The organism is Aquibacillus rhizosphaerae (assembly GCF_030282825.1).
In the GTDB taxonomy this organism is placed as follows: domain Bacteria; phylum Bacillota; class Bacilli; order Bacillales; family Amphibacillaceae; genus Aquibacillus_C; species Aquibacillus_C rhizosphaerae.
Map to the genome: position 1 here is coordinate 57,672 of NZ_JASTZU010000034.1, position 115,343 is coordinate 173,014.

118 protein-coding genes, 1 other RNA gene and 1 riboswitch (2 of these 120 cut by a window edge) are annotated in these 115,343 nt (G+C 34.3%); of the genes, 100 read left to right on the plus strand and 19 right to left on the minus strand.

What is annotated here, in order from left to right; all coding sequences use genetic code 11:
* From QQS35_RS09865 to QQS35_RS09915, 11 genes are all read left to right on the plus strand, one after another.
* Positions 1-413 carry the 3' portion of a spore maturation protein gene (locus QQS35_RS09865; RefSeq protein ID WP_285931894.1) on the plus strand. The gene continues 121 nt to the left of window position 1, outside the view, so only the last 413 of its 534 coding nucleotides appear in the window; the start codon falls outside the window, past its left edge; it ends in the stop codon at positions 411-413.
* 220 nt (positions 414-633) lie between these two features.
* Positions 634-1,362 carry a pseudouridine synthase gene (locus QQS35_RS09870; RefSeq protein ID WP_285931895.1) on the plus strand — a complete coding sequence of 243 codons (729 nt, stop codon included), beginning with the start codon at positions 634-636 and terminating at the stop codon, positions 1,360-1,362.
* A gap of 56 nt (positions 1,363-1,418) precedes the next feature.
* Positions 1,419-1,985: a thiol-disulfide oxidoreductase ResA gene (gene resA, locus QQS35_RS09875; RefSeq protein ID WP_285931896.1), complete on the plus strand. Its 567-nt coding sequence runs from the start codon at positions 1,419-1,421 to the stop codon at positions 1,983-1,985.
* A 35-nt stretch (positions 1,986-2,020) separates the two neighbouring features.
* Positions 2,021-3,688, plus strand: coding sequence for a cytochrome c biogenesis protein ResB (locus QQS35_RS09880; RefSeq protein ID WP_285931897.1), 1,668 nt, complete (start codon positions 2,021-2,023; stop codon positions 3,686-3,688).
* Between the two features lie 29 nt (positions 3,689-3,717).
* The gene (gene ccsB / locus QQS35_RS09885; protein WP_285931898.1) at positions 3,718-4,908 is read left to right on the plus strand and encodes a c-type cytochrome biogenesis protein CcsB; all 1,191 of its coding nucleotides are present in this window, start codon (positions 3,718-3,720) and stop codon (positions 4,906-4,908) included.
* 49 nt (positions 4,909-4,957) lie between these two features.
* A complete protein-coding gene (locus QQS35_RS09890) occupies positions 4,958-5,674 on the plus strand; it encodes a response regulator transcription factor (RefSeq protein WP_285931899.1) in 717 nt (238 codons plus the stop codon).
* Complete coding sequence (locus tag QQS35_RS09895) at positions 5,674-7,440, plus strand: ATP-binding protein (RefSeq protein ID WP_285932051.1); 1,767 nt, start codon at positions 5,674-5,676, stop codon at positions 7,438-7,440. Before QQS35_RS09890 ends, QQS35_RS09895 begins: the two co-directional genes overlap by 1 nt.
* Positions 7,441-7,519: 79 nt before the next feature.
* Positions 7,520-7,703: riboswitch (cobalamin riboswitch) on the plus strand.
* A 268-nt stretch (positions 7,704-7,971) separates the two neighbouring features.
* Entirely contained in the window at positions 7,972-8,373 is a 402-nt protein-coding gene (locus QQS35_RS09900; protein WP_285931900.1) for a DUF4430 domain-containing protein, read from the plus strand.
* Between the two features lie 5 nt (positions 8,374-8,378).
* Positions 8,379-8,882, plus strand: a complete 504-nt coding sequence (locus tag QQS35_RS09905; protein ID WP_285931901.1) for an ECF transporter S component — start codon at positions 8,379-8,381, stop codon at positions 8,880-8,882.
* Between the two features lie 169 nt (positions 8,883-9,051).
* The gene (sigX, locus tag QQS35_RS09910) at positions 9,052-9,609 is read left to right on the plus strand and encodes an RNA polymerase sigma factor SigX (protein ID WP_285931902.1); all 558 of its coding nucleotides are present in this window, start codon (positions 9,052-9,054) and stop codon (positions 9,607-9,609) included.
* On the plus strand, positions 9,584-10,777 hold the full coding sequence (locus QQS35_RS09915) for a hypothetical protein (protein WP_285931903.1): 1,194 nt from the start codon (positions 9,584-9,586) through the stop codon (positions 10,775-10,777). Before sigX ends, QQS35_RS09915 begins: the two co-directional genes overlap by 26 nt.
* A 678-nt stretch (positions 10,778-11,455) precedes the next feature.
* Here the strand turns inward: QQS35_RS09915 and QQS35_RS09920 are convergent.
* Complete coding sequence (locus QQS35_RS09920; RefSeq protein ID WP_285931904.1) at positions 11,456-11,704, minus strand: ferredoxin; 249 nt, start codon at positions 11,702-11,704, stop codon at positions 11,456-11,458.
* A 286-nt stretch (positions 11,705-11,990) separates the two neighbouring features.
* Here QQS35_RS09920 and QQS35_RS09925 point away from each other — a divergent pair, with 286 nt between their 5' ends.
* Genes QQS35_RS09925 through QQS35_RS09940 form a run of 4 tightly spaced genes read left to right on the plus strand, consistent with a single transcriptional unit; the run spans position 11,991 to position 15,770 of the window.
* Complete coding sequence (locus tag QQS35_RS09925; RefSeq protein WP_285931905.1) at positions 11,991-13,028, plus strand: helix-turn-helix domain-containing protein; 1,038 nt, start codon at positions 11,991-11,993, stop codon at positions 13,026-13,028.
* 19 nt (positions 13,029-13,047) lie between these two features.
* On the plus strand, positions 13,048-14,598 hold the full coding sequence (locus QQS35_RS09930; RefSeq protein ID WP_285931906.1) for a RecQ family ATP-dependent DNA helicase: 1,551 nt from the start codon (positions 13,048-13,050) through the stop codon (positions 14,596-14,598).
* Complete coding sequence (locus tag QQS35_RS09935; RefSeq protein ID WP_285931907.1) at positions 14,579-15,175, plus strand: CPBP family intramembrane glutamic endopeptidase; 597 nt, start codon at positions 14,579-14,581, stop codon at positions 15,173-15,175. The genes QQS35_RS09930 and QQS35_RS09935 overlap by 20 nt, the downstream gene beginning before the upstream one ends.
* Positions 15,162-15,770 (plus strand): LysM peptidoglycan-binding domain-containing protein, encoded by a 609-nt coding sequence (locus tag QQS35_RS09940; RefSeq protein WP_285931908.1) that lies wholly within the window; start codon positions 15,162-15,164, stop codon positions 15,768-15,770. The genes QQS35_RS09935 and QQS35_RS09940 overlap by 14 nt, the downstream gene beginning before the upstream one ends.
* A gap of 38 nt (positions 15,771-15,808) precedes the next feature.
* Here the strand turns inward: QQS35_RS09940 and QQS35_RS09945 are convergent, their stop codons facing one another.
* The 3 genes from QQS35_RS09945 to QQS35_RS09955 all read right to left on the minus strand — a co-directional run bounded on the left by QQS35_RS09945 (position 15,809) and on the right by QQS35_RS09955 (position 16,941).
* On the minus strand, positions 15,809-16,378 hold the full coding sequence (locus QQS35_RS09945; protein ID WP_285931909.1) for a manganese catalase family protein: 570 nt from the start codon (positions 16,376-16,378) through the stop codon (positions 15,809-15,811).
* 15 nt (positions 16,379-16,393) lie between these two features.
* Positions 16,394-16,663: a spore coat protein CotJB gene (locus QQS35_RS09950; protein WP_285931910.1), complete on the minus strand. Its 270-nt coding sequence runs from the start codon at positions 16,661-16,663 to the stop codon at positions 16,394-16,396.
* Between the two features lie 68 nt (positions 16,664-16,731).
* A complete protein-coding gene (locus tag QQS35_RS09955) occupies positions 16,732-16,941 on the minus strand; it encodes a spore coat associated protein CotJA (RefSeq protein WP_285931911.1) in 210 nt (69 codons plus the stop codon).
* A gap of 238 nt (positions 16,942-17,179) precedes the next feature.
* Here QQS35_RS09955 and QQS35_RS09960 point away from each other — a divergent pair, with 238 nt between their 5' ends.
* The 5 genes from QQS35_RS09960 to QQS35_RS09980 all read left to right on the plus strand — a co-directional run bounded on the left by QQS35_RS09960 (position 17,180) and on the right by QQS35_RS09980 (position 22,969).
* Positions 17,180-17,815 (plus strand): CBS domain-containing protein, encoded by a 636-nt coding sequence (locus QQS35_RS09960; RefSeq protein WP_285931912.1) that lies wholly within the window; start codon positions 17,180-17,182, stop codon positions 17,813-17,815.
* 940 nt (positions 17,816-18,755) lie between these two features.
* A complete protein-coding gene (locus QQS35_RS09965) occupies positions 18,756-19,514 on the plus strand; it encodes a metallophosphoesterase (protein WP_285931914.1) in 759 nt (252 codons plus the stop codon).
* Positions 19,515-19,599: 85 nt separating this feature from the next.
* A complete protein-coding gene (locus QQS35_RS09970; RefSeq protein WP_285931916.1) occupies positions 19,600-20,184 on the plus strand; it encodes a genetic competence negative regulator in 585 nt (194 codons plus the stop codon).
* Between the two features lie 397 nt (positions 20,185-20,581).
* Positions 20,582-21,862 carry a Glu/Leu/Phe/Val family dehydrogenase gene (locus tag QQS35_RS09975; RefSeq protein ID WP_285931918.1) on the plus strand — a complete coding sequence of 427 codons (1,281 nt, stop codon included), beginning with the start codon at positions 20,582-20,584 and terminating at the stop codon, positions 21,860-21,862.
* Positions 21,863-21,994: 132 nt separating this feature from the next.
* A complete protein-coding gene (locus QQS35_RS09980) occupies positions 21,995-22,969 on the plus strand; it encodes a YpdA family putative bacillithiol disulfide reductase (RefSeq protein WP_285931919.1) in 975 nt (324 codons plus the stop codon).
* 196 nt (positions 22,970-23,165) lie between these two features.
* Here QQS35_RS09980 and QQS35_RS09985 read toward each other — a convergent pair whose 3' ends face one another.
* Positions 23,166-24,137 (minus strand): asparaginase, encoded by a 972-nt coding sequence (locus QQS35_RS09985; protein WP_285931920.1) that lies wholly within the window; start codon positions 24,135-24,137, stop codon positions 23,166-23,168.
* An 88-nt stretch (positions 24,138-24,225) separates the two neighbouring features.
* On the opposite strand from QQS35_RS09985, the gene prsW reads away from it, so the two are divergent.
* From prsW to QQS35_RS10180, 39 genes are all read left to right on the plus strand, one after another.
* Positions 24,226-24,921 carry a glutamic-type intramembrane protease PrsW gene (prsW, locus tag QQS35_RS09990; RefSeq protein ID WP_285931921.1) on the plus strand — a complete coding sequence of 232 codons (696 nt, stop codon included), beginning with the start codon at positions 24,226-24,228 and terminating at the stop codon, positions 24,919-24,921.
* Between the two features lie 210 nt (positions 24,922-25,131).
* Positions 25,132-26,064 carry a spore cortex-lytic enzyme gene (gene sleB / locus QQS35_RS09995; protein WP_285931922.1) on the plus strand — a complete coding sequence of 311 codons (933 nt, stop codon included), beginning with the start codon at positions 25,132-25,134 and terminating at the stop codon, positions 26,062-26,064.
* 16 nt (positions 26,065-26,080) lie between these two features.
* Positions 26,081-27,424 (plus strand): germination protein YpeB, encoded by a 1,344-nt coding sequence (ypeB, locus tag QQS35_RS10000; protein ID WP_285931923.1) that lies wholly within the window; start codon positions 26,081-26,083, stop codon positions 27,422-27,424.
* Positions 27,425-27,589: 165 nt separating this feature from the next.
* Complete coding sequence (locus tag QQS35_RS10005; protein ID WP_285931924.1) at positions 27,590-28,246, plus strand: flagellar brake protein; 657 nt, start codon at positions 27,590-27,592, stop codon at positions 28,244-28,246.
* A 54-nt stretch (positions 28,247-28,300) separates the two neighbouring features.
* On the plus strand, positions 28,301-28,498 hold the full coding sequence (locus QQS35_RS10010; RefSeq protein WP_285931925.1) for a DUF5359 family protein: 198 nt from the start codon (positions 28,301-28,303) through the stop codon (positions 28,496-28,498).
* Between the two features lie 73 nt (positions 28,499-28,571).
* The gene (cmk, locus tag QQS35_RS10015; RefSeq protein ID WP_285931926.1) at positions 28,572-29,270 is read left to right on the plus strand and encodes a (d)CMP kinase; all 699 of its coding nucleotides are present in this window, start codon (positions 28,572-28,574) and stop codon (positions 29,268-29,270) included.
* On the plus strand, positions 29,257-29,835 hold the full coding sequence (locus tag QQS35_RS10020; protein WP_285931927.1) for a lysophospholipid acyltransferase family protein: 579 nt from the start codon (positions 29,257-29,259) through the stop codon (positions 29,833-29,835). Before cmk ends, QQS35_RS10020 begins: the two co-directional genes overlap by 14 nt.
* Positions 29,836-29,934: 99 nt before the next feature.
* Entirely contained in the window at positions 29,935-31,074 is a 1,140-nt protein-coding gene (gene rpsA / locus QQS35_RS10025; RefSeq protein WP_285931928.1) for a 30S ribosomal protein S1, read from the plus strand.
* Between the two features lie 487 nt (positions 31,075-31,561).
* Entirely contained in the window at positions 31,562-32,167 is a 606-nt protein-coding gene (locus tag QQS35_RS10030) for a YphA family membrane protein (RefSeq protein ID WP_285931929.1), read from the plus strand.
* Positions 32,160-33,056 (plus strand): YIEGIA family protein, encoded by an 897-nt coding sequence (locus QQS35_RS10035; RefSeq protein WP_285931930.1) that lies wholly within the window; start codon positions 32,160-32,162, stop codon positions 33,054-33,056. The genes QQS35_RS10030 and QQS35_RS10035 overlap by 8 nt, the downstream gene beginning before the upstream one ends.
* Positions 33,053-33,238 carry a capping complex subunit for YIEGIA gene (locus QQS35_RS10040; RefSeq protein WP_285931931.1) on the plus strand — a complete coding sequence of 62 codons (186 nt, stop codon included), beginning with the start codon at positions 33,053-33,055 and terminating at the stop codon, positions 33,236-33,238. Before QQS35_RS10035 ends, QQS35_RS10040 begins: the two co-directional genes overlap by 4 nt.
* A 263-nt stretch (positions 33,239-33,501) precedes the next feature.
* Positions 33,502-34,812 carry a ribosome biogenesis GTPase Der gene (gene der, locus QQS35_RS10045; RefSeq protein WP_285931932.1) on the plus strand — a complete coding sequence of 437 codons (1,311 nt, stop codon included), beginning with the start codon at positions 33,502-33,504 and terminating at the stop codon, positions 34,810-34,812.
* A gap of 14 nt (positions 34,813-34,826) precedes the next feature.
* Positions 34,827-35,867, plus strand: coding sequence for an NAD(P)H-dependent glycerol-3-phosphate dehydrogenase (locus tag QQS35_RS10050; RefSeq protein WP_285931933.1), 1,041 nt, complete (start codon positions 34,827-34,829; stop codon positions 35,865-35,867).
* A gap of 58 nt (positions 35,868-35,925) precedes the next feature.
* Positions 35,926-36,186, plus strand: coding sequence for a stage VI sporulation protein F (locus tag QQS35_RS10055; protein ID WP_285931934.1), 261 nt, complete (start codon positions 35,926-35,928; stop codon positions 36,184-36,186).
* A gap of 362 nt (positions 36,187-36,548) precedes the next feature.
* Complete coding sequence (locus QQS35_RS10060) at positions 36,549-36,746, plus strand: DUF2768 domain-containing protein (RefSeq protein WP_285931935.1); 198 nt, start codon at positions 36,549-36,551, stop codon at positions 36,744-36,746.
* A gap of 16 nt (positions 36,747-36,762) precedes the next feature.
* Positions 36,763-37,479: a hypothetical protein gene (locus QQS35_RS10065; RefSeq protein WP_285931936.1), complete on the plus strand. Its 717-nt coding sequence runs from the start codon at positions 36,763-36,765 to the stop codon at positions 37,477-37,479.
* A 240-nt stretch (positions 37,480-37,719) separates the two neighbouring features.
* Positions 37,720-39,198: a stage IV sporulation protein A gene (spoIVA, locus tag QQS35_RS10070; protein ID WP_285931937.1), complete on the plus strand. Its 1,479-nt coding sequence runs from the start codon at positions 37,720-37,722 to the stop codon at positions 39,196-39,198.
* Between the two features lie 814 nt (positions 39,199-40,012).
* Entirely contained in the window at positions 40,013-40,285 is a 273-nt protein-coding gene (locus QQS35_RS10075) for an HU family DNA-binding protein (RefSeq protein WP_285931938.1), read from the plus strand.
* 333 nt (positions 40,286-40,618) lie between these two features.
* On the plus strand, positions 40,619-41,422 hold the full coding sequence (locus tag QQS35_RS10080) for a heptaprenyl diphosphate synthase component 1 (RefSeq protein WP_285931939.1): 804 nt from the start codon (positions 40,619-40,621) through the stop codon (positions 41,420-41,422).
* Between the two features lie 4 nt (positions 41,423-41,426).
* Positions 41,427-42,143 (plus strand): demethylmenaquinone methyltransferase, encoded by a 717-nt coding sequence (gene menG / locus QQS35_RS10085; protein ID WP_285931940.1) that lies wholly within the window; start codon positions 41,427-41,429, stop codon positions 42,141-42,143.
* 18 nt (positions 42,144-42,161) lie between these two features.
* Positions 42,162-43,139 carry a heptaprenyl diphosphate synthase component II gene (gene hepT / locus QQS35_RS10090; protein WP_285931941.1) on the plus strand — a complete coding sequence of 326 codons (978 nt, stop codon included), beginning with the start codon at positions 42,162-42,164 and terminating at the stop codon, positions 43,137-43,139.
* 115 nt (positions 43,140-43,254) lie between these two features.
* Positions 43,255-43,701 (plus strand): nucleoside-diphosphate kinase, encoded by a 447-nt coding sequence (gene ndk, locus QQS35_RS10095; protein ID WP_285931942.1) that lies wholly within the window; start codon positions 43,255-43,257, stop codon positions 43,699-43,701.
* A gap of 105 nt (positions 43,702-43,806) precedes the next feature.
* Complete coding sequence (locus QQS35_RS10100) at positions 43,807-44,577, plus strand: CheR family methyltransferase (RefSeq protein ID WP_285931943.1); 771 nt, start codon at positions 43,807-43,809, stop codon at positions 44,575-44,577.
* A 180-nt stretch (positions 44,578-44,757) separates the two neighbouring features.
* A complete protein-coding gene (gene aroC, locus QQS35_RS10105) occupies positions 44,758-45,924 on the plus strand; it encodes a chorismate synthase (RefSeq protein WP_285931944.1) in 1,167 nt (388 codons plus the stop codon).
* Positions 45,924-46,997 carry a 3-dehydroquinate synthase gene (gene aroB, locus QQS35_RS10110; protein WP_285931945.1) on the plus strand — a complete coding sequence of 358 codons (1,074 nt, stop codon included), beginning with the start codon at positions 45,924-45,926 and terminating at the stop codon, positions 46,995-46,997. The genes aroC and aroB overlap by 1 nt, the downstream gene beginning before the upstream one ends.
* Positions 46,998-46,999: 2 nt before the next feature.
* Positions 47,000-47,371 (plus strand): chorismate mutase, encoded by a 372-nt coding sequence (gene aroH, locus QQS35_RS10115; RefSeq protein WP_285931946.1) that lies wholly within the window; start codon positions 47,000-47,002, stop codon positions 47,369-47,371.
* A gap of 159 nt (positions 47,372-47,530) precedes the next feature.
* Positions 47,531-48,643 carry a histidinol-phosphate transaminase gene (gene hisC, locus QQS35_RS10120; RefSeq protein WP_285931947.1) on the plus strand — a complete coding sequence of 371 codons (1,113 nt, stop codon included), beginning with the start codon at positions 47,531-47,533 and terminating at the stop codon, positions 48,641-48,643.
* Positions 48,640-49,740 (plus strand): prephenate dehydrogenase, encoded by a 1,101-nt coding sequence (locus QQS35_RS10125; protein WP_285931948.1) that lies wholly within the window; start codon positions 48,640-48,642, stop codon positions 49,738-49,740. Before hisC ends, QQS35_RS10125 begins: the two co-directional genes overlap by 4 nt.
* Positions 49,741-49,753: 13 nt before the next feature.
* Positions 49,754-51,046: a 3-phosphoshikimate 1-carboxyvinyltransferase gene (aroA, locus tag QQS35_RS10130; protein ID WP_285931949.1), complete on the plus strand. Its 1,293-nt coding sequence runs from the start codon at positions 49,754-49,756 to the stop codon at positions 51,044-51,046.
* A 57-nt stretch (positions 51,047-51,103) separates the two neighbouring features.
* Complete coding sequence (locus QQS35_RS10135; RefSeq protein ID WP_285931950.1) at positions 51,104-51,973, plus strand: hypothetical protein; 870 nt, start codon at positions 51,104-51,106, stop codon at positions 51,971-51,973.
* A gap of 19 nt (positions 51,974-51,992) precedes the next feature.
* Entirely contained in the window at positions 51,993-53,258 is a 1,266-nt protein-coding gene (locus tag QQS35_RS10140) for a tetratricopeptide repeat protein (protein ID WP_285931951.1), read from the plus strand.
* A 32-nt stretch (positions 53,259-53,290) separates the two neighbouring features.
* Positions 53,291-53,872, plus strand: coding sequence for a ReoY family proteolytic degradation factor (locus tag QQS35_RS10145; RefSeq protein ID WP_285931953.1), 582 nt, complete (start codon positions 53,291-53,293; stop codon positions 53,870-53,872).
* Between the two features lie 107 nt (positions 53,873-53,979).
* On the plus strand, positions 53,980-54,438 hold the full coding sequence (locus QQS35_RS10150) for a YpiF family protein (protein ID WP_285931954.1): 459 nt from the start codon (positions 53,980-53,982) through the stop codon (positions 54,436-54,438).
* 290 nt (positions 54,439-54,728) lie between these two features.
* Complete coding sequence (locus QQS35_RS10155; protein WP_285931955.1) at positions 54,729-55,238, plus strand: ubiquinol-cytochrome c reductase iron-sulfur subunit; 510 nt, start codon at positions 54,729-54,731, stop codon at positions 55,236-55,238.
* Positions 55,239-55,241: 3 nt separating this feature from the next.
* Entirely contained in the window at positions 55,242-55,916 is a 675-nt protein-coding gene (gene qcrB, locus QQS35_RS10160; protein ID WP_285931956.1) for a menaquinol-cytochrome c reductase cytochrome b subunit, read from the plus strand.
* A gap of 29 nt (positions 55,917-55,945) precedes the next feature.
* Positions 55,946-56,725, plus strand: a complete 780-nt coding sequence (locus QQS35_RS10165) for a menaquinol-cytochrome c reductase cytochrome b/c subunit (RefSeq protein WP_285931957.1) — start codon at positions 55,946-55,948, stop codon at positions 56,723-56,725.
* A 188-nt stretch (positions 56,726-56,913) separates the two neighbouring features.
* Positions 56,914-57,501, plus strand: coding sequence for a lipoprotein heptaprenylglyceryl N-acetyltransferase LhaT (gene lhaT, locus QQS35_RS10170; protein ID WP_285932053.1), 588 nt, complete (start codon positions 56,914-56,916; stop codon positions 57,499-57,501).
* Between the two features lie 68 nt (positions 57,502-57,569).
* On the plus strand, positions 57,570-58,340 hold the full coding sequence (locus QQS35_RS10175; RefSeq protein WP_285931958.1) for a sporulation protein YpjB: 771 nt from the start codon (positions 57,570-57,572) through the stop codon (positions 58,338-58,340).
* Positions 58,341-58,411: 71 nt separating this feature from the next.
* Positions 58,412-59,098 carry a zinc metallopeptidase gene (locus QQS35_RS10180; RefSeq protein ID WP_285931959.1) on the plus strand — a complete coding sequence of 229 codons (687 nt, stop codon included), beginning with the start codon at positions 58,412-58,414 and terminating at the stop codon, positions 59,096-59,098.
* Between the two features lie 137 nt (positions 59,099-59,235).
* Here QQS35_RS10180 and QQS35_RS10185 read toward each other — a convergent pair whose 3' ends face one another.
* Both QQS35_RS10185 and QQS35_RS10190 read right to left on the minus strand, forming a co-directional pair.
* Entirely contained in the window at positions 59,236-59,463 is a 228-nt protein-coding gene (locus QQS35_RS10185) for a hypothetical protein (RefSeq protein ID WP_285931961.1), read from the minus strand.
* A gap of 621 nt (positions 59,464-60,084) precedes the next feature.
* Entirely contained in the window at positions 60,085-60,957 is an 873-nt protein-coding gene (locus tag QQS35_RS10190) for a YitT family protein (protein ID WP_285931962.1), read from the minus strand.
* Positions 60,958-61,174: 217 nt separating this feature from the next.
* Here QQS35_RS10190 and QQS35_RS10195 point away from each other — a divergent pair, with 217 nt between their 5' ends.
* From QQS35_RS10195 to QQS35_RS10275, 17 genes are all read left to right on the plus strand, one after another.
* Positions 61,175-61,534 carry a nucleotide pyrophosphohydrolase gene (locus QQS35_RS10195; RefSeq protein ID WP_285931963.1) on the plus strand — a complete coding sequence of 120 codons (360 nt, stop codon included), beginning with the start codon at positions 61,175-61,177 and terminating at the stop codon, positions 61,532-61,534.
* Entirely contained in the window at positions 61,527-62,330 is an 804-nt protein-coding gene (dapB, locus tag QQS35_RS10200; RefSeq protein ID WP_285931964.1) for a 4-hydroxy-tetrahydrodipicolinate reductase, read from the plus strand. Before QQS35_RS10195 ends, dapB begins: the two co-directional genes overlap by 8 nt.
* Before the next feature lie 13 nt (positions 62,331-62,343).
* Complete coding sequence (gene mgsA, locus QQS35_RS10205) at positions 62,344-62,766, plus strand: methylglyoxal synthase (RefSeq protein WP_285931965.1); 423 nt, start codon at positions 62,344-62,346, stop codon at positions 62,764-62,766.
* Positions 62,763-63,890 (plus strand): N-acetyl-alpha-D-glucosaminyl L-malate synthase BshA, encoded by a 1,128-nt coding sequence (gene bshA / locus QQS35_RS10210; protein WP_285931966.1) that lies wholly within the window; start codon positions 62,763-62,765, stop codon positions 63,888-63,890. Before mgsA ends, bshA begins: the two co-directional genes overlap by 4 nt.
* A gap of 1 nt (position 63,891) precedes the next feature.
* A complete protein-coding gene (locus tag QQS35_RS10215) occupies positions 63,892-65,079 on the plus strand; it encodes a CCA tRNA nucleotidyltransferase (RefSeq protein WP_285931967.1) in 1,188 nt (395 codons plus the stop codon).
* Entirely contained in the window at positions 65,070-66,047 is a 978-nt protein-coding gene (locus QQS35_RS10220; RefSeq protein ID WP_285931968.1) for a biotin--[acetyl-CoA-carboxylase] ligase, read from the plus strand. The genes QQS35_RS10215 and QQS35_RS10220 overlap by 10 nt, the downstream gene beginning before the upstream one ends.
* Positions 66,048-66,060: 13 nt before the next feature.
* Complete coding sequence (gene panB, locus QQS35_RS10225; RefSeq protein WP_285931970.1) at positions 66,061-66,897, plus strand: 3-methyl-2-oxobutanoate hydroxymethyltransferase; 837 nt, start codon at positions 66,061-66,063, stop codon at positions 66,895-66,897.
* A gap of 5 nt (positions 66,898-66,902) precedes the next feature.
* Positions 66,903-67,772, plus strand: a complete 870-nt coding sequence (gene panC, locus QQS35_RS10230; RefSeq protein WP_285931971.1) for a pantoate--beta-alanine ligase — start codon at positions 66,903-66,905, stop codon at positions 67,770-67,772.
* Between the two features lie 15 nt (positions 67,773-67,787).
* Entirely contained in the window at positions 67,788-68,177 is a 390-nt protein-coding gene (gene panD / locus QQS35_RS10235; RefSeq protein ID WP_285931973.1) for an aspartate 1-decarboxylase, read from the plus strand.
* A gap of 207 nt (positions 68,178-68,384) precedes the next feature.
* Positions 68,385-71,180, plus strand: a complete 2,796-nt coding sequence (dinG, locus tag QQS35_RS10240; RefSeq protein ID WP_285931974.1) for an ATP-dependent DNA helicase DinG — start codon at positions 68,385-68,387, stop codon at positions 71,178-71,180.
* Between the two features lie 59 nt (positions 71,181-71,239).
* Positions 71,240-72,055 carry a ComEC/Rec2 family competence protein gene (locus QQS35_RS10245; protein ID WP_285931975.1) on the plus strand — a complete coding sequence of 272 codons (816 nt, stop codon included), beginning with the start codon at positions 71,240-71,242 and terminating at the stop codon, positions 72,053-72,055.
* 250 nt (positions 72,056-72,305) lie between these two features.
* On the plus strand, positions 72,306-72,479 hold the full coding sequence (locus tag QQS35_RS10250; RefSeq protein WP_285931976.1) for a YpmA family protein: 174 nt from the start codon (positions 72,306-72,308) through the stop codon (positions 72,477-72,479).
* Positions 72,445-72,975, plus strand: coding sequence for a cell wall elongation regulator TseB-like domain-containing protein (locus QQS35_RS10255; RefSeq protein WP_285931977.1), 531 nt, complete (start codon positions 72,445-72,447; stop codon positions 72,973-72,975). The genes QQS35_RS10250 and QQS35_RS10255 overlap by 35 nt, the downstream gene beginning before the upstream one ends.
* Positions 72,976-73,042: 67 nt before the next feature.
* Positions 73,043-74,335, plus strand: a complete 1,293-nt coding sequence (gene asnS / locus QQS35_RS10260) for an asparagine--tRNA ligase (RefSeq protein WP_285931978.1) — start codon at positions 73,043-73,045, stop codon at positions 74,333-74,335.
* Positions 74,336-74,449: 114 nt separating this feature from the next.
* Entirely contained in the window at positions 74,450-75,133 is a 684-nt protein-coding gene (locus QQS35_RS10265) for a DnaD domain-containing protein (RefSeq protein WP_285931979.1), read from the plus strand.
* A gap of 14 nt (positions 75,134-75,147) precedes the next feature.
* On the plus strand, positions 75,148-75,813 hold the full coding sequence (gene nth, locus QQS35_RS10270) for an endonuclease III (RefSeq protein WP_285931980.1): 666 nt from the start codon (positions 75,148-75,150) through the stop codon (positions 75,811-75,813).
* Entirely contained in the window at positions 75,806-76,138 is a 333-nt protein-coding gene (locus QQS35_RS10275; RefSeq protein WP_285931981.1) for a YpoC family protein, read from the plus strand. Before nth ends, QQS35_RS10275 begins: the two co-directional genes overlap by 8 nt.
* Positions 76,139-76,188: 50 nt before the next feature.
* Here QQS35_RS10275 and QQS35_RS10280 read toward each other — a convergent pair whose 3' ends face one another.
* Together QQS35_RS10280 and recU are read right to left on the minus strand one after the other, a co-directional pair.
* Positions 76,189-78,822 (minus strand): transglycosylase domain-containing protein, encoded by a 2,634-nt coding sequence (locus QQS35_RS10280; RefSeq protein ID WP_285931982.1) that lies wholly within the window; start codon positions 78,820-78,822, stop codon positions 76,189-76,191.
* An 18-nt stretch (positions 78,823-78,840) separates the two neighbouring features.
* Positions 78,841-79,428 (minus strand): Holliday junction resolvase RecU, encoded by a 588-nt coding sequence (gene recU / locus QQS35_RS10285; RefSeq protein WP_285931983.1) that lies wholly within the window; start codon positions 79,426-79,428, stop codon positions 78,841-78,843.
* Between the two features lie 103 nt (positions 79,429-79,531).
* On the opposite strand from recU, the gene QQS35_RS10290 reads away from it, so the two are divergent.
* From QQS35_RS10290 to QQS35_RS10345, 12 genes are all read left to right on the plus strand, one after another.
* The gene (locus QQS35_RS10290; protein WP_285931985.1) at positions 79,532-80,503 is read left to right on the plus strand and encodes a DUF2515 family protein; all 972 of its coding nucleotides are present in this window, start codon (positions 79,532-79,534) and stop codon (positions 80,501-80,503) included.
* A 313-nt stretch (positions 80,504-80,816) separates the two neighbouring features.
* On the plus strand, positions 80,817-81,143 hold the full coding sequence (locus tag QQS35_RS10295) for a hypothetical protein (protein WP_285931986.1): 327 nt from the start codon (positions 80,817-80,819) through the stop codon (positions 81,141-81,143).
* A 32-nt stretch (positions 81,144-81,175) separates the two neighbouring features.
* Entirely contained in the window at positions 81,176-81,526 is a 351-nt protein-coding gene (locus tag QQS35_RS10300; RefSeq protein ID WP_285931987.1) for a DUF1798 family protein, read from the plus strand.
* An 88-nt stretch (positions 81,527-81,614) separates the two neighbouring features.
* Positions 81,615-82,013, plus strand: a complete 399-nt coding sequence (locus QQS35_RS10305) for a cytidine deaminase (protein ID WP_285931988.1) — start codon at positions 81,615-81,617, stop codon at positions 82,011-82,013.
* 99 nt (positions 82,014-82,112) lie between these two features.
* Positions 82,113-82,514 (plus strand): CotD family spore coat protein, encoded by a 402-nt coding sequence (locus tag QQS35_RS10310; protein WP_285931989.1) that lies wholly within the window; start codon positions 82,113-82,115, stop codon positions 82,512-82,514.
* A 78-nt stretch (positions 82,515-82,592) separates the two neighbouring features.
* Complete coding sequence (locus QQS35_RS10315; protein ID WP_285931990.1) at positions 82,593-83,159, plus strand: DUF1273 domain-containing protein; 567 nt, start codon at positions 82,593-82,595, stop codon at positions 83,157-83,159.
* Between the two features lie 62 nt (positions 83,160-83,221).
* Positions 83,222-83,527, plus strand: a complete 306-nt coding sequence (gene gpsB / locus QQS35_RS10320) for a cell division regulator GpsB (RefSeq protein ID WP_285931991.1) — start codon at positions 83,222-83,224, stop codon at positions 83,525-83,527.
* A 111-nt stretch (positions 83,528-83,638) separates the two neighbouring features.
* Positions 83,639-84,020, plus strand: an RNA gene (gene rnpB / locus QQS35_RS10325) — RNase P RNA component class B.
* Between the two features lie 94 nt (positions 84,021-84,114).
* Entirely contained in the window at positions 84,115-85,251 is a 1,137-nt protein-coding gene (locus QQS35_RS10330; protein ID WP_285931993.1) for a THUMP domain-containing class I SAM-dependent RNA methyltransferase, read from the plus strand.
* 24 nt (positions 85,252-85,275) lie between these two features.
* Positions 85,276-86,775 (plus strand): carboxypeptidase M32, encoded by a 1,500-nt coding sequence (locus QQS35_RS10335; RefSeq protein WP_285931995.1) that lies wholly within the window; start codon positions 85,276-85,278, stop codon positions 86,773-86,775.
* 430 nt (positions 86,776-87,205) lie between these two features.
* Complete coding sequence (locus QQS35_RS10340; protein WP_285931996.1) at positions 87,206-87,508, plus strand: hypothetical protein; 303 nt, start codon at positions 87,206-87,208, stop codon at positions 87,506-87,508.
* A gap of 62 nt (positions 87,509-87,570) precedes the next feature.
* Positions 87,571-88,650, plus strand: coding sequence for a saccharopine dehydrogenase NADP-binding domain-containing protein (locus QQS35_RS10345; protein ID WP_285931997.1), 1,080 nt, complete (start codon positions 87,571-87,573; stop codon positions 88,648-88,650).
* A 282-nt stretch (positions 88,651-88,932) separates the two neighbouring features.
* Here QQS35_RS10345 and QQS35_RS10350 read toward each other — a convergent pair whose 3' ends face one another.
* Genes QQS35_RS10350 through QQS35_RS10360 form a run of 3 tightly spaced genes read right to left on the minus strand, consistent with a single transcriptional unit; the run spans position 88,933 to position 91,267 of the window.
* A complete protein-coding gene (locus QQS35_RS10350) occupies positions 88,933-90,582 on the minus strand; it encodes a b(o/a)3-type cytochrome-c oxidase subunit 1 (protein WP_285932054.1) in 1,650 nt (549 codons plus the stop codon).
* A 2-nt stretch (positions 90,583-90,584) separates the two neighbouring features.
* The gene (locus QQS35_RS10355; protein ID WP_285931998.1) at positions 90,585-91,091 is read right to left on the minus strand and encodes a cytochrome c oxidase subunit II; all 507 of its coding nucleotides are present in this window, start codon (positions 91,089-91,091) and stop codon (positions 90,585-90,587) included.
* A gap of 26 nt (positions 91,092-91,117) precedes the next feature.
* A complete protein-coding gene (locus QQS35_RS10360; RefSeq protein WP_285932000.1) occupies positions 91,118-91,267 on the minus strand; it encodes a cytochrome c oxidase subunit 2A in 150 nt (49 codons plus the stop codon).
* Between the two features lie 422 nt (positions 91,268-91,689).
* On the opposite strand from QQS35_RS10360, the gene QQS35_RS10365 reads away from it, so the two are divergent.
* From QQS35_RS10365 to QQS35_RS10385, 5 genes are all read left to right on the plus strand, one after another.
* Complete coding sequence (locus QQS35_RS10365; protein ID WP_285932001.1) at positions 91,690-92,457, plus strand: SDR family NAD(P)-dependent oxidoreductase; 768 nt, start codon at positions 91,690-91,692, stop codon at positions 92,455-92,457.
* Between the two features lie 47 nt (positions 92,458-92,504).
* On the plus strand, positions 92,505-93,176 hold the full coding sequence (locus QQS35_RS10370) for a CPBP family intramembrane glutamic endopeptidase (RefSeq protein WP_285932002.1): 672 nt from the start codon (positions 92,505-92,507) through the stop codon (positions 93,174-93,176).
* A 110-nt stretch (positions 93,177-93,286) separates the two neighbouring features.
* The gene (locus QQS35_RS10375; RefSeq protein ID WP_285932003.1) at positions 93,287-94,090 is read left to right on the plus strand and encodes a polysaccharide deacetylase family protein; all 804 of its coding nucleotides are present in this window, start codon (positions 93,287-93,289) and stop codon (positions 94,088-94,090) included.
* A 497-nt stretch (positions 94,091-94,587) separates the two neighbouring features.
* The gene (locus tag QQS35_RS10380; RefSeq protein ID WP_285932004.1) at positions 94,588-94,794 is read left to right on the plus strand and encodes a DUF6366 family protein; all 207 of its coding nucleotides are present in this window, start codon (positions 94,588-94,590) and stop codon (positions 94,792-94,794) included.
* Between the two features lie 375 nt (positions 94,795-95,169).
* Positions 95,170-95,379: a hypothetical protein gene (locus QQS35_RS10385; protein ID WP_285932005.1), complete on the plus strand. Its 210-nt coding sequence runs from the start codon at positions 95,170-95,172 to the stop codon at positions 95,377-95,379.
* A gap of 110 nt (positions 95,380-95,489) precedes the next feature.
* On the opposite strand, the gene QQS35_RS10390 is transcribed toward QQS35_RS10385, so the two are convergent.
* The 4 genes from QQS35_RS10390 to QQS35_RS10405 form a co-directional block, all read right to left on the minus strand.
* A complete protein-coding gene (locus QQS35_RS10390; RefSeq protein ID WP_285932006.1) occupies positions 95,490-97,445 on the minus strand; it encodes an ABC transporter permease in 1,956 nt (651 codons plus the stop codon).
* On the minus strand, positions 97,435-98,196 hold the full coding sequence (locus QQS35_RS10395; protein WP_285932007.1) for an ABC transporter ATP-binding protein: 762 nt from the start codon (positions 98,194-98,196) through the stop codon (positions 97,435-97,437). The genes QQS35_RS10390 and QQS35_RS10395 overlap by 11 nt, the downstream gene beginning before the upstream one ends.
* Positions 98,197-98,330: 134 nt before the next feature.
* Positions 98,331-99,335: a sensor histidine kinase gene (locus tag QQS35_RS10400; protein ID WP_285932008.1), complete on the minus strand. Its 1,005-nt coding sequence runs from the start codon at positions 99,333-99,335 to the stop codon at positions 98,331-98,333.
* Positions 99,332-100,021, minus strand: coding sequence for a response regulator transcription factor (locus QQS35_RS10405; protein WP_285932009.1), 690 nt, complete (start codon positions 100,019-100,021; stop codon positions 99,332-99,334). Before QQS35_RS10405 ends, QQS35_RS10400 begins: the two co-directional genes overlap by 4 nt.
* A 446-nt stretch (positions 100,022-100,467) precedes the next feature.
* On the opposite strand from QQS35_RS10405, the gene QQS35_RS10410 reads away from it, so the two are divergent.
* Genes QQS35_RS10410 through QQS35_RS10420 form a run of 3 tightly spaced genes read left to right on the plus strand, consistent with a single transcriptional unit; the run spans position 100,468 to position 102,726 of the window.
* Positions 100,468-100,791 carry a PadR family transcriptional regulator gene (locus QQS35_RS10410; protein WP_285932055.1) on the plus strand — a complete coding sequence of 108 codons (324 nt, stop codon included), beginning with the start codon at positions 100,468-100,470 and terminating at the stop codon, positions 100,789-100,791.
* Complete coding sequence (locus tag QQS35_RS10415) at positions 100,788-101,663, plus strand: permease prefix domain 1-containing protein (protein WP_285932010.1); 876 nt, start codon at positions 100,788-100,790, stop codon at positions 101,661-101,663. The genes QQS35_RS10410 and QQS35_RS10415 overlap by 4 nt, the downstream gene beginning before the upstream one ends.
* Before the next feature lie 10 nt (positions 101,664-101,673).
* A complete protein-coding gene (locus tag QQS35_RS10420) occupies positions 101,674-102,726 on the plus strand; it encodes a TolB-like translocation protein (protein WP_285932011.1) in 1,053 nt (350 codons plus the stop codon).
* A 358-nt stretch (positions 102,727-103,084) separates the two neighbouring features.
* Here QQS35_RS10420 and QQS35_RS10425 read toward each other — a convergent pair whose 3' ends face one another.
* Positions 103,085-104,212 (minus strand): NADH-dependent flavin oxidoreductase, encoded by a 1,128-nt coding sequence (locus QQS35_RS10425; RefSeq protein ID WP_285932012.1) that lies wholly within the window; start codon positions 104,210-104,212, stop codon positions 103,085-103,087.
* Positions 104,213-104,976: 764 nt separating this feature from the next.
* Here QQS35_RS10425 and thrS point away from each other — a divergent pair.
* Complete coding sequence (gene thrS / locus QQS35_RS10430) at positions 104,977-106,893, plus strand: threonine--tRNA ligase (RefSeq protein ID WP_285932013.1); 1,917 nt, start codon at positions 104,977-104,979, stop codon at positions 106,891-106,893.
* A gap of 63 nt (positions 106,894-106,956) precedes the next feature.
* Here the strand turns inward: thrS and QQS35_RS10435 are convergent, their stop codons facing one another.
* Positions 106,957-108,597 (minus strand): L-lactate permease, encoded by a 1,641-nt coding sequence (locus QQS35_RS10435; protein WP_285932056.1) that lies wholly within the window; start codon positions 108,595-108,597, stop codon positions 106,957-106,959.
* Positions 108,598-108,740: 143 nt separating this feature from the next.
* Between QQS35_RS10435 and QQS35_RS10440 the strand changes: the two genes are divergently transcribed.
* The 3 genes from QQS35_RS10440 to QQS35_RS10450 all read left to right on the plus strand — a co-directional run bounded on the left by QQS35_RS10440 (position 108,741) and on the right by QQS35_RS10450 (position 114,260).
* Positions 108,741-109,496: an AAA family ATPase gene (locus tag QQS35_RS10440; protein ID WP_285932014.1), complete on the plus strand. Its 756-nt coding sequence runs from the start codon at positions 108,741-108,743 to the stop codon at positions 109,494-109,496.
* Positions 109,497-109,598: 102 nt separating this feature from the next.
* Complete coding sequence (locus QQS35_RS10445; RefSeq protein WP_285932015.1) at positions 109,599-110,654, plus strand: M42 family metallopeptidase; 1,056 nt, start codon at positions 109,599-109,601, stop codon at positions 110,652-110,654.
* Positions 110,655-111,089: 435 nt separating this feature from the next.
* Entirely contained in the window at positions 111,090-114,260 is a 3,171-nt protein-coding gene (locus QQS35_RS10450; protein ID WP_285932016.1) for a DEAD/DEAH box helicase, read from the plus strand.
* Positions 114,261-115,233: 973 nt separating this feature from the next.
* On the opposite strand, the gene QQS35_RS10455 is transcribed toward QQS35_RS10450, so the two are convergent.
* Positions 115,234-115,343, minus strand: partial view of a hypothetical protein gene (locus QQS35_RS10455; protein ID WP_285932017.1) — the final stretch only. 343 nt of this gene lie beyond the right edge of the window; 110 of the gene's 453 nt are visible here — the last part of the coding sequence; the start codon falls outside the window, past its right edge — the gene reads right to left on this strand; its stop codon occupies positions 115,234-115,236.

Here is a 115,343-nt window from a genome sequence, read left to right on the forward strand (position 1 = left end):
GAGTCAAAATGGCTTTTTCCCTTCTTCCATTTTTACTAGGAATGATTGTATCCATTGCAATCCTTCGGGGGTCTGGGGCGATGGATGCCATGATCAATCTTATTTCTCCATTATTAGCTACTCTAGGAATCCCTGCTGAAATTGTACCCTTGTCTGTAATCAGACCGATATCAGGAACTGCCGCTTTAGGAATGACTACAGAACTGATTAAAACATTTGGACCAGATTCTTTCATCGGAAGACTAGCATCAACCATGCAAGGTAGTACAGATACGACATTATATATAATAACCGTCTATTTTGGTGCTGTAGGTATTAGAAAGATGGGAGATGCTTTAAAAGTTGGACTCATAGCCGATTTTATTGGTATAATAGCTTCAATCGTTATTGTAACGATTGTTTTTGCAAGTTAAGCGTTAACGACTAGTTAACGCTCTTGTTATGTTTTTCGGTAAATACGGAGTTATAGGGCATTTTTTTGAGAAACGTCTAATAATAGGTATAGATTCCTTACTAGTTATAAAATAATAGTGTGAATCAATCTGTGGAGGAAACCTAAGAATAATAGCATTTAGTTGATAAGTAACTTTTTTAATTCCGAGTTAAAAAAATCTAAAAAAATTTGGTGATATAATGGAAAGATTACAAAAAGTCATAGCACAAAGTGGAGTTACATCTCGAAGAAAAGCGGAAACATTAATTGAAGAAGGTAAAGTGAAAGTGAATGGAAAGATAGTAAAAACGTTAGGTACAAAAGTTGGGCAAAATGATGAGGTAGTAGTAAACGGAGTTCCATTAGAAAAAGAGCAACCTATCTATTTTTTGCTTTATAAACCTAGAGGAGTTATTTCTAGTGTTAAGGATGATAAAAATCGAAAAGTTGTTTTGGATCTTTTGCCAGAAGTGAATCAACGTGTTTTCCCTATCGGTAGACTCGACTATGATACATCTGGATTAATTCTGTTAACAAATGATGGAGAATTTGCAAATTTGCTCATGCACCCGAAACATGAAATTGAAAAAGTGTATGTGGCTAAAATAAAAGGAATTCCTATGAAGGAAGATCTTGCGCCTTTGAGAAAAGGAATTAAGATTGATGGAGAAAAATTAAAGGCGAAAAACGTGAAGATACTGTCAACAGATACGAAGAAAAATACTGCAATTATCCAGTTGATTCTAAATCAAGGAAAGAATAGACAAATTAGAAGAATGATGGAGGCAATTAATTTTCCTGTTGATAAATTAAAACGTGAACGATACGGTTCTTTAACCCTAGAAGGACTTAATGCCGGTGAATCAAGAGAGTTAACTCCACATGAAGTAAAACAGCTAAAAACAGAAGCAACAAAAACTGTCAAATAAAGTTCATAATTACATCTTGATTTTAGTGATACAATGGGCAAGGGAGTGTGAGAAATTTGAGTAAAGTCGAAGAAGCAAAAAAACAAAAAAGAAATAAGAAGAAAAAAAGGCTTCTCTTTCGCTCCATTATTTTACTTGCCTTATTAGCAGCATTAATTTTTGCACTTATATCAAACTTCAACAATGATGAAGCATCATTAGGTGTAGGTGATCAAGCTCCACCTTTTCAATTAAAGCAATTAAATGGAGATGCTGAAACACTAAATTTAGCTGATTTAGAAGGTAAGGGAATTATGCTGAATTTTTGGGCAACGTATTGTAAACCATGTGAAGATGAAATGCCGTACATGCAATCTTTATATCCAAAGTATAAGGATGATATAGAAATTGTCGCAGTAAGTGTTGATGCAACACAATTAGTAATTGACCGTTTTGTTGACAATTATAATTTGACATTTCCAATTTTACATGATAACAAGGAGCAAGTAATGGATTTATATAATGTTGGCCCATTACCGACAACTTATTTTATAAATCCAGATGGGGAAATTGTAGAAGTAGTTTCTGGTCCGTTAACTTTAGAACGACTTGATGGTTATTTACAACAAATACTGCCGGAGTAATCTAAGAAACGTACCAATAATTGTGAGGGGTTAAAATGAGGGAAATTAAATGTGATGCCTGTCATCATATTAATCGAGAAGGTACTGAGTTATGTGAATCATGTGGAAAGCCGCTTGTTGAAAAACAACAAGCGGAAGGAAAAGAAACAAAGAAATTACTAAATATGCGTTACGACGGTAGTTCGCGCCGTTCCATGACGTACAATAAATCTGTGGTAGATCGAGTTTGGAACTTTTTTTCGTCAGTAAAAGTAGGAGTCACTTTAATTGTCATTACATTGATTGCTTCAGCTGTTGGAACTATTTTGCCACAACAAATGTACATCCCACAGAACGTACAACCGGAAGTGCATTACAAAGATCAATATGGTTTAATTGGACAAATTTATTATCAACTAGGTCTTCATGAACTGTATAGTTCATGGTGGTATATGATTTTAATCGCTTTAATAGGTATATCTATTATTATTGCAAGTATCGATCGTGTTGTGCCTTTGTACCGAGCATTAAAAAATCAAAAACCAACTAGACATACTACCTTTATACAACGTCAGCGGCTACATAGTAAAACAGACGACGTTACGGATGCGGACAAGCATACTTTTATAAGTAACCTTAAGAGAATGCGATATAAAGTAACAGAAGATAATGGACATGTACTTGCAGAAAAGGGACGTTTCTCAAGATGGGGCCCGTATGTTAATCACGTAGGGTTAATTATCTTTTTACTCGGTGCCTTATTACGTTTTGTACCATTTATGTATATAGATGATTTTGTTTGGGTGCGAGAAGGAGAAACGGTTGTCGTTCCCGATACAAATGGTGAGTATTTTATTGAAAACAAAGATTTTATTATAGAAACATATGGTGATAGTGAAGAAGACACTAGATTTAAAGAAGCCTTAGAAAATCAAAGTGGGCCAATTGCTAAAAACTTTCAAACAAATGCGGTTATTTATCGAAATGTTGAGACGGTTGTAGGGGCAGAACCGCAACTTGAAAAGTTTAAAGAAGATAGTATTTTAGTAAATCATGCGCTAAAATTCGATGGTTTCGCATTGTATCAAACTAGTTATCAATTGAACGAATTTAAATCTATGTCTTTTATCATCCATGAAACAAATGATGCGGATGAAACTGAATTAGCTAGTTTTAAGGTCGATTTAACCAACCCGGCTGAAGAATATCAATTAGATAATGGTTTTAGAGTTATGATTGATCAATATTTTCCTGATTACTATATCGATGACGGGGAACCAAGATCTCAAACGAAAAATCCTAAAAATCCCGCTTTTGTCTTTTTGGTTTATCCACCGGATAGTAGTGAACCAGAGGTCAGTTTTGCTGGTATAGGTAGAAACGTTGATGCAAGTGGAGAAAATCAATATAAAGTAGGTCTTCAAGACTTTGAAGTAAGAGACGTTACTGGCTTGACTGTTCGAAAAGATTATACCTTACCTATATTAGGACTAGGCGGCATTATTTTTATGATTGGTGTTATTCAGGGAATGTATTGGCAACATAGAAGAGTTTGGATTCATCCCAAAAACAATGGTTTGTGGCTAGCGGCACACACTAATAAAAACTGGTTTGGTATCAAAAAAGATATCGAAAAAGCAATTATGAAGACTAACATTAATATGGTAGTTGATCAAGAACAGGAAGAACAAGAGTTGCAAAAGCAACAAGAGCAAAATAAATAAGTATTCAGGTCTTAAGAAGGAGTGAAAAAATGGGGGATTTAATAACGCTAAGTGGTAATTTTTTATACTTAGCTTTTATTTTATATTTAATAGCAACTTTTTTCTTTGCAGGAACAATACGAGATAAAAAAACAGAAGGAACAAGTACTTTTTCGAGTAAGGTAGCGATTTCTCTAACTATTCTTGGGTTTATTTCTCAGACTGGATATTTCATAACCAGATGGATGGCCAGTGGACATGCGCCAGTTAGTAATTTATTTGAATTTACTACCTTCTTTGGTATGATGCTTGTTTTTTCCTTTATCATAATATATTTTATTTATCGATTAAATATACTAGGACTTTTTGCATTACCTATAGCTTTATTGATTATTGCATATGCAAGCATGTTCCCAAAAGAAATATCTCCTTTAGTACCATCGTTAAAAAGCCATTGGCTTTATATCCATGTAACGACTGTCTCATTAGGTGAAGCTATTTTGGCCGTGAGTTTTGCGGCAGGTTTAATATATTTAATTAAAGAAATCGATCAAACTGTTAGAAGTAAACGCACTACTTGGCTCGAGATTGTTATCTATTCTATCTTGGCTACTTTGGGATTCATTATAATTTCGACTACTTTTAATGCATTAAATTATAACGCTACGTTTGAATTTCCATTTGAAGGAGATATCTCTTCCGTAGATTATCAGCTTCCTCCTTTAGCAGGTCCAAATGAGGGAACATTATTAACAACCGAAAGAATGAATCCGTTATTTGAAGTGCCAAGCTGGATGCAAGGTGTAAACGCGGCTAGAAAGTTTAATACTTTGTTATGGTCTTTAATAACTGGATTAGGTTTATATATAATTGCTCGTGCAGTATTAAGAAAGAGAATTGCAGCAGCGATTCAACCGTTATTGAAAAAAACAAAATCAGATTTGTTAGATGAAGTTTCCTATCGTGCAGTAGCAATAGGATTTCCAGTATTCACTTTAGGTGGCCTAATCTTTGCAATGATTTGGGCTCAAGAAGCTTGGAACAGATACTGGGGTTGGGACCCTAAAGAAGTATGGGCGCTAATCACATGGTTCTTTTATGCTGCGTTCCTACATTTAAGGTTATCGCGTGGTTGGCATGGCGAAAGATCTGCTTGGTTAGCTGTAATAGGTTTTGCTATCATCATGTTTAATTTAATTGCGGTTAATCTAATAATTGCTGGGTTACACTCTTATGCTTAAATTTAGCAAACTTCAGTAAAAAAGAATGTACCTATAGGGGGTAAAAGGGATGGAAAATAGCGGAAGCATTTTAGTTGTTGATGATGAAGAAAGAATCAGACGTCTAATTCGAATGTATTTAGAGCGAGAAAACTATATTGTTGATGAGGCTGAAGATGGTGAGAAGGGATTAGAGTTAGCATTAGAAAATGATTATGATGTTATTCTTCTTGATATCATGATGCCTGGTAAAGATGGGATTGAAGTTTGTAAAGAAATTAGAGAACAAAAAACAACTCCAGTGATTATGCTTACAGCAAAAGGAGAAGAAGCAAACCGAATTCAGGGATTTGAAGTAGGAACAGATGATTATATTGTTAAACCTTTTAGTCCTAGAGAAGTAGTATTAAGAGTTAAAGCGTTATTGAGAAGATCTTCATCTACACAGTTCGTAAAGACGGATAATACAACGAAAGATATGTTAGAATTTCCACACCTACTCATTGATAATGATGCGCATAGGGTACTAGCTGATGACAAAGAAGTTGGATTAACTCCTAAAGAGTATGAGTTACTCTATTTTCTTGCAAGGGCACCTGACAAAGTTTTTGACCGTGAGCAATTGCTAAAAGAAGTTTGGAAATATGAATTCTTTGGTGATTTGCGTACAGTAGATACACATGTAAAAAGACTCCGTGAAAAATTAAATAAAGTTTCAAAAGATGCTGCGAAAATGATCGTAACAGTTTGGGGTGTCGGCTACAAATTTGAAGTAGCTAGTGAATGATGTTTTGGAGAAGTGTGGTAGGTAAGCTTTGGATTACATTTTTACTACTCGTTTCAGTAGTATTAGCTATACTATCCTTTCTATTATTAGAATTTTTTCAGAACTTCCATGTAGTTGAAGCAGAAAAAGACTTAATGCAAACAGCAACTAAAATAACAGTTATGATTGAACAATATGATGATCGAGAGTTAATTCTAGAAACTGTCGAAAGAGTCAAGGATCCAACAAGCAGAGTGGTTATCTTCTTTGATGATAATGACCACTGGGTGTCTGACAGTACAGATAATGATTTACCAGAAATAACTTCGGATTGGATTACAAAACAAGACGATTTGGTTACAGTACTAGAAACAAAAAACGATATAAAAAAGCAAAAACAACTTCCAAATGAAAATGAAGTTATGATTGTTGGTACTGCTATCCAAGATGATAGTGGTGCAGTATATGTTTATCAATCTTTAACTGCTGTACAGGAAACGACTAAACAAACTACTCAAATTATATTACTTGGAGCAGGAATTGCGATTGTTTTAACAACGATATTTGCATTTTTTCTATCTACAAGAATAACATCTCCTCTAATTAAAATGAGAGAAGGAGCTTTTGAGTTAGCAAAAGGTGAATTTAATACGAAAGTACCAATCTTAACACATGATGAGATTGGTGAATTAGCAATGGCTTTTAATCGAATGGGAAGACAGTTGAAATATCACATTAATGCGCTTAGACAAGAGAAAGAGCAGTTATATAGTATTCTTAGTTCCATGGTAGATGGTGTTATTACTCTGAACAGGAAAGCAGAGATTATTGTGTCTAATCCACCAGCAGAAAAGTTTTTACAAGATTGGCATTATGAACACAATTTAGCTCCTAAAGAGACTAAAGTATTACCAGAGGAATTACAAGAATTATTAGCAGAAGTAATTGCTTCAGAAAAAGAGCTATCGAAAGAAACGTTTATCCAAGGACGTAATTGGGTTTTAATTATGTCACCATTATATGACCAAACGTATGTCCGTGGTGTAGTTGCTGTAATTAGGGATATGACTGAAGAACGCCGTTTAGATAAGTTAAGAGAAGATTTCATCGCTAATGTTTCTCATGAATTACGCACACCTATCTCACTGTTGCAAGGTTATAGTGAAGCGATTGTAGACGATATAGCAGAGAGCAAAGAGGATAAAAATGAATTAGCTAAAATTATCCATGATGAATCGTTAAGAATTGGTAGATTAGTAAACGAATTACTTGATTTAGCTAGGATGAAAGCTGGTCATATACAATTAAATAAAGAAACGGTCAATGTACAACTTTATCTAGAGCGGATTATTAGGAAATTCCAAGGTCTAGCATCTGAAAAGAATATAACATTAAATTTGGTTTTGGAAACTAAGGTCGAAAATCTATATATTGATCCGGATCGAATTGAACAAGTGTTTACTAATTTAATTGATAACGCAATTAATCATACCGAACAAAAAGGTATAGTATCAATTAAAGTAAGTGCGCTGAAGGATTTCCTGCAATTTAGTGTTATTGACAATGGTTCAGGCATAGCTCAGGAAGATTTACCTTTCGTGTTTGAACGTTTTTATAAAGCTGATAAGTCAAGAAAAAGAACTAAAGCAAAAAAGGGTACTGGATTAGGATTGGAAATCGCGAAGAATATCGTAGAAGCGCATCAAGGGTCGATAACTGTCCATAGTAAACTAGAAGAAGGAACAACATTCACGTTTAAAATTCCAAATATTAGCGAAAAAAATTAAATAATGTTGAATCATCTTGTTACTTATGAAACAAAAACTTCCTTTTAGAAAATGCCTGTGATAGAATTACTTTTGATAATTGAATAGTAACGATTTTGGTCTCTTAAAGATAATAAAAGGGAACCTGGTGTAACTCCGGGACTGTCCTCGCAACTGTAAATGCGTACGAAATGAGTAAACCACTGTATAATTAGTTATATGGGAAGGACTCAGAAGTAGGATGATGCATAAGTCAGTAAACCTGCCAGAATCATTATATGTCAAATCTTCGAGGATTGAGCATTTGAGATAGCCATTGATTAAATCACAAGGGAAAACTGTGTTTTTTAAACTTGCTGTCTTGAAAACTTATCCTAATTAGGATAAGTTTTTTTATTTATTTAGCAAATAATAAAAAGCATGGATTCACTAGTGGAAAATAAGTAATTATTAAGTTTTTAGTTGGATATTGCTTACGTATGTGATTACATATTTCAATGTTATTTCTTTGCTTATTATTCTCAACAACATTATAACGGAGGTATAGTTAATATGAAAAAGTTTTATGTAAGTTTATTATCGCTATTTTTAGCGGTTGGCTTGCTAGTTGGTTGTGGACAAGAAAATACGAATCAAGAAAATACCCAAACAGCTGAAACAGAAACTGAAGAATCTGTCGCTATCACAATCTCACAAGATAATGGTGCTGAAGTAATAGCAGAAGAAGAGATAGCTATTGAAGATGGTGCGATTTTAATGGATGTTTTAAAAGAAAACTTCGAAATTGAGGAAACAGATGGTTTTATTACAGGTATTGAGGGCGTAACGTCTGCTGAAGGTGAAGAGAAGTATTGGATGTATGACGTTAATGGTGAACCAGCAACTTTAGGGGCTAATGAATTAGAGTTAAGTCCTGATGATGAGGTTGTATTTGATTTGCATGGCATGGAATGATCTAAGTGAACACCTATAAACTGACTTTAATTGCTGTCTTAGCTTCACTAGCAGTTGTAGGGCGGTTTGCGTTTAATTTTCTACCAAATGTTCAACCAGTATCTACAATTATAATCATATGTGGTTTTTTTCTAGGGCCTTTTGCTGCAATTGTTTTAGCTATTCTTACAACGTATTTGTCAAACTTGATTCTCGGAATGGGAATCTGGACGATATGGCAAATTGTAGCATGGGCCTTAATTGGTGGTTTAGGTGGATGCATAGGATTGTTATCCTTAAAACGCCCACTTTATCCTCTAATTGTTTTTGCAGTATTTAGTGGGTATCTATATGGCTTTATTGTATCTTTAGCTACGTTCACAGTGTCAGGTAAATTTATACCTTACTATTTGGCAGGATTACCTTTTGATACATACCATGCAATAGGAAATGGTCTATTTATGTTTGTATTATTCCCTATACTTTCTAAGATATTTAACCGCTATAAGAAACAATGGATTGTTGATTGATCCAAAATACCAACGAAAAATGTTGGTATTTTTTTTGTTTTCTTATAATATAGAGTGGAGCAACTTAGTAGATATACATAACTAGTAATTGAAATTAGAAACCATGTACTATGTTTGTAACTTTTCGATACATAATAACGACAATTATTAATGAACGGGGGGTCTGAACATGAGGACCGCTTTTGACGACATTTATGATAACTATCATAAGGACTTATTTCAATTTGTTTTTTATATGGTTAAAGATAAGCAGCAAACAGAAGACATAGTGCAAGAAGTTTACATTAAAGTACTGCATTCCTATGAAACGTTTAAAGGCGAAAGCAGTGAGAAGACATGGTTGTTTTCGATTGCTAGGCATGTCACGATTGACTTTTTTAGAAAACAACAACGTAAAAGAAAACGAATAATGGATTTTTTTGACTGGGGAGAAAAAGGACATCTGATAAAAGGTGAAGATGCTTTGCCTGAAGAAATCACGTTGCTAAATGATGAAATGGCAAGAGTCTATCATTGTTTAGACCAATGTAGTATAGATCAAAAAAGTGTGATTATATTAAGATATATTCAATCTTTTTCTATAGAAGAAACTGCAAGCACATTAAACTGGAGTATTAGTAAAGTTAAAACAACGCAACATAGAGCAATGAAAACAATAAAATCCTTATTAAATGATATGGATAGAGAGGAGGGGGCTTCTGGTGACTCACAACAAAGAAGAGGATGAAATAAAATTCCTGCTTAAAGATATGCCTCGAATTCAAGATGACCAAACAAAAGAGCAATTATATACGAAAATTACAAATGAGTTAGATGATAAACAATCAGGTTCTAATAAAAAAGTAAGGTTAACCTGGATGGTCCCTTCTTTATTATCTATTGCAGTTTTATTTTTAGTCGTAGTTATTGTTCAAAACTCTAATTCAAACGACATGGCTAATGAATCTTTATCTGGTGATCAAGAAACAGCTACAGAAGAAAGTGCAGATTCAGCCACATTTGAAATAGCGGAGGAAAAAGCAGAATCTAGTCAAGCAAATGAGGCAGAAGGGTCAATGGAAGATTCAGCTTTAATGGACACTGCTCTTTCTAGTCATTTAGTGTTTGAAGATGACTTAAATCGTACTATTATTCATTTGGCTGGGACAGAACCAAACCTACAAAGTGTAATCCCGGTTACTTTAATTGAACAAAATAATAATAGAGAACCAGAACATTACTATAATCAATTAGATCTTTATGTCAATGAGGATGAGTTAGGTATAACATTAATTTCTTTTGAAGGAATCACATTTGATCTATTAGAAGAAGAGAATCGAGTTGTAGGAAGGGTCAAAGAAGATTTTAAAATAAAAGAAGGGACCGCTTTTGCAAATATGTTTGTAAAAGTTCTATCCACGATGTTTACTCCATTACAGATTGAAGAAATTATAGTAGAAAGTGATCAGTTGAGCGAAAGTCAATTTGGACCGCTTGATGTTGAAGACAATAGGTTACCTTTGATAAATGAAGAAAAACTTGGTTACAAAGTATATCAATTTTCTAATAATCATCCTGAGTTATTAGTTCCAACTTATAGAAACTTTGATACAATCGAAGAAGCTCTAGCAGAAATGCAGAAAAGTGAGCCTGAATTTAATTTAAAAGCTGCTATCCCTAACGATACTTCTTATACTTTAGAAGGGATTGAGAATCAACTAACTATCACATTTACTGATTCAGAACAATTCGGAAATAATCAAATAACAGTAAATATGATTGAATCGATTTTAATGACAGCAAAAAGTTATGGATTCACAGAAGTGCAATTTCAACTTCCTATAGATCATGTGGGCGAGTATACATTTGATGCCCCAATCCAAATACCAATTGCAGTGAACCCATACGATGATTAAATAATTTCAAACAAAACCAATCCTTAAGTGGATTGGTTTTTAATATAGCTTGTTCTCTTCTTTCTTATAGATGAAAGAGACAGAAGAGTTAGCAAACTAAAAAAGAAGAGATTGCTAGGATTGGGAAAGTGAAACAATAACATGTTAAAATAACAGATAAGTGTATTTTCTATTTTAGTATTCAATTATTTAGATTTTTATTAAAAAACAAATAGGAATGATTATAGGAATCAACAAACTGTAATCAATACAATTTCCTCAAAAATTGAAGTTTATTTGAATGGAAAGAGGTTACACACAAAATCGAATGATTAGGTATATCAAAAAAACATTAGTTCAAATGGAAAAAGATCGATCAACGGAAATTGGACAACAGTAGTCGCGGTTTACTTGCTTTTTAGAAATAGTGATGTTCCTAGAAATGTGTTAGGTGGGAGATTAGAAGTTATTGAAAACATCTCACATAGCAATCTCGGAGGATCAAAGGATAAAACAATGGGAGGAAAAATTGGGTGGAAGTGGATAGTTTTATACTCAACACTTTAGAATTTTAGATAGCTTAAAAACAGGATGTATAGTTGCATTGGTGAAAATTTAGTTAGAAGGAAAATTAAATGAAATTATAACTAGCTTAACTCATATCCCCTCCTTAGGAGAGGAGTTAATTTATTTAAAAGATTATTTACACTTTACTGGAGAACCTTGAAACGGTTTCTCTGCTATTTTTATCGAATCTGTAGGACAACCTTCATAGGCATCATACATATCATCTTCTAAAATAGTTGGAATGTCAGTTGTTCCTTCATTGTTATCAAGCAAAACAAAAGCAATGCCTTCATCGTCATAATCAAATATGTCAGGTGCAGTTGCACCACAAGCTCCACAGGCTATACATGTTTCTTTATCAACAATTGTAAATTTAGACATCTGTACCCTCCTATAGAATGAAACTTCAATAAGTCTCTTATTAGTAATCATTGTTCCTAAGGTGACCAAAAATCAGCCTACCTATTAGTGCTTCGTTAGATCTTATATACGTCCTTTGGGTCGTGCTTGTTTGCCCTAATAATGATATTTAAAGAATCTCAACTACCGTAGTTGTTTAGATAAAACTTATTTCTATTGTAAAGCTGTTGGATATGCTTTTCAATCATTCCATTTACTATTATAGTATATTTTGTTAGAAACATTATGAGAAAAAGGGGATAGTTTTGTGTTCTCATTGATAATTCTAGAATGTATGATTAAATTAAGGGCAGAAAGAAGTGTAACATCCATCTACCATCTTATTATTGGAAAAAGATCCTCTCAAACACTACAAGATGTGTATCTTTATAAACTAACAAGTTATTTTGGAATTTTAAAATCATTAAATAGAAAAGAGTTTGACACGCATATAGAAGAACTAGTCACAGAAGGATTATTTTCCATTGATAATGATGGACTAGCAACTATTTCATCTAAAGGCCGTTCATATTACGAACGAAACCAAGAGGATTTTCAGTTGAAAGATTTTAATGGGTTGAATTACGATAGAATTAGTGAAAATTTTCAATTAAGAATGCAATTATTAATACAAACAATAACGAATCGAAAATTAAATAATTCTACTTTTATAGCAATAACTGATAATAAACAAGTTCAACAATGGGTGAAACAAACCTATTTCATTCACAGAAACCAATTGGAACACTTATTAAGTGGCCTCTATAATGAATTGTTGTTATTTTTAAATGGTTTGACAGATAAGGAAGCATCGTTATTTGTTCACCGACTTACTGGATATGAAAAAATAGGTTTAAGTAAAAATCAGTTAGCTATAAAATATGACATGACAAAAACAGATGTAGAATTAAATCTTGTTTTAATAAATCATAAGCTATTAAATGATTTATTACAGGATAACTCAACATATAATTATCTGTCTATCTTCCTTAAAGGCTTGAATGATACCTATTTCATTACAGATACCGCTGCCCAAACATACCAACTACTGATTCGTGGCTATAGTATAGATCAGATTTCAAAAAATCGCCGGTTAAAAGTAAGTACAATCGAGGATCATGTTGTAGAGATTGCTTATATTGATGATAAATTTTCAATTCGCCCATTTCTTAGTGAACATGAAGAAAAAGAGATTGTTGTTGCAGTAGAAACCGTTAATTCAAAACGCTTAAAAAAAATTAAAACTAGTTTAAATGATAAATATAGTTATTTTCAAATTCGTCTTGTTTTGGCTATAAATCGCTAGCCGTAAAGGAGTCCTTTAAATGAATGACAAATTAGAAAGTTATATGAAGGAATATATGGGTCATCCTACGTTTAGAACAGGGCAAAAAGAAATCATAAATGATATTTTAAAAGGAAAAAGTGTTCTAGGAATATTACCTACAGGTTCCGGTAAATCATTATGTTACCAACTACCTGCACGTATCCTTGATGGGGTTGTTGTAGTAGTTTCACCGTTAATTTCCTTAATGATTGATCAAGTTAAACAGTTAAAAGCTTCAGGTTTTAAACAGGTAATAGCTATCAATAGTTTTTTGGATTATTCCCAAAAGCATCAAGCATACCAGCAAATAGATAAATATAAACTTATTTATGCCTCTCCAGAAATGCTACAAAACAGTCAATTTATGAAGCAGTTGTCTAGATTGAAAGTTGCATTATTTGTAATTGATGAAGCACACTGTATATCACAGTGGGGGCATGAATTTAGACCTGATTACTTAAAGTTAGATACAGTAATTACAAAACTGAAAAACCCTCCAGTATTAGCATTAAGTGCAACCGCGACACCAGAAGTTCAAAAAGATATTATTTTTCAACTTAAGTGCCCATCGATGAATAAACATATCTATCCGATGGATAGAGATAATATTGCCTTTGTTGTTCAACATGTAGAAAATGAAAACAAAAAAGTAGCATTATTAAAAGAAGTATTACAAGAGTTTTCAATACCAACGATGATTTACTTTTCTAGTAGGAAATCGGCTGAACAAGTAGCAGAACTATTAAGGATAGATCTCCCTAATCGGAATATTGCATTTTACCATGGAGGAATGGATCAAACGGATCGTATATTAATACAACAACAGTTTATGAATGAGCAATTAGATATCATTTGTTGTACAAGCGCCTTTGGGATGGGAATAAATAAAAAAAATGTTAGACTTGTCGTTCATTTCCACCTCCCTACACAAATCGAGTCATTTATTCAGGAAGTAGGTAGAGCAGGAAGGGATGGAGAATCAAGCGTTAGTCTGGTCCTTGCAACACCTAATGAAGATGTATTGCCAAGGCGTTTAATAGAAACTGAATTACCAGCAATTGAACAAGTGGGATTGCTTGTAGATTATGTTATTTTTTTATCCCAAGAAAAAGGTATAACTTTGATAGATGAAGACGATATGCAACTAAGGTTTCAATTAAGTAAAACACAATGGAGATTTTTAAAGTATCATTTTGAAAATCATGGTATGATAAAAGAAAGTCGAATATTGACGAAAGTCTATGCAGAATGGAAGTCTGTTTTAAAAAATGTACAAAGGGTAATCTCACAACGAAATGAATTAAAGTTAGAAAAATTATCACAATTATTAGATTGGTTAAATAGCAACAAATGTAGAAGAATTCAATTATTTGCACCCTTTCAATATTCGGTAAGTCCTCCAAAGTATATGTGTTGCGATCGATGTGATTTTTCTTTTACTAAATGGAATCCACGTTTAGTCGAAAGTAAGAATTCTTCAGGAAATTGGGTAGATGAATTGAAGCTGTTATTGTTACAAGGGGATGAAAATGAAAAACAAACAAGCTGAGCTGATTAAGCGCATGTCCAGTAATCAGTTAAAACAACAAGTCTATTTATCTCAACTCCTCATTTTAGTAGTAGGAATTGTATTTAGCTTCATTGTTTTTGAATCGATTACCGACTGGGTTAAATTGTTTGAAATTAATTCATCTCAATGGCTATATTATGGTGTGATTCCAGGATTTATCGTAGTTTTAGTTGACCTGTTATTAATGACACTACTCCCAAAAAGCTATCTTGATGATGGGGGGATTAACGAGAAACTATTTAAAAATTGCAGCTTTGTTGAAATCTTTGTTATAGCGCTTTTGGTTTCTATATCTGAAGAGGTTTTATTTCGAGGTGTTGTACAAACGTCATTTGGGTATATACCAGCAAGCTTATTATTCGCTTTAATTCATATAAGGTATTTGTCCAAGCCAATCTTATTATGCTCGATTGTTGTACTTAGTTTTTATTTGGGATATATGTTTGAGGTAACACATAATCTTTTTGTTACCATTATAGCCCATTTTATTATTGATTTTACTTTAGCATTAATTATACGATTTCGAAGTAAAGGAGATTCCAATGTCAGAGGATAAATTTAAAGATCAGGCTTATGACTTAAGAAACATGATGAACCAAATAAATGATTCAAGTGAGAGCGAACCAAATACATCAAGTTCTTTAAATGAAGAAATGGAATCTGATGAACATGTGAACGTATTAAATCTTCCGCCAAGAAGTCAGACTCATGCCAATAATAAAACAAAAACGAAGTGGAAGATTAGTTTTCCATTAATCCGATTTTTATTTGTCTTATTCCTTCTTATAGTAGGATTAGTATTAACGTTTACCTTTTGGGGGAATAAAGAAATATTTTCATCGTCTACACCAAACGTTTCAGATACAACTATAGCGGGAGAATTGGTTAAAATAGGATCACAGAAACAAAAAACTCTTGAGGCTGTTAGTAGTCAAGTTGAAGAAGAAGTTGATACGGAAACTATTAAACAACAGGAATCCTTTGATAATGATATAGAATACTATGAAGTTAAGGCAGGGGATACACTGAAGTCTATAGCGATGAATTACTATGGAAGTGAATCTGGAATAGAATTAATTGTTAAAGAGAATGATTTAAAAGATAGAAATATTCGTATAGGTCAATCACTTGTTATTCCTGATGAGAAATAGGAAGTAGGGCTAGATTTACTCTAGCCCTACTTCCTAAATCAAAATATTATTTTCTTATCGCGTTCATCTTTTAAAATCTCAGCAGCTTCTCTAAACCTTTGTGAATGGACAATCTCTCTTTCTCTTAAAAACTTTAAGCTATCATTTAATTCTGGATCATCAGAAACATTAATAATCCACTGATAGGTAGCTCTTGCTTTTTCTTCAGCAGCAATATCTTCGTAAATGTCTGCAATCGGATCCCCCTTTGCTTGAATGTATTCCGCTGTCCAGGGATTACCAGCTGAATTATGGTAAAAAAGCGCGCTATCATGGTTTACATAGTGGGGAGCTAATCCTGCTTCTTTAAGCATTTCTGGTGTGGCATCTTTTGTAAGTTTATAGATCATTGTTGCTATCATCTCAAGGTGTGCGAATTCTTCAGTTCCAATATCATTTAAAAGACCTACTACTTTAGAAGGAATCGTATAGCGCTGGTTTAAATAACGTAATGCGGCCGAAAGTTCTCCATCAGCCCCACCGTATTGTTCGATTAAATATTTGGCTAGTCGAGGATTACACTCTCTAACCTTAACGGGATATTGTAATTTTTTTTCATAATACCACACACTATTATCTCCTTTCTACACTTGCCAAGGCCAAGGCTGGTCATCCCATTGCCAGGGATAGGTCGAGTAACTTCTTCCAAAATGCATTAAAGGACCAAATTGTTTTTCAAATTCTTTTTTCAATTTCTTACTTTGAAAAGTGGAATTGTTAAATTGCTGAATCGCATCATAATCTTGAGGGTGGGTATCCAAATAAAGATTAAGTTCAACAATTACAAAATCAATTGCCTGAATTTCATCAAGCAATTCATAATATTCAGGTGGCATTGGGCTAGGAGTTGTCATTATTAATCACCTCATAACTCGTTTTAATTTGATTATTTTTAATCGATTTTCTAAAAGTCTTAGCATGTTTAATCATGCTTTTTATACTTGTCATACAAAATAGGCCATAATGTTCCACTATATAATGCTTCTTTAGCTGTTTCGAATTGTGGTAGATTAGGTGGTTGGAAACCTAAATATAATTGAGGTGGGGTAGGGTAACTCTTTTTAACTATTGGATTGCAAGGATCATACGGACTAATATATGGGTAATAATATTTTGTATTTGTATGTGACAACAGCAAACCTCCTCTCTTATTCCATGCATACACTTGATTTTATAAAATAATAGCTTGTCTCATGCATACACTTTCTTTTTGTAGTTTATTTTATCTTTGAAACTTTACCTGCAGGAAAAGATTCATAATGTGTAGAATTTAAAGTAGAATAAGGTTAAACATTATTTGCATTAAATAGAGAGAATTATATTTGTAGATGCTTAAGGCGTTTTCGATTGTTCATAGGAGGGATGAATGCATGTTTGTTAGAAGTACCATGAAGCCAAGTTATCAATGTTTTGTAGCTTCACCAACTGACACATTAAGATCAGTTATTGAAGTTATGGAAAAAGAGAATTTTCAGGCAATGCCAGTAGTTGATAACAATTTATTTAAAGGGATGGTCTCGAAACAAAGTATTTTCCGAGCGTTTTTTTACAGTAATCAAAGTCAAGATGAATTTCTTGATAGTAGGAAAGTTAATGAAATTACAACGAATCATGATTTATTTATTGGTGAAGATGAAGTGTTTGAAAGAACTTTTACTACGTTTAAGGATTATCCCATCTTAGCTGTAGCAGACGCGAACAGAAAATTCTTGGGAATAGTAAGTCGATTTGATGTGTTAGAACAATTTGAAAGTGCTTTTGGTACAAAAAGGAAAGGAATAAGAATCGCCTTCACATCTGAAGAATCTTCAGGTAGGTTTTCGAGATTGTCCGATATCATGAAACAGTTTCATGTGAATATTATATCGATAACCACTTTTGATGAAACGGATAAACTAGCAAGAAGAATTGTTTTGAAAATAGATCAAGGTGTGAAAATTGATAAACTTGCAAAAAAGTTAGAGAATTCAGGGTTTAGAGTATTGGATATTAAAGAAGAAGGATAAAAGAAAAGTGCAGATACTTACATAACCAACTTAATTAAGTTCAGATAAAATATAAAGTGCGCAATAACTTAATTATCATTTTCTTTTATCTCTTACAAGGTGAATGGAAATACGCCGCTGCGGAAAAGCACTCGCTTTCCGTGGGGAACGCTTCAGTCTCCTCGCTCGCAAAGAACGCTCACTGCGGGGCCTTCAGACTGTTCCTTTCCCACTGGAGTCTCGCATTTTCCTTACGCTTCGTATAGTTTTCTTTTCAAGTGAGAGGTAGTTGGTTTTTTTTCCATGAAATAGTACGTATTAAAAAACTTAACTATCATAAGAAAGATTATTTATAGATGCTGTTTTCAGTGGATCAAGTTAAATTGTCGACACTCCTGCAGGAACAGCAAATGTTTTCGCTGGGACGAGTAATCGCAGTCCCACGAGCTAAAGGTACACTCAGAATCGGTTTTATTCTGAGTTAGCTAAAGCCGTGCCTGCGGAAAGGGAGCCAATTTCGCTTGAGGAGCAATGCCAGTGTTCTATTACGGACTTTATATCAAGTTTGACAGGTATAAAGCAACAATGTTTAACAAAAGAGTCTATCTTAAAAAATAGAAAATAATTCTTGTGATGATTCCGTCAAAAAGGTACACTTACTCTTAATAAGAAAAGACACCCATTCATATAAATCTCTTATATTGGGTGTTTTTTTACAAATATGAATTTTGCTGTATAGTCAAAAACTTTAAGCGATGAAAGGTTTTATTTTGATGATTTTAATAAATAATTAATATTATCGATTTTTTTTAATATATCTACTATAAGCTTATTATTTCTCCTGAAACTTAAAAATGATATGACTCGAGTTTGTAGTTTTGATGTTAGATAATTTTGTGGTACGATTCTTTTACGTGTTTTAATTTTTTTACATGTATGTTATAAGAAAGGGAGAAATTTTTTGGAGTTATTAACCGTAGTAGGATTATTAGCTATTGGTTTCATTGGCTATATGTATTTTAAAGCACATCATGACGTTATTGATATGAGAGAAATTAATATCAATAAAATACCAAATAATAAACCCTTAAAGCTATTTTTCATTTCTGATACACATCGGAGAATTATAAAACAGAAAACAATAGATAAAATAATGGAAGATATTGATATCACAATCATTGGTGGAGACCTTATTGAAAAAGGCGTATCAATGAAAAGAGTTAAACAAAACATAAAGAGGTTACATACATTACATGCACCAATATATTTCATTTGGGGAAATAATGATTATGAAGTGAATTTGATTGATTTTAAAGAAATGCTTATACAACAAAACGTCATTATTTTAAGAAATCAAGCAGAAATTGTTAGACATTATCACCAAAAAATCAATTTAGTAGGTATTGATTGTTGCCATATGGGAGAGCCGGATTATGAGTTAGCCATGAGTCAATCAATTGGTGATGTGAATATTTTTTTAACACATGACCCTAGCTTATTTTTTGAATTGAATGAAGAGGAAACAAATGTGATTGACTTGGCTCTGAGTGGACATACCCATGGGGGGCAAATAAGATTGTTTGGTTTTGGGTTTTACACAAGAGGTGGAAATAAACTTCATCATAACACACCAATATTAATAAGTGAGGGATATGGTTATACCATGCTTCCTTTTCGGCTAGGAACAAAGGCAGAGTGTCATGTTATAAGAGTACAATAACAAAAAGATGATTGTTAAAGTTCCAATACTTCACAAAAAAACATATAATATAACATAGATAGGCAAATTGAAGGGGGTAGTTTATATGCGGTTAGAAAGACTTTCAATAAATCAATTTAAGATATTTTTGACATTTGATGATTTAATTGAAAGAGGTTTAACCAAAGATGATCTTTGGCACGATTTGCCTAGAGTACATGCTTTATTTCACGATATGATGTACGAAGCTAGTGATGAATTGGGAATTGAATTAGAAGGGTTACTGCTTGTACAAGTTCACTTATTACAAGCGCAAGGAATGTTTGTCATTGTTACGCAAAATGACAATGATGATATTGAATATGATGATGATTATGTGGAAATGAAAGTTACATTGGATGAAAGTCGAGAACTAATTTTCTATTTCGAAGATTTTGAACACATTATCCAAGTTTGTGCTCGGCTTAATCATATAGGTCTTAGTGGCGGTACTGTTTATCACTTTGACAATAAGTACTATGTGCGATTGTATGACAATGATGTAAAAGAAAAAAATCGTGAACATATTATAGCAATTTTATCTGAATTTTCATCTGCCAGTATAATTACCTCCTATAGATTAGATGAGTATGGCAAAAAGATATTTGAGCGAGATGCAATCGATCAAGTATCTAAGTTGTTTAAGGCTTAACAAAATGAATGAATAGAAAAGAGGTTGGCTCACGGTATGAGTCAACCTCTATTTTAACATTTTTATAATTAAAGAAATGCGCATGGACACCTGCCCTACAAAAATAGTTTTATATCTTGTTGGTTTATGATTTTGAAATATTGGTTAAAATCACCAAAGATTACTTATATAAGCATTATTTTATTGCATAATCGCTTGTAAAGTGTATACTATTGTGTGAAATATCGATTAAACAACTTTGACTTGTTCTGTTTTTTTAGACTAAGTTGTTGATTTATTTAAGATTATTTGAGAGTATTTAAATTCTGTTAAATTTCTGTACTAAAGGAACAATAAAGAAAGATAATAATTAATTGATTAACTGAATGAAGTTTTACTTATTTTAGGAGGTAGGTTCATGGTAGCCGATAAAGCATCAGATTCTCCAAATGGACAAAATGATAAATTAGATGTGCTAAAGTCAACACAAACAATCGTTCAACTTGCCCTAGAAAAATTGGGTTACCCTGATGAAGTTTTCGAATTGCTCAAAGAGCCAATTCGTATGATGACTGTAAGGATTCCAGTACGTATGGATGATGATTCTATAAAAATATTCACTGGTTATCGTGCACAGCATAATGATGCTGTTGGTCCAACAAAAGGTGGTGTGCGCTTCCACCCTGGAGTTAGTGAAAAAGAAGTAAAAGCTCTATCTATATGGATGAGTTTGAAAGCAGGAATTGTAGATTTACCATACGGCGGTGGAAAAGGTGGAATCGTATGTGATCCTAGAGAAATGTCTTTCAGAGAACTTGAAGGAATTAGTCGAGGATATGTGCGAGCAATAAGTCAAATTGTTGGTCCAACTAAAGATATTCCAGCACCAGATGTGTTTACTAACCCTCAAATAATGGCATGGATGATGGATGAGTACAGTAGAATAGATGAATTTAATAATCCTGGTTTTATAACTGGTAAACCACTAGTTCTTGGAGGGTCACATGGACGTGAGTCTGCAACTGCAAAAGGTGTAACGATATGTATTGATGAAGCTGTAAAGAAGAAAGGCATCAGTGTTAACGGTGCTAGGGTTGTAATCCAAGGTTTCGGTAATGCAGGAAGTTTCTTAGCTAAATTTTTACATGATGCAGGTGCCAAAGTTATAGGTATATCTGATGCCTATGGTGGTTTGCACGATCCAGATGGATTAGATATTGACTATTTACTAGACAGAAGAGATAGCTTCGGTACAGTAACAAAGTTATTTAATGATAGTATTACAAATGAAGAATTACTTGAATTAGATTGTGATATCCTTGTACCAGCAGCGGTAGAGAATCAAATTACGGAAGAAAATGCCCATAAAATTAAGGCATCCATTATTGTTGAAGCCGCAAATGGACCTACAACTTTAGAAGCAACTAAAATTTTGTCTGATCGAGACATCTTACTCGTACCTGATGTACTTGCATCTGCTGGTGGGGTAACTGTTTCTTATTTTGAATGGGTTCAAAATAATCAAGGTTACTATTGGTCAGAAGAAGAGGTTGAAGAGAAGTTATATAAGGTTATGGTAAAAGCATTTAATGCTGTTTATAATACTGCGGAAGTAAGGAAAATTGATATGAGACTTGCTGCTTATATGGTAGGCGTTAGAAAGATGGCAGAAGCCGCTCGTTTCCGTGGATGGATCTAGTTAGAATGGATAAACACTTATTAGTTTGTATAATAAGTGTTTTGTTTTTTGTCATAATGTTTATAAGTGGCTTATTTATTATGTCTTTATTATAGTAGTCTATATATAGGTGTGGAAGGAGAGGTTGGTATAGTGAATAGGGAACATACAATTATAGTAGGAGCAGGCCCTTGTGGCCTGTCAACTGCTATTGAATTACAAAAACGAGGCGTAACCCCTTTACTTATTGAAAAAGGTAATGTAGTTAATTCCATTTATAATTATCCAACACATCAAACCTTTTTTAGTTCAAGTGATCGGTTAGAAATTGGTGAAATTCCCTTTATAACAGAAAAGAAAAAGCCTGTTAGAAATCAGGCTCTAGCGTATTATCGTACGGTTGCGAAGAGAATGTCATTGCGAATTAATAGTTTTGAACGTGTGTTGTCTGTTAAGAAACTGAAAGAAACCTTTATTGTCCATACGATAAACAATAAAGGTGTGGAGAATGATTATGAAGCGAGTAATGTAGTAGTATCCACCGGCTATTATGACCAACCTAATTATTTGGGGATTAAAGGTGAGGAATTAAACAAGGTGAGTCATTATTTCAAAGAAGCACATCCATTTTATGATAAAGACGTGGTAGTAATTGGTGGTAAAAACTCCGCAGTCGATGCTACACTTGAACTACATAATGCGGGTGCCCGGATTACTGTTTTATATAGGGGATTAGACTATTCCTCAAGCGTTAAACCATGGATTTTGCCTGAATTCGAAGCATTAGTTCGAAAAGGGGTGGTTCAAATGGAATTTAATAGTTGCATCAAAAAGATTACTGAAACGGACGTTTATTATGAAGTCGCAGGTGTAGAAAAAAGTATAAAAAATGACTTTGTCTTTGCAATGACTGGATATCAACCAGACCAACACTTTTTAACTGACATGGGCATAGAAATTGATGAAGTGACAGGAAGACCTGTTTTTAACGATGAAACAATGGAATCTAATGTTGAAGGGATTTTTATATCAGGTGTTATAGCAGCAGGTTATAATAATAATGAGATCTTTATAGAAAATGGCCGTTTTCATGGTGAATTGATTGCAAATAAAATAGCTAACCAATAAAAGTAACCTCCCTGTCCTATTTGTAGACAGGTGAGGTTGCTTTTATTTTGTTTATCAGGAATTAGAGATTTAGTTTATCCTCTGAATAACTACAATTAACATGTACTACGTCGAATTCCAGTCAATCATCTTTGTGGCCCAAGACACTACACTGAGCTTTTTTTATGAGATTTAAATAATAAGGTTTGTTTCTATTTTATATTTCAAAGATTGAGTTCAACTCTGAAGAAATAGCTGTAATTTCAAGAGCTATTAGCAATTTTATTCTTGCTTTTTGTCCTGTTAAGCCGTTTGCGAATATCACACCTAAATCTTTCAGATGCCTACCACCACCCGTATAGGCATAGGTGGCTTGAACCGTTCCCTTAAAACATCTAGAAACTAAAACTACAGGTTTATTGTCAGCAATGAAATCTTTAATGGACACAATAACTTCCGGTGGAATGTTTCCTTGACCAAAACCTTCGATTACTAATCCATCAACATTTGATTGCTGAATTGCTCGGATTAGACTACCATCCATTCCCGCATATGCTTTTATAAGCGCAACGTTTTTAGTAATATTTTTAATAGGGTAGGATTCATTTGTAATAAGTTTTTGATAGAAATTTACCGCTTGTTTTGTAATGACGCCAATCGGACCAAATTGAGGACTTTGGAATGTTGCTACATTACTTGTGGAAGTCTTAGTAACATACTTGGCTGTATGGATTTCATCATTCATTACCACAAGAACACCTTTATCTGTTGCTTCATCACATATAGCTACTCGGATAGAACTCATTAAATTATAGGGACCATCTGAGCCTAGTTCATTACTGGACCGCATCGCACCAGTTATAACAACAGGTATTTGAGTAGCTAGAAAAAGATCGAGAAAATACGCTGTCTCTTCTAGTGTATCTGTACCATGTGTTACAACAATACCATCTATATGATGGGTGCTTATTTTATTGTTTATCTTTTTTGCTAGTTCCAACATATGGCTAGGTGTAATATGAGGGGAAGGTAAATTGAATAATATCTCTTCCTCTATATTTGCAATTTCCCGAATCATAGCAGTCATATTATGTAAGGGATGTGTATTAGCAGTTGTAACAGCACCTGTTGTCAAATCTTCCTCCATAGAAATCGTTCCACCTGTATGAATAACTAGAATATTTTTCATAACGAACACACCAACTTCATTTCAAGTATTTTCTTTATTCATACTTCATGATACGATTAAAATAAAATAAATGAAAGAGGGTGTCGTTATGTTTGCTATCCTTTCTGCAGGGATTGCACCGACACTTGCATTAATGTCATTTTTTTATTTGAAAGATAGATTCAATTCAGAACCAATTACCTCTGTGTTAAAAACATTTATTTACGGAGCTTTATTAGTGTTTCCAATTATGTTTATTCAGTATGCATTTATAGAGGAAGGTATCGGTCAAACGCCATATATTCGTTCATTTATTTTAAGTGGACTCCTAGAAGAGTTCTTTAAATGGTTTATATTTTTATATACTGTTTATAAATATACAGAATTCAATTCCTTATATGATGGCATTACGTATAGTGTTTCCATTAGTTTAGGATTTGCTACAGTTGAAAATATATTGTATTTAGTAGGACATGGAGTCGAACTAGCTTTTAGTCGTGCGCTCTTTCCGGTATCATCGCATGCATTATTTGGTGTTATTATGGGTTATTATTTGGGTAAGGCAAGATATAGTAAATCGGGTTCTAATTTAAACATCATCCTGGCATTATTCTTTCCAGTATTACTCCATGGAATATATGATTTTATATTAGAATCAATTAAAAGTAATTGGATGTATGTTTTAATCCCTTTTATGATTTTTTTGTGGGCAAATGGTTTAAGGAAAGTTAAAAAAGCCAATCAGCATAAACTAGCGGAGCAGGAATATATGATATATGTCTTGAATAAATCGAAGGTGCAGTAATAGCCATATTCTCGAATCGAATAGTTAAAAACAATTTTAAACTATTCGATTAACATTTAATAAATTCATTGCTTAATAAAGCAGTGGATTTTTTTGTTTTAAATTCCTTTTATGATTGTTTAATAATATCCGTATGTATAAAAAACAGTTTCAATCAAAAAATAGACACATAATACATCATGCAAAAACAGCTCTAGGAGGAAAAGGCCTATGAACATCAAAAGAAAGATGATACTTACGATACTAGCAATAGTCACTGTTACAAGTATTACTGCGACACAAAATATCAAGCCAGTCGAAGCATTTAGTCAACAAGTAATTCAACAAGGTGCTGTTGGTGAAGATGTTATTGAGTTGCAAGCTAGATTGCAATACCTAGGTTTTTATAACGGTAAAATTGACGGTGTGTTTGGATGGGGAACTTATTGGGCTCTAAGAAACTTTCAGTATGAATTTGGTTTGGATATAGATGGACTTGCAGGTTCTACTACTAAACAAAAGTTACAGAAAGCAAGTCAATATGATCAACAATTTATAAAACAGCAATTAAATGCTGGTAATGATTTTACTTACTATGGTGGTACGCCAAAGGAAAATCAAGTTAAACAAGGAAAAAATCAAGGTAATCAACAGAACCAAAAACAACAGAACCAAAAACAACAGCAACAACAACAACCAAAACAACAACCAAAACAACAACCAACGCAAGACGAAGGAGCAAATAATGAAGCAGCTGAAACTGATAATTCACCGCCACAACCGACAGCTGTTAATGTGCCAAATGGATTTTCTCAAAATGATATTCAACTGATGGCAAATGCTGTATATGGGGAGGCACGTGGTGAGCCACACGAAGGAAAAGTTGCAGTAGCAGCTGTTATCTTAAATCGTGTTGAAAGTCCAACATTTCCGAATACAGTTTCAGGAGTTATTTTTGAACCAAGAGCATTTACAGCAGTAGCAGATGGGCAAATTTGGCTTACACCAGATGATGCAGCAAGACGAGCGGTTTTAGATGCCTTAAATGGTTGGGATCCAACAGGTGAAGCTATTTATTATTTTAATCCTGATACAGCCACATCTGGTTGGATTTGGGGAAGGCCACAAATTAAAAGAATTGGAAAACACGTATTTTGTATGTAGGAAGGGTGGATAAATAATGGTTAGATGGTTATTAATTGCTGTGTTAGCAGTAGGTGTTACAGCAACAGGTATATGGGGTTATCAAGAACATCAAGAAAAGAATGCTATTTTAGTGCAAGCAGAAAATAACTACCAACGGTCATTTCATGATTTATCCTATCATATGGATTTACTTCATGACAAAATCGGAACGACATTGGCAATGAATACAAAAGAACAACTATCGCCACAACTTATCGAAATATGGAGGTTAACATCTGAAGCTCATTCAGATGTTGGACAGTTACCACTAGCCTTACTACCATTTAACAAGACCGAAGAGTTTTTATCGGAAATTGGTAAGTTTTCCTATCGAACTGCAGTGAGAGATTTAGAAAATGATCCGCTATCAGACGAGGATATAGATACACTAAAATCATTGTATGAACAATCTGCTGACATAGAAAAAGAATTACGAAAAGTACAACATATCGTCTTAGAAGAAAATTTACGCTGGATGGATGTTCAACTAGCTTTAGCTACAAACGATCAGCAGGCAGACAATACGATTATTGATGGTTTTGAGACAGTTGAAAAAACAGTTAGTGGCTATTCTGAAGGGAACTTTGGTCCAAGCTTAACTGGAACATCAAAAGAAAACCATGACTATAAATATTTAAATGGCGAGAAAGTTACTAAAGATGAGGCAATTAAAGAGGCAAAAGAAATGTTTGGTGTTAAAGATGAGACAGAGATTACGATAGCCGAATCAGGTGATGGAGCAATTGTTCCTGTTTACAGTGCTTCCTATCGTAATGATGAGAAAAATGGATATATGGACATATCACAACAAGGTGGACATCCATTATCATTAATGGTAAATCGTGACGTGGCAGAACCAAAAATCAGTCTAAATGAAGCTATGGAGCAGGCGTTGGACTACTTGGAAGAAAAAGGGTTTGATAATATGGAAATCTTTCAGAGTAGCCAGTATGATAATGTTGGTGTATTCAACTTTTTGTATAGACAGGATAATATAAGAATTTATCCAGATTCTATACAAGTAAAAGTTGCATTGGACAACGGAGATATTTTAGGTTTTTCATCGAAAGACTTTTTTAGGAACCATCAAGAACGGACTATCAATGAACCTGAGTTAACAAATGAAGATGCTAAAGGAAAAGTGAATCCCAATGTTGAAATACAGGATGAACATGTTGCTGTGATTGAAAATGATTTAGGCGAAGAAGTTTTGACATACGCATTCTTTGGAACACTTGGTAATGATACTTACCGAATTTTTATTGATGCAAATACTGGAGTCGAAGTAAAAGTGGAGAAATTACAAGGTGCTGAAAATAAGTTTGAAGAATCTGCTTAGGGAAAGGTTTACACCTTTCCCTTTTTCCCTTTTTTTGAGATAATATAAATTGAATTATACTTACCTTCTACAGGATAAGAAAATAAACTTTTTAAAAGGTAAGTCCTATAATCCTTTAACGCATACATATAGACAGAATTCACTTTGGGGAGAGAGGCATAACCATTGATTAAGATAGGTACTCCAATTACATTAGAATATTATAATGAAGAGAACATTGAAAAGTATAAGTGTAAGATAGTTGAACTAGAAGGAGCTACAATTTATATTGACTACCCGATCAATGAAACCAGCGGGAGAACTGGTATATTTTCTAAAGGTTCTGAGTTTATAGCAAGTTTTGTTGGAAAAGACAATAGTGTTTACCGTTTTGAAACAGTTTTAAAAGGGAAAAAAACCAGTAATATTCCGATGTTACTGTTACATTATCCCGAGAATGAATTAACTAGAATACAACGAAGAGAGTATGTTAGGGTTATGACTGCGATTGATGTATCCATTCATGAGAACGAGGGACATCTTTCGCCTTTCACTACAATCACTTATGATATAAGTGGTGGAGGACTATCTATAATAATTCCGGAAAATTATACATTCATACCTAAAATGTTGTTAAATGTATGGCTTGTTCTTCCAATGGAATCGGGCAAATTTTCATATATTAATGCAACAACAGAGGTTATACGTGTGAATAAACGCGATGGGAATAAAAAAGATTTATTGTCTCTTAAATTTGTAGAAATCAAAGATAAAGATAGACAAGAAATTATCCGTTATTGTTTTGAAAATCAGTTGAAAAGCCGAAAAAGAGGTTTAAATTAATCGTATATTTATGGGTATATAAGTTATAATAACTAACAAAAAAAGGTGAAAACAATGAGACGTGTTGAAAGATGGATTGTTACGTTACTATTAATTCAAACCTTCCTTTTGGTAGTTACACAATTTCTTATAAGTAACTCAGAAATCCAAGTGTATGTTGATCCAGTTTATCAATACTTGGGTGTTTTTAAAGATGAAGACTCCTCTATAAAAACAATAGACCACATTTTAAAAAATGTGTTATCCTTTTAAAGGTGGGCAGTGAGTCAAACACCCATCACAGAATATTATTCAGTTAATCGATAGAGAGGGAGAAAAATTAGTAATGGTAACAAACAAAATCGCAATTGCAATTGATGGCCCTGCTGCTGCAGGAAAAAGCACAGTAGCTAAAAAGGTAGCAAGATATTTAGAGTATATCTACATAGATACAGGAGCAATGTATCGGTCATTAACATATAAAGCTTTACAAAAAGAGATTGATTTAGAAAATGAAAACAAATTATTTGAATTATTAAAGCAAACAACGATTGATTTAAAACAAGGTAAGGAAAGTCAAAAAGTATTTCTTGATGGAGAAGATGTTACAACGGATATTAGAACGGATGTTGTAACTAATAACGTTTCTGTTGTTGCCAAGCATTCTAGTGTGCGTAAAGAAATGGTTGCAAGGCAACAATTCCTTGCTCAAAAACGCCAAGTTGTTATGGATGGGCGTGATATAGGAACGCATGTTATACCAAATGCAGAAGTCAAAATTTTCTTAATAGCTTCAGTAGAAGAAAGAGCTTTGAGAAGGCATAAAGAAAATATTGATAAGGGCTACCCTTCTGAATTAGAAAAGTTGAAAAAAGAAATAGAGAAAAGAGACCAATTAGATTCAGAACGTGAAGCAGCCCCGTTAATTAAAGCAGATGATGCAATTGAAATTGATACAACTTCTTTAAGTATTGATGATGTTGTTGATCGTATTTTGGGAGTTGTAGAAAAAGTAAAAGGGAGATTAACGGATGAGTCTATATAAATTTGCCAGATTTGTTGTCGGTCTTATATTAAAACCCTTATATAGAATTAAAGTAAGTGGTAAAGAAAATGTGCCTAAAGAGGGACCTGTTATTATTTGTTCAAATCATATATCTAATTTCGATCCACCAGTAGTTGGCATTACATGTCCTAGAGATATTTATTTTATGGCAAAAGAGGAATTGTTCAAAAATAAAATTCTAGGAGGCTTGCTACCGAAAATACATGCTTTTCCAATCAAAAGAGGTATGAAAGATAGAAATGCTTTAAGGCGTGGTTTAGAAATATTAAAAGAAGGCGAAACACTAGGCTTATTTCCTGAAGGTACGAGAAGTAAGACTGGTGAAATCGGTCAAGGGTTAGCAGGAGCAGGTTTTTTTGCAGTTCGATCCGATGCTATTATCGTTCCATGTGCGATTATTGGACCTTATCAAAAGATGAAGCCATTAAAAGTTATTTACGGTCCTCCAGTTAATATGAAGGAGTTAAGAGAGAATAAAGCTTCAGCAAAAGAAGTCACAGACGCTATTATGGCTGATATTAAAAAATTGATTGAAAATAATTAATATTCAACTATTGCTTGACAAATAGGTATAAATGTTAGAACTTAGAAAAAAGGACATATCATTAAGTTGATGTATTGGAAATCGAAGGAGGTCACTTTTGTGGATGAAATGAACAATGAACTGTCAGAATTCAAGGAGTTATCAGTAGGTGAAAAGGTTACTGGAAAAGTAGTAAAAGTGGAGGAGAAACAAGTACTAGTTGATATCGGGTATAAAGTTGACGGTATTATTCCTATTAGCGAATTATCAAGCATGCACTTAGAGAAAGCTACGGATGCAGTTAGTGAGGGAGAAGAACTCACATTAAAAATTAAAAAGATAGAAGATGAAGAAATTATCTTGTCAAAACGATCTGTTGACTCTGATCAAGCATGGGAAGTATTACAACAAAAGTTTGAAAGTGGAGAAGTATTTGAAGCTGAGGTAAATGATGTAGTAAAAGGTGGATTAGTTGTTGATGTGGGGTTACGTGGATTTATTCCTGCTTCTTTAGTTGAAACACATTATGTCGAAGATTTCTCAGATTATAAAGATAAGAAACTAAGTTTAAAAGTAGTTGAACTAGATCGTGAACAAAATCGTGTGATTCTGTCACACCGTGCTGTTGTTGAAGCCGATGAAGCATCCAAAAAACAAGATGTTATTCAGTCTATCGAACAAGGACAAGTACTAGATGGTAAGGTACAAAGAATAACAAACTTTGGTGTATTTGTTGATTTAGGTGGAATTGATGGTTTAGTTCATATTTCACAGTTATCTCATGAGCATGTAGAAAAAGCTTCTGATGTCGTTTCGGAAGGTGATCAGATTAAAGTGAAAGTATTATCTGTTGACCGTGATAATGAACGTATATCTCTATCTCTTAAAGAAACACAGCCTGGCCCTTGGGAGACGATTGATGAGAAAATTGAAGTTGGTTCTATTGTTGAAGGAACAGTTAAGAGACTTGTGAATTTCGGTGCTTTTGTAGAAGTATTACCAGGAGTAGAAGGTCTAGTTCATATTTCACAAATTTCTACAGAGCATATTGGAACGCCCCAAGAGGTTTTAGATGTTGGACAAAAAGTTCAAGTGAAAGTCTTGGATGTTAACGAGAATGAGAAGCGTATTTCCTTAAGTATTAAAGAAATTGAAGTGGAAAGAAATCAAGAGGAATTAAAACAATATACGAAAGAAGAAGATCATTCAGGCTTCCAATTGGGTGACATGATTGGAAACAAACTAGATAAATATAAATAATTCAAAATATTTGAGAGGAACAACTAAATAGTTGTTCCTCTCTTTTCATTCACGGAAATTTAAAAATATACACCCTCTGTACAACCTGTAACAACTCCAGCTGAATCCTAGGCTTTAAAAATCCTTGCTTTGTATGCTTCAGCCTGCTCTTTCCCCATTGGACTTTGAAACAATATTCATGAAAATACAAGGAACGAAAACGATAATAAGATGTATTCCAATAGTAGAGTATAATACGTACATTCTCTAAATAGAAATATCGCTTGATGTAATGCCACCCGAAGTATTTGTCGGTATATAACACTTCATAATCCCATCAAACTCAATTAAACATACCAAGAGATCCTTTTAATAACACAAGCAATAGAGTTAATAGTTTGGTAGTTGTTTTAATCGATACATATTCATTTTTAAAATAATTTCGTACAAATAAGATGTTTAGATTGGATGAATTATAGCCATAATGCTTAATGGTAGGTGGGGCAAAATGGATGGACTGTTTTTTTATTGGATGGGTTGGATTATATGGATTTTAATTACTTTTTTAATGAAGAAAAATAGAAATCGTACGATTTTAGGGCTTGGGATATTAATACTTATTTTGTTTTCTGACACGATAATAACCATAGGAAATTTAGATGTAAATGTAGCTTTAATTTTATTATACTTTGCCGCAATGTTTGTATTGGCTAGTAGAAAGGATTGGATTATAAATACAATTTGGTCTTTAGCAATTGTATTCGGCTATGCTGGAATTTTATTTTGGGAACAGATAAGTCCTATCTGGTTATTCGTTCCAAGAACAATAATAATCCCAGTTATCGGTTTTGTATTTCTTAGTTTTTTATCTCGATCTTTTGTCGTAAAGTGTGTGATTTGGTGTTTAGGAATTACTACAGGAGAAGTTATCCATGGTCTTATCTTACATAGTTATGGTTTTTCTGAATCTATAGGAGAGTTAGCATTTTTGGATTTAGTGTTTATAGAAATTGCATTTCTTTTAGTGAATCTATTTATAAAAGAAACTCGGGTGAGACTAGATTTGTTTACCCAATCAATTGAGAAACAAAGAAAGAGGTGGACACATGAATGAATACACACTTCCAATTTTATTTGGTGTCATAATAGGGACGTTAGCAAGGTCTATCATGCTTAAAACAGATTATAGGCAGTATCCAACATACTTACATGGTAAAGTAATCCATTTAGCTTTAGGTTTTATTGCTGCAGGGCTCGGGGCGGTAGCTGTTCCGGCAATCATGGAAAAGGAATTTACTGCCATTACATTTTTAACTATAGCTGCATCTCAATTTAGAGAAGTAAGGAATATGGAAAGAAATACATTATCCGAATTAGATAGTTATGAACTTGTGCCAAGAGGCAACACCTATATTGAAGGAATAGCTGTAGCGTTTGAGAGTAGAAATTATTTAGTTATATTTACTTCATTACTGACTACGGCATTTTATTTGATATGGAATATTTGGGCAAGTTTAGGAGTTACGGTTATTTGCTATTTAATTATTAGGAAGTTTATGAGTGGCTCAACATTAGGAGAAATAGTAGATATTACATATAAGGGAATACACTTTGAGGGTGCAGGACTCTATATAGATAACATTTATATCATGAATATCGGTTTACCTCAAAGACAAAAGGAAATAGAAAAATACGGAATGGGATTTATATTAACACCTAAAAACTTTGATGTTCGTTCCACAATTGCAAATTTAGGGCAAAGACAAGCAATTTTACATGATGTGTCAGTAACAATGGGTGTTTTCAGGGATTCTGGAACGCCTGCTTTAGTTCCATTAATTAAACGTGATCTAGATGATGGAAGAATTGGTGTATTTATTCTTCCACAAGATAAAGACATAGATAAAGCCAAAAGAGTGATTGGTGCTGTACCAGTATTGGAAAACGCTATACGCATGCCTTCTGAATCTAAAGCGAACCGTAAGGGAAGTGAAAGTAAATGAATATTGAAAAAGCTATATTATCCGTCATAACTACAAACAATCAAAAAATTACTGGTGGTGCACCTATTTTTGTTTGCGATACTAAAGAAGAGATGGACAATGTAGCAGCAAACCTGGAGGCTATCTTAGACGGGATAAGTCACGCACTAAGCGATGAATTATATATCATTGTCAAGCACTAATATGAAGCATAAATAAAAGTCAATATTGTTTAAATTTACCTCTTTTGCTAAAATGGATTAGTTAAAGGTTGTACAAAACGTAAAGTGAGTTTAATTTTTTTCTAGTTGAAAAGAATACACACCTTTATCTATTTCAATTTTTAAACCACAGGCTTGTTAATACCTTGTTGACTTATATATCTATAACTCATGCAAATATAGAATCAATAGGAATTTTATTTAGCAAAGCCAATAAGTAAAAGGAAAGAAAGGATGTACCTTTCATGAGAAAATCAGTTGTAGCTATAGTAGGTAGGCCAAATGTTGGCAAATCAACTATTTTTAATCGGCTAGTAGGCGAACGTATTTCTATCGTAGAAGATGTTCCGGGTGTTACTCGGGATCGCATTTACTCTCAAGCAGAGTGGTTAACGAATACATTTAACATTATTGACACCGGAGGAATCGAACTAGGGGATGAACCGCTCTTAGTGCAAATGCGTGAACAGGCTGAAGTTGCTATTCAGGAAGCTGACGTAATTATTTTTATGGTTAATGGAAGAGAAGGTATAACTGCTGCTGATGAAGAAGTAGCAAAACTTCTCTATAAATCGAATAAACCGGTAGTGTTAGCTGTAAACAAAGTGGATAACCCTGAGATGAAGGAAAGTATCTATGAGTTTTATTCGTTAGGATTTGGCGAACCATTTCCAATTTCAGGAACACACGGTCTTGGGTTAGGGGATTTATTGGATGATGTTGTAAAACATTTCCCTGAGATGAGCCAGGAACAACCTGATGATGACACGATATACTTCAGCTTAATAGGAAGACCTAACGTTGGGAAATCGTCACTTGTAAATGCGTTGTTAAATCAAGAAAGAGTAATTGTGAGTGATATTGCAGGAACTACTCGTGATGCTGTAGATACACCATTTACGAAAGATAATCGTGATTTTGTAATTATCGACACGGCCGGAATGAGAAAGCGCGGGAAAATATACGAGACAACAGAAAAATACAGTATTTTAAGGGCATTAAAAGCGATTGAACGTTCAGACGTGGTTTTAGCTTTAATCGATGCGGAAGAAGGAATTATTGAACAAGATAAGAAAATTGCAGGTTATGCTCATGAAGCTGGCAAGGCAGTTGTGATAGTCGTTAATAAATGGGATACAATTGATACACATGAAAAAGCAATAAAAGAATTTGAAGAGAAGATACGTGCTCATTTCTTGTATTTAGACTATGCTCCAATTGTTTATCTATCTGCAAAAACTAAAAAACGAACACATACCTTATTACCAAAAGTCTTAGAAGCTAGTGAAAATCATGCGAAACGTATTGAAACGAATGTATTAAATGATGTAATTATGGATGCAATAGCAACCAATCCAACTCCTACAATGAAGGGGCAACGTTTGAAAATATTGTATGCTACTCAAGTAGCGGTGAAGCCTCCTAGTTTTGTCGTTTTTGTAAATGATCCAGAACTTTTACACTTTTCTTATGAACGCTTCTTAGAAAATAGGATTAGAGATGCTTTTGGTTTTGAAGGAACTCCGATTAAAATATTTGCTAGAAGGAGAAAATAAAAGGAGAGAGAGCTGTGGAGAAAGTAGCTATATTAGGGGCCGGAAGCTGGGGAACTGCGTTAGCTATGGTGTTATCTGATAATGGACACGACGTAAGATTATGGACGCACAATCAAGAACATGCAGGAAAAATTAATCAGACACATAAAAATGAAGCTTATTTACCAGGTATAACGATACCAGATAAGATTACTGCTTATTTTGATTTGCAGCAGGCAGTAGAGGGAGTTACGGCTATCGTTATCGTTGTCCCCACAAAAGCGATCAGAGATGTCTGTATCAAGTTAAATAAAGTGTTAAAACATAAGGTCACAATCATTCACGGAACAAAAGGAATAGAACCAAATACATTAAAAAGAGTTTCGGAAATGATTGAGGAAGAATTATCGGCAGAGTTATATGAAGATGTTGTTATATTATCGGGCCCCAGTCATGCAGAAGAGGTAAGTCAAAAGCATCCTACAACGGTAACTGCTTCTTCAAAGAACTTAAAAGAAGCAGAGAAGACACAAGATTTATTTATAAATGAACATTTCCGTGTTTACACGAGTCCAGATATGGTTGGAGTCGAGCTTGGTGGTGCATTAAAAAATATTATTGCACTAGGTGCTGGAATTTCAGATGGATTAGGTTACGGTGATAATGCAAAAGCTGCACTAATTACTCGAGGTCTTGCTGAAATAGCTCGTTTAGGAACATCTATGGGTGCCAATCCATTAACTTTTATTGGTTTAGCAGGAGTAGGAGATCTGATTGTAACGTGCACAAGTGTTCACAGTCGGAATTGGAAAGCCGGTAATTTATTAGGGAAAGGCAATAATTTAGATAATGTACTAGCGGAAATGGGTATGGTCGTTGAAGGAGTACGAACAACGAAGGCTGCAAATCAATTTGCAAACAAACAAAATATAGATATGCCAATTACTTCTGGTATATATCGTATTTTGTTTGAGGATGCGGATCCAAAAGATGTGGTTGACCAATTGATGACACGAATGAGGCGTCATGAGATGGAAGATTTATCAGCTGTTTTATCTAATCGCTATTCGAATTAACATGGTTACAAATCCTTGCATATAATATTTTGAATGAATAAGGCAAGGAGGAGTGTACGTGAGCGATTTTCAAAAAAACATGTTTGACCAAATTCAAAAGAAATCAAGTATTAACCCAGAAGAAATTTTAAAGGTTGCAAACTCTGTGCAAAACGCTGATTTTTCTGATGAAAAAACAGTTAGAAAACTGGTAAAACAATTAGCACAAATGGCTGACAAACCGATTTCTAAGGAAAAAGAGGATAAAATCGTTAAGTCAATTGTAAGTAATAAAATGCCTGCAGACATGAATACCTTAAGCCAACTTTTTAAAAAATAGAAATTACTGGGCATATGAGGATACAAATATGAAATGGATAGCATAAAATAAATTGCACAAGCATTCATTTTAGGGTTGCTTTGGGTATTATTTAGTCGCACCGAGGTAGAAATTGCCCCTTCTACCTCGGTTATTTTTGCGAAGGTGTTTTTTATATCTTTTTGTTTAATAATTTCATAATACTAATTTTGTCGACACCTACAACTATATGTGACGTAGATGATTGAATGTTGAAATTGGCTCAATTGAAAATTAAAAAAGTTTAACGAGAAAGATGTGCATTTCTAAAAGGCTAAAGAATGGCAATTATGCTATAATATGAACGATATATAGACAAGCTTCATGTTAGAAGGGGTGTAGAGATGTCACAATCTATGTTAAATATGTATATTTCATTTGCAGGTATAATCTTTTTGATTTTAGCAATAGGTTTAATTTTATTGAGCAGGTATAAGTTAAAAGGAATCTTAGCGGGTGTTATGGCATTCCTAGCCTATATTTTTTTAATTACCGGTGGATTAATTATTTTTTATATCGTCTTCAGCGGTCCAACATCTTAGGGTAGGAGTGGTTATGATGAGGTTACTAAAGTTAATTCCATTGATATTTTTTTTGGTGGTCTTAAGTGGTTGTTTTTATCCAAACGACAATTTATCAAAAAATAAAGTTCCAAATGATATACAATTGAATATGGTCCAGGATGCAGTAAATCAATACGTAGAAATAAATCAAGGTCTAGTTCCAATAAAAACAAAAAGTAATGATACACCAATATTTCAAAAATATTTAATCGATTTTTCAAGTCTTAAACAACAAAATGTATTATCTGAAATACCTGGGACGGCTTTTGAAAATGGTGGAGTCTATCAGTATGTGTTAGTAACTCCCGAAGAGGATCCACAAGTCAAAGTAATTGATTTGCGAAATGCGGAGGTGCTGAGGAATGTACAGCATAGATTAACTACATATCGTAACGAACATATTTACCCGCCATTTGACGAAGAAATTCAGGATGGAGTATTTACAATAAATTATGAATTACTAGGCTTAGAGGCACCTCCTTATGTCCAGAGCCCCTATACGCAACAAAATTTGCCGATTATTATGGACGTTGATGGGAATTTATATATTGACTATAGTCCCGATTTATATGAGGCACTTAACACATTTGAACATGATTACAAAGAGGGGGAGGATATAAGGTTTATACTTGTTGATAATTACCCGTTTGTGCCCGCTTATTCACTACCTTATACAATAAAATCAGGAGAGCCTGTATTTAATCTTGATTAACCTTCAAATAAATAGGAATACACTAGCCCTTGTCGCATATAATTGTGACAAGGGTTTTTTAATAGGGGACTTTTGTTGAGACTCCTTTTTTTGTTATTTTTCTTATATTGAATGTGGGTATTTTTTATTTTTTTATAAATTCCATATAAACAAGTCATAATTTGATAGGACAACGTCATAGACTTTAAATGTCAAAGATTCGTAATAGCTCTATGGCGAAGTAGATCGGGAGGGGATCATTTGGAAAGAGTTGATATTTTTAAAGATATCTCGAAACGGACGAATGGAGATATTTACTTAGGAGTTGTTGGAGCAGTACGCACAGGGAAGTCCACATTCATTAAGAAATTTATGGAACAGGTTGTATTACCTAATATTGCCGACGAAGGTGATCGAGCAAGAGCACAGGATGAACTACCTCAAAGTGCAGCAGGTAAAACTATTATGACTACAGAACCGAAATTTGTACCTAATCAAGCGGTTTCGGTACAAGTAGATGAAGGACTTGAGGTCAATGTTCGATTAGTCGATTGTGTAGGCTATACAGTAAAAGGTGCACAAGGATTTGAGGATGAGAATGGACCTAGGATGATTAATACACCTTGGTATGAGGAACCTATTCCATTTCACGATGCAGCTGAGATAGGAACACGTAAAGTAATACAAGAACATTCAACAATGGGTGTTCTTATTACTACAGATGGTTCTTTTGGTGATATTCCAAGAGGAGATTATGAAGAGCCTGAGCAGCGAGTAGTCGATGAACTAAAAGAAGTTGGAAAACCATTTATTATGGTTGTAAACTCAGTTCAACCTTATCACCAAGATACGGAAATGCTAAGACAAGAATTGGCTGATAAATATGATATACCTGTCTTAGCGATGAGTGTAGAAAGTATGAGTGAACACGATGTTTATAATGTTCTGAGAGAAGCGCTATATGAGTTTCCAGTACTTGAGGTTAATGTTAATTTACCTAGTTGGGTAATGGTATTAAAGGAGAACCATTGGCTAAGAGAGAGCTACCAAGTGGCTATACAAGAAACTGTAAAAGATATTAAAAGGTTAAGAGATGTAGACCGAGTTGTTGGGAACTTTGACGAATATGATTATATTGAACGGGCACAGTTGGCTGGTATGGAAATGGGTGAAGGTGTAGCAGAAATTGATTTGCAAGCACCAGATTACTTATATGATCAAGTCCTAAAAGAAATTGTAGGCGAGGAAATTAGAGGGAAAGACCATTTATTAGAACTAATGCAAGATTTTGCGAATGCAAAAAGGGAATATGATCAAGTAGCAGACGCGTTGCAAATGGTAAAGCAGACTGGTTATGGTGTAGCAGCACCTACACTTGAGGATATGGCTCTGGATGAACCTGAAATCATTCGTCAAGGTTCAAGATTTGGAGTTAGACTAAAGGCTGTAGCGCCATCTATTCATATGATTAAGGTAGAAGTTGAATCAGAATTCGCCCCAATAATTGGTACTGAAAAACAAAGTGAAGAACTGGTTAGATATTTAATGCAAGACTTTGAAGAGGACCCTTTATCAATTTGGCAGTCTGATATATTTGGTAGATCGTTGAGTTCTATCGTTCGTGAAGGTATCCAAGCCAAATTATCCTTAATGCCTGAGAATGCACGATATAAATTAAAAGAAACACTCGAGCGTATTATAAATGAAGGTTCGGGTGGACTGATAGCAATTATTTTGTAACGGCTTGTTAACACGAGCCGTTTTTTTTTCATTTCTTGTAGTTTAATCTTCGTAGCTATTCTGTTATAAACTATGATACAACCCCTCCCTGGTTCCGTTCTCCTGGAGAAATAATAAGTACTTTTCTTCGTTCAGTGATGATTCTCTGTATAGAATTCAAGTTTGCTAAAGTGAACGGTTCTATCTCTAATCACCTGCAATAATAACAACAAAGGAAGTAAAATAGTATAGGATAATATATTTCCATTTATTCAATTCGACTTTTTAGACATTTAGTGAATCAATAATAATCTTATATAGATCTCAAATTTCATAATACCAATTTTATCGTCACCTACAACAATATATAGTTGGATAAATCCATTTCCAAACTATATGTTGTCGCAGATGACTGAATAAGGTAATAATGAAATTGACTCATTATAATAAATAATAAACGATAAATCTTATGTTTGAACTATCAGTTATTAAAAAAAATTTAATCAAATTGTTTTAACGTTTTAAAACATCATAATCAAAATCATTTGAATCTTGTCAATCCCTTGTCAGTCAAGTGTTTGAACCACTTGCATAAGATTACCATCTATGATACGATTCTCATGAAATTAACAGAGTAATCAGTAGGGAAAATCAATAAAAATTTAATAATATTGTTATTTTTTGTTGAAATTCCCCGAAAACTCGGTTAATATAAGCCTAGTCATCACATAAATGATGGCAGAAGGTATAAAATATTGCAATTTGGTGAACAAATGGAAATATGTCCATTTGTTCGAAAACGCCACATATACGATTTTGGGAGGAGGTGAATGTCATGAACAAGACTGATTTAATTAATGCAGTTGCTGAAAAAAGCGAACTATCTAAAAAAGATGCTACAAAAGCTGTTGACGCGGTTTTTGAATCTATCATGGATTCACTTAAAGATGGTGAGAAGGTACAACTGATTGGTTTCGGAAACTTCGAGGTACGCGAGCGTGCCGCTCGTAAAGGACGTAACCCTCAAACAGGTGATGAAATTGAAATCCCTGCTAGCAAGGTTCCAGCTTTCAAACCAGGTAAAGCCCTTAAAGATAATGTAAAATAAGTATTTACATATGGGCAGTAAAAAAGGGTGCATATGCACCCTTTTTATTTTGACTCTTTTTTATAAAAATATTACGAAATTATATATTTTGATAAAACAATTACTTTAATCATACATAACTAGATGTGTTTCAAAAGATGATTGTACGCAATTTCAAGGAACTTTCCGACATCATATTATTTTTATAACTATTATTAACATAGATGGAAAAATCCTAAATACTAGTAGGTGTGCTCACCAGTACATATAAGACGCGTTTACGAGCAAGTTATGTTATACTAATGTAAAATGGAGTAGATGGGGAATTTGGAGAAAGGGGCTTAGGTGATCAACATGAAATTATCCAATAATTTACCGATAAAAGAGATAAAATTAGAATTAGAAAAACAATTAACACACTCTTATTTGGAAAAATACATTCAAAAGCCCGTGATTGATGAAGATAAATTGCTTATTTTATACTCCATAATAAAAAACACTTCGTATTCTAACATACAAAAAAAGAATTACATTATTACTACTATGTTAGTTCAAATAGCACTTGATACACATGATATGGTTACTGAAAAGAATCTCTTGAATGATTCAGATATTGCAAAAAAAAGCAGACAACTGACAGTTCTCGCTGGCGACTATTATAGCGGTCTATATTATTACATGTTATCAAAGTTGGAAGACATACCGATGATACACACACTTGCTTCAGCTATCAAAGAAATCAATGAAATCAAAATGTCTATATATTATCAAGAGTTTGACTCTGTTCAAGAGTTCATGGAGTTATTAAAGAATTTAGAATCGCTGCTTATATTTAGGGTGGCTGAACACATGGAACGTTCTTCAGTCAATGAATTTACTGGAAATTGGTTACTTACCCGAAAACTAATCAGGGAAAAAAGTAGTTTTATAAAAAAAGGGAATTCTCCAATATTTAAGTTATTAACGGACGGGCCAGCACATGAAATTCATAACAATCAAATTGTCTATACTGTAGATAGTTATATACAAAGTTATTTAGGACGTGCAGAGGAAACGATTAGTAACTTACCTTTGCACTTTCATTCGTTAAAAACACATGTAAATACCATTATTTATGACAACTTTGGTCAAAACATAAAGGTAATGGAAGAAGGTTAAACTTATGGAACAACAATCTAAAGAAGAACGCGTTCATCATGTTTTTGAAAAAATATATAACCGCTATGATTTTATGAATTCAGTTATTTCCTTCCAGAGACATAAAGCTTGGCGAAATGATGTAATGAAACGTATGAATGTACAAAAGGGTGATAAAGCCTTAGATGTATGTTGTGGCACAGGAGATTGGTCGTTCGCTTTAGCTGAAGCAGTAGGTGAGAGTGGCAGTGTTATTGGTTTAGATTTTAGTAAAAATATGTTATCAATTGGTCAAGATAAACAGGATCAATTACGACTAAAACAACTCGATTTTAAACACGGAAATGCTATGGACTTGCCTTTTGATGATAATTCATTTGATTATGTAACAATTGGATTTGGGTTGCGAAATGTACCAGACTATGTCAAAGTTTTAAATGAAATGAAACGCGTTGTAAAACCAGGTGGTAAGGTTGTTTGTCTAGAGACTTCACAGCCAACAACGATAGGCTTCCGACAATTATATTATTTTTATTTCCGTTTTATTATGCCTTTATTTGGGAGACTGTTGGCCAAAAGTTATAAAGAATACGCTTGGTTACATGAATCGGCAAAAGATTTTCCAGGGAAACAGAAACTCGAACAGCTATTTAGATCAGTTGGATTGACCAATGTTAATGTTAAGGCTTACACTGGTGGTGTGGCAGCAATGCACATGGGTGAAAAACCTTATTCAAATTAAATTGTAAAGGTGAACTACATGAAATTAGCAATGACCTATTCGTATTTAAAGCAAGACCTTAATAAAATTGAAAAGGCATTGGAGCAAACAATCCAGGCAAAGCATCCTGTTTTGCGTGAAGCATCAACTCAATTATTACAAGCTGGTGGTAAGAGATTGCGTCCTGTGTTTGTTTTACTTGCTGGAATGTTTGGTGATTTTAATATAGATAAAATAAAAACGGTTGCTGTTTCATTAGAATTAATCCATATGGCTTCATTAGTTCATGACGATGTTATCGATGAATCTGAACTTCGAAGAGGTAAGCCCACCGTGAAAGCAAAATGGGATAATAGGGTGGCTATGTACACTGGGGATTACATTTTTGCGAGATCGTTAGAATATTTATCTACATTAGAGAACCCAAAAGCCCATAAAATCTTGTCTAATGCAATGGTAGAATTAACCATTGGTGAGATGGAACAAATTAAAGATAAATTTAATTTAGATCAAAACTTACGAACGTATTTGAGGAGAATAAAAAGAAAAACAGCGCTATTAATATCATCAAGTTGTAGCTTAGGAGCGATTGTTTCTGACACATCTGCTGAATATGAAAAGCGGTTGTATAAATATGGTTATTACATTGGTATGTCTTACCAGATTATTGATGATATTTTAGACTTTACTTCAACTGAAGCGCAGTTAGGTAAGCCCGCTGGTAGTGACTTATTACAAGGTAACTTAACACTCCCTGTATTAATTGCGATGCAAGATGAGTCTTTTTTTAATCAACTATCCCAGTTGTTTAATGACAGGGACTTAGATACTTTAACACCTACCGATATACAACCATTGATTGATAAAATTAAATCCTCTGATGCAATTGAAAAATCATATGAATTAAGTGAATCTTATCTTGCTAAAGCATATGAATCGTTAGAAGGTCTGCCTAATATCAAAGCGAAACAAACGCTTGAGGATATAGCAACCTATATTGGTAGGAGGAAAGCTTAAAACCATCTTGGAAAAATACTATTATTTAAGCAGAGAACATGAAGTGCTAATCAATTGGATTTAACTAAATAATAGTATTTAAATAGTAATAATACATATTTAAGAGGTGAAACGAGTGGAGAAAACATTTTTAATGGTAAAGCCTGATGGGGTTCAACGAGGTTTGATTGGTGAAGTGGTGTCTCGCTTTGAGAAAAAAGGATTTAAATTGGTAGCGGCTAAATTAATGACAATAACCGATGAATTAGCGTCAAGTCATTATGCGGAACATAAAGGAAAACCGTTCTTTCCTAAGTTGGTAGAATTTATTACTTCTGGTCCAGTATTTGCAATGGTCTGGGAAGGGGAAGGTGTAATTACTACATCAAGACAAATGATGGGTAAAACAAATCCTCAAGAAGCACTGCAGGGGACAATTCGTGGTGACTTTGGACTAATTGTAAGTAAAAATGTTATTCACGGATCCGATTCTATCACAAGTGCAGAACGTGAAATTTCTTTGTTTTTTAATGAAGATGAGTTGCAAGTGTATAAAAAAGATAGCGATTCATGGATATATTAAGTAGCAAACACCTCGTCATAATTGACGGGGTTCTTTAATTTCTTGTTTACATAACAACAGAATTTGATTACGATATAGGTAATCACATTTGAAGGAGAACAGAATATGAGCGACTATCAAGATTTCACAAATTCTATTAAGAAAAAAACAGGTATTGATTTATCCTTATACAAAGAGGTTCAAATGAAGAGAAGGTTAACCTCTTTAAGAGAAAAAAGAGGATTTAACGATTTTACTAGTTATTTTAAAAAGATTGCTACGGATAAAGAACTAATGGATGAATTCCTAGATAAAGTTACAATAAATGTTTCTGAATTTTACAGAAATGCTAGTCGCTGGGCTGTCCTTGATGAAAAAGTGTTACCTCAATTACTAAAGAAAAAGAAGAAATTGAAAATATGGAGTGCGGCTTGTTCTACAGGAGAAGAGCCATATACTATTGCGATGGTTTTAAACCAACATGTCAATTTTTCGGATATAGAAATAATTGCTACAGATATTGACGAAAATGTTATTGAACGTGCCAAAAAAGGTGTGTATGGGGAACGTTCATTACAAGAGGTACCCGCAGCTATAAAGAAAAAGTATTTCACTCAAGAAGGCTCGTTATTTAAAATTGATGAAAAAATTAAAAAATGTATTACTTTTAAAAAGCATAATTTGTTATCAGATTCTTATCCTAGTAATTTAGATTTAATTGTTTGTAGGAACGTATTAATATACTTTACTGAAGAAGCAAAACAAGAGATTTACCGTAATTTCAGTAACTCATTGGTTTCAAAAGGTGTATTTTTTGTTGGAAGTACAGAACAAATCTTTAACCCAGATAAATATGAATTTAGTGTATTGGATACATTTTTCTACCAAAAAGGCTAGGACTTAGGTTTTGCTAATTATTCTGGAAGAATCTATTATATAAAGGGTTCTTTCTTTTTTTTATTTTTATATTTTTCTAAAAAATCTAACTTTATCAGCTTTTTTATTATAATAGAACAACACAAGATAAAAAAGGTATGATATAGTAGTACAAAATTATAAATATACGGGGGTAAATATATGCGCTATTTAACTGCAGGAGAATCACATGGTAAACAATTAACTACGATTGTAGAAGGTATGCCTTCTTTAATGCCTCTAACGAAAGAAAATATAAATGAATCGTTATTAAGAAGGCAAAAAGGGCATGGTCGTGGAAAAAGAATGCAAATTGAAAAGGATTTAGTTGATATAGTTGGTGGAGTGAGACATGGTTACACGTTAGGATCTCCAATTGCAATGGTTGTACATAACGATGACTTTAAACATTGGGAAGATATAATGGGAGAGGATCCAATTCCAGATGATCAAGATATACGTCGAATAGTAACAAGACCACGTCCAGGTCATGCTGATTTAAACGGGGCAATTAAATATGGACATAGAGATATCCGTAATATCCTTGAGCGATCGTCTGCTCGTGAAACTGCGGCTCGTGTAGCAGCAGGAGCGGTTGCAAAAACACTTTTAGCTCATTTGGATATTAAGGTAGTAGGTTTTGTAAGAGAAATAGCTGGAATCGTTGCTGAAGAGTATCCAGAAATGGGTATGGAAGACAGAGTTAGGATTTCTGAAGAATCTCCAGTTCGTTGTTTGGACGAGAAAGCAGGACAACAAATGATGGATGCTATTGATAAGGCTAAAAAAGATGGTGATTCTATCGGTGGCGTATGTGAAGTATATATTGAAGGCATGCCAGCAGGAGTAGGCTCATATGTCCATTATGACCGCAAACTAGATTCTAGAATCGCGGGAGCTGTAGCAAGTATAAACGCATTTAAAGGTGTTGAATTTGGTATAGGTTTTGAAGCTGCTCGCAAAAATGGAAGCTTAGTTCATGATGAAATTGCGTGGGATAAAGAAACAGGTTATTACAGGAAAACAAATCGTTTAGGTGGATTTGAAGGTGGTATGACCACAGGTATGCCAATCGTAGTTAAAGGCGTAATGAAACCTATTCCGACTTTATACAAGCCATTACAAAGTGTTGATATTGAAACAAAAGAACCTTTTAATGCTAGTATCGAACGGTCTGATTCTTGTGCAGTTCCAGCAGCTGCTGTAGTAATGGAGCATGTTGTAGCATTTGAAGTTGCTAAAGCTGTATTAGAACAATTTCCACATGATCAGTTTCCTAAGTTAAAAGAAGCGATGGATCAGTACCGAGAGGAAATTAGGTGTTTCTAATGGACACATTAACTATTCAGACTAGTACCAACAAATACAATGTATTTGTTGGTACTAAACTACGTTTTAAAACACCCTCTTTTTTAAATCGGAATTATAAGAATGTTTTAATTATTACGGATACCTCTGTAGAAGCTTTGTATTTAGATGATATTATATCTTCTTTCACTCCGGAAACAAATGTGTCTTCTGCTGTAGTACCAGCTGGTGAATCATCAAAAAATGCATCTAATTATTTTGATTTAATTTCCAAAGCCATTGAACATGGTTTAGATCGTCATTCGTTAATTATTGCACTTGGTGGCGGTATGGTCGGTGACTTAGCAGGTTTTGTTGCGGCTACATATATGCGAGGTATTGATTTCATTCAAATTCCGACAACAATATTGGCACATGATAGTAGTGTTGGTGGTAAGGTTGCCATAAACCATCCAGAAGGAAAAAATTTGATTGGTAATTTCTATCCACCACAAGCTGTCATTTATGATGTAGAAACACTTCATTCATTATCAGATGAAGAGATACGATCTGGCTATGCCGAAGTAATCAAACATGGATTGATTAGTGAACAACAATTTTTTGATCAAATCAAAACTACTAATATTGCTGAAAAGATAAATGACGAAGTTTTAATTGAGCATTTATTAAAGGGTATTGCTGTTAAAGCAAACATTGTTGAACGTGATGAGAGAGAGAGTAATATTAGAATGTTTTTAAATTTAGGACACACATTAGGGCATGCACTAGAATCAGAAATTGGTTATGGGAAAATTACTCATGGAGAAGCGGTGGCAATTGGGATGCTTTTTGCTTTAAAAGTAAGTGAAAAGGTGTATCGAGTTTCCCTTCCCTATAATGAGCTTTATACCTGGTTACAAAATAACAACTATCCTCTCCAACTTCCAAATTTGTCCATTGACGCTTTAATAAATCGAATGAAAAAAGATAAGAAATCAAGAGACTTAACCGTTCAAATGGTATTACTTAAAGCAGTAGGTCAACCAAAAGTAGAAGAATTAGAAGATAGATTCTTAGTGGAAGAATTAAAAGAATTTTTAAGAGAGTTGGTGTAGAGATGATAAGAGGCATACGTGGGGCAACTACAGTTTTGGAAAATGAAAAAGATAGTATTATCGATAATACAAAAATATTAATTCAGGAAATGGCTAAAGCTAATCATATAGTGGCTGAAGATATTGCTTCTGTTCTTATTTCCGTTACTTCTGATATAGATGCTACATTTCCTGCAAGCGCATTGCGTTTAATAGATGGTTGGATGTATGTTCCTGTCATGTGTACGAAAGAAATAGAAGTGCCAGGTAGTCTCGAAAAGTGTATTCGAGTAATGATGACAGCAAATACGAAAATTGGTCAAAAAGAGATAATCCATGTTTATCACCATGAAGCTAAGAAACTACGTCCAGATTTAACTAAAAAAAAGGATTAATATCTGAGTCAATTTCATAATTGCCTTATTCAGTCATCTGCGACAATATATAGTTTGGAAATAGTTTTATCCAACTACATATTGTTGTAGGTGACTACAAAATTGGTATTATGAAATTGATTAATCTATAATGAATTTTTAGATTGGAGTGAAGGATATATGAATGGAAAAGAGATATTTAAACACATGTCCCCATATAAACCGGGAAAACAAATTGAGGAAGTAAAAAAAGAATTTGGTCTTGAAAAAATCGTAAAACTAGCATCGAATGAGAATCCATTTGGCTATTCTGAAAAGGTCAAAGAGTCGATTCCTAATCTAATTGATCACCTAGAGGTATATCCAGATGGTTATAATACAGAACTCAGAAACACACTTGCGCATAAATTAGGAGTTACTGGAGAGCAACTAGTTTTTGGGTGTGGATCGGATGAAGTTGTTGATATCATTTGCCGAACTTATTTGGAGTCAGGAACAAACACAGTAATGGCAACGCCAACGTTCCCTCAATATAAACATAATGCACTCATTCAAGGTGCAGAAACAAGAGAAGTGCCTTTAGTTGACGGTTACCACAATTTAGAAGGAATGCTAAAAGAAGTGGATAAGGATACACGTGTGTTGTGGCTATGTTCGCCAAACAATCCTACAGGTTGTTTGGTTGATGAGCAAGGCTTTGAAAAAATAATGAACGAATGCCCAAGCCATGTACTTGTTGTTGTAGATGAGGCATATTACGAATATATTACAACAAAAGATGCACCTGATTCGATAAAAGCACTAGATAAATACCCGAACTTAGTTATACTTCGAACGTTTTCAAAGGCATACGGCCTAGCAGGTTTACGGATAGGTTATGGCGTATCTAGTAAAGAGATATCTACGTTACTTAACATTACTAGAGGTCCTTTTAATACAACGACAATTGCACAGGGCTCAGCACTTATCGCACTAAAAGATGAGCAGTTTTTACAAGATTCGATTAGCAGAAATACAAAAAATAAAAAAGAATTTATAGACTTCTGTAATGAACTTGGCTTAACAACCTATGATTCACAAACTAATTTTGTTTTCGTTAAACTACCTAGTAATGTTAGTGGCGATGAAGTGTTTGAATTTTTATTAAGCAAAGGATATATTGTTCGTTCAGGAGAAGCTTTAGGTCATCCTAATGGGGTACGTATTACTATTGGCGCTCAATCTGATATGACGGTATTACAACAATTGTTAAGTTCTTATTTAGCTCCATTGAAAGAGGAGAATAAAAAGTGAAACAAACTGTGCTAGTAGCGGGCCTAGGTTTAATTGGAGGCTCGCTTGCCATTAATATCAAACAGAATACCCAACATCATATAATAGGGTTTGATGTAAGCAAAAACACACTCGACTACAGTATAATGAATGGGATTATAGATGAAGCAACGACTGATTTTGATTCAGCTATACAAAAAGCGGATTTTTGTATTTTAGCTGCACCTGTTTCTAAAACTGTGGAACTAATCGAGAAATTATCAACGATTGATTTTCATAAACCAATTATTGTATCCGATGTATCTTCCGTTAAATCTGCAATTATGGATGCAGCAAGTGTTGTTAATTCAGAACATGTGACCTTCATTGGCGGTCACCCAATGGCCGGTTCCCATAAAAAAGGAATTCAGGCTGCAAAAGGACATTTGTTTGAAAATGCTATATACATATTAACGCCCGTCGATGCATGTTCCGATGCTAAAGTCGAAGCTTTAAAAGATTTATTAAAAGGAACCAAATGTAAGTTTTTGCAATTAGAACCTAAAGAACATGATGAAATGACAAGTGTGATTTCCCATTTTCCGCATTTAATTGCCTCGTCGCTTGTTCATCAAGCTAAAAATTGGCAAAATACGCACGCTTATATTCCTAAGCTTGCGGCTGGAGGATTTCGAGATATTACTAGAATAGCTTCAAGTAATCCAGCAATGTGGCAAGATATATTTTTTCACAACCGGGAAGGTATGGGTAGTTTACTAGAAGATTGGATTAAAGAAATGAGTGCGTTAAAAAGTTTGCTTGAAACAGGTGACAAAGTATCTATGTATCATTACCTCGAACAAGCAAAAGAGTATCGGGATGGCTTAGATGGTCAAAAGAAAGGAGCTATTCCTTCCTTTTACGATATGTATGTAGATATTTTTGATCAACCTGGTGCATTGCTTAAAGTAGTCGAAATACTGGCTAAAGAAGAAATTAGTATTAATAATATTGAAATATTAGAAATACGAGAAGGAATAACAGGCGTGTTGCGGTTGAGCTTTCAAAATAAAAACGATCAATCGCGAAGTAATCAAGTTTTAAAGCAACATGGTTATGAAACAATGATAGAAGATTAAGGGGGCTTAACGAATGAGTGAAAAAGTCTTACATCCTATAGATAATGGGCTTCGGGGTAATCTACAAGTGCCAGGAGATAAATCTATTTCGCATCGAGCTATTATTTTTGGCTCCATTGCTAAAGGTAAAACGACGGTAACCCATTTTTTAGATGGGGAAGATTGCATGCGGACGATTGCTGCTTTTCAAGCAATGGGAGTAGAAATAAATAAGAATGGGCAGACGGTTGAGATTTATGGAAACGGAATTAATGCTTTGAAAGAGCCTGTTGTTCCGATTAACTTAGGTAATTCAGGAACTACAGCTCGACTATTATTAGGGATTTTAGCAGGATTACCACATCACTTTACATTATATGGTGATGAATCACTAAGTAAACGACCGATGGACCGAGTAGCTATTCCATTAAGACAAATGGGTGCTACGATTGATGGTCGTGACAATGGGACCTATCTACCTTTAGCTGTTAGAGGTGCGAAGTTAACTAGTATTACTTTTGAAACTCCAGTGAAAAGTGCACAAGTAAAATCAGGGGTGCTTTTGGCAGGCTTATTAGCAAAAGGTACAACTGAGGTGGTAGAAAAAACAACTACACGAGATCATACAGAAAATATGCTGAAAGCTTTTGGTGGTCACATTACTAGTGATACAGGAACTATTTCCATTCAAGGTGAGCAAGAATTACAAGGAACATCTATTCATGTGCCTGGTGATATTTCTTCTGCAGCGTTCTTTTTGGTTGCAGCTGCTATTACAGAGGGCAGTTCTGTAACGGTAGAGGATGTGGGCTTAAATCCGACTCGAACCGGAATTATCGATGTGTTAAAACAAATGAATATAGACATTACCGTTGTTGAGGAACGAACAATAGGAGGCGAACCTGTTGGGTCGATAACTGTAAACGCATCGACACCGAAACCAATTGTAATAGATGGGGAAATCATACCGAGAATTATCGATGAAATACCAATTATTGCATTATTAGCTACACAAGCAAATGGAAAGACAATTATCCGCGATGCTGAGGAGCTACGTTATAAAGAAACAGATCGTATCGCTTCTGTCGTTCAGACATTACAAGCGCTTGGTGCTAATATAGAAGCAACCAATGATGGTATGGTCATATATGGGAATGATACACTAACTGGAGCAGAAGTTGATTCATATGGAGATCATCGTATTGGTATGATGATTGCAATTGCTTCACTTATAACAAAAAATTCTATTACATTAAAAAATCCAGACTGTATTGCTGTATCTTATCCAAGTTTCTTTAACGATCTTGATAAAATTTTAGATAAATAATCATAGTTTTAAAAAAACCTTCATACCTTGTACAAATCCAAAAGGAGAGGATTCGGTATGGGGGTTTATTATTTTTCTAGTGACCATATTTACGAGCACGGAAAATGGGAATCGCGAAACATATTTATTAATGATGATAAATTTACAACTACACTAAGTAATTTGGAAAGAGCAAAAGAAATGAATGTAGAACAACTTTGGATAGGCCCTGGAAAAATATATGTAGACCTCGAAGAGCCAATAATCGACCAAGAAAGTTATGAAAGCGCGATAACGAAATATATATACCGTGGTTGCTCGTTATTGATTTGTCAGTTACCAATAAAAAGTAACTTTAAATTCAGAGAAATGTTTATTGAATTTAAAGAAAAACTTACCTCTCTTTCACCGATTGATTTTATGATTGCTCCGCGCATTCCAGCCTCAAAACTAACGATTGAACAAGTTAAATTTTTTGGTAGAGAAAAAGTACCCTTTATATTAATTGATGAACCAAATGAGAAAAAAATAAAGAAAGTTAAATGGGGTTGGATCCAACAAACACAAAGTTTTTCTAAGACACCAATTAAATATACGTCTGATAACCTAAAGCCGAATTTTAAGGTTTGGAATAAAATTTGCGAAAAATATAAGATCGATACCTTTTACGAAGAAGTGACGAAAGAACCACTTTCAAAAGAAATTTTAAGAATAACAGGAATATCCCCACATAAAGGCGAATTTTTACACCAAGGGTGTGCGGATTATAATTTATTTAACCTTCCAAGTAAGCCATCAATTGAAGAACAATCAAAATTCAGATATCATAAAGCTATTCCTGTAATTGCAATTTCAAACGGAAACGTTATTAAATCAAATAATATTGTTCACTCTGATGTAGCAAAAGGAGTTTACACAAAAGTGTCGATACCCAGACATTTTTTGTGATTGGAAAGGATGAGTTTAAATGGAAGAAATACATGAAGCAATACAATTAATGGAACAAGATAAAGCGGAAGAAGCTATTAAGGCGCTTGAAACCTTTATACCTACTGCTGGTGAGGATGAAAAATTCACAATAGCTGAATTATATATGCAATGGGGCATGTTGGAAGAAGCAAAATCTATACTTATTCAATTATCACAATCTTATCCAAATGAATCCGAATTAAAGCTAATGTTAGCTGAGATTTATATTGATTTAGAAGAAGATGATGAGGCTATCGATATTCTTAATCAGTTTGGACCTGAAGATGAAGAGTATATGGGTGCTTTAGTTCAATTAGCTGATTTATATCAAGCCCAAGGCTTATTTGAAGTTGCTGAGCAAAAATTGTTAGAAGCTAAGAATATTGATCCTATGGAACCGCTTGTTGATTTCGCACTTGGAGAATTATCTTTTTCAAATGGTGAATATCAAAAGTCAATTCCATATTTTGAAAAGGCTTTTGAAGCTCATAAAGTAGTAGCAGATGTTGAAGTAGGTGTTCGATTAGCGGAAGCATATGCCGCTACTGGAGAATTTGAAAAATCGATGGAGTACTATCAATCTACAGCGAGTGAAGATCCAGAGCATTTATTCCGTTATGGATTTATTGCATTTCGAGCAGACCGTTTAGATATAGCGGTAAATATTTGGGAACAGTTACTAAATCTAGACCCTAACTTCCAATCTGTATATTTGTACCTTGCTCAAGCTTATGAGACAGAAGGAAGAATTGATGAAGCATATGAAACGGCACAAAAAGGGTTAAAAGTTGATGAATTTAATAAAGAACTATTTCATTTAGCGGGATTATTAGCCCACCGCTTAGGAGACAAAGAAGCTAGCTTTCACTATATTAAAGAAGCTGTTGCTATAGATCCAGGATTTAAAGAGGCCATTCTATTTTTAGTTGAAAACTACAAACAAGCAAGTGATGAAGAAGCGATAATTGAATTATTAACCCATGTGATAGAACTTGGAGAAACAGATGATTATTATAAATGGGAACTTGCACGAGCATACAATGAAATAGAATCATATGATAATGCATTAAACCTCTACAAAGATGCATATAATACTTTTAAAGATGATTCAGATTTTCTTTCAGAATATGGATACTTTCTTGTTGAGGAAGGGAGGATAGCTGAAGGTATTGATATTTTTACAAGATACCTCACTGTAGAGCCTACTGATTCAGTTATCGAAGAATATCTTGATCGATTAAAACAAAATGAGGACAGCTTATAAAAGGGTCTCTTTTAACTAGGAGGGGACAGAAGTTGAGCACGTCAGTTTCTATCAAGGATAAAAAAGAATTTATACGATGGTTCTTAAGTAATTATCAGTTAAAAAAAAGAGAAAGTGTGTGGATTTTAAATTACTTAATTAACCACGACTCTTTATTAAAAAAGGTTCATTTTGTAAGAGAAGCACGCTATTGTCCACGGGGAATTGTTATTTCAACACATTGTTCTAAAGATGTACCATTTCGTTTTTATAAAAATCATATTGTAACAACCGATGCAGAAAAATCGTTTCATGATATTCGCTTAAATCGAAATGAACCTATTTATATACAGCTGAGTTTTAGAAATTCAATTCAATGTGCTACTTACGTTGCTGTATTAGAAGATAATCCATTTTTACCTGAAGACTTTTTTATAACAAATAAAGAAAAAGAGATAGCTAAAGACGTATTAGAGATTTCACTGTTTGATTATCAGAAGGATAGGTTGCAATCTAAGATAGATGTGGCGTTAGATAATCGAGACAAGGTTGCATTTAAAAAATACTCCGAACAGCTGACTAATTTAGAAAAACATTTTGATAGAAAACATGAAAACGGGAAGTTAAAACAATAATAATTTTTAAAATAGTGAAACGGATTTCACAATTTACGTGAAATTCGTTTTTTATTATGATAAATTTAGAAAAATAGACAAATAATAGTGAGAGGCTGATTCATTTCATGCAATGGAATAAAGATGACATCAAGCAATATATTGAAGTAACAGAATATGTAGATACGCTATTAATTCCTTTAATGCCATTTACGATGAATATGGACAAGCAAGTAGAGAAAATAGTTGTTCAAGGCGAGTTAATAAAGATTTTTTCAAGCGAATTAGAAAGACGGTTTAAAGGTAGAATATTTTTAACACCTTCATTTACATACTTATCAGAGAGTGATAAAGGTAACGGTGTTGAGCAGTTAAATAAATGGGTAGAAGAAGCGATGGACAATCCATTTAAACATGTGTTCTTTTTGACCTTTGACGCACAGTGGAAAAAATTTGAATCTAAAATGAATGGAAACCTCTTATGGTTTCCATCTGTTCAGAGCGGTGACTTAAATTCAGAAGCTACAAAATCTATGATAAAAGATCAAATCTCCCAAGTTATGGAATTGATTCGTTCCTATTGGTAAGTATCAATACTTTTTTATATTTCTTAAATAAGACTTTGTTTTGAATTAGAAAAGCAATAATAATCAGTTAATGGTGCAAGTAAATGGTCTAAAGTATTCTTTTTGATAGAACCTAGAAAGCGGTGTTACTTACGTCATGTGCTTTTTTGGAGACCTTAACCGACAAAATAGTCTATTAAGTAGAGATATTTTATTGACCGGGCTTCTCGTTTGCGCTATCATTGTATTGTCCTAGTAAACTGTGAGAAAAAATTACCATGTAGGTGAATAAGCACAGAGGGGGGTAAAGGATGAGTGAAAAGAGAAAACAAGTATCCCGTCGCCAATTTTTAAATTATACGCTAACGGGTGTAGGGGGATTTATGGGTGCCGCTATGCTTGCTCCGATGGTTCGGTTTGCAATCGATCCTGCACTACAGACATCTGCTCAAGGAGATTTTAAAGCTGTAGCTCAAGTCGATGAAATAACAACAGAACCACAACGTATTGATTGGACAATTGATCAAGTTGACGCATGGTATGAATCAGAAGTAACAAAAAGTGCATGGGTATATAAAACAGAAGATGGAGATATATTAGCACTTTCTCCGGTATGTAAGCACCTTGGATGTGTTGTAACATGGCAAGGGAGCGAAGAATATCAGGATCAGTTCTTTTGTCCGTGTCATGACGGAAGATACTACAAAGATGGTGTGAATGTTCCAAATACACCTCCAGCAGCAGCTTTAGATGTATTTCAACATAAGGTTGAAGATGGAACATTGTACCTTGGAAAAGCAGTACCGAGAGAGGAGTTGTAGACAATGCTACAAAAGATATATGATTGGATTGATGAACGTGTCGATATTACGCCATTGTGGCGAGATATTGCTGATCACGAAGTTCCTGAACACGTAAACCCTGCTCATCATTTTTCAGCATTTGTTTACTGTTTCGGTGGTTTAACATTTTTTGTAACAGTTATTCAAGTACTATCTGGAATGTTTCTTACAATGTATTACGTTCCTGATATTGAAAATGCTTGGAAGTCTGTGTATTACTTACAAACGGAAGTAGCGCATGGACAAATCGTAAGAGGAATGCACCACTGGGGTGCTAGTGTTGTTATTGTTATGTTGTTTCTACATACATTGCGAGTATTCTTCCAAGGGGCATACAAAAAACCACGTGAACTAAACTGGATGGTTGGAGTTTTAATTTTCTTTGTTATGCTAGGTTTAGGTTTAACAGGTTATTTACTTCCATGGGATAATAAAGCGTATTTTGCAACACAAGTAACACTAGAAATAGCTGAAGGTGTGCCGTTTATAGGAGAAGCTACCAAAACGTTACTCGCTGGGGATCCGGAAATTGTTGGTGCACAAACATTAACAAGATTTTTTGCCATTCACGTGTTTTTCTTGCCAGCGGCTTTATTTGGATTGATGGCAGCACACTTTATTATGATTCGTAAACAAGGTATTTCTGGACCGCTTTAAGATTTGACTGTTACAAAGGAGGGAAAGCTGTGAAAAAAGGTAAGGGAATGCAGTTTGTCGGTGACTCGCGTATAACTGCTGACAAAAAGAAGTTTATACCTAAAGACTACTCAGAATACCCTGGTAAAACCGAAGCATTTTGGCCTAACTTTCTTTTAAAAGAGTGGTTAGTAGGTGCGGTCTTTTTAGTCGGATTTTTATGTTTGACTGTAGCACATCCGGCACCACTAGAAGGACCAGCAGATCCTACTGATGCTGCTTATTTACCTTTACCAGACTGGTATTTCTTATTTTTATATCAATTATTAAAGTATGAATTTGCAGGCGGAACTTATTTTGTCTTAGGCGCTATGGTAATCCCAGGACTAGCTTTTGGTGGTCTTTTGTTGGCACCATTCCTAGATACAGGAGCAAATAGAAGACCTACCAAACGGCCGATTACAGTTTCGTTAATGTTACTTGGCGTAGTATCTGTTATTTGGTTAACATGGGAAGCTGCTGACCACGTTGATTGGGAAGCAAAAGCTGAACAAAACAAACCAATCCCAGAAACTGCTGTTGAAGTTGATACAGAAGATCCAGGTTATGCTGTTTATGAAAACAGTTGTCTACAGTGTCATGGAGATTCCCTAGGTGGTGGTGCAGCTGCACCAAGCTTAATTGGAATTGAATATACAGTCGAAGAAATTAAAACAATTGCTGTCGAAGGTATAGACACAATGCCTGCAGGACAATTCCAAGGAACAGATGAAGAATTACAACAGCTTGCCGAATTTATCGTTTCGACAAATGAACAAGCTGCTGAGTAAAAGATAAATCCCTCGCATTTTCTAGTGCGAGGGATTTTCTATTTCAAATAATTATATTCTATTCCTAAATGATTAGCATTTAATCTAAGTTGAATCTTGGCAATTTCTATTTAATTCTATATACTTGCCGTTAAGGAATGTAGTTGAATCGATTTAAAAAGTGAAAGGAATAATCTGTTATGGTTACTATGTTAAAGCAATTACTAATTGATCGAGGTTTTTTAATTCTATTATTTATAGTAAATCTTTTTGGTACTATTTATGGCTATATATGGTATGAGGGTCAATTAGCTATTACCCCAGCAAAATATCTAATCTTTGTACCAGACAGTCCTACAGCTAGTCTGTTTTTTACGATATTTTTACTTTTCTTTATTTTCAAAAAAAATGTTCCGTACATTGAAGCATTAGCGATTGTGACTTTATTTAAATACGGTATATGGGCGGTGGTAATGAATTTACTAACATTAACTGTTAATGGTTACCTTTCACCTGCTGGCTATATGTTAATTGCTTCTCATGGCGCAATGGCTATTCAAGGGCTATTATACGCTCCTTATTACAAAATAAAACTTAGACATATTGTTGTAGCTGGTATTTGGACATTGCACAATGATGTCATTGATTATGTATTTGAAATGATGCCCATTTACTCTTCTTTAACGACGTATATGAATCAGATAGGCTATTTTACTTTTTGGCTAAGTATTGCTTCATTAGCGATCGCCTATTTTTTAACCGTAAGAAAAAATAGTCAAGTTCATTACAATTTTTAATTTTTGGTCTAAACTTGTCTCTTTCATCATACATTTTCAGAGAGAATGAATGAGAAGAGGGGATCTCTATGTTACAACGTACACCTATTATTTTATTAAGTATTTTATTTCTTGGGATAACTTGGAGCACAGGGTCTCCATTTATACATAATAAAGTTGTCGCACACCACACAGAAATAGAGGATACGCTCTACCAATACGATAGGTATGTTGCCGAAGAAAGGTATGAAACAGCTTCTATTTTTTTATCACAACATAAACAAGAACTTGCTCAATTATTTGCAAACCAATCTGCTGATATTGAAGAAGAATTAGTATCCCTATTAGAGTTGAATACCACTATTATCAATGATGAGTCTTTTCCGAAACAATATAAAAGTAATCAAGCTCAAAGCTTATTATTAGCTGTTGATTCTATTCAAAACCAAAATGATCCGATTTGGTTAAAGTGGAAATCAAATCTTGAAAGTACACTTTCAAATTACTTGGATTCAGAACAAGTTACAGAACAACAGGTTGAGAAGATTATGACAGAATATCAAATTATTCAGCCAGCTTTAAGAGTAGCGTTAGATGAAGAACAGTATAATGAATTAGCTACTTCATACGAACAATTAAGGGAAAGTGAAACCGTAACAGGAGATTCTGCTCAATTAAAGGCTGTCTTCCGTCAAACGCAACTCCTGGATATATCCACTGATAGTGGAAGTCAAACCGGAAAGTGGAACTTTATTTGGATGATGTCTGTCGTAGGAGGATTTATCACACTTACATTATCTTACGTTACTTGGAAAAAGTATAAAGGTGAGAAGAAGAGTGAAAAGCAGACAATAAATTAGTTGACTATTACCACAAGTTTGACTAAAATTGACCTTAGTAAGTTGAGAAATATATCAATGGAGGAATGGACATGTTTGGTGGGTTAGGTGGTTATTTAATTTACATCGCGTTATTACTTATTATACCGCTTTGGGCTCAATCAAAGGTGAAAAGTACGTACAAAAAATATTCAAAAGTTGCGACTTCATCTTATATGACGGGTGCGCAAGTAGCACGTAAAATTTTAGACGAAAATGGCTTGTATAATGTTACTATTGAAGAAACAAGAGGAACATTATCCGACCACTATGATCCAAGAAAAAAAGTAGTTCGCTTGTCTACTAATAATTTTCATGGGCATTCCATGGCTGCTGCAGCAATTGCTGCGCATGAAGTTGGACATGCAATACAAGATGCAGAAGCTTATGCGTTTCTTCGCTTCCGACACTCTTTATTTCCAATTGCGAGTTTAGGGGATAAGATGTCATTTATCTTAATTATCGCTGGTGCATTACTTGACCTAATGAACTTGGTGTTGATTGGTGTTATCTTTATGGCATTTGCTGTACTTTTCCAATTAGTGACTCTACCAGTCGAGTTTGATGCTTCGAATCGTGCAATGGGACAACTTGTTTCTAGTGGCGTAATCCGAAATAATGAAGAGAGACAAACGAAAAAGGTATTGAATGCTGCGGCATTAACATACGTAGCAGCTGCTATGGTTGCTGTTGCCGAACTTATCAGGTTCGTACTTATGTTTGTTGGAAGTGAGGATTAAATAAAAGTTAAGCTCACTTTTTAATTAGTTCTGATTATTCTAATCGCAGTAAGATTAGAACCATAATAAATAATTAGCAGAAACGCTCTAAGTTTTCCCACTCAGAGCGTTTTTTTTTTTTTACCAAAATCTGTTTGTTAATTTGGATTTTTGTTACTGGTTTCTTTTTTGATTAACCAATATTGTATAAATCCCATAATTCCACCTATAAAACCTGAAATTACAAGAGCTATACCCATTAAAATGTCATATATTCCTTGTATATTCAATAAGTAATTCACACCACTAAACCCCAATAGTATCCCTGCTGTACTCATTATAAAAATCACTGTTGGGTTTTCTGGGGTTTTACTCTTCTTTCCCATAGATCATCCTCTCCTTTTATAATAACCAGCAAATGATACTTTGCATATGAGTTGCTCCGCTATTTAGTGTCTTACTCCATCAAAACAGGACAACCTTTCTACCTGAGTTGACTGTTTAAGTTTGGTTTCTATTAATAGTCTTAATAACCACTTTATATAAAGTCCGCACTAACTTAATTATCATTTTCTTTTATCTCTTACAAGGTGAATGGAAATACGACGCTGCGGAAAAACACTCTCATTTCCGTGGGGAACGCTTCAGTCTCCTCGCTCGTAAAGAACGCTCACTGCGGGACCTTCAGACTGTTTCTTTCACACTGGAGTCTCGCATTTTCCTTACGCTTCGTATAGTTTTCTTTTCAAGTGAGAGGTAGTTGGTTTTTTTCCATGTACTAGTACGTATTAAAAAAACTTAACTATCATAAGAAAGATTATTTATAGATGCTGTTATCATTGGATCAAGTTAAATTGTAGGCACTCCTGCAGGAACAGCATATGTTTTCGCTGGGACGAGTAATCGCAGTCCCAGGAGCTGAAGATCCACTCAGAATCGGTTTTATCCTGAGTTAGTTAAAGCCGTGCCTGCGGAAAGGGAGCCAATATCGCTTGAGGAGCGAGTAACTAATCAGATAACGGTTTTTTATTCTCATCCAAAGTAAATCCTTCGCCTAAAACATCATGCACCGAAGTTACCGCAACAAAGGCATGTGGATCAATACTACTTATGATGCCCTTTAAGCGTACAATTTCTGTTCTAGCCACCACACAATATAGCACATCTCTATTTTCGCCAGTATAACTTCCCTTTCCTTGAAGAACAGTTACACCACGATCCATCTCTTTCATAATTTTTTTTGCAATATCATCGCTTTGAGACGATATGATGGTGGCCCCCCTAGCAGAATAGGAACCTTCTTGGATGAAGTCTATGACTCGAGCTGCAATATAGACAGCCACAAGGGTATACATACCTTCCACCAACTCTAAATAAAAAACAACCGATGCAACAATAACAACTGCATCAAATAAAAACATTGTTTTCCCCATACTCCAGCCAACATATTTATGAACTATTCTCGCAATAATATCTACCCCGCCTGTTGTACCACCGAACTTAAAGATGATACCTAAGCCGATGCCAATTGATACACCTGCAAATAGAGCGACGAGTGTCATGTCCGATTGCATATGCATTTGGAATTGATTTAGTTGAAAAATATACAAAAATACGGATACAGCAAGTGTGCCAATCACGGTATAGATAAATGTACTTTTTCCTAAGAACCGCCATCCAATAATAAACGTTGGTATATTTAAAACGATATTTAAAATAGCTGGATCCCAATCCCATAAAAAATAGAACAATAGTGTAATCCCTGTAAATCCACCTTCACCTAAATTATTTTGCATATTAAAATGGACGATTCCAAATGAAAAAATTGCTGCACCAATTAATATAAAAATAATATTTTTAACTTTTAGACCAAACATCATTTCATTTCACCTCTGTTTATTTAACAATAATTATTATCCATAACAGGAGAAAAGCATAGGTATCATTTCACCTGTTGTTGTTAATAATCCTTATTCATTATAGTCAAAGATATTGTTCCTAACAATCATATGTTATTTATGAGATTTAAAATTTGTCAAAATATCTCCTTTTAGCTAACATTGTAAGTGGAAAAGAAGGTAAAAAGGAGTATATCTAATGACCAATGAAAAAATATACAATACAAAAGAAATGCAAACAAGAGTAAACGATTATATTTCTCAGTTCGAAGAGGGTTATTTCCAACCATTAAGTATGATGGCAAGATTTACTGAAGAAATCGGAGAACTTGCTCGAGAAGTAAATCACGTTTATGGAGAAAAACCTAAAAAAACGAGTGAACAACAAAACACAATTGAAGATGAATTAGGAGATATTCTTTTTGTAGCTATTTCATTTGCAAATTCATTAGATTTAGATGTAGCTAAAGCATTTGATAAATCAATGTCTAAAATAGAAACAAGAGACAAAAATCGTTGGACAAGAATTGAAAAAGTGGAGGATGAAAGCAATGAATAAAAAAATTAGAGTGATTGTTGCAGGCCCAAGAGGTAAAATGGGAAGTGAAGCATTACGTATGATTCAAAGAGAAGATGATTTAGAGCTGGTTGCTTGTCTTGACCATAAATATGATGGTAAAAAAATAAGTGATATAGATGGCTTACCTTCATTTGATGTAACTATCTATGAAGATATTGAACAATGTTTTCAGTCTGTAAAAGCAGATGTGCTCGTAGACCTAACTACACCAGAATTTGGTTATAAACACACAAAGACAGCATTAGAATATGGTATTCGACCAGTGGTAGGAACAACTGGATTTACGAAAGAACAATTGGAGGAACTAACTCAACTGGCTGAAGAAAAAGAATTAGGTACTGTGATAGCGCCAAACTTTGCCGTGGGTGCAGTTTTGATGATGCAATTTGCTAAATGGGCCGCTAAGTATTTTCCAGATGTAGAAATCATAGAACGTCACCATGACCAAAAGCTTGATGCACCATCAGGTACAGCAGTAAAAACTGCAGAATTAATTCAAGAAGTAAGAGTAAGTAAAATCCAAGGTCATCCAAATGAAAAAGAAACACTTGCTGGTGCTCGTGGCGCAGACGTGGATGGTATGAAAATACATAGTGTTAGATTACCAGGATTAATCGCTCATCAAGAAGTAGTTTTTGGAGGATCAGGTCAAAATTTAACAATTAAACATGACACGTTCCATCGCGAGTCGTTTATGTCTGGTGTTAAACTTGCTATTGATCATGTAGTTAAAATTGATCTGCTTGTTTATGGATTGGAAAATTTATTAGACTAAGGGGAGATATATAATGAACATTGCTTTAATTGCTCATGATAAAAAGAAAACGGATATTGTCAATTTTTCTATTGCCTATACGTCAATTTTAAAACAGCACAATTTATTTGCTACAGGAACAACTGGTTTAAAGATTTCTGAAGCAACGGGACTTGATGTACACCGTTTTAAATCTGGTCCTCTAGGTGGGGACCAGCAAATTGGTGCTCGGATTGCTGATAATGAAATGGATATTGTTATTTTCCTAAGAGATCCGTTAACTGCTCAGCCTCATGAACCAGACATTTCGGCCTTGTTGAGATTATGTGATGTTTATCAGATACCGCTAGCAACAAACTTAGGTGGAGCAGAGGTTTTGATTCGTGCTCTTGAAGATGGGTACCTTAATTGGAGAGATATTATTAAAGATAAAAAGCAAGAAGGCAATGAGGAATGAAAAAGATAGGTATTACTTGCTATCCAACTGTAGGTGGTTCTGGTGTTATTGCTACTGAACTTGGTAAGTTGTTAGCTAAAAATGGACATCAGATTCATTTTATAACATCGAGTGTCCCGTTTCGTTTAAACAATGTATATTCTAATATCTATTTTCATGAAGTAGAAGTAAACCATTATCCTGTTTTTCAATATCCGCCATATGACCTAGCGCTTGCGAATAAAATGGCTGAAGTCATTGATACACATGAATTGGATATTCTTCATGTTCATTATGCTATGCCACATGCCATATGTGCTATATTGGCAAAAGAAATGGCTGAAAGAGACGTGAAAATCGTTACAACACTTCATGGAACAGACATTACTGTTCTTGGCATAGATAAGAGCTTAAAGAAAATGATTAAACACGGGATTGAAAAGTCTGATACAGTAACAGCTGTATCAGGAAGTTTAGTAGCACAAACTAAAGAGATGTTAGAAATTGAGAAACCAATCGATGTTGTTTATAATTTTGTTGATGAATCAGAGTATTATTACAAAAACAATCCAGATCTCAAGCAACAATATCATATTAAAAAACATGAAAAAGTACTCATACATATTTCAAATTTTAGAAAAGTAAAAAGGGTTCAAGATGTTATCCGTGTCTTTGAAAAAGTAAACAAACAACTTCCTTCTAAATTATTATTAATAGGAGACGGACCCGAATACTCAGAGATTTTCCAATTAGTGAGAGAATTAGGTTTAGAGAATGAGGTATTATTTTTAGGAAAACAAAAAAATATTGCTGAGTTGTTGTCTATTGCCGATTTAAAACTATTGTTATCTGAGAAAGAAAGTTTTGGTCTTGTTCTATTAGAAGCAATGGCTTGTGGTGTACCATGTATTGCAACCAATGTAGGTGGTATTCCTGAAGTAATTGAAGATAATTACAATGGTTTTATAATAGAAGTAGGTGATATTGATAGCATGGCCAGAAAGTCCCTTGAAGTATTAACGAATAAGCAATTGTGGTCAGAGTTTTCAAGCAATGGCCTTAAACATCTTCAGCAAAATTTCAGTGCTGAGATGATTTTGAATCAATATGAAACTATTTATGATAAAACAATAGCCGGTGATTAATATGTTAGAAAATGAATTTGAAAATGCGATACAAATAGTAAAACTTCTCCAACAAAACGGGCATAAAGCCTATGTTGTTGGGGGAGCTGTTCGAGATCAGATTTTAGGTCGTGAGATTGGTGATATTGATATTACTACATCAGCTATTCCAACAGATGTTCAATCGATTTTTGATAAAGTTATACCAGTCGGGATTGAACACGGAACGGTAATTGTAAGGTATCACGGTGAATCGTTTGAAGTAACCACTTTTCGAATCGAAGGAGACTACTCTGATTTTCGTCATCCAGATAAAGTTCATTTTGTAGATCGAATTGAAGAGGATTTATCACGGCGTGATTTCACCATCAATGCAATTGCAATGAACGTTGATGGAAAAATCATCGATCCGTTTTTTGGTGTGAAAGATATAAATAATCGCCTAATTCGTACAGTCGGTAAAGCTGAACAGCGATTTTATGAAGATCCTTTACGTATATTGCGAGCTCTTAGGTTTTCCAGTCAGTTAGGTTTCTCAGTTGAAAAAAATACTAAGATATCATTATTAGCAAACATAGAATGGATAAAAAAACTAGCCATTGAGCGTGTGGCAGTGGAAATAGAGAAACTTTTTGCTGGAACAAATATCAAAAAAGCAATGCCATTATTGCTTGATTCTAGAATTGATAAATTTCTACCAATTTTTAAAGACAAATCTGATTTGTGGAAGTGTTTTTGCACCCTTTCAACACCTGTTCCAACATTAACAGAATTTATCACTTTAGGTCATTTATATGATCGTTCTGTTCCTATAGAAACCTGGGTGAAACAATGGAAATTATCAAAACAAATAAAAAAGGATTCGTTCAAGTTGGTTGAATTATTTGATGATTTTGAAGCAAATCATCTAAATAAATGGTTAGTCTATCGTTTGCCAACTTATTTAATTCAAAGTTTTATTCATATCGTTTCTGTCCTGTTAAATGAACAGATTAAAGAAGAAACAATCAGAGAAATGCAAGGTACATTGCCGATACAGGAAAGAAAAGAATTGGCCATGAATGGGCAGGATATCCTTTATTTGAATCCAAATAAGCCAAAAGGTCCTTGGATAAATGATTGTATTCTTCAATTAGAAAAAAATGTTGTAACGGGGGACGTTGAAAACAATAAAAAAGACATAAGAGAGTGGGTAAAGCAGTGGAAGTAACTACCCGACAACATTTAATAGCATTGTTAGAAAAAAATATAGAGGATTATATTTCAGGTCAAGATCTATCAACCAAGCTTGAAATATCCCGTACAGCTGTATGGAAACACATGAAAGAGTTGGAAAAGGATGGTTATGTAATTGAGGCTGTTCCTAGAAAAGGATATAAAATTATCGATTTTCCAACCAAAGTAAGTGCAAATACGCTTCAATGGGGATTACAGACAAACTGGCTAGGTAACCACTTTATCCATAGGGAGACGGTTGATTCAACCCAAACGATGGCTTTGCAATTGGCATCCACTGGTGCAGAACACGGAACAGTTGTCATAGCTGATGAGCAAACAGCTGGTAGAGGAAGAATGCAACGAAACTGGCATTCTCAAAAAGAACAAGGGATATGGATGAGCCTCATTTTAAAGCCACCATTGTTACCAAACCAAGCTCCGCAAGTTACATTACTTGCCGCAACTGTACTTGCGGATGTCATTAATGATTATCTAAAAATTAGACCAGCAATAAAATGGCCTAATGACATCTTAATTAACGACAAAAAGGTTGCAGGGATCTTAACAGAGATGCAAGCAGAACAAGATCAAATACAATATGTTGTATTAGGGATTGGACTAAACGTAAATCAAACGGAAGCAATGTTTCCAACAGAAATAAGAGAACTTGCTACATCATTAAAAATGGAATCAAAAAAAGAATTGAATCGAACTGAATTGGTTCAAAAGATTTTAAAAACTTTTGAGCAATCTTATGAACGATTCGTTAACAATGGTTTTACTGATATTAAGGAGAAATGGGAAAGCTATGGTTATAAATTAGGAGAAAGTGTAGTAATTACAACTCCTAAAAAACAGTGGTCTACAGTACTCGAAGGTATTGAATCAGATGGGGCCTTACGGGTTATGAACGAAGATGGAACAAGACAGACGTTATATTCAGCTGAAATAAAGTGGTAAGGGGATTTAAATGATGAAAACGACGTTACAATTACAAACGATGAAGCACGAAAACGAAAAGATTACCATGGTTACTGCTTATGATTATCCTTCCGCAAAAGTGGTAGAGGAAGCAGATATTGACACAATTTTAGTTGGTGATTCTTTAGGAATGGTCGTATTGGGATATGATTCAACAATTCAAGTAACCATGGATGACATGATTCACCATGCAAAAGCAGCAAGAAGAGGTGCACCTAATACGTTTATCGTTGTCGATATGCCATTTATGTCTTATCATGTTTCTTTAGAAAATTCTTTAAAAAATGCCCAAAGATTGTTTCAGGAAACGGGTGCTAATAGCCTAAAAGTAGAGGGTGCAACAGATGAGATCTTAACGTTTACGGAGCGATTAACTAGTGCTGGAATTCCTGTTGTTGCTCACTTAGGTCTTACGCCACAGTCTGTTAATGTATTAGGTGGCTACCGTGTACAGGGAAAAGATAAAAAAACGGCGCAGAAACTAGTAGATGATGCATTAGCACTTGAAAAGAATGGGGCGGTTGCGCTTGTACTTGAATGTATTCCGAAAGAATTAGCAAAAGTTATTACGTCGAAGTTAAACATTCCCACAATCGGAATTGGAGCAGGACTTGATTGTGATGGACAAGTATTAGTTTATCATGATATTTTACAATATGGGACTGGTAGACTCCCTAGGTTTGTTAAACCTTATTTTGATACGAATGTAAATTTCACCAATTCCATTCAATCATTCGTAACGGATGTGAAAAACAGGTCATTTCCAGACACTGAACACACCTATACGATGAATTCAGATGTTTTAGTGGATTTAAAGCTGGAGGAATAAAAAGTATGGACATCATAAGATCCGTAAAAGATATGCAACAGTTAATTATTGATCAAAAACGAAAAGGAAAAAAAATAGGTTTTGTTCCAACGATGGGTTTTTTACATGAAGGGCATGAGAAGTTAATACAAAATGCTCGAGAAAATAATGATATAGTTGTCATTAGTATCTTTGTTAATCCATTACAATTTGGACCAAATGAAGATTTTGAACGGTACCCTCGAGATGAAGAACATGATAAGTTGATTAGTGAAAACAACCATGTTGATTTTTTGTTTATTCCTACCGTCGAAGCGATGTATCCTTCTGAGTTGGCTATTGCTATGGATTTAACTAAGCGAGTAGATGTGCTTTGTGGTCGTACAAGAGAAGGTCACTTCTCAGGGGTAGTCACCGTTCTTGCTAAGCTATTTAACATTGTATTGCCTGACAATGTTTATTTTGGAATGAAGGATGCACAGCAAATAGCTGTAGTAGACTCTTTAATAAATGATCTAAATTATCCAATCCAGTTGAATCCAGTTCCTACTGTAAGAGAAAGCGATGGTCTTGCTAAAAGTAGCCGAAATGTGTACCTGCAAGAACAGGAAAGAAAAGTAGCACCATCTATTTTTCAAGCTTTACAGTTTGGACAAAAAATGGTTATTGACGGAGAAAAAAATCCTGTTATCATTGTTAAAGAAGTAGAGAATTTCATTCTACAGCAGACAACTGGTAAAATAGATTATGTAGAAATATTGAGTTATCCAGAATTAACACCAGTTCAAACGATTAATCAACAAGTCATACTTGCAACTGCAGTACATTTTAAAAATGCAAGGTTAATTGATAACATTGTTATTGATCATACTGGGTTAATTTCTAAACGGATATAATAGGGGGAACTTGTTATGCTACGTACTATGATGAAAGCAAAAATTCATCGTGCACGTGTAACTGAAGCCAATTTAAATTATGTAGGCAGTATAACTATAGATGAAGAAATTTTGGAGCAAGTAGGTATTCTACCTCACGAAAAAGTGCAAATTGTAAATAACAATAATGGTGAACGGTTAGAAACCTATGTAATACCCGGTGAAAAAGGTAGTAAAGTAATTTGTTTAAATGGAGCAGCGGCAAGACTTGTTCAAAAAGATGATATAGTAATTATTGTTTCTTATGCAATTATTTCAAATGATGAGTTAGCGACATTTAAACCTAAAGTTGCTTTAATGAACGAAAACAATGATATTGTTGAGTTGATCGATCAAGAACCACCTTTAACAATTTTTGGAGATTAATAATTTGGAGAGACAACTCTTATCAATTATAGTTTTGATAAGAGTTTTTATTTCTTATATTGTTTTAACGTAATTCATTTTTGAAAGTAACTAAACGAGTCCGATACATGTAGGTATATGGGTTGGATTAGAAGATTAAGAACTCGTAACGTAAGTCTGAGTTACTTCCTGAGTTTTTCTGAATATAGTTATAATGGAGATGAAAATTTGAGGAAATTTGTTGTAGTTGATTTAGAGACAACCGGTCATACACCTTCTAAAGGAGATCGAATTATTGAAATAGGAATTGTAATCCTCCATGAAGGGCAAATAATAAAAGAATATTCATCACTAATAAACCCAAATACAGACATACCTTCGTTTATAACTAATCTTACGGGTATAACAGATTCTGATGTGAAAGACGCTCCATCGTTTAAAGCGGTAGCAAATGAAGTAATAGAATTATTTACTGATTCATACATAGTAGCACATAACATACCGTTTGACTTAGGTTTCTTAAATTATGAACTTGAAAATGTGGGTTTAAAAGCCCTTAATCAACCCGTTCTTGATACAGTCGAGTTAGCTCGAATTTTATTGCCACAAGCACCCGGTTTTAAGCTAGGGCAATTGTCTGAGTATCTTTCATTACAACATGATGATCCACACCGTGCACTCTCAGATGCTTATGTGACAGCTAAACTACTTGATGTTTTATTAGATAAGCTGAACCGATTACCGTATGAAACACTTCATCAATTGCAAGTAATGGAACAACGTTTGAAAAGTGATTTAGATGGAATTTTAGATAAGCGTATCGAACAATTAACTTTTGAGCCTTTAGAACGTGATGACTTGGAAATATATCGAGGTCTAGCATTAAAAAAAGAAGGGAAACACGAACAAGATAAACAGGTAAATGAAATTCTTTCTTACGGTGAATTATTGGATAGTTTTTTCCAATCGAATAGTAGTCTTAGCGAAGTAATGGAAAATTATGAACAAAGACAAGGACAAAGGGAAATGTCTGAGTTGATTTTTGATTCTTTTCGATCATCTCAACACGCATTAATTGAAGCTGAGACGGGCACAGGGAAATCGTTAGCGTACCTAATACCAGCCATTTACGAATCGGTTACCAACAAGGAGCGAGTTGTAGTAAGTACGCATTTAACCCAGCTACAAACTCAATTACTCGACAAAGAAATACCTGTTTTAGAACAATTATTACCATTTGACTTTAGCGTTGCACTTATTAAAGGAAAACAACATTATTTGAGTTTAAATAAGTTTGAAAAGGAATTATTTTCAAGCACTCAAGATAATTATGATATAACGTTAACCAAGACAATTATACTCATTTGGTTGACTGAAACGTTAACAGGAGATATCGATGAGATACAATTACCATCTAGCGGTAAACTTTTCTTTAGAAGAGTTTCTACCGATTCAGAAGGGGCGATCGATCCTAGGTCGCCATGGTTTACAAGGTCGTTTTATCAACGTGTTCGGACGAAAGCGCAAAAAGCAAATTTAATAATAACGAACCATTCTTTGTTATGTACGGATCTTGTTAGTGAATATCAATTGTTACCATCTTATCAAAAAGTAATTATTGATGAAGCACATCATCTGGAAGCTACAGCAGCAAAGCATTTTGGTCTAAAATTAGACTATATAAATATCCAATTTATTTTAAACAGCATTGGTTCCCTTCAGGAAGGGGATTGGATTAATAAACTTAGCAATAATTATCCTTGTGTTAAGGAGACAATCACAGATTATAAATGGGATAAGTGGTGGCAAGATACGAAGATCGAAGCAGATGAATTATTTCGGTATTTATTTACTTATGTTATTGACCAACACAAAAAGGATGTTGCAATAAACGATATAGGTAGGTATCAGTATCGAATTGATGAAGAAAATGAAATACAATCAAAGTGGAATACGATTACCGAAATGGTAACACGATTATCATTTAATCTGAGAGATTTAATTCATATCTTATCTACGATAAAACAAGATTTTGTGAAACAGGAAGTAGAAGATGAAATTGATGAAATACAATCAATGATAGGTCGATTGCAAATGATAATTGATGATTTAGAACAGTTATTTTTACAACCGGATCATTCACAAGTGAAGTGGGTAGAAATTGAAGCATATGGTGCAAAAAACGCTGTCTACCTATTTTGTGAGCCGGTAGATGTATCAAAAATTCTTTATGAACACCTTTTTAATGAGAAAAAAAGTGTTGTTTTAACAAGTGCAACGTTAACAATGAGTAAGTCTTTCAAGTTTATCCGGGAACGTTTAGGACTTAGTGAGTTAAGTGTAATTGAGAAAAAAATAGAATCACCTTATACGTATGACTCACAAGTCCAATTAATGGTACCTAATGATTTTCCGGATGTGAAGTACGGAAAACAAGATGATTTTGTATATGCAACCTGCGAAGCAATCCTTTCATTAGCTGAAATAACAAATGGACGAATGTTAGTACTATTTACATCTTATGACATGTTAAGAAAATCATATACACTGTTAAGAGAGATAATGGAGCAAGATGAATTTATGGTAATTGCTCAAGGTGTTTCGAGTGGAAGTAGGTCAAGGTTAAAAAAGAATTTTCAGGCCTTTGAACGAGCGATATTATTAGGCACGAGTTCATTTTGGGAGGGTGTTGATATCCCTGGAAGTGATTTATCTTGTATCATGATTGTTCGCTTACCGTTTCAACCACCAGATCATCCGATTTATGAGGCAAAGTCGCAACATTTAAAAGAAAATGGCAAAAATCCATTTATGGAATTGTCTTTACCAAATGCGGTTATACGGTTTAAACAGGGATTTGGACGGCTTATAAGGTCAAGTACGGATCGTGGTATCGTTTTTATCTGTGATGATAGAATTATGAAAGCCCGGTACGGAAAGTTTTTTATTGACTCCATCCCAAAAGTACCAGTAAGTTACAATAATACACAAAAATTAATGCAGTTAGCAGAAGATTGGTTATGATACGATTTGTGTTTTTACATACCCTATAGTTAGTTCGCTTTAGAGGGGAGTTGAGTTAAATGGAAAAAACACAAACATTTTTTATATGTATGATTAGCGCTTTAATGACTGTGATGTTAATCAGTATGGAAACAAAACCAACGAAGGCTGAATCAATAAAGGTATTAGAAGATGATGAACTTTACGTTGCGTTTCTGAACTTACCTGATGGAGAGGCAACGTTAATCAGAACAAATAATGAAAAAAGTTATCTGATTAACACAGGGTCAGAAAGAAGTGAAGAGGAATTACTTTTCCAATTGAAGGAATTAGACATTAAACAAATTGATGGGCTAATTTTAACGAAACAAACAAAGGATTACTGTGGGAATGCGGAACGTCTTATTGACCGATACAATATTGAAAATACGTTTCACACTGGAGAGTTAAGTAATTTATGTAATCAGCAAGTCAGTAGTAAAACCAAATTAATTAAATGGAGTTCAAACACGCAAGAAGAGCTAAGCGATCAATTGATTTTTAAGGTATTGGTAGCAGATGCGAATGGTGAAATGTCACTAGGGATTACTTATGGTAATAATTCAATTATGTATTTAAGTAACAGTGATGTAGATAGTGAACAAACCATTCTGAAACACGCGTTTAAGCCAAAGATACTAAAGGTTGGTGATTATGGTAAAGGTAATTCTCCAAGTTTTGCTTTTCTAAAAGAAATTGACCCACATATTAGCATCGTGTTTAACAGTGAAGGATCCGTCCCAAATGAAGGTCTGATTGAACGTTTAAATGAATCATGGGTAGATGTTTACCGACTAAAGCAGGTAGGGACAACCATTATTAAGATGGATTTAAAGGATTATGATATCTTATCATAATCCATCTTTAAAGTTATTAGAAGTTAATAAAAAAACTGTGCGCTATCTTAGCGCACAGGAAAAATAAAATATGGGTTAGGGTTATTTGTTGAAAAAAATGCAAATGACATTCAAAATATTAAATAGAAACTGTTATAATTTATATACAGCTTTCTTTTCAACTTATTATTAGTATGGGTTGCTTTAGGCTTTCTATGAGTAACAAATATTGAAAATTGTAAACAAACTTCGAATACAGGAGGAATTGACTATGGAAAATAATAAAATTGAGACATTATCAACAGTTAAAATACAGCATGCTGATGATTTATATAAAATAGTTGATAGCTTAAATCGTACATTAAAAGAGGATGACTTAATGTTTGGGTTGGCTCTAGACGAGGATGATAATGATAAAGCGATATTCACCATTTACCGCACCTAGTTGGTTTAAGTTGTCGATCGTAGTTTTTTTAATTATTTTTTTTGGTATAATTAGTTACAGTGTGTATGTATACAGTAGTGTCCAAGAAAACAAAACAGATGGATTTGAGCAATCAAAAGTTATTGCAAAAGAAGAAACAGAGTTAGTTAGTGTCGATGATGTGACTAGGTATCACGGAGATATTTATTATCATGTTGTCTTCGGCGAAACTGAATCAGGTGAATCAGCTGTTGCTTATGTTCCAGTAGAAAATGAGGATGAGTCCATCCAGTTCTTTCTTACTAGTGAATTCGTTTATAGTAGGGAAGATGTCTTAAATGAGTGGAGAAGCGAGTGTTCGTCTTGTGAACTTTATGGAGTGAATTTAGGTATTCATAATAATCTTCCGGTATGGGAAACAAAATACATAAATGGTGAGGATCGATTTGTATTTAAATATTATCCTGTTGACGGAAGTATGGTATTTTTTACTGATTTGAAACGTTCTTTATATTAATGAAGCTATCGCACCATGAAATTAAATAAACATCAAAATTTAATCAGGCAATACGGAGGTAATGAAAGTGAAAACAACAATAGATCAAGTTCCCAATTATGTAGGAGAAGAAGTTACGATAGGGGCATGGCTTGCAAATAAAAGGTCAAGTGGTAAGATTGCATTTCTTCAATTAAGAGACGGTACTGGCTTTATCCAAGGTGTGGTAGTTAAAGCGGAAGTTTCAGAAGAGATATTCCAAATAGCTAAAAACATTACACAAGAATCATCCATGTATATTACAGGTACAGTTGCCGAAGATTCGCGGTCACCATTTGGTTTTGAATTACAAGTAAAGTCAGTAGAAGTTATTCAAGAGGCAGTAGACTTTCCTATTACACCTAAAGAGCATGGAACAGAGTTTTTAATGGATCACCGCCATTTATGGTTACGTTCTAAAAAACAACATGCAATCATGAAAATCCGAAATGAAATTATTCGTGCAACCTATAATTTTTTCAATGAAAATGGTTATGTGAAAATTGATCCTCCAATCTTAACTGGATCTGCAGCAGAAGGTACAACAGAGCTATTCCACACACAATACTTCGATGAGGAAGCATATCTATCCCAAAGTGGTCAATTGTACATGGAAGCGGCTGCTATGGCTTTTGGGAAAGTATTTTCATTTGGGCCTACGTTTCGTGCTGAGAAGTCAAAAACCAGACGACATCTAATTGAATTTTGGATGATCGAACCTGAAATGGCGTTTATGGACCACGAAGATAGTTTGCAAGTGCAAGAACAGTACGTGAGTTACATTGTTCAGTCTGTACTTGAAAATTGCAAATTAGAACTAGGCACTTTAGAAAGGGATATTTCAAAATTAGAAAAAATACAAGCCCCTTTTCCTAGAATTACTTATGATGAAGCGATTGATCTCTTAAAAGAAAAAGGTTTTGAAGATATAAAATGGGGAGAAGACTTTGGTGCTCCGCATGAAACTGCAATTGCTGAAAGTTTCGATAAACCAGTGTTTATAACTCATTACCCTGCAGAGATTAAAGCATTTTATATGAAGCCTGATCCAAATCGCCCTGAAGTTGTTCTATGTGCCGATTTAATTGCGCCAGAAGGTTATGGTGAAATGATTGGTGGATCACAAAGAATTGATGATCTTGAATTGATGGAACAACGATATCAAGAACATAATTTAACTGGTGATGCCTATCAGTGGTATTTAGAGCTTCGTAAATACGGAAGTGTGCCACATTCAGGTTTTGGACTTGGACTTGAACGGACGGTTGCTTGGATTTCAGGTGTGGAACATGTTAGAGAGACCATTCCATTCCCGCGTTTATTAAATAGATTGTATCCATAACAAAAAAGAATCCCTTGCGTAATCATGCGTAAGGGATTTGCTTTGCTAACTGTAATAATTTGTATTCATTATTAATGGGGCTATTCATGATATAATGATTGCTGAGGTGAAAATATGACTAATAATTATTCCTATCAGTCATTCTTAAAAGATCAGGTCATCATTCCTTCAATGTTGCTAAAAAAATACTCATTACTTGGTTTAAATGAGTCAGAAGTGATGTTGATTTTACAGATTCATCGGTTTTATATGGAAGGTAACAACTTTCCTACACCTGATGAATTAGCTAATTATGTAACACTGACAGAACAAGAATGCTCTATGATATTACGAAAGCTAATTCAAAAAAACATCATGACGATTGAACAAAATAATGATGATAATGTTTTAAATGAACAGTATTCATTAGAGCCATTATGGCTTAATTTATATACAGAAAATAAGAAGGAAGAAAATAAGTTATCAAATGACCAAACAAATATTTTTATATTGTTTGAACAGGAATTTGGCCGTCCACTCTCTCCATTTGAGATAGAAACCGTAAATATTTGGATTGATGAAGAGGAACAACAGCCCGCGTTGATTAAAGCAGCACTCCGTGAAGCCGTATTAATGGGTAAGCTTAATTTTAGATATATTGATCGAATATTAAGAGAGTGGAAGCGTAAAGGAATTCGCTCAGTCGAACAAGCCAGAAACCATAGTAAAGCATTTCATTCGAATCAGAATAATCAAGACAACAAAAGTCAAGAACCAAAAAGAGATGTGTCATTATATTATAACTGGCTAGAAGATTAGTAGGGGGAAAGGCAATGCTAAATAAAGCACAAATTCGGTATTGTTTAGATGTTATGAAGGAAATGTTTCCAGAAGCTGAGTGCGAACTCGTTCATAAGAACCCTTTTGAACTTGTTATAGCTGTCGCACTTTCTGCTCAATGCACAGACGCTTTAGTAAATAAAGTAACAAAAGGTTTGTTTGAAAAATATAAAACACCAGAAGATTACTTAGCTGTGTCATTGGAAGAATTACAACAAGACATACGGTCCATAGGTTTATACCGAAATAAAGCTAAAAACATTCAAAAGTTATCTCAAATGTTGATTGATGATTATCAAGGAGAAGTACCATCATCCAAAGCGGAGCTAGAAAAACTTGCAGGTGTTGGGCGGAAAACAGCGAATGTTGTTGCATCCGTAGCATTTAAGGAGCCAGCAATTGCAGTTGATACACATGTGGAACGGGTGTCAAAACGCTTGGCTATATGTAAGTGGAAAGATTCAGTTATTGAAGTTGAAAATACTTTAATGAAAAAAGTGCCCAAAGAAGAGTGGAGTGATACACATCACCGAATGATTTTCTTCGGCAGGTATCATTGTAAGGCGAGAAATCCTAACTGTAGCGAGTGTAAGCTACTTGATATATGTAGAGAAGGTAAAAAAAGAATGAAGGTAAGAGAGAAGGATATGAGTGTTTGACGCAGGGGTACAAATAATAAATAACTGGAAACAACAAACGGATAATCTAGCTAGTCTTTTTAGTGAAAGAAAATATCAACAAGCAGAAAAGCCAATGGTCCAGTATATCAAAGACTTTAATCAAGCTCTTTATATCGTTAACAAGCAAACATTACATCAAAATATAGTGGACTTTAAGTACAAGCCTGTTAATGTGGAGGAACGAATTGCATTCATTAGCAATCAACCTCGACAATATCATAGCTATATTCAATTAAATGAATTATTTAAGGAACTAGAGAAAATTTATGCCAGAGCCACCATAATGGAGAAAAACAAAAATTAATGAGAAAAGCACAACTACTTTTAAAAGAGTAGCTGTGCTTTTTTAAGATGTTATGCTGAAATTTTCCTAATAGCATACATTTCAGATTGATCATTCAGAATGATGCTACTTGTTGGCTGTGGCTCTGGCTCCTCTTCAAGCGGAAGGTCACCAGGGGTTTCAGGATTTTCATCCTCTTCCCCTTCAGCCGGATCGCCTTCTTCTTCAGTGGTATCATCATTTTGGTCACCATCATCACCTGTATTACCACCACCGTTGTTTTCGCCATTACCATTACCGTTTCCATTGTTACCATTACCATTACCATTTTGCTCTTCTGTATTTTCCTCTTCCTCAGGAACTTCTTCTTCAACTTCCTCTTCAGGAATTTCAACTTGTACAGAAGCTGCTTCACTCACATTACCTGAGTTTTGATCACTAGAAACAATTACTTGTACAGTATAGGTTGTTCCTTGTTCTACGTTTTCAATAACGAGTTCTTTTTCCTTGGTTGTTGTTAATTTATTTACTGAACCATTCGTACCAGCACTTACTTCAAATGAAACTGGTTTATTATCATCTTCATCATAATTCCATTCAACATTTATCAATTGATTTTCTTCATTATAAGTTGCTGATAATCCACTTACTGGATCCAACTGATCGTATTTCTCGGATGTTTTTGTTGGTTCAGTACCCTTTACAAACAACTCAGTTACTTTTTCAGAGTCTGGTGTATACTCACTTGGAAGTTTAGCAGGGTTGGACCCTTTTTCCACGGTTACTTCCACAACCGAACTTGGTCTTTGGAAATCAGGTGTATCAATATCTTTTGAAATTTCACTCATCGTATATTTGAACAGGCGTTGCGCAAGTTTTGTATCAGTTACGGTTCGCTCGTGTTCATCATAACCAGTCCATACCGCTACCGTATAATTTGTTGTATAACCACTAAACCATGAATCAGGGCTACCATCTTTCCCTGTAAGGTTGGTCGTACCGGTTTTTCCTGCTACTGGCAGACCAGAAACTGCTGCTTCTGTTCCAGTACCAGGTGATCTTAATACAGATTTAAGCATATCCGTCACCATATAAGCAGTATAGTCTGACATTACAGCTTCTGGTTGTGTTTTAAATTCTTCTGTGCGATTGTCATTATAGACTATTTTTGTTACGGCATAAGGCTCATTGTAGATACCCTCATTTCCAAATGCGCGATAGGCACCTGCCAATTGTAGTGGTGTAACTCCTGTCTCAGTACCACCAATAGCATCCGTTATTGTTACAGAATCATTCGCAAATTCGATGCCGAGATTATTTGCAAATTCTTTTGCAGGACCATAACCAACTTCTTCTAATGTTTTTACAGCAGGTATGTTATAAGACCTTTGCAGAGCATACCTAGCTGTAATCCATCCATGACTCACTTCGTCCCAATTTAAAATGGTAGAATCTGTACCCGCGATCTTATATGCACCATCATCATTAATTTGATGATAGGTAGACCATTTTAAATTCTCAATCGCAGGTCCATAGGAAAGAATTGGCTTAAACGTGGATCCAGGTTGTCTTCCGTCTCCATCAATAGCATAATTCCAACCATCATTTTCTCTATTTCTACCCCCACCAATTGCGCGAATAGCCCCCGTTTTAGTGTCTAAAACGGTCAAACCAGCTTGGAAATCTTCATCTGGATAAGTAATTGGATTACTTTCACTGTTACTTAACAAAAATTCCACATGTTCTTGTGCACTTCGATCCAAGGTTGTATGAATATCTAAACCATCTTTATATATATTTGCACCAGTTTTTTCTTCCACTTCGTCAGCAATCTGTTGAATAAACGCTTCGTATTTCGTTGAGTCGGGACGTTTTTCAACAAGCATAGATTCGACCGAAACATCCATCGCCTCATCAGCTTCTGCTTGAGTGATTTTACCGTGTTGGACCATTAAGCTTAGAACTGTATTCATTCGTTCCTTAGCTAAATCCGGATTTTCAAATGGATTATATGCAGTTGGGCGTTGAGGTAAACCTGCAAGCAAAGCTGCCTCTGGTAAAGTTAGCTCTTGTAAGTTAGTTTTGCCAAAATATATCTCTGCTGCTTTAGCAACACCATATGCATTCGCACCGTAAAATATTTTATTTAAGTACATCTCCATAATTTCTTCTTTAGAGTAATCACTATCTATTTTAACTGCTAACCATTGTTCTTGAACCTTACGTTTTATTGTTTTGTCACTAGACAGAAAAGAACCTTTGACAACCTGTTGTGTTATTGTACTAGCACCTTGAGAACCAAAACCATCTGTGACGTTGGCAATAATGGCGCCACCAATTCTTCTGAAGTCAATTCCTGAATGTGTCATAAAACGTGCATCTTCCGTAGCTATTACCGCATCAATTAACACATCTGGTAAATCATTATAAGTAATTTTAGTTCTTTTTTCGGTTCCTAAATCTGCAAATATTTCCCCGTCCATATCACGGATTTTTGTTGATGCAGGGTCGGACAATAGAGCAGAATCAATATCGGGTGCTGTCGCAACATAATATCCAAACACAGTTCCGACACCTAGCCCTGTCACTAAAATTATAATTCCTACTATTAAAAATAATTTTTTCCATATAGGTTTTTTCTTTGATTTTTTTTGGTTCTTTAGTTGTTGTCTTCTTGCTGTACGAGATTGGCTTTCATTTGCCATAACTCATCTTCCTCCGTTCTAAAAATAAAGCTGGTCTATGATGGTTAAATAGTCAACCCTTGCCTGATATTTGAAAGGTATTAATTCACCAGCTTCTTTAATCTTGTTATATGGTATAGATTTTTTTCCTCCATTATATTGACTTTCCCAGTAAGGAAAAAGTTTCACAGCAGGCACAAAAAAAGTTTCGTCATGAACAGCAAATCGGATAATCATAAAACAAATTCCACCGTGATTACAAATAGATAACATATGACTTATTTGATGTTCATGAATATTTGCCAAAGGAAATGATGTTTTATTTTTTGTTTCCTTAGCTTCAAAATCAATATATCTTTCTCGATAAATGCCATTGTAATCGGTGGTGGATGCTTGTTTAAAGTATCCTTCTTTAATAACTGCTGCACTACGTTTTGGATAATCTACTTTGACTATTTGAACGGGTGTTGGTTTTTTATGGATGATTGCTTTATTTGAATGAAGATAAAATAAATTTGTCTCGTTAATATCTTCTTCTAATGTCATTCCACGATTACTAAAACTCGTCCTACTGCTTCCAACTTTCTTAAGTTGTTGTGATGGTTTCTTGCCATTTGGATAGTTCAACTTTACTCCCCCTAATCCATGAGAGTATCATACCAAATTTTTCTCGTAAACGATAATAAAAATAAATAGTTAAGAAAATACTAGTCTTATCTAGGAGGCACGTATGAATATCATAAACAAGCTCGAGACCGATTATATTCATTATATAAAAAAAAAGACCCAACAAGCGAACAAAGATAATATTTCAAGAACGATGACTTATCAAAAATTTTATAAAATACACCCTGAAATTAAATGGTCTTTTCTAGCTAGTATGGTGTCAAGAAATGCTGGATGGAACATGACAGATTTGAAGACCAGTGTTTATAAAAGCTTTTTAAAACCTAGAGTACGAAAACAATTGTTTTCTACGTATGAACGTGCAAATTGGTTAATCTTTTCAGATGCGTATCCCCAATTGTTGTTATATCAAATTTCTTTGCATTTGAATAGACCTATGTTTCACCTTTTATCTAGTTTTTCTGTTTCTACGTTCATGGTTAACGAATGGTTCCATTTCTGGAAATATAAAAATCAACAAAGATTACTAACTGCATTAATTATAAATGAACAGAACGTTATCCAATCACCCGTTCCAAAACACCCTTTCTACAAGCATCATGTATTTATGAATTGGCCATATCTCTTACAAGACTTTTTTTTTATGAGTGTCGTATTATTTCCAACTAGAAATGGTTTTATTTATGCAACAAACGTTCATGACTTTACTAGTCTTACAAAAAGAATAAAATTAGGAAAAAAATTAGCTAGTATTTTATTTCATTGTGACCTTTATCAAGACTTCTACGACTTTGCTGTACATACAGAACATACTGGTTCTCGTTCTGATTACCAATCTTATTTAAAGAATAGCGATGGTTATCCCTCTCCTATATTACGAAAAGTTTATCCAATAATAACCCATCAAGATAAAATTCGTAAGGACTGGTTCCTTAATGGGGGTGTGAAAAAGAAATGGTGGAAGCCAGAAATACAACTTGTAGAGGACAATCATTGGAGTGTTTTTTGTAAAAAACGTAAAATCATAAACGATTTTTATAAAGTTAAAAATAAACTAAAGAAGACCTTTGCATAGAGTGCAAAGGTCTTTTATCATTAATTAGTGATTATACAGATGGGCGGTCTGGACCTTCTAATTTTTTATTGCCATATCCAGCGCGTTTTTCTTCTTGTTGTTTTACACCGTTTTTCTTATCATTACGTTTCATTTTTTTATTGCTCATCTCAGAATCCCTCCTTTAACTATAGTTTGATTCAAATCATTAAAAAAATACGGCATTATTTCACTAAAAATGTATGTTTTCTTCTAGTTTTGTCGCTTGTGCAGGGGAGATTTATGTATTGGCGAATTAGAATTATTAAGAGAAAATTTTAAAGGAGGAATATACATGAGTCTTGCGATGAAAGAAGTGTATCATGAAAAAAAATCTGTATCTAAAAAGGATTTTGAAAAGGGATATATGGACTTGATGAATCATATCCGAATCATTGACCAAAAATTGTCTACAAAGGCAGATGAGGTTGTTCTAACGATGACACTCGCTCACCGACAGGAAATTGAAGAATTGCAAACAGAAGTTATGAACCTACACGCAGAAGTGAAAAGGTTGAAGCAGGAGATAAGGACACAAGAAACAAAGCGAGTGGTATCAAGTATGAAATCCGTACATCCTTTTAGAAATTGGTTCAAAAAAATGCAATTTGCCCGCAAATAATATAAAGTAAATACGAAAGGCGGGATTTTTGTATGGAATTTAAACGTATGACATTAGAATTAAAAGAAAGATTAGATAGATTAGCACAATATTATCTTGAAAATGAAAAACCGAAAGATAAAAGGGATAAAGATTTTTTTATGTTTGTGAGAGAACAAACGACTCCTACATTTCAATTATTACAAGAGTGGGAAATGGAAGCACTAAAATTTGTGAAAAACCGTGATGTTCGTGTACATCCACAACAAGTTTCATCAACAAAAGAAAATATGGATTTATTATTAATGCATAGCTATTACATTGATGTTAATCGAAAAAGATACATGAATTTAAATAAGTCTGTTCACTATGTATTTGACATATTGTTAGAGGACTTAAATTAAATTATGTATCTTTTGGGTTTTTTTTTGATAAAATAGGTGTAATAACAACTTGTTCTCACTATTTACGATGAAAAGGATGTTGCTGTAGATGGACAAACTTAATTTAATTGAAAAAGCAAAAGAAGCAAGAGAAAAAGCTTATACACCTTACTCAAAGTTTCAAGTAGGTGCAGCTCTACTGATGAAATCAGGAAAAGTTTATTTAGGGTGCAACATTGAAAATGCCGCTTATCCCGTAAGCCTTTGTGCGGAGAGGGTAGCGATATTTAAAGCAATTTCTGAAGGAGAAACAGACTTTGAACAGTTAGCTGTTGTTGCGGATACAGACCGTCCAGTACCACCGTGCGGTTCATGTAGGCAGGTAATGAGTGAATTCTTTTCAAAAAGTATGGATGTACACACAAGCAATCTTCATAATAAAGTTAAAACGATGACAGTAGAAGAATTATTACCATTTTCTTTTGAACCGAGTGATTTAACCAAATAATTTAAAAAACTTATACAAAATTAGGTAGTTGGCTCAGACACGTCTCCTCTTCTTAACATAGGTTACTAGTGAAGCTATAATAAAGAGAGGAGATCTTTTATGAGTCATCACAAACCCTTTGGAATGAATTGCGGATGCCCACCAGAAACATTGGTGTATCCAACAAAGTATAATCAAGTTGACACATGCAGTGAGAATACTGTAAATCACGTTCATCCTTCACACACTACGGTAGTTAATCATCATCTAACAAAAAATAAACATGTATACCCACACTCTACTTCTTATGCTACGGATGTAAATAGCGTAGATGTGTACGGTGGATCATATCAGGTTCCAGCTCCACCTAGACCAAATGTTCCTGCGCAAGCACCTTATGGAGCTCCAGTGCCACCTGCAGGACCAGGTATGGGAGCTTACCCTGGAGTAGCCCCAAGACCACCAGCAGGACCAGTGCCAGGAGCGGCACCGGGACCTTTTGGCTTTAGAGGCAGAAAATAACAAACTTAGTAAGTTGAAAAGGGCTGGGTATCCCCCGGTCCTTTTCTTAATTTTAATTTTAAAAAGGATGTACATATCATGAAGGTTTTAACAGTTACAGGATATAAGCCAATTGAAATGAGCATATTTAAACCAAACGATAAAAAGATAGTTTATATAAAGGAAGCAATAAAAAAAAGACTTGTCTCTTTCATTGAAGAGGGATTGGAATGGGTTTTGTTATCAGGACAAATGGGTGTGGAATTATGGACAGGCGAGGTCATACTTGACTTGAAAGAAGAATATGATATAAAAATAGGCATTATCCCTCCATTTCTAAATCAGGAGTCGCGCTGGCCAGAGCATTATCAAGCCACTTTTGAGGAAATGGTCTTACAAGCAGATTTTCATCAACCTCTGTATCAGGATGAATATAAAGGACCCTTTCAATTTAAGGCAAGAGATCGTTGGTTGATTGAAAAAAGTGAGGCCTGTTTAGTTTTATTAGATGAGGAATATCCAGGGAGTACAAGGTTTTTTCTAGAAGAAGCAAAGAAATTTAATGAGAAAAAGGGATACCCTATTTATACCATTACACCCTTAGATTTGGAGGACACAGTTCAAGAATTACAACTTAATAATCCTGACTATTGGAACAATGATTGACATTTCCTACTTTATTTGAAAAAATAAAGGATAAGCTCTGTGAAATATGAGGTGAATATTTAATGACAATAGAACGAACTCAGTTAAACGCCAAAGATATATTAGAAAAGAACTTTAAAACTTCTATGCGTGGATATAATCAAGAAGAAGTAGATGAATTTTTAGATGCTGTTATTCAAGACTACGAAAGTTTTAGCCAAGAAATTGAGCGTCTAAGACAGGAAAATGAGCGTTTGAAAAAACAAACAGATTCATCAGCAACTAGAACTAGACCTTCAGCATCTAGTCATCAGGTCAATTATGATGTTTTAAAGCGGTTGTCCAATTTAGAAAAGGCTGTATTTGGGAAGAAGTATGCTGATTCGTAATAATTGTAAAATGTAGCGTTAATTACCAATGATTTAGTTCCTATGATATGGTATGATAAAATCATTGACGCGCTACAAAGAAATTATTACAATAGATTAGCACATAAATGAATGTTTTGGTAATCGCTGCGTTATTTAGTAACGTAGAGGAAAGTCCATGCTCACACAAGCTGAGATTGCTTGTAGTGTTCGTGCTTGACGAAATCATAAGTCAAGGTAACCTATTGGTTAACGGCAGGGAAAATATCTAAGTCCTTTGGGATATGATATTACGACCTTGAAAGTGCCACAGTGACGGAGTCGGGTAGGAAACTGCTCGAATGGAACGAGGTAAACCCCACGAGTGAGCAACCCAAATATTGGTAGGGGCATCCTTGATTAGGGAATTCAACCGAAAAAGGGACAAGCATTGTCTTGTAGATAGATGATTACTACTTGCGTACGAGGCTGACCACCGTTTGCAGTACTATAGTACAAAACATGGCTTATAAAACATTCATTTGGTCTATAATAATAATGAGTTAACCCTTTCTAAATGGATAAAGCTTAGAAAGGGTTTTTAATATTGTTTAGAAGGGACTATACATATGACAAAAACTGTTACTTTAATTGCAACAGCGGCAATGGGTTTAGAATCGATTGTAGCTAGCGAGGTTCGTGATTTAGGCTATCAAGACGTAACTGTCGAAAATGGTAAAGTTGTTTTTCAAGCGGATGTTTCTGCCATTCCACGCTGTAATTTATGGCTTCGTACGGCTGATAGGATCAAAGTACTCATCGGGAAATTCGAAGCAAGAAGTTTTGATGAATTGTTTGAGAAAACAAAAGCGTTAGATTGGCACGAATATATCCCAGAAGATGGTGAGTTTCCTGTAATCGGAAAATCTGTGAAATCTCAATTATTTAGTGTTTCTGATTGCCAAGCAATTGTAAAAAAATCAGTCGCAGAAAAGCTAAAACAAAAACATGGAATTGCATCATGGTTAGAGGAATCAGGCGATCTTTATCGAATTGAAGTTGCTATATTAAAAGATGTGGTTTCACTTACATTAGACGCATCAGGAATTGGTCTACATAAAAGAGGCTACCGTATTGGTCAGGGCGAAGCACCTTTAAAAGAAACATTGGCTGCAGCCCTGGTAAAGTTAACGAACTGGCGTGCTGATGAACCGCTCGTTGATCCATTTTGTGGTTCGGGTACCATTGCTATTGAGGCTGCATTAATTGGTCAAAATATAGCTCCAGGCTTTAATCGTGAATTCTCATCAGAAAATTGGGGTTGGATTGGTTCTAAACATTGGGAAAAAGCTTTAGAAGAAGCAGAAGATCTAGCAAATTATGATCAAGTCTTAGATATTACTGGTTCCGATATAGATCACAGAATGGTTGAAGTTGCAAAAGCTAACGCCATTGAAGCGGGGTTAGGTGATCTAGTTTCTTGGAAACAAATGCAAGCGAGAGATTTTAACCCGAAAAAAAACAATGGGTATGTAATTGGTAACCCGCCTTATGGTGAACGTATCGGTGACAAAAAAGAAGTAGAAACAATGTACAAAGACTTCGGAATAGCAATGCAAGACTACCCATCTTGGAGTATTTATATTTTAACTTCAAATGAACATTTTGAAACCTTTTATGGACTCAAAGCAACTAAGAAAAGGAAGCTATTTAACGGCTTTATTAAGACAGACTATTATCAGTATTTTGGTAAGAAAGTGAAATAAAAAAATTTGAAGGGACTGGAGTTATTGGAAGAGTACACAAAATTAGAAACTGACTTTTTGAATTTATTAAAAGAACAAAGTGCTTACGGTGAAGCGTTAGCTTTAATTCAATGGGATTTAAGAACAAAGATTCCAAAAAAAGGCGTAGAGCAACGTTCTGAAGTGATCGGTGTATTATCGCAAAAATTGCATCATTTATCAACATCTGAACAAATGAAAAAAATTATTGATCAATTAAAAAATAAAACCGATAATAAAATCATTCAAAAAGCTGTAGAAGAATGTGAAGAAGAGTTTGAACGAAATCGTAAAATTCCCGAGGAAGAGTATAAACAATTTATTATGCTACGCTCTAAATCGGAATCAGTATGGCAAGAAGCAAGGGAAAAAGACGATTTTACATTACTTCAGCCATATTTAGAAAAATTAGTAGAGTTTAACAAAAAGTTTGCTGATTACTGGGGTTATGAAAAAAATAGATATGATGCCCTTTTACATATGTATGAGCCAGGAGTAACTACAGAGATTCTTGATCAAGTATTTCCTGCATTGAGGGATTCACTATCAGATTTAGTTAAGAAAGTGAATCAGGCTAAAAATAAGCCCAATCCAGACCTATTGCAACATCATTTCCCAAAACAAAAACAAGAACAGTTCAGTTTAGAAATATTAAAACGAATGGGTTATGATTTTGATGCTGGTCGTTTAGATGAAACAGTGCACCCATTCGCAATTTCAGTGAATTCAAGCGATGTTCGTGTAACAACAAGATATGATGAAAAGGATTTTCGGATGGCGATTTTTGGCACAATACATGAAGGTGGCCATGCGTTGTATGAACAAAATATTTCAGGTGATTTAGCACAAACGCCATTATCAAGTGGTACATCTATGGGCATTCATGAATCACAATCACTATTTTGGGAAAATTTCATTTCACGTAGTAATGGATTCTGGTCAAATCATTACGATTTATTTAAATCAATAGCACCAAATGAATTTCAAGACGTTGATTTTAATGACTTTTATCGTTCAATAAATGAAGTGAAACCATCACTTATTAGAATTGAAGCTGATGAAATGACCTATTCTCTCCATATTATGATACGATATGAGCTAGAAAAGGCTTTGATTAATGATGAAATTGAAGTCAAGGATCTACCGGAATTGTGGAATCAAAAAATGGAAGATTATTTAGGGATTAAACCAACATCCGACAAAGATGGTGTGTTGCAAGATATTCACTGGTCAGCGGGTGACTTTGGTTACTTCCCGTCTTATGCATTAGGTTATATGTATGCAGCGCAATTTTATAACGCGATGAAAAAAGAAATGGACATGGACTCAATTATTCGTGCTGGGAATTTCACTGAAATCAAAGAGTGGCTTACGAACAACATTCATCAGTATGGAAAAATGAAAAAACCACTACAACTATTAAATGATGTGACTGGAGAATCATTGAACCCAGAGTATTTAGTAGACTATTTAACCGAAAAGTACTCGGAAATATACGATCTTTAAGTGGATGAAAAAAGTAAAAACACGACAGAAAAGTATATCACTAGGTGATGTGCTTTTTGTTTTGTTGAAAAATGATGTAGTGATCGGTTTAAAATCCTGTTCCAGTTACACGTAACCAAGACTAAGTAGCTAGACCATAAACTGCCTTGCTTTTTGAGATTGATTGAGAATACAGTGAAAGTAATCCATTTTTATAGCTTGAGTTCTTTTTTGATGAAACTCTCATATATTCTTTAATGGCATTATGTGGTAAAATGAATGTAATAAGAAATGTCTTCTGGAGATTTTGTAATTATCTATCCAAAATTCATCTCGTTATTGTTCGGGCTAGTAGTTTTAAAAATCAATATTTTCAGTCATGATATAAGAAGTGCCATTAACCTCTAATTGAGGTCTTTTTTATAGCTTGTAAAAAAAGGAGTGTTTTTCATTGTTTGTAAATGAACTTAATAATCTTCAATTCTATAGTCAGCTTTCCTTAAAACATGTAGAAGACCGACTTCTCATTACTGCAGATTTTCCGCAACAATTCCTTATCGACAATAAGATGATAGAACCTTTTCTATACGTTACGTTGTATGTTCGAGGTGGTGTTATGGTTAAGATCATAGATGAAGGGACAGCAAAGCTGTACACACCATCTAGAAAAGAATTCGATCCAGACACGTTCAAACAAATCGTACAATTCGCCATGGATCACTCGCAGCAATTTAAAAATCAATCGATTAAATAATGCGTGTTCTTTTTCATGCGAGAATTTGTTTATATAACTGATGGAAAGGAATTCACTAATAAATGAAAATGGTAATGGTTGCAGGAGCTTCTGGAGTTCTAGGACGATTAGTGTGTGAGGAGTTACTTCGCATTTTTGGAAATCAAATGAAACTGGTCGTTGCTGATTACCAAGAGGATAGGGGTAAACAAACAGCATCATCGTTAGGTGAAGATGTTGGCTTTAGATATCTGAATGTAAAAAATGAAAATAGCATAAAGATGGCGATTGATTGTTTAGACGTAGTAATTGTTACGACAAAACAAATTGATCCATTGATACAATCTACTTGTATTAAGAAAAATATATTATGTCTAGATGTCACCCCATTTCAAAATTTTGTAGCAAAAGTGCAAAATCTAGATGATGATGCAAAAGAGAATGGGGTATTGTCCATTGTCATGTCTGGCTTTTTACCTGGGTTATCTGGATTAATGGTTAAAGAAGCAGTTTCCGTATTTCATAAAATAAACAATATTAACATTGGACTTATGCAAAATACAAATGCAAAAGCAGGTATAACAGGGATGCTAGATATGCTGAAAATAATTTCACAAGAAGTAACGTATATCGATGACAAAAAATCACACCAATTACCTGGTTTTAGTAAGAAGGAAAATATGTATTTTTATGAACATAAAAAGGTAAAGAAAGTAAGGTTAATAGACCACACGGAGAAAAGGATGTTAGAACAGTACTTAAATACGGATAGAATAAATTATTATACTTCATGGAATAATCCTTTTCTCAGCAAACTAATTTCCTCACTAAAACGAATTGGTGTTCTTCGTATAATCGATAAGTTAGATAGAGATTTACTGGGAAAACTTGTTAAACATAACCCTGATAAGCGGGAAGAAGCTTTTTTAACAGTGGAAGTTAGAGGAGTAATTAACAATAAAGAGTGTAGAAGAGTTATGGCTTTTTCGACCTTTTCTGATTATCATACAACGGCAATGGTTACAGCGGCTCTCGTGAAATTTGCATTGCGTGAAAAATTCAGTGGTGTAGTTTTTCCTACTGATATAACAAGTTTTGAAGAGGTGATTTCAGAAATAGATTGTGATCGTATGAAGTTCAAATCGTTTATAGTCGACGATTAGTAAAATGAATATTTTCGAAAAGAACAAAAGCGCAGAAGTCATCGAAACAGAAAAATCCTTGTCTGCGATGGTTTTCTATGTAGCATTCCTATATGCTTACCCTATGGCAATTAAGACAAGCCTCGGTGTAAGTTCTTAGGATTGAATCGGTTAGGCGGTGGAGCTGGACATGGCTTTTTTTTGCATGTTATCAATATCTAGAAAACTATATATCTTCCTATAAAAAAAAAGATAGATAAGCCCATATTATAGCTTATCTATCTTTTTTAACTAAATCGTTATTTATCTTATTAACATATCAAACCCAGGCGACCCCGGTGGTGAATGCTGGATAATATCTATAAATGGAATGGTATAGGCAAATAAGATGAGTGCGACCGTAATTCCTATCCATAATTTCCAGTTCTCTAAGAACATTGGTGTAGGTTCGGCGTCATCAGATACTTCCGCAAGTGGGAATTCTTCATGTCCCTTAGGTGCTAAAAACACCATATTAATGAAAATATAAACCATTAAGATAATACCAATGAAAAGGATAGATCCACCAATTGCTTGGCCTATTTGATACCCAATCCATTCACTTGCTTGTTCTGTTCCACCGTAAGTAGAATAAGAAGAACGTCTAGGCGCACCAAGTAAACCAGCAATGTGCATCGAACCTGACATAATCGACATACCGAACGCCCAAACAATTGTTTGAATCAATCCTAGAGTGTTAATCTTGGCAGTTAGCTTACGTCCTGTAAGAGCAGGAATTAACCAATAAGAAATACCGAAAAAGGTTAATATTACGGTTGTTCCTACAGTTAGATGGAAGTGTCCTGTCACCCATATTGTATTATGAACGACCTGGTTCATTTGGTTAGAAGCATTGATAATGCCACCAGTTCCAGCAGGGATGAATGCAATCATACCAACCATTGGTGCAAAGAATCTTACATCTTTCCATGGGAGGCCTTTAATCCAACCAAATAGACCAGTGTACCCTTTTTTTCGACCAGTTATTTCGAAGGTAGCAAACATCGAGAATGCAGTTAATAAAGATGGAATGATAACCATAAACGTTAGTACTACTTGAATGAATTTCCAAACTGGGTCAATACCAGGTTCTGTTAACTGATGGTGAAATCCAACAGGAATGGAGAACATTAAAAATAATACAAAAGAAAGTCTAGCTAATGAATCGCTGAAAATTTTACCACCGATAATTTTTGGAATAATTGCATACCAAGCCATGTAGGCAGGTAATAACCAGAAATAAACAAGTGGATGACCAAAATACCAGAATAACGTTCGACTTACTAAAACGTTGATTGTATCAACCATTCCTAAAGACCAAGGGATAAATTGAATTAGGACGGTTGCTGCAACTCCTAATGTGGCAATAAACCATAACAACATATTGATAACAACCATAAAGGCTAACAATGGTGACTTTTCACCTTTATGTTTTTTCTTCCAAACATATAATTGTCTAAAGTTTGTAAAACAACCAATCCAGCTACCAACAACAACTAAAGCAAGACCTATATAAAAAGTAGGATACGCTTTAAGTGGAGCATAAAAGGTGTAAAGAACACTTGCTTTACCTAGCAAGATTGTTACTGCTGTAGTAACTGTACCGAATAGCATGATCCAAAATCCAAACCAAGCACTATCTCTTTGTTTATTAGACATTCCTACAGTTTTACTCATAAGTGAAAATTGAAAACCAATAATAAAAAATGTAGTTAACACTAGTGCTAGAATGACACCGTGAACAGTTAAAATTTGATAATAGCCAATTCCAAACGGGAGCGTAAGTGTACCAGAACGAACCAAGGTTTGTAATAACCCCATTAATCCGCCAACAAATAATGAAACAAAAGCGACCCACATATGTGCCATTACTAAACTAGAATCATCTTTATTAATACTAGTATTATTAATCATGGTCATGGTTGATACACCTCCACGGTAGCTGCCATATAGTGATGACCTGTTCCACAATATTCATTGCAAAGTAACGTATAAGTACCCGGTTTATTAAACTCTGTTTCTAAAGAACTAATATAGCCTGGTTCGACCATCATGTTTACATTAGTGCCAGCTAACTGAAATCCGTGAACGACATCGGTTGTTGTTACTTGAAAAACAACAGTGGAACCAACAGGGATTCTGATATTATTAACAGAAGCACCGTCTTCATCTTTTCCTAAGTTATAATTAAAAGCTGAAGCGATTACGCTAACAATATACTTATCTTCATCAAGTTGACGGAGGCCTAAGTTTTCTTCTTTAAATGCTTCATGAGCCTCGACGTTTTGTGGATCAATAGTAGCTAGGTGACTCGGTGGATGCATCCCTTTATAAAATGCTCCAATACCTAACACGGTTAAAAATACAATAAGAGAACTTACTCCAAAAATTAGCCATAATTTTTCATATTTGTGTAAATGCATGCTATTTTCCTCCCCTAATAGTTCTACTAACGACTAACAAATAAAACATAAACAATTATCCAACTAATAACGATAAATGCACCTAAACCAAAAACCGCAATCAATGTACCTTTTAATTCTGGTTCCTTTTCAGAAAAAGTCTCAACATCGTTTGTTTTATGTTTACTTTTAGACATCCAACTTCCACCCCTTATATACTCAGATGATTCACCTATAATGTTACACGATAAATAGGTGGTTTTGGCTTGTCATGCGTACGATTCACAAATTTTTCACGTTTGGCTACGTAGTCTGATAGACAAACTTTACTAACATTTATGTTTATAAAGTTTGTGACAGAATTGTGAACAAAATAGCGAAATGACCGGTTGTTTTAAGTTTGTAAATAAAAAAGGTGATGTGAATTTGATAAATAAATTTTAAATTACGTAATTAACTATTCCTAAATTTGGTAATGAAAAAGCTAATTTAAAAATAGATTCATTGCAAGCTTGATATTGAAAATACATTATTAAATAATAGAATCTCGTATACGAAAAAAAGACGTATGATAATATAGAAACTAATAGTTTTAGATAATGATAAAGGAGATGTTTTTTTGTATTTACCAAGTTTTTCATTAGAAGGGAAATTAGCAGTTATTACTGGCGCAACGAAAGGAATCGGAAGGGCCATTGCACTTTCCTACGCAGAAGCTGGTGCAGACATTGTGTTAATCGCTCGTACGGAGAAAGACCTTGTATCTGTAAAACAAGAAGTGGAGTCATATGGAAAAGTTGCCTACACAATTTGTAGCGATATAAAAAGTTATACATATATAATTGATAAAATCGAAGAATTACTCGGTTCTAAACCAATTGATATTTGGGTGAATAATGCTGGAATGAATATTCGTAGCCAAGCATTAGATGTAACGGAAGAAGAATGGAGCCAAATTATTGATGTGAATATGCGGAGTTCCTTTTTCTTAGCGCAAGCAGCAGCGAAAAAAATGAAACACAATACCCAAGGGAAAATTATTAATATGTCCTCGGTTGGTGGGCATGTTGCATTAAGAACAGGTGTCGTCTATGCAATGACAAAAAGTGCTATCATTCAAATGACAAAAAATCTTGCAATGGAGTGGGGGAAATACGGTATTAATGTGAATGCAATTGGTCCATGGTATTTTCCAACAGCATTAACAGAAAAACTACTTAAGGATGAAGCTTATGTAAAGGATATTCTTGACCGCACACCATTAAACAGAATCGGAAAGTTAGAAGAGTTAGCAGGAACTGCAGTGTTTCTTGGATCAGATGCAAGTAACTATATTACTGGACAAACATTATTCGTTGACGGTGGTATGACCATATATGGTTTCTAATTTGAGGAAGTATCGTGTTAAAAATTCATAGAGTAGGAGAAATTCCGGTGAGAGATAAATGGATTATTATTTTATCAGCGAGTACAGCGTGTTTCGTATTATATTGGCTGACTCAAATTGCTGACGTTAACTATTTATTACAAACAATATTTAAGGTTGCAGTATTTATTACTATTCCAATGATGTATTATGTGAAAGTTAGAAAAATAGATGTCAGAAGGTTGTTTGAAATAACTTTACCAAAACCAACGAAAATTGCTTGGTTATTTGCGATTTCAACGTTCACTATTATTCTGATAGCTTATTATTCGTTGGGGTCGTTTGTTGATTTTGATCTTATAGCAAATGAATTAACGGAAAAATCACAAATTACACCCGATAACTTCTTGTTTGTGGGATTGTACATAACGTTTGGTAATTCCTTTGTAGAAGAGTTCTTTTTTAGAGGATTCATTTTTAAGAATTTATATCACTTAAATGATAAGAAGACAGCTTATCTTTTCTCTTCCTTATTATTTTCCATTTATCATATTTCAATCTTTCAAACATGGTTTGACATATGGTTAGTTTTGTTGTGTTTAATTTCTTTATTTTCAGTAGGACTACTTTTTAATTGGTTGAATACGAAATCAAACGGGTTTATAAACTCTTGGTTAGTTCACATTTTTGCTGATGCTGCCATTATAATCATTGGGTTTATAATGTTTTCGATTATATAAACTGACATGTCTTTTCCGCATTCTTATTTTTTACCAATATTTATCTGGAGTAAAGCACACGCTTTTATAAAAAATAAAGTGTGTGATAAATAAGAAGAGGAGATGAATTTATGAAAGTTATTCTTTTGAATGCGTTGTTAATTATTTCATTTTTTGCAATTATTTCTTTTGAAGCTATAACAGTAAATGCCCAACTTGAAAATCTTCCAGACCCAGAAGGTGGTCCTGAGCATACAGAACGTGTTCGTTATCCTGTTTCTAACATTATTTTGCAAGAAAGGTATCCAGAAACGATTGTTTTACGAGGGCCGCAAACTGAAAAAAAGGTAGCTTTAACCTTTGACGACGGTCCCGATCCTCGATTTACACCACAAATCCTTGATATTTTAAAAAAATATAATGTTAAAGCGACTTTTTTTCTAATGGGGGCCAGGGTAAATGCTTATCCTGACTTAGTAGAACGGATTATCGAAGAAGGTCATATCGTAGCCAACCATACATATTGGCACCCTAATCTTGTTGAAGAAGCTGACCTTGATACTCTTGAAAGAGAAGTAAACAAAACCGAAAATATGTTAAATGAGCAAATTGGTTATCGAACAAATTTGTTCCGGGCTCCTTATGGATTTTTGTACAATGAATTAGTAGAGAAACTTAGTGATCTGAATTATACCGTTGTTGGTTGGTCTGTTGATTCTTTAGATTGGCAAGAATCACCTCCAAAAGACATTGCTTATAACGTGTTAAGTAACGTTCATCCAGGCGCTATAATTTTAATGCATGATGGTGCAGATTGGGAAGGAAATCGAACAAATACAATAAAATCACTTCGTCAAATTATCCCAAGTTTAAAGGAACAAGGTTTTGAATTTGAGACGGTTCCGGAATTATTAGATATACCATACAAAAAGTGAACAATAGCTAAGTAGTTTTTTAAGGTAAGTTAATTCCGATAATAAGAGTAGTACAAAATAATACGACTAAATCTATAAGATTTGGTCGTTATTTTTATAGCAGGAAATTATAGACTTAGTGTCCTGTAGATAACTGACTACCAGCATGTGCCACGTCCAGCTACAGCGCCTACCCGAGTCAAACATCTTTGTGGTAAAGAGCACCACATAGATGTTCGTCTTATTGCCCTAGGGTGAGCTAGGCGCCCTGCGCTTTTGTTCTGCCTTACATGAATAGATTAGTTCGGATTTCAAAAGGAACAGAAGGGGCGGCGATCATAGCTATTTTGGTATTTGTGGAACGTTAATTGGAATTATATGTTAAAATGTATGTAATGAGTTAACTTTTCCCCAAATATGATTATATAGATAAATGGTCTATTACTAGTATATTGAGGATATCAAACCAATAAGATATTTTTGAAATTCTAACTAAACTAAATGGGAGGGTTTTGTTAATGAGTGAAACTCCTGAGCAAAGAAGAGAAAGATTAAGGCTAGAGGAGAAAAAAGGAAATCCTATTGGAAATTTGAGTGATGCGACTAACAGTGCAAGTAGTGGTAGCCTTGTTGAATTGGTTAATGGTTTGGGTTGGAAAGGCACAGGTATCTTGATCCTTGTAGCAATAGTTGGTTTTATATTATTTTCTGTCTTCATTCGCTAGTAGGTACGGTGATTCAAAAAACACTGATAGGAGGAATAGAAGCAATTTCTAACTATTTAGTATTGGCTTGCACAGTCTTTGGTTTTAGCTCACATTCACTATTCGAAACTGTAGGATAATTGATAGAGTGAACCCATTTAGAGTACAAGTGATGTGAAGCGTGTGAACAAATATAAACAGACACAATTTATAACAAAAGAGCATTGCTACCTATGCTTATACTTAGAATAGCCGAGTAAGCAAATTGGGGTCTATTTAATTGTGTATCAGCTCGTGCTATAATAAATAACTAAGGATATTTACGACTTTTGATCATAATTTAACGGATGCCAAGAAAAGCCTCCGCCCAATGAAAAAATATGGAGGTGTAAGAGAATGAATAAGAGATGGACAATTGATAAAATTAATGAATTTGTTGAGAAAAATTCGGATAGTAAGTTGTTATCGACGGAATATCATGGATTTTCTCAAAAGTTATTATTTAAATGTGCCTGTGGTAGCAATTTCGAAAAAACATTTACTAAATTTAAAAATAAAAATCAGCGTAAATGTGACGTTTGCCAACCACCAAAAGCATCACGCTAACCTTTAATAGTAAGTAGAAGAACTGCCAATTTCTATACAGAAGTTGGTGCTTTTTTGTGTAAAAGAACACATAATGGCTGTCATGTGTTCTTTTTTAAAATTGTTGTGCTCTAGTATAGGGATTCTCTAATAACTCTTTTATAATAGAGTATGGATAACAATCCAAATATTGAATAAAGCACCGTGTAGAGTACCATTACTAGGATCATTGGTGTCCATATTTCTGTACCAAATAAAAACCAGCCGGATTGAACTGCGAAATAACTGTGAAGCAATCCAATAGTTAACGGGATACCAAAGTTGAATAGTTGCTTTATTCGAATGCCTTTTAACAAATCACCTTGGGTGAAGCCGAGTTTTCTTAAAATGGTATAATTACTTTTCTCTTCTTCACTTTCATCCATTTGTTTGAAGTAAAGAATACAGCCTGATGTGATTAAAAAGGTTAGTCCTAAAAAGCCAACGATAAACATAATCATTCCCATATTCTTCTTTTGCACATTACTTATGTTAAGTCGAGAAGAATGGGGGCTGACATTGTTGAGTTTCTCACTTGTTTCTGTATAAATGTCGTTAGCTTTTTCAAGATTCTTTTCATTTTTTACAGTAATTCCAATATAAATCGATGATTCTTTTTGTATCTCTGTAACTAGGTCATTCTTTAGTTGTTTAAAGGTGCTATCATCAACAATTGCAGTAGGTAATCCACCATTGGTGAAGTAGTTAGATATAACAAAGTCTTTTTTTAATCCTAAATAATTTTGCGGTATGTTTATCTCTTTTCCTTTTAGATCGATTTTACCTGAATCTTTAAATGACATAAACTTTTGTAAAATATCACTATACCCTGTGAAAATAGTTTCTTCTGTAGATAAATCTACATTTTGTATAGCATCGTCACTAATTACTGATAGAAGCATTACATTAGGGTCAAAGTTAATCTCTTCAAGTTTGGTTTCTATAAGGTTTCTAACATCCACTTCAACTTGAATGACATCTATTACTCTTTCACTATAAGCAATCTCATGGCTATTCAATGCTTGCTTGAATAACTCAGCATCTTCTTTAACTGTCATTGAAAAATCAGCTGCAACATAATTTTCTGCACTCTTTTCTGCAGAGTAATATGCGATGTAGCTTAACGATAATAATCCAATTGCTAGAGCTGATACAGTTGTAATAATCGTTAACAATAATGCATTGGATTTCATACGGAACATTAGTGAAGAAAGAGATAACACTTCATTAACGGTTAAGTAGCCATTTTTTTGTTTGCGAATGATATTAAAAATGAAGGTGACAGACCCTTTGTAAAAAAGATATGTCCCAATAATGACAGAGGATAGGATATAAATCATCGCTATAAACAATTCAGTCATCGTAGAAAAGTCACCACCAAATAATTTGGTGGAAACAAAGTACCCGGAGACAATTAAACAAATGCCTACGATTCCAATTATGATTTGTACAAATGAAACTTTGTTAATTTTTATTTGTGATGATGATAGAACATTAAACAATGAAAGAATACTTTGTTTTTTAATAAATAGAAAGTTCATTAACATAATGAAAATGTAGATCACCGTAAATACGATTAGTGTTTGGATTAATGCATGTGTAGAGAAATTTAGTGTAGCAATCGTTTCTACTTTAGTAATCTTAAATAATATCATCATAATTAATTTTGATGCAGCAAATCCAATAAATGAACCAATCGCTAATGAACTATAATAAAGCATAAAGTTTTCAATACTAAGAATGTGAAAAATTCGATTCTTTGTCATTCCGATTAATTGTAATAAGCCAATTTCTTGACTACGGCGTTTGATAAAAATGTTGTTTGCGTACAATAGAAAGATCGATACGATAGCGACCAGCAAGACAGATGCAGCTCGCATGGATGCAGCTCCTTTAACGGAACCTTTTGCTTCATCCAAGGCAGGATCGAATTGCAAAGTCACAAAAGCAAAATAAAGTGCAACACTGAAAATTAGCGCAAATACATAAAGGTAGTAGTTTTTTAGGTTCTTTTTCAGGTTTCGAAAGATGAGTTGTTTAATGCTCATGGTGGACCCCACCTAACACACCTTGTGTTTTCATTATGTCTTGGTAAAAAGTTTGTCTTGTCTGCTCACCTTTATTTAAGTGGGAATATATACCGCCATCCTTGATAAATATTACTCTATTACTAAAACTGGCTGCCGCCATGTCATGCGTAACCATGATGATGGTTGCTTTCAGTTTTTGATTTAATTCGCTTAACTTCATTAACAAATCTGAAGCGGATTTTGAATCCAGAGCACCAGTAGGTTCATCAGCGAATATGATGCTTGGTTCGTGAATAAAGGCGCGTGCTGCAGAGGTGCGTTGTTTCTGTCCCCCAGATATTTGATTCGGATACTTATCTTTCACTTCATAAATACCTAGTTCTTCAGCTAATAGTTTGAATTTTTGATTTGCCTCCTTTTTTGGTACCTTTGTGATTGATAATGGAAGAAGGATATTTTCTTTGACTGTTAACGTATCTAATAAATTATATTCTTGAAAAATAAAACCTAAATTCCTTTTTCTGAATTCTGCCAACTGTTTTTCTTTCATCGTAGTAATTTCTTTGTCGCCTATTTGTATCGATCCATTGCTGACTTTGTCGATCGAGGAAAGTACATTAAGAAGTGTCGTTTTTCCTGACCCGGAAGGCCCCATAATGCTGACAAATTCCCCTTTTTGAATGTTGATGTCCAATGCCTTTAGTACTTCTTGTTTGTTAAACTTATTACCATAGATCTTGTGAATTTTTTTTCCGGTTAAAATAGTCATAAACACATGCTCCTTTTTACTTGGGGTTATCATTTATAAAATTTATAAATGATAAGATAGCTTCATTATAAAAGGTGAAAGTCGATTTTTCCTTCGATTAAACGAACAAAAAGAGATAGCATGTGACATTGTTGTCACATGCTATTGCTGGCCACGAATGAATTTCTATTTGGAAAGGTTAATGTGCAAATGGTTCCAACTCCAATTTCGGAAACGACATTGATATTTATTAATAGGGATTCAGTAACCTTTTTGGTTAAATACAGACCCATACCGGTTGCTGCAGTGTCATGATGTTTGGTTGTTGAAGTAAAACCTTTATCAAAAATTCGTGGTAGATCCTTAGCATCAATTCCACGGCCGTAATCCTTTACCTCAAATACTGTTTGCTTATTGTACAGATAGCTTTTTATTATGATATCAGAGGCTTCACTATACTTTACGGCATTTGTTAAAAGCTGTCGGAAAATAAAGGCTATCCATTTGGCATCACTAATAATTTCAGTAACCTGGATATCTATATCAAAACCAACCCCTTTTTGAATGCACCAAGATTGCAATGTTTTAACCTCTTGAATAACAATTTCTTCTAAGTCTACTTTTTCCATATATAAATCATTTTCTATAAAGGGGATTCGTTTTTGATGGAGCTGTTGGTCAAGCAATAAATGGACGCGTAACCACTCATAGGTTAAGCCTGTCCTTATTTCTTTGTCATGTATTCGATCAATCATTAAATGCATCGCAGTTAATGGTGTTTTTACTTCATGAATCCAAGCCAGTAATTCATCTTTTTCCTGCTCCAAGGATATTAAATTATCAGAAGCAATTTGTTTCAATTGTTCAGTTTGTTGGATAATGCTTTCTTCCATAATTTTTTCGAAGGGTAGATCAGCTACTTCGATATTTGTTATATCTAGATTGTTTTCTCGATTGACTAGACTACGGTAGAACTTTGTTTCTCTATGGTAGCGAATAATCAAAAAGAGGATAAAAATAAGTAAAGATAAAAAAACGATATATGCCATGGGTCTAAAAGGTAGTGATGTATCAATATACGCAATGAACAAGTTAAGCAGTTGAAGAGAGAGTACGAGAGTGATCCAGCTTCTTCTTTCGATGATAAAACTTTTAATCATAGTTGTACCTTTTCTGAAGCGATATATCCTTGCCCAACTTTCGTTTCGATATAGCCACCTAATCCAATTTCCTTTAGTCGTTTGCGTAAACGATTCACATTAACAGTAAGGGTATTATCGCTAACGAACCTACTATCATCCCATAGGCTTCGTATCAATTCCTCGCGTGATACTATTTTATTATTATGTTCAATCAGTAGTTTTAAAATTAGAATTTCATTTTTTGATAGTTCAATCGTGCCTTGATTATTTGTAACGGTGTTTTTTTGATAATCAATCGTGGCGGAACGCCATGTTTTAAGTTCAACATTTTCGGTATTGTAATTATACACTCGGCGGAGAATTGCTTGTATTTTAGCGACGAGTATATCAAAATGGAAAGGTTTTTGAATATAATCATCAGCCCCAAGCTGCACGGACATTACGATATCAGTTGGATGGTCACGAGATGATAAAAAAATAATGGGAACACTGGAATGACCACGAATCATTCGGCACCAATGAAAGCCATCAAACTTAGGTAATTGAATATCAATGATAACCAAATCGGGCTTAACAGATGTGAATTCTTGCATGACATGATTGAAATCTTTAATTCTATAAACATCATAGGACCAGCTAGTTAATCTATCATGTATTTCTTTGCATAAAGTCATATCGTCTTCAATTAATAGAATCCTAAACAATGGAATCACCACACTTTTTATTATTACTTTTTTATTGTATAGCAAAACTTGGAAGTATGCTACGGAGATAAGTTGAAATAAATAATAGGGTTTGAATTCAGAGTTCAGCTCATAGATTTAGCTTGAAACTATTATTAGTGAAGGCAGAATGCTTCGACTCTTACGGAAACAGCACGTGGAAAGCGAAGTGTTATGACGGAACGGAGTACCACACAAACATCATTGCAACGTAAAAGAATTTTCACAAAAGTAAAGAATATTTAGTACGTACTTTATATTTTATCTATCGTAATCAAAAACTTTTAAAGATACTCTTTAATTAAAAAGATAGCTTTACCAAAAGGCTTAACAGATAAATCAAACACTGTTTGTAATTAATTTCCTTTTAACCATTGTAATACGAGGTGCATCGTATTACAATGGTTAAAAGGAATGAGGTGATTAGTTTGGATAAGGAAATGATGAAAGGCAGTATTGATTTGTTAATTCTATCCTTAATATCTCAGAAGGATTTGTACGGTTATGAAATTACTAAAGTTCTTAAAAACATGAGTGAAGAAGCTTATCAAATGAGTGAGGGCACACTTTATTCAGCCTTAAAGCGGATGGAAAGAAAGTTGTGGATTGAGTCTTATTGGAGTGAGGAGGATAAAGGGAGAAGAAAGTATTATCGAATAACGGATTCTGGAATAAAAGAATTAGAGCAAAAAAAGAAAAATTGGAAATCAATAAATGCATTAATCAATAAAAGCTCGGAGGGGCTAATATGAGTTCTAAAATGGAGCGCTACGTAAAACAAATTGTTGAACAAACGGAATGTAGTAAAGACGAAAAAGATGATTTATACGAAGAGTTATTCATCCATCTACAATTATCTCAAGAACAATTTGTAAAAGAAGGTCTTTCTGAACCAGAGGCAGAAGAAAAAGCTATAGAAGATTTTGGTCAAGAAGATGTAATAGGTGACCAGTTGCAACAAGCAATGTTTCCTTATCGGAGAGAGATGCTTTTAGGACTCTCAATGGCTTCGATTTTATTTACGATTAGTGTTTATTTGTCACAGTTGATTACCGAGGGGGATGCCTATATTCCTTGGCTATTAATCTCGATATCGATAAGCAGTCTATTGCTTTTTATTTCATTGAATAAACTCCCACAGTTGAACCGAAAAAGATGGACCAATAGTATTTTAATTATCCACTTACTTGTGTACCTATATGGATGGTCACTCGCTTCTGGAATAGACCATATAGTTACTGTCGTTTTGGTATTGTGGGCATGGCTAATTATTCTACTATCGTTGTTTCTTGTATATCGTACAACATTGCATGATTTCCAACCAAATGGAAATCCATTATCTAAAAAAGTAAAGCTGTTACATGTTATTAATATGACGATAGGAATAATAATCATTGGGTTAACGTTATTCTTCTTATGGGCGATGCTTGCTTTTTCAGGTGGTATAGAATTAAGAATGCTTTTGTTTGGCTTACCTTTTGTCATTTGGGTAGTACTGTATATTGCACAAATGAAACTGGTGAAAAAGAATAAAAAAAGCGCATTCTTCATGACGGCAATAAGCATACTTATTGTATTATCAATCGTTTTTTATAGCTTTATCATGCCAATGTTTATCTATTAGGAGTGTTACGATGAAAAAAAAGTACACATATATTATTTTGGCAGGGCTAGTCACAATCACTATCTGCCTCATTGTTGTAGGATTCTTGTTTAACAAGACAGAAAATGAAAAGCAGAATGGACTTACTGAATTTTTTGATGTATCTACTAAAGGTAAGGTTGCTTTTGTATCCTATACAGATGGCAGTCCAGAAATTTTCATCATGGAAGACGATCAATCACAATCAAAATCAGTTGTTTCGATGACGAATGAAAAGGTGATTTTAGATGTTGCTTTTTCTAGTGATGGATCACAGCTTGCCTTTATTTCAAGTGAAAAAGAAAAAGAGAACGAAAATGAGAATTTATCTAGCGTTGTACATCTTTTAAATATAGAAACAAAAAAAATTCAAGAATTATTTACTGAAGAAACGCTAATTACAGAGTTGGAATTTTCTACAGATGATAATCTGTTCTATTTAAGTGCAGGAACATTTGAAAATTATTCACCAATCGCGAGTGAACGGCCGCATGATTTTGATATACATCATTATGATTTTGAGAATAAATCCAATTACAAAATAACGAATTTGAAAAAGTATTCGATGGAATCACTTAAGGTATCTGCAGATGGATCTTCTGTTTACGTGCAAATGTTTGATGACGCAGATGCAGAAACAGCTGATGATATTTTTGATGCACATCAACGTATTTTTCAAATTCCAGTAGATGATCCTGCGAATTTATCAGTTGTAAGTGATAAATCTAGAAATGAAGATATATATGACTTTAGTTTTGTTCCAGGTACAAATACTATTATCTATCAATCTGTAGCCAAAACAGGGTCGGATGGTGTTTTTGAATATGAGTTATTCACCTATAATCAAGAAACGAATACAGAAGAACAACTTACTTTTTTAGGGGAGTATGTTAGTAATCCAGTGATAGGACCAGAGAATGATACGTTGTATTTTATTGTTGATAAACAATTTGCTAAAGAAGATTCAGACTACAAACTTTATCGTTCCGATCTGGATGGTGAAAATGTAACTCCAATAAGTGTTTTTGAAACTAAAAAAGAGTGAATATGTTAAGTTAGTGCAAAAATTACTAATCCAGAGAAACGTACTCAAGCTATCCAGTGGTTTTACTGACAACAGTTAGCCTAACAAGATGATTCTGTGAGATTATTTTTAGTCAAATGATTTAATTAACATCGTTTAATCAATTTCATAATACGAAATTTGTCGTCATCTACAACAATATATAGTTGGATAAAACCATTCCCAAACTATATAATGTCACAGATGACTGAATAAGGTAGTTATAAAATTGACTCAGTTACAAGTATATTAGCTATACATGAGGACAGATAAAATATAGTAAAAGAGATTAATGAACCTATAAGGCCATTAATCTCTTTTTTCGCATGTAACTGGAAAACTATTTGACGCCTGGAAACCAGCCTGGGCTATTCACAATTGCATTCCATAATGGATTTGGTACAACAAGGCGGTCTTGTCCTTCCAAGTCTAAAAGCGTATCTATTTCAGACTCACGACCTTCTACTATTTTCCTAACCCAGTCAGGGTCGATGATAAGCTGTCTTCCTAATGCAATTAGCGGTGCTGTTTCCAAAGCTTTAAGCGCATCATCAGCTGTCTGGATGGAACCAACCCCAATAACAGGAACTCTATTGGATACTTTTTCTAAAACTAAATCCAAACGTGAACGGGTATCTTCTACACCACGTCTAGGTGCTGAATCAAATTCCATTAACGAAATATGAAGATAATCTAATTCTTTATCTGCCAATTGATCAACTAATTCAAGTGTATCTGCCATCGTAATTCCAGGAAGTGTTGGTTCTTCTGGTGAGAAACGGTAGCCTACAATAAATGGATTTTTAGCTTGTGTATCAACCACTCGTTTTACTTCATCAATAACTGCTAATGGGAAATTCATTCGTTTTTCTAGGCTTCCACCCCATTGATCTTCTCTGCGATTAGAATGTGGTGAGAAAAACTGTTGAATCAAGTAGCCATTAGCTCCATGAATCTCCACACCATCAAAACCAGCTTCTATCGCACGTCGGGTGGTCTCTCCGAAATCGCGGATAATTTGTTCAACTTCTTGTCCAGTAAGTGCCCTTGGAACAGGTCCTTGTTCATCACCTTGTTCTGCTGGAACGGCGTTTGCACTGACGATGTCTTTATTTGGAACTAACTCTGGTGGGCACATACGTCCCCCGTGAAATATTTGCAAGATAGCAGTTGATCCTTCTTCTTTAATAGCGGATGCTAATTTTTGCAAACTTGGAATTATTTCATCACGGTCACCTGCGAATTCGCCAGGAAATCCTTTTCCGTTAGCAGAAACATTTGTACATGCAGTAACGACCATACCGACGCCGTGAGAACGTCGACGATAGTAATTTACTTCCTCGTCGGTAACGAAACCATCTGCATCAGATGAAAAATTGGTCATTGGTGCCATGACGATTCTGTTTTTAAGTTGCAGGCCCCTTCGGAATTGAATAGATTCAAATAATGGGCTGTATTTTTTATTCATGTTGATGCCTCCGTAGTTTTTGTAATCTGTAATGAACTAATTTATTAATATTTCAAAGGTTGTTCTTTACATATAAAAGCTATAATATGCTTGAAAAATAATATAGTCAAATAAACTGTTTTGTATAATGTGGAAAATCAGTCTGCAAAATAGTATATTGACTTTAGTTAGATAATCTATTATAGTAATTAGAAATTTATAATTAAGCGATGAAGAGGATATGAGTTTTTCTAAGCGGTTTAAAGAGAGGGAAAGTCTTGGCTGAAAACTTCCTAAACATAGCAGAAAAATCTTACCACCTTAGAGTAGTATTGGTGAAATGAGTAATCAATACCGTAGCTGCTACGATACAGCAATCTGAAGCCGCCACGTATTATTCATTTGGTGGGAAATTGGGTGGAACCACGAACAACACACGCTCGTCCCTTATACCTGGGATGATTGTGTGTTTTTTTAATGAAATAAAATGCGATGATAAGGACAATTGTTTTTCTAAGCGGTTCAAAGAGAGGGAAGTCTAGGCTGAAAACTTCCTAACATAGCAGAAGAACTTACCACCTTAGAGCAGTATTGGTGAAAGGAATTCATTAGCCAAATACCGTAGAAGCAACGATACAGCTTAAACGAAGCCATTACGCGTAAATAGTAAGTGTGATGGGAAGTTGGGTGGAACCACGGGTTTATGAGACACTCGTCCCTCTTAAATAGAGGGATGGGTGTGTTTTTTTGTTTTTATAAAATTTTTTTAAGAGGAGTGAACGAGGATGAGTATGCAAGAAATAGTTATTAAGTTTCCTGATGGGACAGAAAAAAAGTATGAAAAAGGTATTTCATTAAAAGAAATCGCCGAGTCAATTAGTCCAAGTCTAAAAAAGAAATCAGTTGCTGGAAAGGTAAATGGTTCATTGTATGACTTGGAACGTTGCATTGATGAAAACGCGGCAATTGAGTTATATGATCTTAAATCTGCAGTGGGAATTGAGGTTATGAGACATACAACAGCCCACGTGCTAGCCCAAGCCGTTAAACGTATTTATGGTGAAGTTCACATGGGTGTTGGCCCAGTTATATCAAACGGTTTTTATTATGACTTTGATTTGGATAAAAACATTGCTGTTGATGATCTTGCGATGATTGAAAAGGAAATGAATAAAATCATTTCTGAAAATTTTGAGATGAAGCGTGTAGAATTAACACGTCAAGAGGCAATAGCGTTATTTCAAAGTGATCCATTAAAATTGGAATTGTTGAATGAGATTGCTTCTGGAGAAGTCATTACAGCTTATTTTCAAGGTGATTTTGTAGATCTGTGTCGAGGCCCACATTTACCTGCAACTCGATTCATCAAATCATTTAAACTTACACATGTATCTGGTGCATACTGGCGTGGTGATAGTAATAACAAAATGCTTCAACGAGTATATGGTGTTGCATTTGCAACAAAACAGGAACTCGATGAACATTTTCATTTCCTAGAAGAAGCGGAAAAGAGAAACCACCGCAACTTAGGACAGGAGTTAGATCTATTTATGTTTTCGGAGGAAGCCCCTGGAATGCCTTTTTATTTGGCGAACGGTCAAATCATTCGAAATGAGTTAGAATCGTTTCTAAGAAAATTGCAAAATCTCTATGATTACAAAGAGGTCCGTACACCGATGATGATGAATGAGAGACTTTGGAAACAATCGGGTCATTGGGATCACTATAAAGAAAATATGTATTTTTCTAATGTAGACAATCAAAATTTCGCATTAAAACCAATGAATTGTCCTGGACATATGCTGATTTTTAAAGATAAGCTTCATTCTTATCGAGATCTGCCGATAAGGATGGCGGAGTTTGGTCAAGTTCATCGTCATGAATTCAGCGGTGCATTGAACGGAATGTTACGAGTGAGAACATTTTGTCAGGATGATGCGCACATTTTTGTAACTCCAGATCAAATAGAGGATGAGATTACTTCGGCACTACAATTAATTGATTATGTGTATCGTACTTTTGGCTTTGAATATGACGTGGAGATTTCGACAAGACCGGATGATTTTATGGGCGATATAGCACTATGGGATAAAGCGGAGGGCGCTTTAAAGAATGTCTTAAATAAGCTTAACTATCCATTCCATATAAATGAAGGTGATGGGGCATTTTATGGCCCTAAAATTGATATTCATATTCAGGATGCACTAAAGAGAAGTCACCAGTGTGCAACTGTGCAATTAGATTTCCAAATGCCAGAAAAATTTGATTTAACTTATATTGATGAAGAGAACAAGCGAGTTAGACCTGTTGTCATTCACCGTGCAGTATTTGGCTCCATCGACCGGTTTTTAGGGATTTTAATTGAACATTTTGGTGGAGCTTTTCCAGCTTGGTTAGCGCCTGTTCAAGTAAAAGTAATTGCTATATCTAATCAAGCGCATAGTGATTATGTGAAAGAGGTTACTACTCTTTTAAAGCAAGAGGAATATAGAGTTGAATATGATTTGCGCGAACAAAAACTAGGCTATAAAATTAGAGAAGCCCAGATTAGGAAGATTCCGTACATTCTTGTGGTAGGAGATAAAGAACTTGAGAATAGAACTGTAAATGTGAGGCAGTATGGCAAAGGAGAGTCACATCAAGTGACACTTGATTCATTTATTTTTAACTTGAAACAACAAGTGGAAAATAGAAATATTTAAACTAATGGATAACAAGGAAACGAGTGTCTATATTGACACTCGTTTCCTATATTGTTTTATTAACTACAATAACAAAAATCCAATAATTCCAGCTAGTGTCGCATAGAAAATCATGGGTATTAACGTCATCCGAATGATCGTACCTTCTTTTCCAACTAAGTTGACCACGGAAGCTGCAGCTACAACATTTAAAACACAGATCATATTTCCTGAATTTGCGCCAAGTACTTGGAGTGCGAGAATAACTTGGTGGTTTACTCCAATTTGGTCGGCAACGCTAAATTGAAACAATGAAAACATCATGCTACTAAAAGTTGCACTACCTGAAATGAAAGAGCCAAGTGCACCGATAAAAGGGGCAACCATTGGCCAGTTATCTCCAACTGCATTGGAAACATAAGTTGCTAACTCCATAGGCATACTCATTAAACCAGTATCGTTTACTCCAGAATTAATAAAAATTCTTACCATGGGCACAGCAGTTCCAAGTGCAATAACACTCCCCACCATTGTTTTTGAAGATGTTGTAATTGTTTCTATCACTTTCGCTCTGTTCATCCTATGTAAAAAGATGGTGATAATAATAACTACTACAAAGATTGAACCAGGTAAGTACAGCGGTTGAAAGAAAGTACTAATTTTTGTTCCGAGAATCGACCCCCAGCCGACTTCTACAGACTGTAGTAAACCTTTTAATGGAAGAACATCAATTCTTGTAAGTACTAATAAAATGGCTACAATCATATAAGGAAGCCATGCAAGCCACAATGGCATGATTTTCTGATTGCTTACATCAATATCGATAGGTGTTTGTGCATTCGGTGCAAAATCCCACGTTTCTTTTGGTAAAAGAAAGCCCTTTTTAGCAGCGGGAACTACGATTGCAAGTCCAACTAGCCCACCAATAATGGATGGAAATTCAGGTCCGAGCAGAGTAGCAACTAAAAATGCAGGAACGGTAAAACTTAGACCTGCAAAGACGGCAAATGGAAAGATTTGTAGTCCTTCTTTCCACGAACGATTTTCTCCGAAAAAACGAGTAAGCATACATACAATGATAACCGGTATAAATGTTCCAATGAATAAATCAATAAACACTGCAGTACTAGCAACTTCTTGTAAATAGTCATTAATTGATTGGTCACCTATTCCGGATTGAACAATACCAGCTAAAGAGGAGCCTTCATTCAGACCCTGCTTCACTCCAACAATCATCGGTGTCCCGACTGCACCAAATGAAACTGAAGAACTGTCTGCAATAAGTGCTAAAGAAACAGCTGCAAGAGGTGGGAAACCAAGAGCTACAAGCAGAGGTGCACCAATAGCAGCTGGTGTACCAAATCCAGCGGCTCCTTCAATAAAAGAACCAAACAACCAGGCAATAATAATAAGTTGAACTCTTCTGTCATTAGAAATTTTTGAAAAACCATTACGAATCGAGTCTAGAGCACCACTTTTGGAAAGTGTGTTTAATAACAGGATTGCACCAAAAACAATCCAAAGAATCGATATAGCAACAATAATCCCTTCAATGGAAGCGGCTAGAACTTGAACAATAGGAATCTTCCAGATGAATAAAGCTAATAAGGCTGTTGCCAAAAAGCTAATCGGCATCGCTTTTGTTGCTGGCATCCTTAAAACGACTAAAAAAATAAAAACAGATAAAATTGGGGTTAAAGCAGTAATGAATTCGAGAATATTGATACTTTTTCCTCCTTTATGAAATCTTTTTTAGTAGTTATAATCAATATAACATAAACTATTATTTACAAATACTAACAAACAAAAGTAGTGAGTTTTGTTATAATCAAAGAAACTTATTAAAACAAAAAAGGAATGAATTTCTGATGGATAGCGATAGGCCTCCATATATAAGAGCTATGAAACTAAAACGAGACGAAATAGCTTCCTTTAAAGATTATCCGTTTAATATTCCCGCATTAAAAAAATTATATGACCTTTCCTTCCATGCAAAGGTCACATATATTGTCGGAGAAAATGGTATGGGTAAATCAACTTTATTAGAGGCAATCGCTGTGGCTTCTGGTTTTAACCCTGAAGGGGGAAGTTTTAATTTTAATTTTTCTACAAGAGAATCCCACTCCGATTTAGAAAGCTTTATTAGAATCGTCAAAAGTGGAGAAAGGCCAAAAGACGGTTTTTTCCTGCGCGCAGAGACGTTTTATAATTTAGCAACAAATATTGAGGAGCTAGATAAACAGGGTAGCGGAAAACGAATTATCGATTCTTATGGCGGAAAGTCTTTACATGAACAATCCCATGGAGAATCTTTCTTTTCTGCATTTATTAACCGTTTTTCTGGAAATGGAATGTATATCTTGGATGAGCCTGAAGCAGCTTTATCGCCGTTAAGACAGCTATCTATGCTAGCAAGAATCGATGAATTAGTGAAACAACAATCACAGTTTATTATCGCCACACATTCACCAATCGTCATGGCCTATCCAAACGCTAAAATTCTTCAGCTAACCGCAGATGGTATCATGGAATTACAATTGGAAGAAACACATCACTATACGTTCATGAAGCAGTTTTTTGAAGATAAGGACAGAATGTTATATCATCTGTTTAATAAAGACTGAACATAGGAAATTAAGTTGTCCTGCGCTTTTCTTTTTAGTTGTTTGCTTTTTTTATTAACGATAAAATAATTATATTGCTTTATAAAGAAGGGAAGTTTTATTTTGAGTACCTATCCAAATGTAAAAGAAACAAAAGAACTAATTCAAGAGTTAGTGTCGATTCCCAGTCCATCAGGTAATACAAAGAAAGTGATTCAATTTGTTGATAACTATTTAAAAAAACTCAATGTAAAAACGGAATACAATAGAAAAGGGGCATTGATTGCAACTTTACCTGGAACAAATCAAAACGAACATCGTATGCTTACTGCTCACGTTGATACACTTGGTGCCATTGTTAAAGAAGTTAAATCAAATGGTCGACTTCGCCTTGATTTAATCGGTGGTTTTAATTATAACTCGATTGAGGGAGAATACTGTGAAATTCAAACGTCAAGTGGAGACGTATTCACTGGAACGATATTAATGCACCAAACATCTGTACATGTATATAAAGATGCTGGAAAAGCAGAGCGTAATCAAGAAAATATCGAGGTTCGTATTGACGCAAAAGTGGAGAATGCCGAAGAGGTTAGATTGCTAGGTATTGAAGTTGGAGATTTTGTATCATTTGATTCTCGTGTGCAAATTACAGACAATGGCTTCATAAAATCACGTCATTTAGATGATAAGGCGAGCGTAGCTATATTATTGCAATTGATTAAAAGAATGAAACAAGAAAACATTACATTACCCTACACAACACATTTCCTAATCTCTAATAATGAAGAAATAGGCTATGGTGGTAACTCCAACATTACTCCAGAAACAGTGGAATACCTCGCCGTAGATATGGGGGCAATGGGTGATGGACAATCTACAGATGAATATACAGTATCTATTTGTGCAAAAGATTCAAGTGGGCCATATCACTATGAATTAAGGAAGCATCTCGTTGAACTTGCTCAAACAAATGAGATTGGTTATAAGCTAGACATCTATCCGTATTACGGTTCAGATGCTTCGGCAGCAATTCGTGCTGGACATGATATTATTCATGGTTTGATTGGACCAGGAATTGATTCCTCACATGCTTACGAACGCACACATGAATCATCTTTAGAGCAAACAGAGCAGTTACTCTATTATTACTTACAATCAAATATCGTTCCATATTAATTTTTGATAAAAGCATATGTTTATGGAGACCAAATCACAGTGATTTGGTCTTTTTTGTATATGTTATGTTGGGGTTATATAAGGTGGAAATTGATATATTATTTCATTGTTTGTTATGTTTTTCCATGGTGTTAAACACGATATAATTTGTTGCTTTATGATACAATCGATAAGAATTAATTTTAAAATATACTATTTTCTAAAAGAATAATGTTAACGAAAAAAATCAAGAATCCGGCGCAAGTGCTTAATTAATCACTTCGTTTTCGTCAACTTACGCTACACCACCAGTCACTTTGAGGAAAAAAAGTAAAAAATAACCATACAGTTACATCGGAATTTCTATCCGATTTTGTAGGCTGAGATTATATTTTTAAATAAAAATAGATGGTGAAGCCCTATATTTATCAGTGGTTAGTAGGAGGGGCAAGGCAGTTGGACATAAGACTAAACCAAAAGATAATAAAAGAAAAGTGTGGATCGGTTTCCTATAAAAGTGGAGAAACTTTTTATAAATCGAATAAAATTATAATAGAAAATTATGACAACGATTTATGCGAAGCTACAGTAGTAGGAAAAGAGAAATTCTATGTCATCATTGAAAAACGAGAAGATAGTAGCTTTCGCTCAAGCTGTAGTTGCCCTAAGTTAGCTAGCTTTTCTAAGGATTGTCAACATATTGCTGCCGTGCTATTAGCGATTTGCGATAAGCAGCATCAATGTTCTGTAAATTCAGTTAAACATGACAGTCTACTAACTATTTTTCAGAATAATATAAACCGATCAAGTAGGCATCAATTACACTTTGAGAACAGACGGGTGTTAGATGTCCTATTTACATGTAAACTTGTTACAGTAGCTGAAAACAAAACGATGTTCGGTGTAGAAATTGAAGTGTCTTCCAATCTTGTCACCAATATTAGAGAGTTTCTAGAGGATGTTAAACAAGGTTTGCCTAGTGTACTTTCCACTTCTTTCACTTTCGATTTGAGTCTTCATTGTTTTTCTATAGAAATAGATGCAGTATTACAGCAACTTATTGAGATAGTTCAGGATGAAAAAGTATATCTAGAAGAATCAGGAAATATATTTAGTAACCAATTATTGTTGATTCCACCATCTTCTTGGGAAAGACTTAAACCTTTGCTTATGGAAACAAAGAAAGTGAAAATAGTATATAGTGGGAAAATCTATAATGAATTTGAGATTGAAAATAATACTCTCCCGTTGCAATTTGATTTCATAGAAACTGAAGCTGGTCGCTATTATCTGCAAATCACTGGTTTAGATAATATGATTCTTTTAAATACGTACAGGACAGTGTTATATGATGGGAAAATAACTAAACTAGAAAATCAAGATTCTATTCGACTTGCTGAGTTGAAGCGAATGGTGGATGGTTCTGCTTCAAACAAGATTCTGATTCCGCAAGAACAACTAAACATGTATCTAGAAAAAGTGATTCCAGGATTAAAGAGACTTGGTGATGTTCACATTGCAAAAGGACTTACAAAAAAAGTTACTAAAACACCTTTAGTTGCAAAGTTGTTCCTTGATCGAGTTAAAAATCGATTACTGGCCGGGATCGAATTTCATTACGAAAATTTTGTGATTAACCCATTAGAAGTTCGCGATCTAAAAGGTATCTCAATGTTCGTAAGGGACATAAACAAAGAAGAAGAAATTCTTCAAATTATGGAAGAAAGCTTATTTTCCAAAACGGAAAGTGGCTATTATTTACATAATGAACAATTGGAATATCAATTTTTGTACCATACACTTCCTAAACTACAAAAACTGACGCAAATCTATACGACTACCGCGATAAAAAACAGAGTTATTAAAGAAAACACTTTTCCGAAAATTAACATTAAAGTGAAGAGAGAACGCACAAATTGGTTAGAATTTAAATTTGAAATGGAAGACATTCCTCAATCTGATATTCGGGATCTATTAGGTGCTTTAGAAGAAAAACGCAAGTATTATCGATTAAGAAACGGATCTTTATTGTCATTGGAGACGAGCGAATTTGATGAAATTAATCGTTTTCTTCATGCGCTTCCAGATCAGAAACAAGATTTAGAAAAAGGCTTAGAGTTACCAGTGGTTCAAAGTTTAAGACTGCTCGAGACTGTTAATGGGGATATATTCAAATATGAAAAATCATTTAGACAATTCTTAGATACTATTAGCAACCCTGGGAATTTACCATTGGAAGTACCAAAGACGTTATCATCTATTTTACGAGACTACCAAATCTATGGATACAAGTGGATGAAAACACTTGCCAGTTATGGGTTTGGAGGTATTTTAGCTGATGATATGGGACTTGGGAAAACATTACAAAGCATTGCGTTTATCGTATCAGAACTAGACCATATTCGTGAAAAAAGTTTACCAGTTTTGATTGTTTGCCCGTCGTCTATAACGTATAACTGGCTAAATGAAATTAGCAAATTTGCTTCAGAACTGCAGGCTGTTGTCATAGATGGAAGTAAATCAGAGCGTATAAAATTGCAGAAAGATTTAAACGCTGTTGACGTTATTATCACCTCGTATCCGATTTTACGTCAGGATACACAATGGTTTGAAAAACAAACATTTCATACGGTCTTTTTTGATGAAGCACAAGCTTTTAAAAATCCATTAACACAGACTGCAAGAGCCGTGAAAAAAATTCAAGCTAATCATCGCTTTGCTCTAACGGGAACACCAGTGGAAAATGCGCTCGAGGAGCTATGGTCGATTTTTCATATTGTATTTCCTGAATTGTTTCAAGGGTTAAAGGAGTACAGTAATCTTTCTCGAAAAACAATCGCACGAAGGATTCGTCCGTTTTTATTGCGCCGAATGAAAGCTGATGTGTTAGAAGAACTACCAGAAAAAATTGAGACAATTTCATCATCCGAACTACTTCCAGATCAAAAGAAATTGTATGCTGCATATTTGGCGAAACTTCGTCACGATACATTGAAGCATTTGGACAAGGACACCTTTAGAAAAAATAAGATTCGTATTTTGGCTGGTATTACAAGGTTAAGACAGATTTGTTGTCATCCAGGTTTGTTTGTAGATGAGTACAATGGAAGCTCTGCAAAATTCGAACAATTGATGCAAATCCTAGAAGATTCCATGCAATCAGGTAGGAGAGTGTTGATATTCTCCCAGTTCACAAAAATGCTTTATCTAATCGGTAGGAAGTTAACAAGAAAACAATTTGCATTTTTTTATTTGGATGGCCAAACTCCATCAGAAGAGCGGGTGGAAGTATGTAATCGATTTAATCATGGAGAGCGAGATATATTTCTTATTTCGTTAAAAGCAGGGGGAACAGGACTAAATTTAACCGGTGCAGATACGGTTATTTTATATGATAGTTGGTGGAACCCAGCTGTTGAACAGCAAGCTGCTGATCGAGCTTACCGGATAGGTCAAACGAGTGCTGTCCAGGTAATCAAGCTTGTAGCCAAAGGTACAATTGAAGAAAAGATGAATGAATTACAGGATAAGAAAAGACATTTAATTGGTGAAATTATCGATTCTGAACATAAAGCACAAATAGCACTTACGGAAGATGATATACGAGATATATTAATGATTAAGTGACATTATCACTTGCTAGCGACGAGCTATATTTTTATTCTATTTACACTTAATTTTTGTTGTGTTGCTGCTAACAAAAAGCCCTGCAATATGGTAGTTTTTGTTAGCAGTTTCATTAATCCGTATGTAACCATGTAAATTAAGTTTTGCTTTTTGAAAATATAGTAATAATATTAAGTACTATTACTAGTATAATTGGTAGTAGCGTTATAAAAAAACCAGTTTGCACATGATCCTCACTAAATGATAAGTCCACTTCTGAAATGTTCAGTGAAGGTGAAAAATATATATATCGTACTACGGCTAAGATAGGGATTGCTTATAGACAAATCAAAGTAAGAGAACTTAATTCATATTTTAACAGGAAGAAAAGAACAAAAATTATTAACAACATAATCACAAGTCCTGTCCAATGATTTATTCCAATTGCATTTATAAATTGTATCTGAACCCAATTAAAGAATAAGCCTATTAAAGAAATAACCAAAAAAATTATAGGTAATACTTTTAATAGTTTCATAATCTTAACATCCTTTTTTTAGATTATAATAATTCGAAAGCATTGTATGTATGTAAAAATTATTACTCGTACCATTAATAATATCTAATAGAACTTTTAAATTTTTCAACACTACTTACATCCTAAAATCTGTAATGATTAAATATTCAACGTTTTAGCTAATTATCCTTTTAATTTTGAATCTTCTCGTAAACATTGTTCCTTTTTACTGCCGAATTAGTCTGATATTTTCTTTTAGGGGGATGTTTTATGCTTTTGTTTTAATAAAAACCAACAATATATACCCTGCAATCATATTTCACTTTTTATAAATATTAGAATGGTTTTGAGTGGTTTTATTGTTTGAATTTATTATACAGTAATAGCAGTTTTTGATTAGTGAGAAAATAATATGAAAAACCACTTGGATTTGTATTTCCAAGTGGTTTTTGTCCACGGTATTTCTAAAAATATTAGTTAACTTTTATTTGTCCGTCTAAAACCTTCTTCTTCTAGATAAGAAGCTGCACCATTGTACGTATGGAAAGTGCCATCTAACATTTCTCCAGCATAAATGTTCCAGACAT

Bases quoted from the DNA above. Each gene is read 5' to 3' on its own strand.
- QQS35_RS09870 (WP_285931895.1), top strand. From the start codon at position 634: ATGGAAAGATTACAAAAAGTCATAGCACAAAGTGGAGTTACATCTCGA.
- QQS35_RS09880 (WP_285931897.1), top strand. From the start codon at position 2,021: ATGAGGGAAATTAAATGTGATGCCTGTCATCATATTAATCGAGAAGGT.
- ccsB (WP_285931898.1), top strand. From the start codon at position 3,718: ATGGGGGATTTAATAACGCTAAGTGGTAATTTTTTATACTTAGCTTTT.
- QQS35_RS09890 (WP_285931899.1), top strand. From the start codon at position 4,958: ATGGAAAATAGCGGAAGCATTTTAGTTGTTGATGATGAAGAAAGAATC.
- QQS35_RS09895 (WP_285932051.1), top strand. From the start codon at position 5,674: ATGTTTTGGAGAAGTGTGGTAGGTAAGCTTTGGATTACATTTTTACTA.
- QQS35_RS09900 (WP_285931900.1), top strand. From the start codon at position 7,972: ATGAAAAAGTTTTATGTAAGTTTATTATCGCTATTTTTAGCGGTTGGC.
- sigX (WP_285931902.1), top strand. From the start codon at position 9,052: ATGAGGACCGCTTTTGACGACATTTATGATAACTATCATAAGGACTTA.
- QQS35_RS09920 (WP_285931904.1), bottom strand. From the start codon at position 11,704: ATGTCTAAATTTACAATTGTTGATAAAGAAACATGTATAGCCTGTGGA.
- QQS35_RS09930 (WP_285931906.1), top strand. From the start codon at position 13,048: ATGAATGACAAATTAGAAAGTTATATGAAGGAATATATGGGTCATCCT.
- QQS35_RS09935 (WP_285931907.1), top strand. From the start codon at position 14,579: ATGAAAAACAAACAAGCTGAGCTGATTAAGCGCATGTCCAGTAATCAG.
- QQS35_RS09940 (WP_285931908.1), top strand. From the start codon at position 15,162: ATGTCAGAGGATAAATTTAAAGATCAGGCTTATGACTTAAGAAACATG.
- QQS35_RS09950 (WP_285931910.1), bottom strand. From the start codon at position 16,663: ATGACAACTCCTAGCCCAATGCCACCTGAATATTATGAATTGCTTGAT.
- QQS35_RS09960 (WP_285931912.1), top strand. From the start codon at position 17,180: ATGTTTGTTAGAAGTACCATGAAGCCAAGTTATCAATGTTTTGTAGCT.
- QQS35_RS09970 (WP_285931916.1), top strand. From the start codon at position 19,600: ATGCGGTTAGAAAGACTTTCAATAAATCAATTTAAGATATTTTTGACA.
- QQS35_RS09975 (WP_285931918.1), top strand. From the start codon at position 20,582: ATGGTAGCCGATAAAGCATCAGATTCTCCAAATGGACAAAATGATAAA.
- QQS35_RS09985 (WP_285931920.1), bottom strand. From the start codon at position 24,137: ATGAAAAATATTCTAGTTATTCATACAGGTGGAACGATTTCTATGGAG.
- prsW (WP_285931921.1), top strand. From the start codon at position 24,226: ATGTTTGCTATCCTTTCTGCAGGGATTGCACCGACACTTGCATTAATG.
- sleB (WP_285931922.1), top strand. From the start codon at position 25,132: ATGAACATCAAAAGAAAGATGATACTTACGATACTAGCAATAGTCACT.
- ypeB (WP_285931923.1), top strand. From the start codon at position 26,081: ATGGTTAGATGGTTATTAATTGCTGTGTTAGCAGTAGGTGTTACAGCA.
- QQS35_RS10010 (WP_285931925.1), top strand. From the start codon at position 28,301: ATGAGACGTGTTGAAAGATGGATTGTTACGTTACTATTAATTCAAACC.
- cmk (WP_285931926.1), top strand. From the start codon at position 28,572: ATGGTAACAAACAAAATCGCAATTGCAATTGATGGCCCTGCTGCTGCA.
- QQS35_RS10020 (WP_285931927.1), top strand. From the start codon at position 29,257: ATGAGTCTATATAAATTTGCCAGATTTGTTGTCGGTCTTATATTAAAA.
- QQS35_RS10030 (WP_285931929.1), top strand. From the start codon at position 31,562: ATGGATGGACTGTTTTTTTATTGGATGGGTTGGATTATATGGATTTTA.
- QQS35_RS10035 (WP_285931930.1), top strand. From the start codon at position 32,160: ATGAATGAATACACACTTCCAATTTTATTTGGTGTCATAATAGGGACG.
- QQS35_RS10040 (WP_285931931.1), top strand. From the start codon at position 33,053: ATGAATATTGAAAAAGCTATATTATCCGTCATAACTACAAACAATCAA.
- der (WP_285931932.1), top strand. From the start codon at position 33,502: ATGAGAAAATCAGTTGTAGCTATAGTAGGTAGGCCAAATGTTGGCAAA.
- QQS35_RS10060 (WP_285931935.1), top strand. From the start codon at position 36,549: ATGTCACAATCTATGTTAAATATGTATATTTCATTTGCAGGTATAATC.
- QQS35_RS10065 (WP_285931936.1), top strand. From the start codon at position 36,763: ATGAGGTTACTAAAGTTAATTCCATTGATATTTTTTTTGGTGGTCTTA.
- QQS35_RS10075 (WP_285931938.1), top strand. From the start codon at position 40,013: ATGAACAAGACTGATTTAATTAATGCAGTTGCTGAAAAAAGCGAACTA.
- QQS35_RS10080 (WP_285931939.1), top strand. From the start codon at position 40,619: ATGAAATTATCCAATAATTTACCGATAAAAGAGATAAAATTAGAATTA.
- menG (WP_285931940.1), top strand. From the start codon at position 41,427: ATGGAACAACAATCTAAAGAAGAACGCGTTCATCATGTTTTTGAAAAA.
- hepT (WP_285931941.1), top strand. From the start codon at position 42,162: ATGAAATTAGCAATGACCTATTCGTATTTAAAGCAAGACCTTAATAAA.
- QQS35_RS10100 (WP_285931943.1), top strand. From the start codon at position 43,807: ATGAGCGACTATCAAGATTTCACAAATTCTATTAAGAAAAAAACAGGT.
- aroC (WP_285931944.1), top strand. From the start codon at position 44,758: ATGCGCTATTTAACTGCAGGAGAATCACATGGTAAACAATTAACTACG.
- aroB (WP_285931945.1), top strand. From the start codon at position 45,924: ATGGACACATTAACTATTCAGACTAGTACCAACAAATACAATGTATTT.
- aroH (WP_285931946.1), top strand. From the start codon at position 47,000: ATGATAAGAGGCATACGTGGGGCAACTACAGTTTTGGAAAATGAAAAA.
- hisC (WP_285931947.1), top strand. From the start codon at position 47,531: ATGAATGGAAAAGAGATATTTAAACACATGTCCCCATATAAACCGGGA.
- aroA (WP_285931949.1), top strand. From the start codon at position 49,754: ATGAGTGAAAAAGTCTTACATCCTATAGATAATGGGCTTCGGGGTAAT.
- QQS35_RS10135 (WP_285931950.1), top strand. From the start codon at position 51,104: ATGGGGGTTTATTATTTTTCTAGTGACCATATTTACGAGCACGGAAAA.
- QQS35_RS10140 (WP_285931951.1), top strand. From the start codon at position 51,993: ATGGAAGAAATACATGAAGCAATACAATTAATGGAACAAGATAAAGCG.
- QQS35_RS10150 (WP_285931954.1), top strand. From the start codon at position 53,980: ATGCAATGGAATAAAGATGACATCAAGCAATATATTGAAGTAACAGAA.
- QQS35_RS10155 (WP_285931955.1), top strand. From the start codon at position 54,729: ATGAGTGAAAAGAGAAAACAAGTATCCCGTCGCCAATTTTTAAATTAT.
- qcrB (WP_285931956.1), top strand. From the start codon at position 55,242: ATGCTACAAAAGATATATGATTGGATTGATGAACGTGTCGATATTACG.
- lhaT (WP_285932053.1), top strand. From the start codon at position 56,914: ATGTTAAAGCAATTACTAATTGATCGAGGTTTTTTAATTCTATTATTT.
- QQS35_RS10175 (WP_285931958.1), top strand. From the start codon at position 57,570: ATGTTACAACGTACACCTATTATTTTATTAAGTATTTTATTTCTTGGG.
- QQS35_RS10180 (WP_285931959.1), top strand. From the start codon at position 58,412: ATGTTTGGTGGGTTAGGTGGTTATTTAATTTACATCGCGTTATTACTT.
- QQS35_RS10185 (WP_285931961.1), bottom strand. From the start codon at position 59,463: ATGGGAAAGAAGAGTAAAACCCCAGAAAACCCAACAGTGATTTTTATA.
- QQS35_RS10190 (WP_285931962.1), bottom strand. From the start codon at position 60,957: ATGATGTTTGGTCTAAAAGTTAAAAATATTATTTTTATATTAATTGGT.
- QQS35_RS10195 (WP_285931963.1), top strand. From the start codon at position 61,175: ATGACCAATGAAAAAATATACAATACAAAAGAAATGCAAACAAGAGTA.
- dapB (WP_285931964.1), top strand. From the start codon at position 61,527: ATGAATAAAAAAATTAGAGTGATTGTTGCAGGCCCAAGAGGTAAAATG.
- mgsA (WP_285931965.1), top strand. From the start codon at position 62,344: ATGAACATTGCTTTAATTGCTCATGATAAAAAGAAAACGGATATTGTC.
- bshA (WP_285931966.1), top strand. From the start codon at position 62,763: ATGAAAAAGATAGGTATTACTTGCTATCCAACTGTAGGTGGTTCTGGT.
- QQS35_RS10215 (WP_285931967.1), top strand. From the start codon at position 63,892: ATGTTAGAAAATGAATTTGAAAATGCGATACAAATAGTAAAACTTCTC.
- panB (WP_285931970.1), top strand. From the start codon at position 66,061: ATGAAAACGACGTTACAATTACAAACGATGAAGCACGAAAACGAAAAG.
- panC (WP_285931971.1), top strand. From the start codon at position 66,903: ATGGACATCATAAGATCCGTAAAAGATATGCAACAGTTAATTATTGAT.
- panD (WP_285931973.1), top strand. From the start codon at position 67,788: ATGCTACGTACTATGATGAAAGCAAAAATTCATCGTGCACGTGTAACT.
- QQS35_RS10245 (WP_285931975.1), top strand. From the start codon at position 71,240: ATGGAAAAAACACAAACATTTTTTATATGTATGATTAGCGCTTTAATG.
- QQS35_RS10250 (WP_285931976.1), top strand. From the start codon at position 72,306: ATGGAAAATAATAAAATTGAGACATTATCAACAGTTAAAATACAGCAT.
- QQS35_RS10255 (WP_285931977.1), top strand. From the start codon at position 72,445: ATGATAAAGCGATATTCACCATTTACCGCACCTAGTTGGTTTAAGTTG.
- QQS35_RS10265 (WP_285931979.1), top strand. From the start codon at position 74,450: ATGACTAATAATTATTCCTATCAGTCATTCTTAAAAGATCAGGTCATC.
- nth (WP_285931980.1), top strand. From the start codon at position 75,148: ATGCTAAATAAAGCACAAATTCGGTATTGTTTAGATGTTATGAAGGAA.
- QQS35_RS10280 (WP_285931982.1), bottom strand. From the start codon at position 78,822: ATGGCAAATGAAAGCCAATCTCGTACAGCAAGAAGACAACAACTAAAG.
- QQS35_RS10290 (WP_285931985.1), top strand. From the start codon at position 79,532: ATGAATATCATAAACAAGCTCGAGACCGATTATATTCATTATATAAAA.
- QQS35_RS10295 (WP_285931986.1), top strand. From the start codon at position 80,817: ATGAGTCTTGCGATGAAAGAAGTGTATCATGAAAAAAAATCTGTATCT.
- QQS35_RS10300 (WP_285931987.1), top strand. From the start codon at position 81,176: ATGGAATTTAAACGTATGACATTAGAATTAAAAGAAAGATTAGATAGA.
- QQS35_RS10305 (WP_285931988.1), top strand. From the start codon at position 81,615: ATGGACAAACTTAATTTAATTGAAAAAGCAAAAGAAGCAAGAGAAAAA.
- QQS35_RS10310 (WP_285931989.1), top strand. From the start codon at position 82,113: ATGAGTCATCACAAACCCTTTGGAATGAATTGCGGATGCCCACCAGAA.
- QQS35_RS10315 (WP_285931990.1), top strand. From the start codon at position 82,593: ATGAAGGTTTTAACAGTTACAGGATATAAGCCAATTGAAATGAGCATA.
- gpsB (WP_285931991.1), top strand. From the start codon at position 83,222: ATGACAATAGAACGAACTCAGTTAAACGCCAAAGATATATTAGAAAAG.
- QQS35_RS10330 (WP_285931993.1), top strand. From the start codon at position 84,115: ATGACAAAAACTGTTACTTTAATTGCAACAGCGGCAATGGGTTTAGAA.
- QQS35_RS10345 (WP_285931997.1), top strand. From the start codon at position 87,571: ATGAAAATGGTAATGGTTGCAGGAGCTTCTGGAGTTCTAGGACGATTA.
- QQS35_RS10350 (WP_285932054.1), bottom strand. From the start codon at position 90,582: ATGATTAATAATACTAGTATTAATAAAGATGATTCTAGTTTAGTAATG.
- QQS35_RS10355 (WP_285931998.1), bottom strand. From the start codon at position 91,091: ATGCATTTACACAAATATGAAAAATTATGGCTAATTTTTGGAGTAAGT.
- QQS35_RS10360 (WP_285932000.1), bottom strand. From the start codon at position 91,267: ATGTCTAAAAGTAAACATAAAACAAACGATGTTGAGACTTTTTCTGAA.
- QQS35_RS10375 (WP_285932003.1), top strand. From the start codon at position 93,287: ATGAAAGTTATTCTTTTGAATGCGTTGTTAATTATTTCATTTTTTGCA.
- QQS35_RS10380 (WP_285932004.1), top strand. From the start codon at position 94,588: ATGAGTGAAACTCCTGAGCAAAGAAGAGAAAGATTAAGGCTAGAGGAG.
- QQS35_RS10385 (WP_285932005.1), top strand. From the start codon at position 95,170: ATGAATAAGAGATGGACAATTGATAAAATTAATGAATTTGTTGAGAAA.
- QQS35_RS10390 (WP_285932006.1), bottom strand. From the start codon at position 97,445: ATGAGCATTAAACAACTCATCTTTCGAAACCTGAAAAAGAACCTAAAA.
- QQS35_RS10395 (WP_285932007.1), bottom strand. From the start codon at position 98,196: ATGACTATTTTAACCGGAAAAAAAATTCACAAGATCTATGGTAATAAG.
- QQS35_RS10400 (WP_285932008.1), bottom strand. From the start codon at position 99,335: ATGATTAAAAGTTTTATCATCGAAAGAAGAAGCTGGATCACTCTCGTA.
- QQS35_RS10415 (WP_285932010.1), top strand. From the start codon at position 100,788: ATGAGTTCTAAAATGGAGCGCTACGTAAAACAAATTGTTGAACAAACG.
- QQS35_RS10420 (WP_285932011.1), top strand. From the start codon at position 101,674: ATGAAAAAAAAGTACACATATATTATTTTGGCAGGGCTAGTCACAATC.
- QQS35_RS10425 (WP_285932012.1), bottom strand. From the start codon at position 104,212: ATGAATAAAAAATACAGCCCATTATTTGAATCTATTCAATTCCGAAGG.
- thrS (WP_285932013.1), top strand. From the start codon at position 104,977: ATGAGTATGCAAGAAATAGTTATTAAGTTTCCTGATGGGACAGAAAAA.
- QQS35_RS10440 (WP_285932014.1), top strand. From the start codon at position 108,741: ATGGATAGCGATAGGCCTCCATATATAAGAGCTATGAAACTAAAACGA.